This is a genomic window from Staphylococcus nepalensis (assembly GCF_014635045.1).
Classification (GTDB): Bacteria; Bacillota; Bacilli; order Staphylococcales; family Staphylococcaceae; genus Staphylococcus; species Staphylococcus nepalensis.
This window is the reverse complement of sequence record NZ_BMCF01000003.1, coordinates 230,686-327,335: the sequence shown is the minus strand read 5'-3', so window position 1 is coordinate 327,335 and position 96,650 is coordinate 230,686. Positions and strand designations below refer to the sequence as shown.

The window sequence follows — 96,650 nt, the reverse complement described above, 5'->3', positions numbered from 1 at the left end:
ATTCGGAATTAACGTTGACATATTGCAATTCAGTTTTCAATGTTCATTGTTTCGTTTGTTTCAATCACAAGAATTAATTCTACAGATTTTAACTTAGAAAGTCAATCACTTTTTAAAATTAATTTTCAACTTGTCTTTAAGTTGTTGTTTTGTGTTTGTCGTTTTGTTTCGTCCGACAAGTAAATACTATACACGCTTAATGCACTTTAAACAACAGTAAAATTTACACTTTCCCTCCCAGTCACAAGGAAGTTCACAAAAATAAACATACTTTCAATAGCAAATGATATATATCGTTCGTTATAATATAATTTTTGTCGTTTCATTTATTAAAACAATCAGTTTTAAATTCTATAAACCAAACTTTACTCTTTTTTACGTTTTTTTAATTTTCTTTTAAAAAAAATAAAACCACTTTAAAAAAGCGGTTTTACTTTACTCTAAATATACAGTTAATTTTTGTTACATCTCTGTTCTGCCCATAATCGCTTTAGATAATGTTACTTCATCAGCGTACTCTAAATCCCCACCGACAGAAAGTCCTTGGGCTAACCTAGTTACAGTAATACCTATCGGTTTAACTAATCTCGATATATACATCGCAGTTGATTCACCTTCTAAGTTAGGATTCATCGCTAAAATTAATTCTTTTACTTCATCATTTTTCAAGCGATTGATCAAACTTGGAATATTGATATCTTCTGGTCCTATACCATCCATTGGAGATATCGAACCATGTAAGACATGATATAGACCTTTATATTCACGCATTTTTTCCATAGCGATAACATCTTTATCATCTTCTACTACACAAATAATGGAACGATCGCGCTGTTTATCTTGACAGATATAACATGGATCTTGTTCTGTTATGTGGCCACATTCATTACAATAGGTAAGTTCTCGTTTTACATCCACTAAGGCTTTAGCAAATTGTACGACATCGTCTTCTTTCATATCTAATACATGAAACGCCAGACGTTGAGCTGTCTTGGGCCCAATGCCTGGCAGTTTCATGAAACTGTCGATAAGTTTGGATATTGGTTCTGGATAATGCATACTATCACATACCAGGAATATTTAAGCCTTGTGTATGCTTACCTAAACGTTCTTGTGTAAGTTCATCAGCTTTGTTCATCGCTTCATTTGTAGCAGCGATCACTAAATCTTGTAACATTTCGATATCGTCTGGATCAACTGCTTCTTCTTTAATTTCTACATCAAGCACTTCTTTGTGGCCAGATACCGTTACAGTCACCATACCGCCACCTGCTGTACCTTGTACTTTCTCTTCTTTTAACTTTTCTTGCTCTTCACCCATTTTCTTTTGCATTTTTTGCATTTGTTTCATCATTTGTTGCATATTTCCGCCACCGCGCATATGTTTATCCTCCTTAAAACTTCAATCTCTCTGATTGTAATTAATCTTTTGTTTCATTATACATGCCTTTTAATTCATTGTCATGTCTTACTCTTCATCTATGACGTTCACTGTGTTTTCACCGAATAGGTCTTTAGCTTTTTGGACTACGTCGGCTTCCTCATCTGACTGGGTTGTGGTTGAAGCATTATGTTCTTCGCTCGTACCCTGTTTACGATTCTGAAGGTATTCCGTTCTCACTCTCATCCATTGGTCAGCAGGCACACCGACGACTTTCACTGTTTTCTCAATGATATTACAAACAACATTTTCTATATTCTCACGCTTTTCATCATCTTTATTTACAATTTCACAATGTATTTCTTCCTCGAATTTAATCAACACATGTGTTTCACTTGCTGCTACTGGTTCTGAACTTTGAAGTAAGCTAACTAATGACTTCATATCATTACTTTTAGCATGATCTATAACTTCTTGCCAATGATCTTTTAGTTGTTTGATATCTTCTTTATTGGCTTTATCTAGCACTTTCGCAATTTGTTGCATTGAAAAAGCATTCTTCGATTGAGTCCCTTTGCTAGCTGTTCTTTTAGATTGCGATTTAACATTATTAACTGATACACCTTGGTTTTTTAATGTTTTCAGCTCATTTTCTAGTTGTTCCATACGTTGTAATAATACTTCGTTATTAGGTTCACTAGCCACACTTGTAGTAGCAATAGTTTGAACATTTTCCGATTTATCTTTAATCATCTCAGCTAATTTCACTAATAGGACTTCAAAATGCACACTTTGATTCACACTAAATCTAATTGAAACAAGTGTATCATTAATAACATCAATCATTTTGTAAAGTGTGTCTAAATCAAAATGCATCAACGCATCGTGTTCAGTTTCTATGTTAGATGTCTTATTCATAATTGTATCTCTCACAAAATAAATCATGTCATTAATAAGACGGTTTACTTCTTTACCTTGTGAGATAAATTGATGATAGGTTGAGAAGGCGCTTTTTACATCTCCTTCAACTACCTCTTTAAGTAAGTCATTTAGTGCGCTCGCATCCACACTTCCTGTTACATTCAAAGCATCTTGCAATGTAAGGTGTTCATCACCAAAAGCAATAGCTTGGTCCATGATACTTAGCGCATCCCGCATACCGCCTTCAGAAGCTTTAGCAATAAAATCTAATGCTGATACATCATATTCTATTGTTTGGGAATCTGCTACAAATTTTAATCGTTCTACAATTTCATCATGGCTAATTGCTTTAAAATCAAATCTTTGCGCTCTTGATATGATTGTCGGAGGTATTTTATGTGGTTCAGTCGTCGCAAGTATAAATATTGCATGAGCTGGTGGTTCTTCCAATGTTTTAAGTAAAGCGTTGAAGGCCCCTGTGGTTAACATATGAACTTCATCAATAATATATACTTTAAATTTCGATTCGCTAGGTGCATATTTTACCTTGTCTCTAATATTTCTTATTTCATCAACACCATTGTTACTAGCGGCATCTATTTCAATCACGTCTGAATTCGTTCCACGTGTAATCCCCGTACAAATAGCACATTCATTACAAGGTTCGCCATCCGTATGTTCAAGGCAATTAATCGCTTTAGCGAACACTTTTGCAATACTTGTTTTACCTGTACCTCTTGGCCCACTAAAAATGTACGCATGTGATTGTTTACCTTTTGAAATTGCATTACGCAATGTCTTAGTTACATGTTCCTGACCTACTACATCTTCAAAGCTTTGCGGCCGAAACATTCTATATAAAGCTTGATAATTCACTTTCGCACCTCCAATAGCATTCAATAACTATTATATCATTGTGTTTTACACTTTGAATATTAATTAAATGATTCTGGGTAAACTACATCGCCATTAGGCCGTTCTACAAGTTGATCCCATAGGAATTTAACCATAAAATGCTCTGAAGGCACGCCAAACGGGCTAGCAATATCGTATTTATTTGCTTCTTCATAACCTAGTTTCCCATAATAATTAGGATCCCCCAGTACAATAATAGTAGTATATTCTTGTGCCTTAGCACGTTCTTCTACAGCTTGCACAAGCGCTTTACCGATTCCCTTGTTTTGGTATTCTGGCAATACAGTTAAAGGCGCTAAAGCTAAAGCTGTATAACGCGTTTCATCATTTATGATTTTTATTTCTGAGAGCATTGCATGGCCAATTACATCACCGTCGTCTGTTTTCGCGACAACTTCCAATTCATAATTATATTCAGCTGACTCCCTGATTTTCAGAACTAAATCTTGCTCATCGTGGTTGGAGGCTGCGACATTTCTAAAAGCAGTTTTTATTTCGTCTAAACTTGTATCATAATCATTTTCAGTTAAAGTACTTAAATAAATTTGCATGAGCACTCCCCCGTAAATTACTGAATTTAATCTTCGACAGCACACTTTCAAATTAGGTTTCAACTAATTCCAATTATACACATCAAAGGATTATTATTATTTTAATATAAAAAAAGAGTGACTGCTATCAAAAGATAAGTCACTCCTTATTTATTAGTTAATTGAATTAATTTAAAATTTAAAACCGGCACCTTCGCTTCGACTACGTATCATAAACGTTACCAAAGTCGACAGCTAAATCTCGGCAACCCTACGGCACATACGATAATCCACTTAATGCTGCTTCCGTCAGGACCTGACATGATTCATGGGTTCATATTGCATAGGACCGAAATCTTCAAACACTACGTGCTTTGGGCAGACTTCACAAAAACGTAGCCTTAGCGAAGGAATTCAGTCTCGCGTAAAGCGGATTTCGAGTACAGGGAACCGCTACCTCCCCACCTAGCACGGCAAGATATATCATACTATAATGTGTCGGCTGATTGCAAGTCATACCATCCATTAATTTTAACTTATTTTATTAATGTATATCATAGCCTTACCATTGATCATAAAATTTTATGACGTCTAGAAAAATCATTGAACTTAAATTCAGTTGCTAAATGTTTAGAAATATTATATTGGAATTTCGATGTATCCTTTAAATGCACAATACCTCTCACTGTGGCGGTATACGGGGGTGTTACATCTCCAAATACTTCGTATTCTAAATTTCCAAATGATTCAAAAGTAATCGATTTATTTGAGTAGCTAATTTCTAATTTCAGTATTTGCTCTATATAGTGATATAGCGAATCTTTAGCGATATCTAAAGTGATATCAGGCACAATGTCTTTCACTAAATAATCTTCATCGATAATTTTCACACGGTTATCAAGTTTTCTTGTCCGGATAATATGCCATAATTTTGTACTCGAGCGAAGATTCAATGCTTTTTTTACCTCTGGAAAATCACTAGCAGATACACTTTCCAGTAACCGAACGTCTGTCTCGTGGCTTAGCCCTAACCCACGTTGCACTTCTCTAAAACTTGTTAGATTAGCAAACGGAAACTCTGTGACACCTTGATAAATAACAACAGAACCTTTGCCTCTTATTTTCTGAATCATACCGTCTCTAACGAGTAAATTCAATGCTTTGCGAACTGTTTCACGAGAGGCACTATAATCTATTACCAATTCATTTTCAGAGGGCAATTGAGCACCATATGGCAATTTTGATTCTATGATGTCAGCGCGTAAATTTTCATATATTGAAATAAATTTTTTCTTTGTCATGTGATATCACTCACTGCCTTTTAATCTAAATTATTGTGCGACCACTATCGCACCAAAGCCTTCTATCAATCCATTGACAATAGAACCGTTTTGTAAAACGATTTCTCCTTCAACATCTAAACCCTCAGGTATCACAACTTTGTTTTTTGAAAAATTAGCGATGATTAACCAAGTTTCATTTTTATAATGGCGTTTATAAACAAACAATTTATCATGTGTCATATAAAGCGGTTCAATATCGCCATAAGTGATAATATCGTGTTCATGTCGTAATTGAATTAATTTTCTGTAAGTTTGTAAAATAGATTGGTCATCTTCGATAGCCGCTTCAACATTAATATTTTCATAATTGTCTGGGATATCTATCCATGGTGTGCCAGAAGTAAAGCCAGCATTTTCACCACTTGTCCATTGTACAGGTGTTCTTGAATTATCACGGGACTTTTGTCCTAAAATCGTTAATATTTCATCTTCTGCGTAGCCTTCATTTTTCAATCTTTTATAAGCATTGAGCGTTTCTATATCTCGATACTGATCTATACTATCGAAATGAGGGTCTGTCATACCAATCTCTTCACCCTGATAAATATATGGCGTGCCTTGTAACATGTGCAACGTTATAGCAAGCATTTTCGCACTACTTTTGCGTAACGCTTCCGTCGAATCATCTCCAAACCTTGTTACAACACGAGGTTGGTCATGGTTACACCAAAAAATCGCATTCCATCCGCCACCATTATAGATTCCTGTCTGCCACTCCATCAATATATTTTTTAATTGATGGAAATCTAACTTCGCGTTGGTCCATTTTTCTCCATCTATATAATCCACTTTTAAATGATGAAAGTTAAACACACTACTTAATTCTTGTCGTTCAGGATTTGAATATTTAATACAATTATCAATTGTGGTTGAAGACATTTCTCCAACTGTCATCATATCTTTATCACCAAATGTTTGTCGATTCATTTCATGCAAGTATTCATGTACACGTGGTCCATCCGTGTAAAATTCTTTACCGATTTTTGATGAGTTTTTAAACTCACCCTTAGAAATAACATTGATAACATCGAATCTAAAACCATCCACGCCAAAATCAATCCAATAATTAATCACTTTATAAAGCGCTCGGCGTACTTCTGGGTTATCCCAATTCAAATCTGCCTGTGTTACATCATATAAATGCAAGTAATATTCATCTGTCTTCTCATCATATTCCCAAGCATTACCACCAAATTTAGATTCCCAATTGGTAGGCGGTTGATTATCTGCTGACCTTCTAAAGAAGTAATAATCTCTATAAGGATTTTCTTTGCCGGAATAAGCTTGTTTAAACCATTCATGTTCTGTAGAAGTATGATTAATAACAATATCCATCATTACTTTCAAATCACGTTTATGTGATTCAGCTATCAAAGTTTCTAAATCATCAATCGTACCGAACTGTTCGTTTATTTTATAATAATTGCTAATATCGTAACCATTATCATTCATAGGTGATTCATAAACGGGCGTTAACCAAATATAATCTACACCTAGATATTGTAGATAATCTAATTTTTCAATTATACCACGTAGATCGCCTTCACCATTACCAGTAGTGTCATTGAATGACTTGGGATAAATTTGATAAACTACCGACTTTCTCCAATCATTTACAACCACATAATTACCACCTTTTCTTAATATATTTTTAAAATCAATAGACGAGACAGCAATCTGTGTTTCTTTAAAGATTTTATTGCCTCGCCTTGATAAAAAGACAAGCACTAACGTAAATTATTAAGTTTGTGCAAGAATTACCCGCCTTCTTAAGAACGGCATAAGCCAACACTTACAAATAAGTAAAGTTAATTTAATAAATCAAGAAGCCGCTCTATAAAACGATGTTATAAACTCATTTTCATTTCAGCCTCTACTACAAAGATCATTGATGATTATCGATGCATAGCGTCTTAGTTACCCTTAACGATATAGTTTCTTTATTCTTCCACCATTTCTTTCGCTTCTTCTTTACTAAATTTAGAGAACACGACTGTTAGAATTGCTGGCACAACCATAGCAATAATCGTACAAATACCATACACAAGCCAATAATTGCTTTGAATTGAAATAATGGCTGGCACACCACCTACACCTACTTTACCCAAAACACCGCTTGCACCTATGATGGCGCCTATCACGCTGGAAGTTAAAATTGCTGCTACAAACGGATATTTCAACGGTAAGTTGACACCGAATAATGCTGGCTCAGTAACACCTAAGAAACCTGAAACGCCAGAAGTCATTGCAAGACCTTGTTCTTTGGCCATTTTTCGTTTTTTGTAAACATACCAAGCACCAAACGCTGCTGACCCCTGACAAATGTTAGAGATTGCTAAGATTGGCCATAAATATGTGCCTTCAAGGCTGCTTCCCATCAATTGGAAGTCAACTGCCAAGAACATATGGTGCAATCCAGTAATCACTAACGGTGCATAGAACAAGCCATATATTACACCGCCTAACCAACCTACATGTTCAAAGACAAATGTTACTCCGTTCGTGATACCTGTTCCTAACCATAATGCAATTGGCCCAATAACGATAAATGCTAAGAAGCCAGTAATTAATAAGGCCACAGGCCCAACAACTAACATTTTAATTGAATCATGCACATATTTATTTAAGAATTTCTCAATTTGCGCTAATACATAAGACGCTAATAAAATTGGTAATACTTGGCCTTGGTAATTCAATTGTTTAATTTCTAAACCAAAAATATGCCAAGCCGGAATATCACCCTTACCAATATCATATTGTGAAGCCAACTGTGGGTTCATTAAAATTAACCCTAATACTAAACCAAGTATTTGGCTACCACCAAATACGCGCATACTACTCCAACCAATTAATGCCGGCAAGAAGATAAAAGCAGTATTCGCAATAACATTAATAATATCCGCAATATCACCTAATTGTGGATATTGTGCAACGAGTGGTTGTTTCCCAAATAAATCTTCCATCGTTAACACATTATAAATCCCTAGTAACAAACCAGCTGTTACAATAGCTGGCAAGATTGGAATAAAGATATCTCCCAATAACTTAATCAATCTTTGAATTGGATTCCCCTTTTTGGCAGCTGCAGCTTTCGCGTCATCTTTCGAGGACGCTTCAGCCCCAGTTTCTTCAATAAACTGCTTGTAAACTTCATCTACTGTGCCTGGTCCAATAACAATTTGATATTGATTGTCTGCTTTAAATTGACCCTTAACCAAATCGTTATTATTCAAACGATCTTTGTCAACTTTATCATCATCTTTTAAAACAAGTCGTAAACGCGTTACACAGTGTGTTGCTGTGTCCAAGTTTTCTTTGCCCCCAATAGCTTCGACGATATCTTGAACATCTTTCTTTTTAACAGCCATGATGATTCACTCCCTTAATTTTTCTATGTTATCCAGATTATAACTTGTCTATACAAGTTTTGCAAAGGCTTTCATAAAGAGAGATAAAAAAAGACCGAAGCGAGACCAAATATAGCATTTGATTTACATTCACGACCTTGTATAAATCAACCACCTTTTATTTATTTGTGCTTAACAATATAATCTGCCAAACAATACATTATCTACTATAATTCAACATTTATAGATACGCACCGAACCACATTAAATTAGTTACAAGTTAAACTATTGGAGTTATAGTTATGTTAAAATACCCATTTCAAAACAAAAAAGACAAACAATTCATATACATATGAATGTTTGTCTACTCTATTAATTAGTCTTGGTTTTTAATGATAATGGCGGAGGAAGAGGGATTCGAACCCCCGCGGGCCGTTAAGCCCCTGTCGGTTTTCAAGACCGATCCCTTCAGCCGAACTTGGGTATTCCTCCAAATAAACACATTAATTATAATATTATAGTGTATTGCAAAAGTCAATTATAATTAAAATGTTACACCAACGTTTTTTCCGTTAGGTATCCATCCACCGCATTAGCAACTGCTCTACCCTCTTGGATTGCCCAAACAACAAGACTTTGGCCTCGTCTTGCATCACCTGCCGCAAAAATATTTGATTGATTCGTTTTGAAATTTTTGTTATCTGCGATAATTTTATTTCTTTCAGTTTGGATATTGAAAGCGTGTGGCACTGTAGTTTCCGTGCCAATAAACCCTATGGACAACAATACCAAATCTGCTGGCCAGTGACGTTCTGTACCATCGACAACCACCATGCCTTCATCTGTTTCTTCAAGGATCTGTGTGTAAACGCCGGTCACATTTCCAATTCGATCAACATCATAACGCATTGTTTGTACGCCATATGCACGTGGCTCAAATCCGAAACGCGCCTCGTACTCTTTATGTGCATAATCCATTTTAAATACAGGCATTGCTAATGGCCAGTAACTGTTTTCATCAAATTCTATTGCCTCAGGTTGCTTTGTATACTTATTAAATTGAACAATAGATTTACAATTTTCTCTCAATGCCGTAGCAACACAATCTGCCCCAGTGTCTCCAGCCCCGATGACTATTACATTTTTACCTTCTGCAGAAATAGATGGTTCCTTAATTTCATCGTTTAAGTATTGAGCTTGTTCTGTTAAATAATCCATTGCAAAGTGAATACCGAACCCCATACGTCCTTCTAGAGGTAAATCTCTCGCATTTTGCGAACCGGTACATAAAATAATAGCACCATATTCCTCATTAAGTGTTTCTTTACTAATGTCTACGCCAATTTCTGTATCTGTTTCAAATTGGATACCTGATTCTTCCATCACTTTTATTCTACGACGCACTACATCTTTGTCTAATTTCATATTAGGTATACCATACATAAGTAAGCCACCAGCTTCATGTGCGCGCTCATACACTGTTACGTTATACCCTAATTTATTTAATTCATCAGCAGCAGTTAAACCAGCTGGCCCACTACCCACTATAGCAACTGATTCATCTTTACGATGTTCTGGCGTTGTCGGTTTTACCCAACCATTTTCAAAGGCTTCGTCTATAATAGTTCTTTCAATTCCTTTAATAGCAACTGATTCACGATTGATTTTCATGACACAAGATTGCTCACAAGGTGCTGGACAGACCCGCCCTGTAAATTCCGGAAAATTGTTCGTTTCATTTAACCGCTCGTAGGCCGTTTTGAAATCTTGTCTATAGACAAGGTCATTCCATTCTGGAATGTAATTGCCAATAGGACACCCAATTGTTTCTCTGCCGAAAGGCTCCCCTGTCTGGCAAAATGGTGTCCCGCAATCCATACAACGGGCGCCTTGTTGTGCCGCTTCGTCTTTCGTAAATCTTTGTTGAAACGCACCGTGATGCTTCAAACGATCGACCAAAGATAACTCCTGCAGTTGTTGTTTGTCATAATTCATAAATCCTTTGAATTCACCCATGATAAATCCCCCTTCTAGTATTAATATACAGCAGTCAATTGTTGCTCTGATTCTATATATGTGCGCTTATCATTAAAAGCATTTAATAAAGCTTGATCAAGTTCATCTGAGTTTTGCTTTTGCAAGTCGATTTTTTGCATCATTAGTTTATATTCTTTAGGGATAACTTTAACGACTTTATCTGCGACATGCTCAAAGTCAGCTAGGATTTTTTTCGCTTTTGTGCTATTTGTGTATTGCACATGTCCTTCTAACATAGACTTCAAAACTTCGTATTCTTCTGCTACAGTAATGAAATCAAGATCCAAGCTATCAAGTTGATTTTCTGATTTAAATTTTTCTAAGTCAGATGGAAAAATATAACTCACGCCACCACTCATACCTTGTCCAAAGTTTTTTCCTACATCCCCAAGAACGATGACACGGCCACCAGTCATGTATTCAAGACCATGGTCACCTATGCCTTCAACAACTGCCTGTACACCACTATTTCTAATACAGAAACGCTCGCCTGCTTTACCATTTATAAACGTTTTGCCGTGTGAAGCACCGTAAAAGCAAACATTACCCACGATAATTTCGTCTTCACGTTGCTGGTTTGGTGCTTTAACAATCACTTTACCACCAGATAAACCTTTACCTACGTAATCATTAGCATCTCCTGTGTGATGAATGGTTAAACCATGCGGCGTATATGCACCCAAACTTTGCCCTGCATGCCCCACTGTCTTAGCGTAAATTGAATCTTCAGGCAATCCTTCTTTGCCATGGGCTCTTGTAATGGCGCTACCGGTAATAACACCTACATCACGTTGCTCATTTTTCAATAAGTATTGACCAATAAATGATTGACCATTTTCAATCGCTGTTCGCGCGTCTGGGTACAACGCTGTTAAATCAAATCCTTCATCGAGATGGTGATTTTGTTCGAATTTTTTAAATCTTTCACCTTTATGTTGATATAGCAATGCTTCAACGTTCATCGATGCAGCTTTAGGGCGGCTGCTAGCCAGATTATTTTTACGTGCTAATAAATCCGTTCTACCTACAAGTTCATCTACGGATTTCAAGCCAAGTCCAGCTAAAATCTCTCGTAATTCTTCAGCAACAAAGTGCATAAAATTGACCACGTGATCTGCTCTGCCATTAAATAAAGCTCTTAAATCTTGGTTCTGAGTAGCAATGCCTACAGGGCAAGTATCTTTATGACATACGCGCATCATAATACATCCAAGCACCACTAATGGCGCCGTAGCAAAACCAAATTCTTCTGCGCCTAATGCACATGCGTAAGCAACGTCTTTACCTGTGAGTAACTTCCCGTCTGTTTCTACCGTCACCCTCGATCTAAGACCGTTCATCATTAAGGTTTGATGCGTTTCTGCCAGACCAATTTCCCATGGTACGCCTGCATGTTGAATACTCGTTTTTGGTGAAGCGCCTGTGCCGCCATCATAGCCACTAATAACAATCTTATCCGCGTATGCTTTAGCAACACCTGCTGCAATTGTGCCTACGCCAGTTTTTGAAACAAGTTTCACTGTGATATTGGCATCTTTATTTGCATTTTTTAAATCATGAATTAATTGTGCTAAATCTTCAATTGAATAAATATCATGATGCGGCGGTGGTGATATTAAGCCAATACCTGGCGTTGACCCCCTTACTTCAGCAATCCATGGGTATACTTTAGCACCTGGTAATTGTCCGCCTTCCCCTGGTTTAGCGCCTTGCGCAACTTTAATCTGAATTTCTTTAGCGTGTTGTAAGTAATCGCTCGTCACACCAAAACGACCGGATGCAACTTGTTTGATTGCGCTAGAACGATTACGTCCTTCTTCATCTATAATATAGCGTTCCGGGTTTTCTCCACCTTCACCGCTATTACTTTTACCACCCATTTGATTCATCGCTTCAGCTAATGTTTGGTGTGCCTCTTCCGAAATCGAACCATAACTCATTGCTCCTGTATTAAAACGTTGAACAATAGCGCTTGCAGGCTCGACTTCACTTATATCGATAGCTTCTTGCTTTTTAAATTCCATCAAGTGACGAACGTGATCGGTACGTTTGTGATTAACTTCACGTGAAAATGATTTGAATTTTTCATAATCATTTAAACGACATGCATGTTGCAACAAATGTATAGATGTCGGATTAAAAGTATGATGTTGACCTTGTTTACGCCACTGGAATGTACTTCCTGATTCTATATATTGGCTTGTAGGTGTTTGCCTTGACTTATTTTCCTCATCTATCATATCTATAGATATACCTGAAAGTTTACTTTGTGTGCCCGTGAAATATTTTTCAACAACTTCAGAAGATAAACCTACTGCTTCAAAAATTTGCGCCCCTTGATAACTTTGAACAGTCGAAATACCCATCTTGGCCATAACTTTGATGACACCTTCTGATAATGTATCCGTATAAGTTTGAACATTTTCAGAAATATCCCCTTTTAAACGTTTGTTTTGGACCAACTGCTCAATTGTACGTTGCGCTAAATACGGTACAATTGCGTTTGCACCATATCCTAACAAACAAGCAACATGATGCACTTCTCTCGTTTCACCTGATAATGCTACTATACTCGTACGCATGCGTAATCCTTCTCTAATTAGTAACTGATGAATGTGACTTACCGCTAACAGTATCGGCATCGCATAACCTTCATCTGTATTAACTAAATAACTGTCATCTAACACAATAATTTCTTTACCTTCTTTAACAGCTTGAATTGCTTTATCTCCCAACACATCCAATGCTGTTTCTAAATCATTTTGGTAAACCGTAGATAAATGCGTCACATTAAACCTACTTTGTTCAATGACTTCAAGTTGTGCTTCAGTTAAAACTGGACGCGCTAATTGGATACGATTTAACGCGTTTTCATTAGGCTTCAGCAAATTACCTTCACACCCTAAATAAGATAATTCACTCGTAACTATTTTCTCTCGATACGCATCGATAGGAGGGTTTGTAACTTGTGCAAATAATTGTTTGAAATAATTGAATAATGTTTCGTCTTTTTCGTTTAGAGCAGCGATTGGCACGTCGTACCCCATTGCGCCTATCGGATCTTTCTTATTTTCAACAATTTCTGTCAGATATTTATCCATTTCTTCTTTTGTATAAGCAAACTGTTTTTGTAAACGTGCTAAACTTTCATCGCTCCATTCAGAGTTTTGATATGATACTTTAGATAAACCTAAATCTACTTTAAATTGATGTAGCCAACTGTCATATGGATGTTCATCTGCAATGCGTGCTTTTAATTCATTATTTTCAACCACTTTATTTTGTTTAAAATCAACCAGCAACAACTTTCCCGGGTTCAATTGACCTTTAAATGCAACATTGTCTTCTGGTACATCTACCACACCAACCTCAGATGAGAAGATGATATAATTGTCCTTGGTAATTGTATAACGACCTGGTCTTAAACCATTTCTATCTGTTAATGCTCCTATTTTATCTCCGTTACAAAAAGAAATCATTGTAGGACCGTCCCATGGTTCCATCAAATAACTGTAAAATTCATAAAATGAACGCACGTTAGTATCATTGGTTTTATTGTATAACCAAGGTTCCGGGATCATCAGCATTGCCGCTCTCTCAGGTTCCATAGCTAACGATAAAAATTCTAATGCATTATCTACAATGGCGGAGTCACTACCATCTTCATCAAGTACTTCTTTCACTTTATCTTTATCATTACCAAAGATTGTTTCAATTAAATCGTTTTGTCTTGCTCTCATCCAATTCACATTACCTTTAATGGTATTAATTTCACCGTTATGCATGAGTAATCTGTTAGGATGCGCACGTTTCCAACTCGGAAAAGTATTCGTACTAAAACGCGAATGCACAAGTCCTAACTTTGAAACATACGCATCATGGTTTAAATCTTGATATAATGTTTTAATTTGGTCTGAGCGCAACCATCCTTTATATACAATTGTTCTATGCGATAAACTTGTAAAATATAAATTCAAGCGTTGTTGATCAGCATAATTTTCAATTTGTTTGCGCGCTAAAAATAATGTTCTGTCTATATGTGCAGCATCGTTTAGCGCAATGAATACTTGTTGTATATGCGGCATTGTTTCAACAACGTGTGAGGCAATTGCATTCGTATCTACAGGAACATTTCTATAGCCAAGGACACTTAAACCTTCCGCTTCAAAGTGCGCATTAAATTGTGCTTCATGTTGAGAACCAGCTATCTTCTCATTAGTAAAAAACATGCCCACCGCATATTGACCTTCATCTGGTAAATCGAAATCCACTTTCATTGCAAAGTACTCGTATGGCACTTCTGTCATAATGCCGGCCCCGTCACCAGTAATCCCATCTGAACCAATACCTCCGCGATGATCTAATCTACGTAACATTTCCAATGATTTTTCAACGATATCGTGATTTCTCTGATTATCCATATTGGCATAAAACCCTATACCACATGCATCATGTTCTTCGCGGCTATCATATAGCCCTAATTGCTTACCATATTCGAGCATGGCCCTCACCCCTTTTACGAAAATTCTGAATATTTAATAAGTAAGGTACACTATAAAGTAATCCATTTATCTATTCAATATATAAAATAGATGATATTATTCTAATAATTAGAATGTAATTGAAATGATGGAGTTGGTTATATGGAAATCAAACAATTAAAGTATTTTATAGAAGTCGCGAAAAGAGAACATTTATCTGATGCGGCGCTTGAATTAAATATCGCTCAATCTGCGATTAGCAGACAAATCACACTTTTAGAAAAAGAGCTACAAGTCACATTATTTAATAGAGAAGGGCGCAATATCCATATCACTGAAGAAGGTAAACAATTATTTTCGGAAGCAACAAAAATTATAGATCAACTTGATAACACAGTTCGTTTGTTCCATAACCAATCTGAAACGGACCATTATATTATACGCATTGGTTACGTTGAAAGTTATATTACACAGGTAATCACTTTATTAATGCAATCCTTTGAAAATGAAAGTGAAGCTATAATCCAACCTATTTTAATGGAAGAAGAAGCTATCTTACCTGCCCTACTCACGGACAAAATCGATATTGCTTTTACTGACATGTCTGAGGAACTCAAACAGCACCGTGCCTTAAAAGTTAGTCCCTTATTCGAAGAAAATTTTCATATCTATGTACCTAAAAATGACCCAATTACATTAGCTACTAATCCACCTTTAGTGCAGCTTTCTAATAAATCAATTTATGAATTATATCCATTGCCGCCAAGAATCAAGCAAATCTTAACAAAGACAATCAAATCACCTATACGTACAATCACACACCCTCAAATAGCTCAATATATCTTAACTAAAGAACGTGGATTTATAGTAACGTCGTCTTATCATCTACTAACGAAAAATCCGCAAAAATGGTTGGAAGTGTCATTAGAGCATACAGAATTAAAAAGAACGATTTGCCAAGTATTTCGATTAGATAATCAGAAACATGATTTTCCACTATTATTAGGTATGATTGATAAATTATTAAGCAGAAGCGCAACTTATCATTAATCATATCCATAAAATTTTTGAATTCAAATCTCAAGGAGCGTATAATCGCATTGTCTAAATAGAGAGGACTGAGATACAACAATGTCTGTCAAAACGTTATTAAAACGCCCTTTTGATTGGGTTATATTGTTATTTTTCATCTTGTTTGTAGGCTTATTTATTTTCACCTTTTTCAACGAGACATTTTACGATACACCTGTTGGGCAAATTACAAAAATAGAAAACGAATCTACTACAAATATTACAGATGATAATCATAATAAAGATACAAAATACAACCAAACACTGACGCTTAAAATTTTAAATGGAAAATTCAAAGGTCAAACGACAACAATTTCACATCATTACATAGCCTCACAGGCTGACAGCGAGGCGTTCTCTAAACATAACAAAGTCTTATTGCACATCGATAAACATTTAGACGATGCATACATCACAGAAAAAAAGCGGGATAGTCTAGTTGTGATGATGACCGGTATATTTTTATTAACTGTATTACTTGTTGGTAGAAAGATTGGATTACAATCAATCCTTTCTTTAGTATTCAATACTATTGTAGTGCTATTAGCTATCTATTTGCATAATAAATTTCCTAGTTTAAATTTATTTATGCTGATGAGTATTGGCGTTGTTTTAACTACCATATTTACCTTGTTGTTAGTAACTGGATGGCGATGGCGCACGCTAGTCACAGTAGTCAGCACATTATTAGGCACGTTTGTTTGTGTAGGCGTTACACAGCTCGCCATTAACTTAACTGACGGCGCAGGTTTAAAATTTGAAACGATGAGTTTCTTAACTTTACCACCTAAAGAAGTTTTTCTTGCATCAGTGATGATCGGAACGCTCGGGGCCGTAATGGACGTAGCTATTACAATTGCTAGCGGGATGACGGAAATTTTGCGTAGAACACCCGATATAAGCATGACGCGTTGGGCGTTAGCTGGTCGCAATATTGGCCAAGATATTATGGGCACAATGACCAACATCTTATTATTTTCATATTTATCAGGTAGTTTACCGATGTTTCTTATATATTTAAAAAATGAAAATACAGTCACTTACACTATATCTATGAATTGGTCATTAGAAATTTCCCGGGCAATTACAGGCGGTATCGGTATTGTATTAACTATTCCGATTACTATTTTATTAATGCAATTATGGTTTAAAATGCGAGGTGCTAATCCATGAGCGTTATAACGATCTTAGGGCTGTTACTTTTCATATTAATGGTAATTTTTGGAGGTAAAAAAGGTGTAATATCCTATTTAACATTATTTTTAAACTTTGTTATATTATTAATCACTGTGGTTCTCATTATGCTTGGGGCACCTATTTACCTAGTAACACTGATATTTTGTATTGTGATTGCAGCATGTAACTTATTTGTTTTAAACAGCTACAATATTAAGACCAGAGCAGCATTTTATGCAACAATCCTTACCACTTTATGTTTGATTATCGGTATTTATTTGTCTGTATCCATCGGGCATTTGCAAGGGTTCACAACTGAAGAACAAGATGAGACATATGTCTTTTCCATGAATATTGGGATTGATATGGTAAAATTTATGGTCTTTACCATAGTGCTTGCAGTGATTGCAGCAGTCATCGATTTGGCTATCACTATCAGTTCGCCCATGTATGAATTAAGCGAAACTAATCCCAATTTAACAAAAAAAGAGCTCTTTCAATCTGGCATGCGTGTAGGGAGAGAAATTTTAGCTACTTCAGCAAATACGATTTACCTTGCCTATTTCGGCGGCCAACTCACGTTATTCTTTTGGTTCTTCAAACTTAACTATTCATTTGGCCATATTATTAATTCCAAAATCTTTGCACAAGAATTTATCTCTATCCTTTTAGGCGGGATTGCTGTTGCAATCAGTATACCGATTACTGCTTGGTTAACCGCACTGTTAATTAAACACCAAAAGCCTTTCCGAATAGATGATTCGCGGTAATTTATCGTTAGATACCATTTAAATCAGCGCTCTATATTTGATTTGTATATAGTATCTACTACATGTCATTATAGTGCATATCTCAAACAAAAAATTTCAAAATAGCCAAAGAGGGGGTTATTATGACATCAAATAAAAAGCGTAGAAAAAAATCATCAAAAGAAGCAAAAACAGAATTGGGTGTTACTTTTATACCTGAAATATTTGGTGCATTTATTCGGTTTATTAAAACCCTTTTCACTTAAAACAATGAAATATCTTAAGTATTATACTTTATATATACAGAATAAAGCTGCTGATTCCTAAACCCTATAGGAAATCAGCAGCTTTATTTTAGATTTTCTTATCATAATTGCGCTTTATTCGTTTAATAATCTATTATGATCATTTTATTAAGCAAATTTACTTTATTTATGCATTTTTAATGTCACAATCTTTATTTATGCGTACGTCCTTTTCTATAAAGGTTGCATCTTGATAAAATTAGATATTTAAAGCGTTTTTAATTTTTGATTTAATAATTCAATTTTATTATCTCGTAGCTCTGTATAATATCTTATATCTGCTTCTCTAGTTTCTACAGGAAATATATAATAAACATCTTGGTAAAAATCAATATTTGATTTAGTACGTCTACCTTCTAAAGATATTCTCGAACTACTAGGTTGCGCTAACGTCAATTCATATTTAGGTAACACACTATGATACACATTTACTATTTCCCCATTTTTGATTAAATCTGATGTGTTTATAAATTTGATTTCTATATGGTTTTCATTCGCTAAACTTCTAGTTAGAAGTGCTAACATAATATCACAAAACATAATAGTCATAACCCCTTTATTTTCAAATGAAGAGATGACTTCTAGTTTCTCAATACAAATCTTTTCAGTCTCTCCAAAATGAGCAAATCTAGATTTAAATGCGTCTTTATCGCCTTTTTCGTATCGAGTAATGACACTTGTGGAAATATAGTCTAATGACGTATCTTTCAAATAATAATACGCCCTCCCATAGTCTATCAATCCATGATATGTAAAAGGTTTCGTTTCTTCATAAATACTTTCACAAATAATATTAAATGGACTGATATTGTTTATCTGTATATTCATAAATTAACCTCCCATTAAATTGTTGCTCCTCATAATAGACGGACACCACGATGACGTTATTGGTATACATAGAAAAACACCCCACATCAAATGTGAAGTGCCGAAGTTGATAGCTATTTTTCAACTTTAAGATATGATTTTAATAAAAATGGATTGATTCTACGATTTCTAGTCATGCTAACTATTGACGAATTAAGCTCGCACAAAGCATAACCCACGCACACATTGCAGCTGATACTATTACTAAAATACCTTCAACTATGGTACCCTTTTTACCTTGTACATAACTTACACGTATGGTTTCGGAAAGCAATCAACACGCTGTGCTGTTTTTTTGAATAAACCAAAATGAGGATAACAACTAAATTTTTTTAAATTCAGATAAATATAGCACGATTGGATTTAAGCTATGCATTAGCTAATTAATCCATCTAATACTTTAAAACATTTTAATGCTACGGCTTATACATTCATAAAAATCATTTCCTTAATATGACAATGTCATTTTTAATCTATTTAACAATCAATATCTAACCATATCAGAGTTACATATTTAAATAAACATAATTGTTTTATTAAAAATGAATTAAATTAAGTATAATTTTCACTTATCGTTTTAAATTATCAATTAGAATTATTTGTTCATTATTTATACACACATTTTAACGTTTTTACTGCTATAATAAATTAGAATAATTATCAAAAAGTAATTATTACAATAGTATTCACATCTATTGAGAGGAGATATAGATATAAAATGAAACAAAAATTAACAGGGCTGTTTGGAGCGCCCGTAACAGATAGAGAAAACAGTATGACAGCAGGCCCAAGAGGTCCTTTATTAATGCAAGATATTTATTTTCTTGAACAAATGGCTCATTTCGATAGAGAGGTCATACCTGAACGCCGCATGCATGCGAAAGGGTCAGGCGCATTCGGAACATTTACAGTAACAAATGATATTACAAAGTATACTTGCGCAAGTATCTTTGCTGAAGTTGGTAAACAAACTGAAATGTTCGCCAGATTTTCAACTGTAGCTGGAGAACGTGGTGCAGGTGATGCAGAACGTGATATCAGAGGATTTGCTTTAAAATTCTATACAGACGAAGGCAATTGGGATTTAGTTGGTAATAATACACCAGTATTTTTCTTCCGAGATCCTAAATTATTCCCTAGCTTAAATCACGTTGTAAAACGTAATCCAAAAACAAATATGAAAGATCCACAAGCACAATGGGATTTCTGGACTTTATTACCAGAAGCATTGCACCAAATTACAATCTTAATGACAGATCGTGGTATCCCTAAAGGCTTTAGAAATATGCATGGTTTTGGTTCTCATACATATTCTATGTACAACGATAAAGGCGAACGTTTTTGGGTTAAGTTCCATCATAGAACACAACAAGGTATAGAGAACTATTCTGCAGAAGAAGCCGAACAAGTGATGGCTAAAGATAGAGATTCTTCTCAAAGAGATTTATTTAATAATATTGAACAAGCCAATTTCCCTAAATGGAAAATGTACATCCAAGTGATGACAGAAGAACAAGCCCGTAACCATAAAGACAATCCTTTTGATTTAACTAAAGTTTGGTATAAAGATGAATATCCATTAATTGAAGTTGGTGAATTCGAATTAAATCGAAATCCTGAAAACTATTTCCAAGATGTTGAACAAGCTGCATTCGCACCAACAAATATCGTCCCAGGTTTAGATTTCTCACCAGACAAAATGTTACAAGGCCGACTATTTTCATATGGAGATACTCAGAGATACCGTTTAGGTGTTAACCATTGGCAAATTCCAGTTAATCAACCTAAAGGCGTCGGTATAGAAAACATATGTCCATTTAGTAGAGATGGTCAAATGCGTATCTTAGATAATAATCAGGGCGCTAGTACACATTATTATCCAAATAGTAATGGTGCATTTGAAGATCAACCACAATACAAAAAACCAGCTTTAGATATCCAAGGACAAGCATATGAATATGACTTCCGTGAAGATGATGATAATTATTTTGAACAACCTGGTAAATTATTCCGTCTATTGTCATCTGAAGAACAACAAACATTATTTAAAAATACTGCAAATGAAATGAGACCCGTTACCGACGCATTGAAACACCGTCATATTAGACATTGCTATAAAGCCGATCCAGCATATGGTCAAGGTGTAGCCGAAGCTATGGGCATTGATATTAATGAAGTGGACTTAGATGTCGCGGACTAATATAAAAGGAAAAGGTGATTATATGATATTAGATAACGTAAACCCAGAAGATTTATTTCCAACTGAGAAAAAAGGACCTGCCATTTTAGGGAAAATGGAATACCCTATCAACGGTATTGTAAAAACATATGATGCTGCTTATATTGCAACAAATGAACGTCTTATCTTAAATGTAGATATGGATGGCCAATTTTATTATAGAAATATCCGTTATGATGAAATAGAAAATGTTCAATTAGATGATGATACGCTAACAATGCGTTTTAGTATTGGTACTTTTCCTATTAAAAATTTAAATAAGCTTGATGCAGAAAAATTTATAAACTATATTAATGCATCGTCATAACGGATATACCTTTTGTATGCGCAAACGGACACTACGCAGTTAAGTAAACAATATATAAAATGGTTAGTGCGGCTTGTTTCCGTCTGTATTAATATCATCATATAGATTTTATAATATACTGGCGATGCCCAGATGACGAATATGACCGAAAAATTATAATTTAGAAATACACACCCGGTCAAACATATTTATCCAAAACCAAAAGATTTTCAAAATAAAAATAGCCCTTCATTCAAAAATGAAAGGCTATTTTATTTTAACATTTGTATTTTTCTTGAATATGAATGGCATATAAATTCTATTATTGCCATAATGTAAAAATACGTGCTCACGTATCATAATTTATTTTAAGTTGCTTTTATATTCATTCACTTTATCAGTCATATCTGCTTGGTCTGGTTCAAAATACCAAACGCCATCCGATTCTATTAAATTTTCACCATCAATAGACATTTTATCCATCGATTGCACCGCCTCTTTATAACCTGAATATAACGATTTCAGGTCTGCCACATTAAGGTTTGTTTTCACATTTTTTTCACTCACCTTAAGTATTTTATTTAGTTTAAATATGCTTGAAGATTCACGAGCAGATTGAGCTAATGCGTCAATTACTTGTCGTTGTCTTGCTGTGCGGCCTTCATCGCCACCAGCACCTTCTTCTTTACGACTTCTTACATAATTTAACGCTGAATCACCACTTAAATTCTCTTTTTTGCCTTCTTTAAAACTCGAGCCATTATAATTAAAAGTGGCATTACTCGTGACATTCACTCCATCAAAGATATCAATCATTTTTTTAAATCCATCCATATCGACAGTGACATAACTATCTATTGGTACATCAAGATTTTGTCTAATTGTGTCCATGGCTACTTTAGGACCTCCATAAGCGTATGCATGTGCAATTTTCTCATTACCTTCCACGCCTGGGATATCACTACTCATGTCTCTAGGTATAGAAATCAATTTTGTTTCTTTCTTTTCAGGATTGATAGATGCGATGAGTAGTGTATCTGTACGCTGACCCATATTGTCTGCTTCACGCTCTACATCTGAATCAACGCCGAATATCGCGATAGAAATTGGCTTCTTTGCTTTTATTTTCTCTTGGGTTGCTTTCGATTCTTTTCCAGTATTCTGTGGGTCATGTATAGATTGGTTTAAATGGATCAATTTATAAGTAAAATATCCTAAAACGATTAATACAAGGACCAATATGATAATTAATACCTTACCTTTTCTTGTTAGTTTCATATTGTCCCCCCCTTTCCTCTGCTAGTTTCAAACTCATTATCATTATTGTGATTATAATTAAACTGCCTAATGTGTCTGAAAAATAATGTGCATTAACATAAATTCTCGACCCCATCATCGTTACGATTAATACAATGCCAATACTTTTAAACCAGTTATTTTTCGTAATAAAAATAATTAAGCTGACTAATAAGCTCACGCTTAGTACATGCATACTCGGAAAACTATAACCATCAAATTGCAAAGAGGGTCTTGACCGTCCAACTGTATACTTCAATATTGTTCCAATAAAAAAAACGGAAAAGCTCCAAAAACCATATAGCATAAATTGCTTTTTATTTATAAAAAAGCGGAAAGCCAGAATAATTAACACAAATAATAAACAATTGAACGGAGAAAAAATATGAGCTATAACGTTCAGTGTTTGTGCAATTGAATCATTCGATAAATATTGTTTTAAAAAGTGATGCACGTAAACATCTATATTGAACATAAATCCGTTTGCTATTGATAATATAAGCAGAATAAGCCCCGAATATAATAATATTGAGACATATATTTTATTCATTTGTAACGCTCCTCTTTTTTAATTTCTCTAATAACGGCTAACATGCTACCTAAAGCGATACTAACGCTCAACATAGACGACCCTCCATAGCTTAATAATGGTAAGGTGATACCCGTTAGCGGTATTAATCCTGAAACGCCACCCATATTAATAAATATTTGCATAAATAGATAACTAACCACGCCGATACATATCAGTTTATAAAAGTGATTATTCGTTCTATTAGCGTATATAAAACCTTTAAATATAATGTAACCATACATACATAATATGAGTAGTACGCCAACAAGACCTAATTCTTCAGAAATAACTGTGAAAATAAAATCTGTATGCGGCTCTGGTAAGTAACCTAATTTTAGAATTCCATTACCTAATCCACGTCCAAAAATACCGCCATTGCTAATAGATACAAGTGCATTGGTCAGTTGATACCCATCACCATTTTCATATTTGAATGGGTCTAAAACTACTTTGATGCGTTTCATTCTATATAAATTTTTAGAATCAAAAACCAATGTATAAAATATGTATATGAGTGTTGGTATAGATGTAACAGCTAATATTTGAATTTTGATTTTATTTTTTATATCAGAATACATTAATATCGAAGCGATAATTGCAACACTTAGTAACGTGCCGCCTAAATCACCTTGCATGAGTACAAGTACTAAACCGACACCTAGAATACCTAGTGGGGGAACTAAGTTTTTAATTTTATAATCTCGTTTGTTTGTTAACCGTTTATCCAAAATAAATGCAAGATAAAAAATAGCTACTAATTTCAAAAATTCTGAAGACTGAACACTAAATAATCCTAAGTTAATCCAATTCCTTGAGCCATTCACATCTTTACCAATTAAAAGCGTTAGGAAAAGTAATACGATTGTACTTAGAACTAAAAACTTTTGGGTGTTTGCTTTTTTTAATGCGTTAATATTAAAATACAGACTGATAAACAGCATTAAAATAAATCCCACAATAGCAAAAATATATTGTCTTTTCATAAAAAAGTTAGCCTCTATCGATGCTCCACCAGTCAAAGACCCCTTTGAAGCCGAAACCATACTTGCACTATAAACCATGATGACACCAATAATACTTAAAATTATAAAACAACATAAAATGCCTAAGTCCAAATATTTAAAACGCGCTTTAAATCTCTTTATTATTTTTAACATTAACTTAACCCTTTCTTAAAATTACATTTACAATTCTGACATGTTTTAGCCTATATGACAATATTTTTTAGGTTTACCTAAATCTAAAAAGTTAATGTTTTAAATTCAAATTACATATATAACCATTGCTGATTGTCTGTTAAAAAATATACATAGACTTATTACCTTATGTTTTTACTAATATTTAAAAAATACATTATTGTGAGACATCGAACCAAGCATCCTAAAATTAATGAAATCCTTTGAATATTAAGTAAATAAAATTTTTTGAATATACAATAAATGTTAAAATGTTTTAAATTTAACCAGTTATGAGCGCTTCGTCGTTTCACAAAAAGTTATATTGTGAGTGGATTTAACATTGAAGGTTGTTATATAGAAAAGTTAATTCACTCAGCTACTTAATTAAATATAGAAAAACGGATGATTTTACGTAAACAAAGTAAAAATCATCCGTTTTATAGAGTGACTGAGCCATAATTATAACTTAGTCACAAGTATGGTATATATAGGGTATAGTTAATACAAAAAGGTTATCAATTGTTATGCTAGCGACACTTACCCGCGAACTTTAACGCTCATATTCTTTCTCCCTGGTCATTAAACTTCTGAGGGAGGATGAAATTCATTTTAGAAAAATATGAATGCTGTCATGCTTTCTCATTGACTTAATTTGACAGTTTTTTCTTCAGAATATTGACGGGTCGCCCTTCTAACAAATCATCACCGATATATTGGTATCGGCATTGCATGTAAAGTGTTCGTGCTTTAGTATTATCGGTATTCACCGTTAAGTATATCTCGTTGATGTCTGGGTAATTTTGCATAACATATTGTGGTAATGCTTGTATAACTTGTTTTCCATACCCCATGCCACGGTATTTATAATCTATACTAAACGATCTAAAAAAAATCGCCTTAGGATTTTCCGTATATGGCGCTACGCCCTTGCCTCCATGCAAGGTAAAGAAACCAATACATTGCTTTTCAACGTTATATACTAATGTTGGATGACGTTCTTTATCGTGCATAGCTAGTTCAATATTTTCCAAAGGCGTTTTTGTGAATTTTCGGTCGTCTTTCGTTATATTCAAGTTTGCTACATCATCATGTAACGACGAATCATAGGGCGTCAAGATAACCTCAGAGCTTAAGTCTTTTTGTTTTGAAAATGCAATCCATGTTATTACAGCAGGCGCAATCTGCTCAGACTCGTTTTTATCAAACCATTTTAATGCAGTTATTTCTTGCGCTGGTTTAATCGATGACCATTCAATATCTAGCGTAGTAGAAAAACAATTCAGCTCTGTTTTAGTATCTTTTTGAGGGTAAGCATCTCCTATAACTGTACCTAAATAGCGAAATGTGTACGCCGGGATATCTAATTGTAACTCCTCGTTTATTTCCCTTTTCAAAGCTTGTACCATTGATTCACCTGGATCTATTTTGCCACCTGGAAAATAGTACTTCTTCCGATGTCTTGCTTGTACTAATAACAACTTATCGTTTGACTCAACTACTAAACATACACATTTTATCATCGTTAACATCTCCCTAGACAAGCATCTCACTAAAATGCAAACTATTTTTTTCTTTCAGCGCTTATGTTACCATAACCCGTTATTCAAGCAAACGTCTGTGTGTCGCTCATTAATGTTTTTCACTACAGACTTCTCTACGATTAATGTTATAATAAATCAATCTATTTTATAAACGGAGGACTTCACAAATGGCTAAAAAATCAAAACTTAACCGCATATCTAATACAATCAATTTTGCAGGTATTGCTGTAGAAGGCTTTAACTGGTATGCATATCAATCCAAAAATAAAAAATTACTTTATGTTAGCATGGCTATTACAAGTGTTGGTGCGCTACTAGATTTTTATACTGCCTTAAAATCACCTAAGAAGTTCGCTAAAATCTTTTCAACATTTACACTTGCAAGCACGTTGTTATCAACTGCAAAACGTATTAAGTCATTACGTCATGAACCATAAATTATAAAACGCCAATAAATAAGACGATGGATACTATAGCGCACTTGTTACATTTATAAAGCAAACAATTTTAATATGATGTATCTATCTGTAATAAAAAGCAAAAACCTTCACTATTTTCATTTTATTTAATGAAAACAGTGAAGGTTTTATTATTTATTACATTTGTTCAATGTATCTCAATTCATTAATGAATATATTTATATGAACTTACTTGAGACGCAGGTATTGTTCTATATGTAACAACACCTGGCGCAGCGCTATAATTCATTTCAGAAACAGTAATACTGCCATTTGAGTTTACAGATTCTACAAATGCTACATGACCATAATACCCCATATCACTCTGTAAGATTGACCCCACAGTCGCCCGGTGATCTACAGTATAACCATCTCCTGGTGCAGCATTATCCCAGTTATTAGCATTCCACCAATATGTACTAATACCTTTACCAATTTGAGCACGTTTATTAAATACGTGCCACGTGCATTGTCCCCAATCGTACAAGTTAGAATGATTAAATACTGGTGTTTGATACCCAGTTGAACCCGTAGATGTACCTGAACTAGCTGTACCAGATATTTTCAATTTCTGACCTGGATAAATGTTAAAATTTGTAAGACCATTCAAGCTCATAATTTTTTGATATGTTGTTCCATATCTTGCTGCAATGACTGATAATGAGTCACCTGATTTCACCGTATAAATTATCGTACGTCCGTTCGTGCTACCTGAAGTATTTGAACCGCTTGTGTCAGCCGAACCAGATACTTTTAATTTTTGGCCAGGATAGATAGTGTGATTTGACAATCCATTTAAACGCATAATATCCTGATACGTTGTTCCGTACTTAGCAGCAATAGATGATAATGAATCTCCTGACTTCACGGTATATGTTGAACTGCTTGAACCACTAGTTGAAGTATTAGAGCTTGTTGACCCTGAAACTTTCAATGTTTGATTTGGAAAAATCACATTAGACGTCAAATGATTTAAAGACTTCAACTTTGCTACTGAAATATTATATTTATTTGCTATTGACCAAAGTGAATCTCCACTTTTAACTTTATACGTTGTAGCAGCATCTGCACTGGTAGCGTTAAAAGCCGCTAACGCACCTGTCCCAATTGCAGTCGCTATTATTTTTTTTCGCACTTATGTATACCTCCCAATATAAATCCGATACATTTTATGTCTATGACTCTTACTATTATACAATTCAATTTAATCATTTTGTATATAATTTGTATGACATTATTATTACAAAACAAAACTTTTGTTATTTTGTTGAAATATATAGGAGGCGATACATAAATTTCATTCTAACGTCTGTATATTAATATCAGTTATATTAAAAAATCGCTGCAAAAATTGCTTATAATTCTGCCGTGTGACACGTAACTTTTCTTTTTGTCCATATTTTGTAATCGTAAGATGGTCATTGGACATTGTCACTCTACCATATGGTTTAGCTTTGCTAATAATAAGTTTTTGTAAAAATATTGATTCCTCATTATATTGATTGAACGCAATGCCTTTTGCAAAATCATCCAATACTTTGGGATTATCTTTAAATTGATACTGTATTTGCCAATCCTTTTGGACTGCTTTTTTCATTTCAAATGTTTGAAAATCCTTTTTACTTACTTTAAATTTACCATTCACATCATCCACTATTGTATCTGGGGATGAAACAGGGATTGCTGCTTTTGGTACATCAGCATAGCCAACATCCACTAAATATTTTTTCTGATTTAAAATCACAATCAATGCCATATGTGAACCTTCCATAGCCCAACTCGAGCCGTTTTTAATTGTCGCAGACACTATATATACTTCAAAACCTTTAGCTTTTAAATATTGATAAAATAACCTGTTTTGTTCGTAACAAAAACCACCTCTGTGTTCATCAACAATTTTTTCTATCATGGATTTATTATCTAACGCGATAGGCTGTCTATTTTGAACATTTATATTCTCAAAAGGTACATTGAGCACATAACTACCAATATAATGATTTAAAGTTTCCAAATTAATATCACTGTACGATTGATGATCGATGCTCAGGTAATTTTCTAATACTTTAAAATCCGTCATACGAACCCTCCAAAATCCTATTATGCTTACTTCCATTCAAAATAAGGTTGCACATCAAACCACTCGATAAATTTCAAACTATATTGTTAAAAATATGATCAAAAAACATACGAGCCCTATTTTTTACAATCTATAAGTGTGTATGACTGTTTCATTCATACACGCTTAAATCAATGTACACTTTTCATTAATATATTTGCTATCAACTCATATAATAAACGGTCACGCACACGATAAACAACTTTTTAATATTGACATCAACTACATAAATAGATATTGTATATGTCTATACAGTTATACAAAAATTCAGTAAAATTAATAAAAGTACCATGTTATATATTTGGTTCAATAATATGTTTTTTACATATATCATCAAACATGATATTTTATAGCTTAATTTTTCAGATTATTCACAATATATAGATATTTGATTTTTGGAGGAGATTATTTGAGTAAAGAAAAATCGCATAATGAACAACCAAAAGATTTGCGAATCCGAAGCAAAGTAATTAGCGAAGGAATAAGTCGTACGCCAAATCGCGCATATTTAAGAGCACTTGGTTTTGAAGATGAAGACTTTGAAAAACCAATGATTGGCGTCGCTAGTACTTGGAGCGAAGTTACACCTTGTAATATGCATATTGATGGTCTTGCACGTGCATCTAAACGTGGTATAAGTGAAGCAGGTGCTTCGCCATTAATTTTTAACACCATTACAGTTTCAGATGGGATTTCTATGGGTACTGATGGCATGCGCTTTTCACTCCCCAGTCGTGAAATCATCGCAGATTCAATTGAATCTGTAGTCAGTGCTGAAAATTTAGATGGCGTAGTAGCAATTGGTGGCTGTGATAAAAATATGCCAGGTTGTATGATTGGTATCGCCCGCCTTAATCTGCCAGCTGTTTTTGTATATGGTGGTACCATATTACCCGGAAAATTAGATGGGAAAGATTTGGATGCTGTATCCGCATTTGAGGGCGTGGGTCAATACAACAATGGAGAAATAGATAAAGAAGCATTACATAAAGTAGAATGTGCAGCATGTCCTGGAGCTGGATCGTGCGGAGGCATGTTTACAGCCAATACGATGTCTTCTGCTATAGAAGCGATGGGCATGAGTTTACCTGGAAGCGCGTCACATCCAGCTGTATCTACAAATAAATCTAAAGATAGCCGTGCAGCAGGGAAAGCTGTTTATCATTTATTAGAACAAGGCATTTATCCTAAAGATATCATGACTAAAGAAGCATTTGAAAATGCTATCACTGTAGTCATGGCGCTTGGTGGCTCTACAAATGCCATTTTACATTTATTAGCTATCGCCCATACAATCGACGTAGATTTGACACTTGATGATTTTGAAAAAATCCGTAAACGCGTACCGCACATCGCTGATTTAAGACCGAGCGGTAAGTACGTTATGGCACACCTTGATGAAGTCGGTGGTGTGCCAGGCGTTATGAAGTTACTACACGAAAATGGTTTAATCCATGGTGATTGTTTAACTGTAACAGGTAAAACAGTGGCTGAAAATTTAGAACAGCAACCAAGTCTTTCTGACAATAAAGAAATCATTGATTTTGATCAACCGAAACATCCTACTGGACCACTTGTAATTTTGAAAGGAAATTTAGCACCTGAAGGCGCAGTAGCTAAGATTTCAGGTTTAAGTGTCACATATATTAAAGGGCCTGCTAAAGTGTTTGATTCTGAAACACAAGCAACTAAAGCAATATTGAGAGATGATATCAAACCTGGGGATGTGGTAGTCATTCGCTATGCTGGACCAAAAGGCGCGCCAGGCATGCCGGAAATGTTATCAGCTTCTTCCATTTTAGTAGGTAAAGGATTAGGAGAATCTGTAGCATTATTAACTGATGGGCGTTTTTCAGGGGGTTCACATGGCCTTGTAGTAGGCCATGCGGCACCAGAGTCTCAAGTTGGTGGACCTATGGCACTACTTGAAGAAAATGACATCATAACAATTGACGCTGAAAATTTAGAAATTAGTTTTGACGTGCCTGATGAAGAGCTAGAACGTCGTAGCAAGGCATGGCAAGCGCCTGCATTAAAAGAAACACGCGGTACATTAGCAAAATATGCTAAACTCGTATCATCTGCTTCTAAAGGGGCGATTACAGATTAATTGATCAATATTTTAAGCATTATCATCAAATTTATATATGATGGTAATGCTTTTTGTATTTCTTTAATAACTATAATATTTTTTATATACTCATTTGCCTTTATCTGTATAAAAGCGAATTTTAAATTTTGAAACATTTTATTTCAAAGTAACTTATATAATTTCTCTTTCTTAAGTTCTTCATTTTCATTTTAAAAACATTATTGAATCTTACTTTAAAACCAATATAACTTGTTAAATAATATGGTACTCAAATATAAAGCTATCTAGAACACTTTTGAATTCTCTATTGTTTTATTTTTTTATTAATTGTCATTTCAGAATAATTTTTTGCTATTCAGGGATTTTCAAACAAAATTTTGCACAATTCTTTTATAGTGAAGTTAACAAATAAAAGCGAGGTGAGATACATGAGCTTTATCATTGATATCATCAAAAAAATCGTTGGTTTATTCACAGGCAAATAATTTCTAATCTCTCTAAAGGGTCTGATACGCCATGTATCAGATTCTTTTTTGATTCCATTGATAAATAGATTTATAGCATTTTTCTAGTAATTACCTTTAAAAACACTACTTATAAAACGCATATAATCCACTTGCTCCTAGTAGTAATGTTGCGTGAATTTAGTTTTTTGTTCTGCTTTTCTAAATCTTAATATTCTAACAAGACAAGCCATGTTACTCAAAAATTTGATATCTATCTTGTATCTAGCTTCATAAAATTAGAAAGTATGTTTTGAGTTGTTCAATCTTACCATTCTATTTTTAAAACACCCATTTTAATCGCGTCAAAGTATCAACCATTGACTGTTTTAGCTTCACGAATACATACTTCTTCTTGCATGCCTACTTTTTCAGCTAGCTTTATCTTCCGTCTATTACAAGACCAAATTGAAATACCCAGCCTATGTATAAAATTTTGTTTGAATAAATAATCTATCCATATTTTAAAAGCTTCTGTGCCAATGCCAGATTCCCAATCATTATTATCAGAAATTACAACGCCTACTTCTAACCAATTCGTGTTTTCATCAATTCAATAAACATTTACTGTGCCTATAAAATGCCCATCAACTGCGATTGCCAACATGCTTTCAATATTATTTGAAATATAGCAATGGTTTTTTTACGTATTCTCGAAATTCATTTTCAGTCATGTATTTTGCTTTAATATAGGAGGATTCTATTTTTTAGCTTTCTGTTTAAGTTCTTTATATTTCCAAAAATATAATTCTTTCATTAGAAATGCGTCTATAGTTATCACTTCACCACGTGAAAATGCTATGCTCATCATACCCTTTCTCTAAAAACAAGGATAAGAAACCGAAAACATTCCGTTTGATTTCCTATCCTCCTGCTTATATTTCGTGGTCAAGATGCTTCTTAATATTAAATGAAATTGACTAAGTGTATGGATCATAAAGTGCACCACGTATCTTATTAGTCAACGCAATTATTTTTTATTCAGCGCTATATATCATATTTTATTATTTATGAAAATAAAGTCTTAATAATATTGAATAATGAACCTATTAGATCTAAGAAATCTCCACTCATCATTTTCTCCTCACTTTCTTTAAATATACTTATTTCATTATGTTAAGCTTCTAACGCTTCATTCTTCACTAAATCTGATGCAATTTGCTCATAAAGTTGACTTAATTCTGCTTGTGAACGCTTCGTATCATTGTTATCTTGGCCAACGAAATCTGCATGATCCCAGCCATGCATAATCGGTGTCACTTGCCAAACACCTTTTTTGATATTATCCGAAGCTTCAACAAAATTCTGATTAAATGGATGGAGAGCAGAAATCGTCGAAACCAGCCCATCATTCACACGCCAATCTTTTTCTGCTGCTTTTCCAATCACATTACCTGTAAGTACCATACCTAAAAACATATTAATATCTGATTTTTGTCTACCAAATAGTCCATCTCTGGTAGATTCACCTGTATATGTTTTATAAACAATATTAGGATTTAATGATGTCTTTTTATTTAATTCAGTGGCGCCTGCTCTTGTTAAATCATAAAAACCATTGTCATTTGTGGTCCATAATTTGCTATCTTTTAAGCGATTAACATATTGACTATACGTCTCATCGTCTTTTTGTTGTAACCCCCATTGTGCTAAACCAAAATCAACGTTTGAATATTTATTACCCTTTAATTTTGTATAATCGAATGCTACTTGTCTAATTAATGCTTCGTTTCCTAATTCATCTGCAGCATGTGTGCCATTATGTGGTGTAGCTAATGTCGTAATAGAACTAATCATATTATCATGATTACCTTGGAATAAAGGAGATATCTCTCCACTATGTTGTTTTTGATATTCAATTTCTTCTGAGTTGCCATTGCGCAAATATTCTTCCATTTGCCTAATCGTTTGGCCGCCCATGCTATGACCTACTAAATGTACTTTTTGACCTGGTTGCCAATCTTTATATACACCTTCATATGTTTTTCCGTAGCGATCATGACCATATTTTTCAGCATGTGCAGCACCATAATCTACCGTGCCGCCTTTAATGTAATAATACAGCTCTACTGCTCTGTCATGGTTACTGCTAAGAGCCCCGATACTTGCTTCATACGTGTTATAACCTTTTTGCTCTAAATCTTGTTGGATATTTAATTTATCGCCGCCCCAATAATGAGGTAAAACTGAAGGCTTAATATCGTCTGTAAATCCATTAAAACCATGTACTAAAATAATAGGATCTTCGTTGTTATATTGACTTTGTTTTGCTTTCTTTGTAGGTTGTTCTTCTGCTTTTTCATAGGTTTGTTGCTCGGTTTGATTATTTGTAGTTGCCATTGCATTTTTCTTAAGTAAAGTTAAATTTTTGTCCTGTTCATCTTTTTGTTTATCGCTTTGTCTTTCTTTACTGCCTATTTGATTGTTTTTTAAATCTTCAAATTGAACTGGTTGATTTACATGCGATTGCATGGTACTTCCGTCAACTGCCGACACTTTGTTTCTCTCATTTTCATTATTTTCCAGGTCTACTTCGTTCGATGGCTCTGTTTTAATTTTATCGCTTTCGTTATATTCCGGGTCTACTTCGTCCGAGGCTTCTGTTTTGTTTTTGTCATTTTTATTATTTTCCGGGCTTACTTCGTTCGAGGCTTCTGTTTTAGTTTTATCGCTTTCGTTATATTCCGGGTCTACTTCGTCCGAGGCTTCTGTTTTGTTTTTGTCATTTTTATTATTTTCCGGGCCTACTTCGTTCGATGGTTCTGTTTTAGTTTTATCGCTTTCGTTATATTCCGGGTCTACTTCGTCCGAGGCTTTTGTTTTGTTTTTGTCATTCTCGTTATATTCCGGGTCTACTTCGTTCGAGGCTTCTGTTTTAGTTTTATCGCTTTCGTTATATTCCGGGTCTACTTCGTTCGAGGCTTTTGTTTTGTTTTTGTCATTTTTATTATTTTCCGGGCCTACTTCGTTCGATGGCTCTGTTTTAGTTTTATCGCTTTCATTATATTCCAGGTCTACTTCGTCCGAGGCTTCTGTTTTAGTTTTATCGCTTTCGTTATATTCCGGGTCTACTTCGTCCGAGGCTTCTGTTTTAGTTTTATCGCTTTCGTTATATTCCGGGTCTACTTCGTTCGAGGCTTCTGTTTTGTTTCTCTCATTTTCATTATTTTCCTGGCCTACTTCGTTCGAGGCTTCTGCTTTGTTTCTGTCATTCTCGTTATATTCTGGGGCTTCTTTGTTTAATGTCCCTTCACCCACGTCTTCCAGTTCAACATTCGTTTTATCGTTATGTAAGCTGTGTTCACTTGAAGTTTGTTCATCATTCTTCAAACCATTTTTTTCATTAACCAATATATGACTTTGTGCATCCCCTGTCGCCCCACTACTTTTAATTCCCTCAATATTATCCTTGTCATTTTGACGCTCAATTTCACTCATTTGGCTATTTGTCTCTGCAGCTTGTACACTATTATCTATACCTATCAATAACAATGAACCTATTAAAATAGATGATGCGCCAAAAGTGAATTTACGAATACTGTACTTATTTTTGCTTGGCTCCATACATAGCACCTCTTGATTAATAAATTTTGACGATTAAAATAAGCTTCTTTTTCCCTAAATGAACAAATTCAATATAAAGCGTGGAATTAACTCAAAAAACTTACCAATAATTGCTTTCATAACGTTTAACCTCCTCAATAGAAAACGCTTTCAAAAATATAAAAAAATAATTATCTATTAAAAATAGGTGGTTTAAACTATACTCAATTTTTAATAAATAATTTGGTTAAATTATACTAAAACCACAAAATATAGTCAACAATATAAATGTTAAACATATATTTTGCGTTGATTTGACATTTTATCAAATAAAACGCCCCCTTCTACTAAGCAGATCACATTCCATGAATACTTAATAAACGGGGACGTTCGCACGGGTTTATTTCTATATAAATTGCACAACAAATATTAATATAATTACAATTGGTAAAATAAATTTAATTAAATAATACCATGGTATAAATAATTTAAATCTATCATTTCCAAAGTGTGCTTTTAACTCTTTTTTATTTAATAATTGACCTACCACAAGCGTAGTGCCTAACGCACCTAAAGGCATTAAAATATTAGAAACAAGAAAGTCCATATTATCAAAAATAGTTCCTGCAGCAAACTTGATATGATTCAAACTTCCAAATGATAATGTCGCTGGAATACTGATGATAAAAACAAGCAAACTCATATAAAATGCCACAGGTTTACGTTTTGAATTATCATTTTTCGTAAAGTTTGAGACATTGAGTTCAAGTAATGAAATCGAAGACGTCAATGCTGCAAATAAGAATAATATTAAAAAGATTAAATAAAATCCTTGACCATATGCCATTTGATCAAACACTTTTGGCAATACTTTAAATAATAAACCCGGGCCTTCAGTTGGACTATAACCAAAAGCTGAAATCGCAGGGAATATAGCTAAACCAGCTAGTATCGAAACAAGAATATTCATCGCTACTATCGAGATAGCCGATGTTTTAATTGTCATTTCCTTGGACGCATAGCTAGCATAGGTGATCATCCCTGTTGTTCCTAAGGAAAGTGTAAAGAAAGATTGACCAAGTGCAAATAAGATGCCCTCAATGGATATGTCTTCTACACGTGGTTGTAATATATATTTCAATCCTTCAAATGAACCCTCAAGAGATAAAGACTTAGTTACTATGATAACTAAAAAGATAAATAATAATGGCATCATAAATTTGGATGCCTTCTCTAATCCTTTTTCTACACCCATCATGACGATAATCATCGTTAATAAAATAAATATGCCTTGACCAACGATTGTTAACCATGGGTTACTAATAATCGATTCAAATTGAATTTGTCCTAATTGGCCTGCGTTCAATGACAATATTTGAAGCGCCACATTGAAAATATAAATGATAATCCAACCGCCGATAACACTATAAAATCCAAATAATATAAATACAGCCAAATTACCGTTCCAACCAATAATATTCAACCATTTTTTATTTGTTAATTTTTCATAAATTTTAGTTGTATAGGTTTTGCCCATTTTACCTACTGTAAACTCCATCATTAATAATGGAAGACCCACAAACAATGTAAATATTAAAAACATTAATAAAAATGCGCCGCCCCCATATATGCCTGCCATATATGGGAATTTCCACATTGCACCTAATCCTATAGCAGAGCCCGCACTCGCTAATATGAAGCCCATCGAAGACTTCCATTGTGATTCATTATGCATAAGTCCATACATCCTTTATTTTTTCATTAAACTTTATCACGTTAAAGCGTTTATGTAACATAGGAACTACTATAACATTTTTTTGAATTGAGCTCAATAGGTAATTATGCTATGTCCTCTTTATCATATGATATGACAAGGTTTAAGTATTTAATATAAATACTTATACACAGCTATGCTGACCAATTTCAAGTGTTTAATTTTCTGAAATTTCATTGAATTCGTATAACTTTTATGTTATATTAATGTATGTTTTGCAACAATTAATTATATAAATAATAGAGGTATTAAAAATGAATAGACTCATACTGATTTCTGGTCTTATGTTATTCTCATTTTTCTTTGGCGCCGGAAATCTCATATTTCCACCTATGTTAGGATATACAGCTCAAGAAAATATGTGGGTTGCAATGATAGGATTTTCAATTACTGGTATTCTATTACCATATTTAACTGTTATTGTCGTTGCTTATATGAATGGCGGTGTTGAAAGTATTGGTAATAAAGTACATCCTTTATTTGGCACTATTTTTGCTATTTGTATTTATGCATCTATTGGCGCTTTATACGGTATTCCACGTGCCGCAAATGTCGCTTATGAAATCGGGACAAGAAACGTTTTGCCGGTACATAACCAATTTACTTTAATTATATTTTCAGCAGTCTTTTTCTTAATTGTTTATTTAATCGCGCTATACCCAAACCGTATTATAGACAATTTAGGTAAGTACCTGACACCTATTTTAATTTGTATTATTGCGATTTTATGTATTTTAGTCATCATTAATCCTGAGGGCTCAATTGGTGAATCTGGCGGTGATTTCGCTCAAACGCCTCTTATTTCTGGTGTTTTAGAAGGTTATTTCACAATGGATCTCGTTGCGGCATTAGCCTTTTCTGTCGTGATTGTTCAAAGCTTTAAATTGAACGGCGTCAATAACCAAAAATTACTTGTTAAAAATGTAGTTAAAGCTGGTTTTATTTCTGCGATTTTGTTATTAATCATTTATTTCGCATTAGCTTATGTAGGTGCAACAACAGATCAAGCTGGCTTTAAAGATGGCACGGATATTTTAACTTTTAACTCTTTACGTGTGTTTGGCACTTTCGGTAACTTAATTTTCGGCGTGATTGTAATCTTAGCTTGTTTAACAACGTGTATCGGGCTTGTAAATGCTTGTTCTGCTTTCGCTATGAAAAAATTACCAAAAATTTCTTATAAAGTATTTGTACTCATTTTTTCATTATTAGGCTTTCTTGTATCAACATTAGGTTTAGAGCTTATTTTAGAAATTGCGGTGCCTTTACTAACATTTATCTATCCAACGTCTATCGTGTTAGTGCTCATTTCACTGTTAAGTATCTTTATACCATTTGAAATGAAATATAGCTTTATCATACCAACTATTGCAACATTGATCATTTCTTTATTGCAAATACTAAATGATTTTAATTTATTTAAATTGCTTAACGTGCTATACATGCACTTACCATTAGCTGATATTCAATTAGCTTGGTTAGTACCATTTATTATATTACTCATTATTGGTTTGATCATCGATTATGTTACAAATAAATCAAATACAGCAATTACTTAAACAATGGTACAAATAAACGACCTATCATAATAGGATTTAAAAAACACTTTCGTAGCATTTACATTAACAATGCGCCTATACGAAAGTGTTTTTTTTATTTAAATTGTTGAAGAAAGAAGATAAGTTTATATTTTCCAAAAAGATACCGCGATCCTACATTAGTAGGGTGAATTGAAAACTTAATATAAATAAATTTATACTGACTATCTGTTATTTCATTTTGTCTATTTATTCTCTGAATCGATATATTTATGCAACATTGGTATAGTATGATTAAGCCATGTGCTAAAAATCAATAATTAAGAATGGAGCGTTTTTTATGACTGAATTTAATGATTTCTTACAATCACTGGAAAATGACAAACAAAAAGCAACTATGGAAGACATATTCAACTGGGTTTCCGAAACGTTTCCTAAACTTGAAACCACTGTAAAATGGCACCAGCCTATGTTTACACACCACGGTACGTTTATCATCGCTTTCAGTAAATCAAAACAACATTTTTCAGTAGCACCAGAAGCTAAAGCAATAGCTAAGTTCACAAAACAAATTGATGCGTCTGCTTATTCGCAAACCAATAATTTATTCCGTATTAAATGGTCTCAAGATGTTGATTATTCATTATTAAAGTCTATCATTCAATTCAATATTGAAGACAAAGCAGATTGTACTACTTTTTGGAGATCGTGATATTCTGTTAAAACGGTTAACAACTTGAGCTATATTCAAATCGTTAATCTATTTTATCTATAATGAAATTAAAAACTTAAATAACAGTGTGTTGCTCAGACACTTATTTTGCTTTAAAGATTTTCTACTCGATCAACCGAAAATGGCTAGAAAAAAGAATACAAAATATTTTCATCCTAGCCATCTATGATCAGTATCCCTATTCAAGCAGAAACGGGTTTATGACACAATTTCTTTATAAGGATATTCATAAGATTGCATGAGCTAACCTCATGCATAAGTGCTACTAGTCTTCATAAATGAGGAAGTAGTACTTTAGAAGTAGCGCTTAAAAGTGAGACTGTCATTTTCATTCTACTCATCTACCGCCGATATCCTATATCATATGGGTGTGTGGATTCGTACTGGCTTTTTACAATGCCTTAGCAATTTCTTTAAGTATAGTCTTCAAAAAAGGCGATAATATCTTGTTCTACTTCAAGATGGCCTTCGCCGTATGTCATTAAATGTTTACATGTAGCATAACCTTGAATTTCTTTATCTTTATGTGCGATTTGCCTATAAATATAATTCGCGCTTGTTTCGTAAGCATCTTCATCTTGTTCCCCATATTTTATAGCAATAGGTGCTGATATATCATTTAAATTTGCCATGGCTTGATCTACTAATGCTTTAAATTTGTCTAATCCCTGTGCGTAATCATCTATTTTTTCAATTTGTTGTTGGATTGCTTCATGAGATAAACCAACCAAATTGCCCATGCGCGTACCATAATATTCAAGTCTACCAATGAGGCCAGCGTCGTCTTTACTAAATGGCGTAGACATCACTACAATTGAGTCAATCTTTTTTTCTTCCGCCAATTTTAGAGATAGTATGCCACCTAAAGATATACCGCAGACGCTGATATTTGAATAACCTTTTTCTTGTAAAAAATGATAACCATCTAGCGCATCTTGCCACCAATCAGTCGCATCATATGCCATTAATGATTCAAGCATCAGTCCATGTCCCTTATAAGAAGGCACATAACATGTAAAGCCGGCTTTATTTAATTTTGTAGCCAACAACTTTACGTCTCTTACAGTACCCGTAAAGGAATGTAATAATAATACTGCATGCTCAGAAGATGTATCCTCCAAATAAATTGAATTAGGTTCTTTAACGTTTATCATCAATTGTCACTCCAACTTTTAAAATTATTATAATTGTAATAGAAATAGTTTCACTATACAAAGCAATAGATTTACTAGATTAAATAAAATGATTTCGTAATTATCCATCTTATCAAACGGTTCGGTTTTTATGTATTTTCAAACAAAAATACAAGCCACTCTCTAAAAGAAAGTAGCTTGCATCTATGAGGAAGTCTGGAAACATGCCCGAGAACATGCTCACAGAAACCCATAGTTTGTTTTGCATGCCAAGGACATGCTTTTATAGTGTACAATTTTATTTATTGTTTTTCAATCATTCATAAAGTTTTTAAAATTACAAAAATAGTTCAATACTCAATATCATCATAAAGCCCGTTTTAAATAAAAGCAGATAATCCAAATATTATTTTTGTAATATTCTGACAAATTATTGTTAAATAATTATCAATTTTGACGAATATATTATACTTCTAATACAGTATAATATATAATGACGTAATTTATAGAAAATGAGGTAATAAATATGGATGATTTGAAAATCAACAAACGATTAATTATGACACCAGGTCCAGTAAGCGTAGACCCCCGTGTTTCACAAGTAATGTCAAATTCTATTTTAGGTCAATTTGACTATGAGTTTGTAGACATTATGAATCAAACGATGGAACTAATCCGTAAATCATTTTTAACTAAAAACCAATGGTCATTTCCAATTGATGGTACAAGTCGAGCTGGTTTAGAAGCTGTGATTTCAAGTATCGTTAAACCTGGTGATGAAGTCTTAGTACCTGTAATTGGACGCTTCGGTTATTTATTTACTGAACTCGTTACACGCGCAGGCGGCAAAGTACATAATATACACAAACCAATGGGTGAAGTCTTTGATCAATCGGAAATCATTGAAGCCTTAGACCAATATAAGCCCAAAGTGCTTGCTATCGTACATGGTGAAACATCTACCGGTAGATTACAGCCTATTGACCAAATTGGTCGTGCATGTAAAGAAAGAGGCATATATTCCGTTGTAGATGCTGTCGCAACCTATCAAGGCATGGTTATTCCTGTAGACGACTGGGAATTAGATGCTGTTATTGGCGGCGCACAAAAATGTTTATCTATCCCTTCAGGTATCACCCCGATTACCTTTAATGATAGATTCAGCGATGCTATTAATGAACGCAAACGTGTAGAACTTGGCATACGTTCTACTGAAACAACAGAGCAAGACCACTTTATCCGAAGCAATTACTTAGATTTAACACAATTACAAGATTATTGGAGCCCGAAACGTCTAAACCACCATACTGAGTCCACAACTTCTATATACGCACTGTATACTGGTTTGAAATTAGCATTGTCAGAAGGTATTGAAGCACGCGCACAACGCCACGCATTCCATCAAGAAGGATTAAAAGCAGCGCTAAAAGCTTTAGGTTTAGAAATTTATGGCGATGAATCTAATGAAATGAAAATGGTTATATGTGTAAATATTCCAGAAGGTGTAGAGGATGCTCCATTCAGAAATGGATTATTAAAAAATTACGGCATAGAAATTGCAGGATCATTTGGCGATTTACAAGGTAAGATTTGGAGAATTGGTATCATGGGATATGCCGTACAAAAACAAAATATTTTAACATTTCTATCTGCTTTTGCAGCTTACCTGCTTTCACAAGAGAATATCAAACATTTAAATATAGCAGATGCTATTAAAACTTTAGTTAATTATTATGACAGCAATGAAGTTTAAACACAGATTTAACTTATAAGTTTCAGCATAAATAAAAGATACAACCTCATGCTCGTATGAATGGGGTTGTACCTTTATCTTATATCGTTATATTTCAATTTCGTTCTTAATTTGATTATTCATCTTCTACAACTCTATTTTTAGCTGCTGGGTAACCAAAGATAAAGAATAGTACTGCCATTAACAGCAGCGCAATAATGCCTGACACCCAACTTCCTGTAAAATCATGTAAATATCCGATTAAGAATGGCCCTACTGCAGCAATTAAATAACCCACTGATTGACCAAATCCTGATAAAGAGATACTTCCATCACTTGTTCGCGCACGTATAGAAAAGAACGTCATACATAAACTGAAGCATGCGCCCATAGCTAAACCTGCAATAATAATACCAATAATAAGTAATACTAATGATTGCGTAAAGAACAAGCCAAAACCAACCAAGAATAAAATAGTAATAATCACAACTAAAATACGTTGGTCTTTCAATTTAGATGCTATGATTGGAAACGTGAATGTCATAGGTACTTGTGAGAATTGGTTGAGCATTAATAAATACCCAGCTGTCGATGGATCGAGTCCTCTATCGACAAGTATAGATGGCACCCATGCAACAACAGTATAAAATACCATAGATTGGAACCCCATCGTTAAAGCAACCATCCAAGCTAATTTAGATTTAGCGATATTTATCTTTTTGTGCTGTTTCCATTGTGTTTCGTCAATGGTTTGTTTTTCTAATTTAGCACCACTTCGTGCTTTTGGTATCCATAAGATAATTGCAATAATCGCAAGAATAATCCAAAACGATAATGATAATCTAAAGCCAAGTGGTGACTGAGATAGTGGGAAACTTAATCCACCGCCTAACCCAGCCGTAAAATTCATTGTCCCACTGTAAATACCTGTAGCGACTCCAATTTGCATTGGGAAGTACCATTTTACATAACTTGGTAATACCACATTACCAAATGCAATAGCAATACCTAAAACCAATGTACCAATAATGAATAACGTGAAATCACCCGCTACACGTAAATATAATCCAATGATTAATAATATCGTAGAATAAAGGATTGTACGAGACATGGTTAAGCGTGCTGTTACTCGCGATACTAATGGAGAAACAACAGCAAAAATAATTAGCGGTATAGTAGTTAAGATGCCAGCAACACTGTTATTAATTTCCATTACATGCTTAATCTCATCAACTACAGGCCCTACTGATGTGAGTGGCGCACGTAATGTAGAAGCGATAAATACGATTGCTAAAATTACGCCCCAATTTTCTTTAATTCTATGTATACGATAGGGTTCAGTCATCTTATACCACCTTTCTTCAAAATCTTTTAATATAATAATACAACGAACCGATCAAATGAAGATCATTTGAACGATTCGCATGTATCAGTTTTATAATTAGCTAATCAATTATTGATTTGCATTTAATAAAATACGTGTACCTGCTTTACCTTCCAACGCTTCAATTGCATCATCTAATGAACAAATAATCGCTTCTTTGCCCATTTCAGCAAATTGAATTGCAGCTTCAATCTTAGGTAGCATACTTCCTGCAGGGAATTGCCCTTCAGCGACATAAGCTTTCGCTTCATCTACTGAAATTGTTTCTAATTTTTCTTCATTTGGTTTACCAAAGTTCACACAAACATTTGATACATCAGTTAACATCATGAATGTATCTGCATCAACTTGTTGCGCAAGTTTCAAACCAGAACGGTCTTTATCGATAACCGCTTCAACGCCTTGAATGCTTCCTTCTTCATCATGGTAAACTGGTATACCACCGCCACCAGATGAAATAACGATAGCTTGGTCAATGAGTGCTTTAATTTGGTTTACACCGTGGATTACAAGTGGTTCTGGCGATGGAACAACACGACGGTATCCTCTACCAGCATCTTCTACCATTACAAAACCATGCACTTCTTCTAAACGTTTTGCTTCAACTTCGTCAAAGAATACGCCGATAGGTTTAGTTGGATTTTCAAATGCTTTATCGTCTTTATCTACTTCTACCATTGTCAATAATGTTACAACATCACTTTGAATGTCTAATGCATGTAAATGGTTTTTTAATGCTTCTTCCATCATATAACCAATAAAACCTTGTGATTCAGCATTACAAGCGTTGATTGGAAGCGGGTCGACAATGTCTTTTGCCGCTTCATTTTGAGCGATAATATTGCCAACTTGTGGCCCATTACCATGTGTAATGACAACATTATGTCCAATTTTTTTCAATTCTGCCATTTTACGTGTAGCAGCATACACATTGTTATATTGATTTTCGTATGACGCTTCTTGTTTAGGTTGTAAAATTGCGTTACCACCTAGAGCAAGTACAACACGCTTACTCATACGTTTCACTCCTTCAAGTTAATGCTACGAACATGCCATAAACTGTGTCTCTTCCTGATGACGAGCCTACTTTTAGCAGTCGATCAATGTTTTCCAGTGACGGTTCATGTTGTAACTTTGATATTTTTGAACTGAATAATCCTTTTTGTGCACATTTTAAAAAAGTTTCTCCTACTAGCGTCGTTAATGATTCGTTAAGTAGTTGTTTTAATTTTTCTAAATTTGGTTTTCTAATATACGGATTGGTAAAATGAATAAACAACATACCAGTTAGGATGTCATCACCAGAAGGCGTTAATCCCTCTCCTCTACCAATTAGATAGCGGTAATATTGTTCTATAGTTTCAACATCTTCATATTCTAATGCGTACATGATTCGGCTCATTGTTTGGCGGTCAAAGTCACCATCATCATACATCGTAAAATCATATGTCGATAAATTTGCTTTAAGGTTATCAGTGTTTACACTGTCAACGAGGTCTTTAAATGGCAATGATGCAACATGCCAAACGAGTTGGCATGTTTTACTTATATGAATCGTGTTAGGACCTATTGTGAGTTGTTGGTTTAATTTAATTTCATTAAGCAAACTATGTTTCGTTTGTTGGTCCACTAATATACCGAATGGAAACATACCGTTTTCATCAGTACCTATAAATATAAGCTCTTGCGCATCATTTACAATATTGAAGCCTTTTTTAAAAATACTGTGCACATAAAATGTCTTTCGATTTTCTAATATTTCCTTGGCAATATCGCCTATAGCAGTTGCGCGAAAAATCACGCTTTAAAGCCTAATTTCTCTGCGTATGCAGTAATTGCTTTTTCAAAACATTCAATTGGTGGGTGAACTGTACCTGCACCAATTTGTCCATATCCAGCAATTTTATGAGCGATACCTGTATTAATAACCGGTGTGATACCTGTTTCCACAACTTTACGGGCATCAATGCCTAAACATGCCCCTCTAAAATTCCATGTAGGGATTGCAAAGTTAGGGTTTTCACCGATGCAAATTTCAGTCATTTCGTTACTGATGTCTAAAGCGTCGTCAAAGCCACCAGTACCAACAAAGCGAGTTACTGCTGGCGCAGCGATCATTGCCATACCACCAACACCGATTGTTTCAGTAATTGCAGAGTCACCAATATCAGTGTTTGCATCTTCGGCAGAATAACCTGTAAAGAATAATCCGTGAGGCGTGTTTACTGGCGCAGTGAACCATTCGTCACCCATACCAGCGATACGAATACCAAAGTTTTCCCCGTTACGACACATAGCAGTAACAACCGTACCATGTTCGATTGTACGCGCTGCATCCATCATCGCTTTACCTGTAGCCATTGCTACGTTTAAGAAGAATTGGTCTGTATCTGCTAAGAATTGGAGTACTTCTGTACGTTTTTCTGCTGCTACATCTTCTAATGACGAGATAATTGGCGTCACTTCTTTTAAGAATGCTAATGAAGCTGCAATATTACGTTGGTGGAATTCATCACCCATTGCAATAGCTTTAGCAATTAATACGTTTACGTTTAAACCGTCATCCATTTTGTGTAATGCTTTACTTAAAACTGGGCCTAAAACATCTTTCATCCAGTGAAGACGATTGATTACAGTTTCATTGTAAGCACCAAAACGTAATACCGCTCCAATACCTTCGTTCATTTGGCAATACGCTTCATTACCTGTTTCTCTATTTTCAACAACAAGTACAGGCATATTAGCAGAAGTAATACCACCCATTGGGCCAACTGTATTTACATGGTGGCATGGGATAAAAGTAATCTGTCCTTCTTCTAATAACTTACGTGCACCTTGTTCATTGTCAGCCCATCCTTCGAAAAGGATGGCACCTACACAAGAACCTTGCATTGGGTCCGTCATATTTTCATATTTAATTGGTGGACCAGCATGTAATAATACATTTTCTTTGAGTTCAGGAATTTTAGATTTAGCAGGCACTACATCTACTAAAAATGGCGCTGCTGCAATCATCTTGTCAATGACTGCTTGGTTAGCTTCATCTATTGTTTTGTAACCCATTTTATACCGTCTCTCCTTCATAATTGTTTAAGAATTGAAGTACTTTCATTAATTTTTCATCCCCACCAGCAATTGGGCGCCAATTAAATTGAACGACTGGTGCATCGCTTGCTTGGATTGCTTCAGTAAAGCTCTTCAGTCCAATATTAATAACGCTTGGTTTCATGTTGATTAAATTCATTATTTTTTCATCCACAGTTAAATCAACTGGTTCTGATTCAAATGATTTTGTTTCTAACATTGGTTGTTCAACACTGCTGCCTACTAAATTAAGTGCAGTACGAACCATTTGGTCGTTTGTTTCACAAACAATTGCGCCAGCTTCTTTTAACGTGTTAACTTGACTATCATAACCTTGATGATCATGTTGTGTACCTACAACTGTAGTAAGTATCGCCAATGAACGGCCCTCAGCGTTTACTTTATCTAAAATCGCTTTGATTGTAGGCGCAAGTTCGTTTGCCATATCATCATGACTACCGTAACCAATCACGTTATCTAACATAATGACAGCAGTGGATGGGTCATCTGATGAAGTTTCTAACATTTCAATACGTTTTGAAGGATCGATCATTGGGTGTGGTCTACCTTGCGTATAAATATCATCACCTAAGTCAATGATTTCATGATTTCCACCTTTATAAGAGAATCCTTCTGGTGTTTCTGCGCCTGAATTATCTCCTAATGTATCTTTGACTAACATAGCAGCTTCTGATGCTAACGTGCCACCTGAGTAGTAACCTTTAATACCATCTTGGTTATCAGCAAACGTAATATCAAGGTCTGCTTTAAATGATGGATTAAATTGAGGCGTTTCATCATTAGATAATTGAACAGATACACGTGCTGCTTCTTCTAGTGTATAAGCGTGATAAATATTTTCTTCAGTAAATGCTGGTTTAGCACCTAAGAATAATGTAACCACTGGTTTTTCAATGTTACGTAACATATTTAATACTTTTTCTTCAACTTCTTTAGCTGGCGGCTTAGAAATAACAGTAATGACTTTAACTTTAGGGTCAGCATTTAACGCTTTAATACTATCTAGCATTGTAATAGCGCCGACTTCTGTTGATAAGTCACGGCCACCTGTACCAATTGCATTTGTAACACCTTTACCTTCACGGTCAATGATGGTTGTTACTTCTTGAATACCTGTACCAGAAGCACCGATAACGCCGATATCTCCTTCATTAACGATGTTAGTGAATGCAAGTGGTAAACTGTGGATAATACCTGTACCACAGTCAGGTCCCATAACTAATAACCCTTTATCATGCGCCATTTGTTTTAAGCGTACTTCGTCTTCTTTAGCGACATTATCACTAAACATAAATACGTTTAAATTGTTTTTTAAAGCAGTTTCAGCTTCCATTGCAGCGTATTGTCCTGGGATTGAAATTAATGCTAAGTTTGGATTATTTGCTAATTCTAAAGCGCGGTTCCAGTTTGAAGCTTCATCTTGTTTTTGAGATTTATCTTCGTCGTCGCCTTTGCCTTTTAGCTCAGCATCTACTTGTTCATTTACTTCGTCTACTTTTGATTCATCATCTGTATCTACAATGACAACGATATCATTTGGTTTAGCATTATCTAATGCTTCAGTATCAAATCCTGAAGATCTAAAAATGTCTTTATTCGCAGGCGTTCCCATCATAATTGATACTTGGTTCACGCCATCAATAGCAGATAATTTATTCGATAATAACATTAGTACAATCGAATCTTGGTACGTGTTTTCTTTAATTATTGTATATAACATACTATTCCTCCGTTATTATTCTGCAAATCTGTTTTTTCCGTGGTAACGATCAAAGTGCACATCTTCTGACACTAAGTAATCGTAAATTTCATCCACAATTTCAATGCCTGTTTCATCATATTTCTCACTACGTAAGCGACCACGCTCACCAGGATAGAATATTTCTCCATAACCTTCTGCTGCTGGTTGTGCTTTAAGCTCATCTAACATTGTTGAAATACGTGATTTAAATTGATCTAAATCTGTAAAGAATGCAGGATTGATTACGATGTGTAACTGTCCTAAGTCACGGCCTTTAGTTAGATCTTTATACATTGATGAAACGTGCACACCGTGTGGTACGCCAAGTAAACTACCTGATAAGATATCCACCATCATCATTAAACCATAACCTTTTGGTCCAGCGACCGGTACAAGCGCATGAACGTCTCTTGCGTTTGTTGTTGGCTCACCATTAGCATCAACTGCCCATGTATCTGGGATAGATTGGTGTTTGGCTCTAGCATCAAGCACTTTGCCCCACGCTTGAACTGTTGTAGCCATATCAAAAGTAATGATACGATCATCGTTAGATGGTGCACTAAATGCAATTGGGTTCGTACCAAAATAAGGTTCTGTGCCACCAAACGGTACAACCATTGGATCCGATTGACACATACTTAAACCAACCATATTTGCATTAGATGCCATTTCAACGAAATAACCTAACGCACCACTATGTGAAATATGTTTAACACCTACAACTGCTACACCGTTTTCTTTAGCCATTTCTATCGCTTTCTCCATGGCCTCTTTTGCTGCTTGGTGTCCAGGACCGTTATCTCCTTCAAATACACCAGTAGAAGGACCAGTTTGTTCAAATTGGTAGTTCGGGTTAGCAGTAATACCACCTTTTGCGATACGTTCTGCATAATATTCCACCCTAACAGCACCATGAGAGTGAATACCTCTGTGATCTGCAAAAGTTAAAACATCTGCAACATCTTTTGCAGCATCTTCATTTAAGCCCGCTTTAACCAATTTATTTTTCATTAAATCGAATAAATCATTTTTAGAAACGCGCATATTTCAACCTCCTTATTACAAAAATTGTGTATTTTTTTAATAAACAAAGTGTTTTCAAGCAGTAAAAAAAGAAGTTACTAAAGACGCACCATGCTAAATGTCGTAAGTTACCATTTATTACATTAAATTATCTCGTTCACTTCTTTTATTCCTATCTAATATATCTCATCAGATATTAAATAATCATAAATGTCTTGGGCAACTGGAATGCCACTCTCTGCATAACGTTTTTTAACTTCTTCTTGAATCTCACCTGGATAATATACTTGATTAAAACCTTTAGCAGGTTCAATGTCATGCAATTCATCTACCATGTCAGAAACTTGTGTTAAAAACTGTGTTTCGTCACCAAAATATGCTGGGTTAATCACGATATGAAATTGTCCTAATCTACGATATTGGCTTAAATCTTCATACATTGAAGTGACATGCTTACCAAATGGCAATCCTAGTAAAGTGCCTGCTAGGATATCTACCATCATCATCAAACCATAACCTTTTGGTCCAGCTACAGGTAACAACGCAGCTACTTCGAATGGATCTGTTGTAGGCTCGCCTTGTTTGTCTACTGCCCAGGTATTCGGTATTGATTTATGTTTAGATCGTGCATCTAATATTTTACCCCATGCTTGCACTGTTGTTGCCATATCAAACAATATGGGTTCGCCATTTTTTCTTGGTGAGGCGAAAGCAATTGGATTCGTACCGAAATATGGTTCTGTACCACCAAAGGGCACAACCATTGGATCAGACTGACATACAGTTAATGCAACCATACCTTGTTTTGCAGCTTGTTCTGCAAAATAGCCGATTGCGCCACTGTGCCCCATTTCTTGGATACCTACCATACCTATCCCGCTGGATTTTGCTAATCCAATGGCTTCTTCCATAGCTTCATAAGCAACATAGTGACCTACAGCATTATCGCCGAAATATGTGCCTGCTGATGGACCAGTTTTAGTGAATTTTAAATCTGGGTCCAAGTTATAACCTTTTTTCGCAATACGTTCTGCATAATATTGCATTCGGACGGAACCATGTGAATGAATGCCTCTTTCATCCGCAAAAATCATCAAGTCCGCTGTTTTTTCAGCTTGCGCGTCAGGCAAACCTGCACGTGTTAGTTTCTCTTTGAATAATTGGCGCAGTTTACCACGTTCGACGTATACTAATGCTTCCTCTTCCATGACTAACAACCTTCCTTAAATTTCTATATCTCTATTTGCATCTTTGGAATAGATGTAAGCGAATGGTTCGTCTAAACCAATAGCATAAGTTGCTTGTGGTGCATAAGCGCCCATAAAGATGTAATCACCTTTATCAACTGGTTGCCATTCGTTATCTAAGTTGTACATGCCACGTCCACTTAATACGTAAGCACCATGTTCTTGAACGTGTGTTTCGATGTAGCCGTGTGAAGCACCTGGTTTAAATGATAAGATATGAATATTCATGTCATATGCTAATTCTTTTGGTAGTAAATCAAGAATCTTCACTTCTTCCATACCTTCATATGGTTCTTGAACCATATCATTGACGTTACCTGTTACAACTTCTGGTGTATAACCTTCTAATGGTTGATAACGTTTTTTGTATAAGAATACACGGCTGTCGTTGTTTTGGTTGCTGTTTTCAAATGTCATAACTTGATGAGATGGTACGTATAAATAACCACCTGCACTTAGTTCATATTTTTTATCGTCTGCATATGCATTGATATTTCCATATTCAACATAAATAAATGTTTGAACGCCGTCACCACCAAATCCTTGTCTGTTACCACCTTGATTTTTTAATGTTACTAGGTAATCTACGAAGCGCGCACCCAATCTTGGTGAACCTAAAATAGTTACGTCGCAATCTTCAAAACCAGGTACTACGTTATTTACTAAACCGTCTGGTGTAATAACTGCATAATTGTCCTTTTTAATTACTGAACGTGTTTCTAATAAACCTTCTCTATAACCTTGATTATGATTGATATAACCCATAAATAAAATGCTCCTTTTCTTTATCTGTATTAAAAATTTTTGTGCTTTTATCTATAAAAAGTTTGTTGAACCATGTTTATTTATATAGCTCAATGATGTTGTTCTAGTTGCTTATTCCCAAATATTATGCTTGATAAGCAAGTTGATATAATACTTGTTTTAACACTTCAATACCTTTAACTAAATCTTCAACATTCGTTTCTTCTTCAACGTTGTGACTCACACCATTAATTGATGGTACGAACAACATTGAAGTTGGTATATATTTAGCGAAAATTTGAGAATCGTGCCCAGCACCAGAAGACATTAATTTCCACTCTGATTCACCAACTACTGTTTCAGCAGCTTTTTGTATTTCATTAACTAATCTTTCATCCATAAGCGTTGGTGCTTCATCCATCCATAAGTCGATGTCATATTGAACGCCTTCTTCTTCAGATACATGTTTGATACATGTATCAATTTCTTCAGCAAACTGATTGAGTTCATCTTGGTTAATGTGACGACAATCGATTGAAAAAGTGACCTCTCCTGGCACTACGTTAACCGTATTAGGTACTGGATCTACGCGACCAAATGTAATAACTAATGGGTCACCTATTTCTCTTGCACGATCTGTTAATTGGTTAGCAATTTTACTAAATGCCACCACTGCATCTTGTCTCAAGCCCATCGGTGTAGTACCAGCATGGTTTGCTTCACCTTTTAAGTTAACTGTATAACGTTTTTGACCAACGATACCATTAACGACACCAATTGATTTTTTTTCATTTTCTAAGACTTTACCTTGTTCGATGTGGACTTCGATAAATGATTTAATATAGTTATAATCATTATCTTCTGTACGATAATCAAAACCAGATTCACGCATCGCATCTTTGAAAGCGACACCTTCGCCATCAGCAATTGCGTCTACGTCAGCTTTATCAGCTAAGTTGAAGAAGTTTTTACTTCCCCAGAAAGCGTATGGGAAACGGCTGCCTTCCTCTTCAGCTAACGCTAGTATTTCTAATGAACGTAATGGTTGTCCATATTCTGCTTTCAATGACTGCATAGCAACAACTGCTGCTAGCACACCGAATTGACCATCTAAATGGCCACCTTCAACTACTGTGTCAATATGTGAACCAGACATAATTGTTTCTTCAGGATATTTGCTACCTTCAATACGTCCTTTTAAGTTACCGACACTATCGAACTGTGTTTCAAATCCATCTTTTTCTAATGTTTCTTTTAATGCGTGAACCGCATTTGACCATTCTTTAGAATAAAGTAAGCGTGTAATCCCGCCACCAGTCAAACCGCCAAACGCAGTAAATTTTTTGTCTAGAGCCTCAAAAGAAGATCGGATGTCCATGTAATTCAACTCCTTTTTCATTTCATATACAATTATAAGCGTTTACATTACACTTATCATTCACAATTCTAACAATAATATGCTTTACTTTTATTCGATTTATACAAATACGCCTTATTTTTTATTTGAGATACTATATTTAGCAAAATATATCTAACAGGAGGTTAACCCATTTGACTCAAGTAGAAGCAACTTGTCAATCAAGCGATGGCTTTCAATTACCATATACCATAATAAAAACGAAAAGTAAAAACCCCAAAGGTGTGATTATATATTTCCATGGCGGCGGGCTCATATTTGGTCAACCAAACGACTTACCACAAGATTATATTGAAATTTTGACTGAATCCTATCATGTCGCGTTAGTATCTTATCGACTTGCTCCAGAAAGTAATATCAATACGATTATTGAAGATGCACTCAGCAATTATGATCATTTCAAATCGCTTTATCCTTCGTTACCTTTATTTACCTTTGGTCGCTCTGCTGGCGCTTATTTAGCAATGATGGTCGCACGTCATCGTAAAATAGATGGGATTATTGATTTTTATGGTTACGCTCGTATACATGTACCCTCATTTTTAAGACCAAATAAACAATACCAAGATTTATCTACTCAAATCACGCCTGCAGTATTGAATCAACTTATACAAGCACACCCACTAACGTCAGGCCTATTACAAACAAGGTATCCTATTTATTTATATGTTCGTGGTCAAGCGAAATGGCTTGCTTATCTGGGAATTGAGTCCTCTACACATAGTGCTTACAATATCCCGCCACAAGTATTGAAAAATTTCCCTCCTACCTTTATTGTACACTGTACAGGAGACCCTGATGTGCCTTATAGTGAAAGTGAACATGTGCATAAATTAGTTGCAAATAGTCATTTTGAAACTTTAAACCAAGATAATCATGATTTTGATCGTGAAGTTAGTTCAATGAGTAAAACATTATACAAACAAGCTGTACAATTTTTAAATCAAATTTAATAGATTAGCGAAGGGGACAAACGATGAACTTACAAAATGTAATAGAGAACTTCCAAACATTTAATAATTTTGCGCGAAATCCAAACAACGGCGGTATTAACCGAATTGCTTTCAGTCATCCTGAACGTGTTGCTGCGTTAAGATTTTCAATGCTGTGTCAAAAAGCGGGTCTCGATGTTTATTTTGATTTCTTTGGAAATGTTATTGCACGCCGAGAAGGTAAAAACCCTTCTCTAAAGCCAGTTGTTTTAGGATCACATATTGATACCGTAAAAGATGGTGGACAATACGACGGGCTACTCGGTGTGTTAGGTGCTCTTGAAGTGGTCGAACATTTAAATGAACATCATATCGAAACAGACCATCCTATTATTATTATCGCTTTTGCTTGTGAGGAATCTACACGTTTCAACGAAGCGACATTAGGTAGCAAATATCTTACTGGTAAGATGACCAAAGAAGATATGAAATCGATTAAAGATAATGATGGTCATGTACTCTATGACATTGTGGCCCCTTTAGCACAAGATATGCACGGCAAAGCGGCTCTATTTGAAAGAAATAAAATTAAAGCATTTTTAGAGTTGCATATTGAACAAGGTCCTATTCTTGAAAATAATCAAAAAGATATTGGGATTGTAACGGATATTGCTGCACCACATCGCTTCAAATTAAAAATTCAAGGCGTTACAAGTCACTCAGGTTCAACGCCTATGCCAATGCGGACCGATGCTCTAACTACCGCCTCCGAAATCATTTTAAAAATCGAAGCTTTAGGTCGGGCATATCATGATAAAGGAATCGTGACAACGGTAGGATATGCAAGCGTTTATCCAAATACAATGAATGCTATCCCTGGTGAGGTTACACTGCTTATCGACATACGTGGTAAAGACGAAGGTGTTCGCGAAACCGTCGTCAAAGAAATGCAACAGCATATCGATACGATTACAAATCACCGACAAACAAGCTATGACTTAGAAGATTTAGGACAAGACCAACCACGTCGTTTTAATCAAACCATTGCAAAGATTTCTGAACAAAGTTGTAACACATTGGGATATCATTATCGTTATATGTACAGTGGTGCTGGCCATGATGCAATGAATTTCGCACCAATTTGTCCAACAAGTATGATATTTATTCCTTGTAAAAATGGCATCAGTCATTCTCCAAAAGAATCTGTAACAGATAAAGAAATTGAAAAAGGTATTAATGTCCTGATTGAAACGACAATTGAATTAGCTAAAATCGATACCACATTAGAAGCATAAAGACGTTTAATTTTACAATTGAAGTCAATAGCAAACGATACGAGTGACCTCTAACACCGATCATCTGAGGTAGCTCGTATTTTAAATTATTTGAATATAGATATATTATGATTGAAAAAAGTGCCAAGCTGTATAGGGCACACATCACTCTAAAATACATAATAAAGGTTGAATTATAATGACAAAAATATGTTTTATCAGACACGGCGAAACAGATTGGAATATTGCTGGCAAATTACAAGGTCGTACTGACATCCCACTAAATGAATCGGGTATATTACAAGCACAAGCATGTGGCGAGTGCTTAACCCCAAATGAATGGGATCTTATTATTACAAGTCCCTTACTAAGAGCCAAAGAAACCGGTCAAATTATCCAGCAAAAATTAGATATTCCACTTTATGAAATGGCTTCTTTTATAGAAGTTGCCTTTGGTGACGCAGAAGGTCTTACGCAACACGAACGCGCCTTACAATTTCCTGATCGCAATTATCCAAACAAAGAAACTGAGTCAATGATTACGGACCGTTTTTTAAACGGTATGCGTACTGTGCATGAAGACCACGCTAATCAAAATATTTTAATCATTTCTCACGGCGCTTTTATCAAAGCAATTTTTCATTACTTTTCAAATGGAAAAATAAGCCCAGGGATAACTAAACTCATAAACGGTAGTTTCAGTACGTTAGAAATAAATAATAATCAAACCAATATTCTAGATTATAATATCGTTGACCATTTACCGACGCAACACCCAAATAGCTAACACAGGCGTTTATCCATAAAATTACCATACCTTACATACATGTTTAACCTACCTTAAAAGTGAAGCACGACGTTTCACTTGGTAGTAACGCTGTATGCGAGATTTGGTACTTTTTAGATTAAATCTTAAAATTTACTTATAATTTTTAAAGAAATCTGTAGTTAATGACTTTACTTTTGGCGATAACATAAGTACGGCTATGACGTTTGGGATCAGTACAACAGCAAGCGCCAAGTCAAGCAAGTCCCACAATTGTTGTGCTGCGCCTAATGCTCCTACAATCATAGAGAGCACGTATATCCCCTTCATAATCCACCCAGCTGTGAGCCCAAATAAGAATTCCGCCATTCTTGATCCATAAAAAATGACAACAATAACAGTTGAGAATACGAAGAACATCATTGAAATAGACACCATCATGCTACCAAATTCACCAAATGAATTTTCAAACGCTCTTGCGGTTAGTGCTGCAGACTGCGCTTTGGCATCGTTCGCTTTCCAAACCCCTGAAACCAAAACCACAAATGCAGTTGTACTACAAATGAGTAAAGTGTCCACGACTATTTCACTAATCCCCCAAAATGCTTGTCGAACCGGATGGTCTGTTTTAGCGGCCGCATGGGCAATCGATGATGTGCCAAGCCCTGCTTCATTAGAATAAATACCTCGGGCGAATCCCCAGCGAATTGTAGTCGCTAACGCCGCACCAAATGTTCCTCCTACAGCAGCCGTTGGGTTAAATGCCTGTTCTACGACTAATAAAATAACATTAGGCACGTGACCAATGTTCATCAAAATGATTAAAAATCCAAAAAAACAATAAAGCCCGACCATAATTGGCACAATTTTTTCAGCGAAAGAAGCGATACGTTTCACACCGCCAAATACTACTAAGGCTGCAAGTATTGCTAATACAACGCCTGAAACACCCATATGTATATTGAAAGTGTCATGCATTGTACTCGCTGCAGAATGGCCTTGAACCATGATACTTGGAACAATTTCAATCATTAATGCAAATGCAAATACTAGAGAAAATATCGCACCTAGCTTCTTATTTTTAAATCCCTTTTTCATATAATAGGTTGGCCCACCTACAAACTCACCCTTTTTATTTTTTTCACGATAATGTACCCCTAAGACATTCTCGCTAAATTTTAAAGCCATACCTAAAAAAGCAATAACCATCATCCAAAAAACTGCGCCAGGGCCTCCCATCATAATTGCAGTAGGCACCCCTACAATATTGGCTGCACCTACAGTAGAAGATAAGGCCGAAGTTAATGCTTGGCGAGGCGTGATGGTCCCCTCCCCTTTAGGTTTTTGATTAACGCTACCAAATGTTTGCTTTAACATATAAAAAAAATGTCGAAATTGAAGAAATTTTAAATTAATGGTTAAAAACGCACTCGCAAATAAAAGCAATAAAACGAGTGGATACCCCCAAAGCCAATCCGAAAATGACACTAATTTTTCCAATGATTACAGCCCCTTTAATTCTAATTATCTTATGCTTTTAGTTATTTTATATACTTGTGTTGTTTCGATAAATTTAAGTACACACTACTTATTATCAAGTGTTCAAATGTTCTATTATAAAACTATAATATGTCATGTTATTCCCTAGAGCTAAGTAATCAAACTAACTTCACACTTTATGAAAATAGAAAAATCCCTTTCAAAGCGAAAAACTTTGAAAGGGATTCAAATTTATTATTTTAAAATTTATGGTAAGTCAAATGATACTTAGATAAAACGTCCAATACGTTTATCTGAAATACCCGCTTCTTTGCTATAAATTGCTTGACCTCTTAAAATAGTTTGTGTAACTTGAGCACCAATTTCACGGCCGATATACGGGCTCATTTTGTTACGGTAAGCTAAGTCTTCAGTTTGTAACGTATATGATGCATTAGGTTTAATGAATACGAAGTCAGCATCTTTACCTACTGCAATGCTTCCTTTTGTATCTAAACCAAAACGTTTTGCAGGTGCTGTTGCGATAATATCAGCAAATTTTTGTAATGACATTTGACGTTTTTGGACACCTTCGTCAAATAAGATGTCTACGTTATTTTGTAATCCAGCAATACCGCCCCATGCTTCAAATGCATTGTCAGTATCTTTTAAATCTGGTGTACATGGTGAATGGTCAGAAGTTACAAAGCTAATATCACCATTTAATACACGGTTCCACATACCTTCTAAACGTGATTGTTCACGGATTGGTGGAGAACATTTAACAACTGGACCAATTTCATCTAATTCTTCTTTGTAGAAATATAAATAATGTGTACATGTCTCACAAGTGATGTCTACACCTTCTTGTTGTGCTTTAATAATTTCGTCTACGCCTTCTTCACAAGCAACATGTACGATATGCACACGACAACCTGTTTCTTTAGCGAATAAGATAATTTTACGAATAGGTTCAACTTCTGTAAATACTGGGCGACTATCTACATAAGCACTTAATGTAGTTTCACCATTTGCTTTGGCAATTTCACCTAAGCGATCAGTGATTGTAGCATTTTCAGAATGGATTGATAAGATTTTTCCAGTCTTAGCAATTTGTTTCATACCTTCGTATAATGAATAATCGTCAACATTTTCAAAGTCGCCTTCAATAGAACGATCGCCACAAGTAGCTAAGAATGCTTTATAAGCAACTACACCAGCTTCATCTAGTTCTTGAATACCGCCGTTTAAGTTATACGGCACGAGACCACCATAGCTTGCAACATCAACTGATAATTCATCTTTACCTGCATCAAATTTAGCTTGGATAGATGCTTTGTCTGTTGTAGCTGGAACTTGGTTTAATGGCATTTCAACAAATGAAGTTACGCCACCTTTAGCAGCTGCGTTTGTTCCTGTCACATAACCTTCCCATCCATCACGGTATCCACCGCCTGGTTCAGTAATATGCACATGTGCGTCTACCATGCCAGGTGAAACGATTTGATTTTGTGCGTCGATGACTTGTTCAGCTTCTCCTAATTCTTGTCCAATAGCAGCAATTTTACCGTCTTTAACGCCGACTTCAACTTGTTGCTCCCCATCTTCTAAAATGACCAAACCATTTTTAATAATTAAATCATATTTCATTATAATCTACTCCTCCTTTTTTTCTCTTATCTGCGTGGAATACATAATGTAAAATTAAGTAAACACCACCGGCTATGATAAAGCCTATAAACCATGAAAAGTCTGATATCACAGTAAATGCTGGTAAGAAGCCTAGTAATGAAACAACTACACCAACAACCGTTCCGATGTACGCAGAAACATTAATACGTGGTATGTCGTGGTTTTTATCTTTCAAATCAAAATACAACTTATCTATATCAATGTGACATTTAGACACAATATAGAAATGCACAATCATAACACCTGCTACTGGACCTAGTATAGCACCAATCGCATTTAGGAATAAGAAAATACTGTCTTCTTCTTCCATCATCTTCCATGGCATAATTACAACACTCAAGACTGAGGCGATAACTACACCACGGCGATAGTTGATCCATTTTGGTAAAAGTGCGCTGAGTTGATATGCTGCCGGGATGATATTACTTGTCGCATTAGTTGAAATAGTAGTCATCAATAATACGCCAGTTGATATCAGAATGGCCCAGAAGTTATCCCATTCATTAATAATCGTTAATATATTCCATTCTTGATGACCTAGATAAATTGAGCCACCAATAATGATGAACACACTCGCAATTGCAAATAAAATATGTGCAACTACGATACCTGAGATTTGCCCAACAACTTGTGTCTTAGTAGATTTTGCGTTTTGGGTAAAGTCAGACACGCTTGAACCAGGGCCTGCCCATACACCTAATAATGAGTTGAAAATTAAAATAAATGATAAAATTGCTGGGTAAATAATACCACTTGATTTTGTAGAAATTTCATAATCTAAAATATTGCCAACGCCACCTGCAGCCATAACACCCCAGATAGCCATACCACCAAATACAATGTAAATGAGTGGATTTAAAATAGCAGTGAATTTATTTAAAATATCCCCACCGCCAAAGCCAATTGCGAAACTAATAGCCCAAAATATTAGAAATGCGATAAGTCCTGGAACAGAGATACCAAGGATTGATATACCTTGTCCAATATCAGCAAAGCCTGGGAATATTTTATTTAATAGAATTAATAGTGCTTGTGATCCAGCAAACGTTTGCAAACCAAACCAAGCGATACCCGCTACAACACCACGTAAGATACCAGGTAACTTAGCGCCTACATCACCGTATGTATGACGTAATTGCATAGCAAAAGGGATGCCGTATTTTGAACCCGCATAGCCGTTCCCAACCAGTAATAAAGCAATAACAAATGAACTCAATATTAATGCAAATATGACTTGTAATGGTGACAATCCTAGTAATAAGAATCCCCCAACAGCAGTGTAGTTAGGTATATTATGAACAGCCCCCATCCATAGTGTAAAAAAGTTAAATGCGGAGTTATTTCTTTGTGCTGATGTCTTTGGCATTATGTCTTCATTATAACCGCGTTCTTTGAAAACCGATTCTGTTAATGCCGCATCATTCGCCTGTCTTCCCATTCTCTTTATATCTCCTTTGCTTTAATAAGCTAATAACTAGATGTATAATCTTCAGTTATAAGTGTAGTATGAATGTAAGCGTTTTTCTTTGTTAGTAATGACATTTCTATTTGATAAAATTATAGGAATCGAACAAAATATGTGTATAATTAATTTTATAAATTATATTTTTTGAACATTTTGAACAATCATTATCACAAATCGACAAAATTCTTTGCTATAGATAGATTGAATCATTATATATATTTATACACATTAGCATGCGTTATGTTAGTGTTAATTCGAAACGGAGGACATTATGATGACTACCCTAAATGAAATTTTATCCGTTCCCCAATTTAAAGGTTTAAAATTAATCAATAACAACGGAGATTTATCAGCAGAAGTAACCAATTTAGACATCACTGAAAATAATGATATCAAACATTTCACATCGAGTAATTCTTTTATTCTAACGACAGGCGTATTATTTCAAGATAATCAGGATAACTTAAAAAAATTAATTAAAGACTTAAATGATATCCACACAGCTGGATTAGGTATTAAAGTTTCAAGATTTTTACATGAAATCAATCAAGATGTCATAGATTTCGCTGATTCAATCGAGTTTCCATTAATTGAAATTCCTGAAAGTTGGAATCTAGGTGAAATCACGCATGAAATTTCTTCATTTATATCAGATTCTGAAACAGGTAAACTGAATTATGCTTTACAGGTACAACAAGAATTAAATCAATTATTAATCAAGGGCTTTAGTATCGATACAATGATCGATCGCATGAGTAAATTACTTGGCGTACCGATTATTTTATTTGATCCTTTCAAAGCGCCTGAAGCGTATAGCCGTCATTATAGACAAGGCAATGCTTTAATGACTGAACATATCAAATATTTCATGAACCACTACCAAGATGCACTCACATATGACAAGAACAATTTAGTCTTCGAAAATAGAGATCATGTCATTTTTAAAGTATTAGGTTACACTTATTTCCCATATTATTTAATGGTTTCTCAAGTTAATAAATTATCTTATCCATTTAGTTTATTAACCATCGAACAAGTTGTCAGTGTGTTGAGTTTTGCTTTGTACAAAAATACAAAGATTCAAGAAGCGGAAGAAAATGATATCAATCGATTTTTCGAATCATTAGTCAATAATCAAAATGATCAAACGCTTTCTATTAAAAAGCATTCTGAATTATTAAGACAGTACTATATTTATCCTTCTGATTATTATCAAATTATCATTTGTGGTATAGATGAAAAAAATAATTTAGAAAATAGCTACTATTTGAATGAACGTCATCACCTCACCTTCCTTTGGTTAAAGCATAAATTAACGGATATCGATTCTTATATTAGTGTTTATAAATTACCTAGTAATGATCGGTTTGCGGTATTATTACAAAATCGCCATGAATATTACTATGAATACCTTAAAAAAATCCAAAAAAGTTACAGTGAATATTTTGACGATAGCATTTCATTTGGTATCGGAAATGAAGTGACAGAATTTTCACAGTTGCCTTCTTCATTTTTCGAAGCTAACGAAGCCTTTGAAAATGAATTACCTAGCGGCACAAAAGCATTTATCTCACAATATCATTCCAAAGATATTCAAGAGCTACTACAATTGATTCCACAAGAAAAGTTATTACCATTCGTTAAACATACGCTTGGACCGTTGAGTTATCCAAAAACAAAGAAAGATGTGGAATTAAAACAAACGCTAAAAGTTTATATGGATAATCAGTGTGATATTACGAAAACAGCAGATAAAATATTTATTCACAGAAATACTGTAAAATATAGAATTAATAAATGTAGTAATATGATTGGTACTAATATTGAAGATCCTGTCCATTCATTAAATATACGTATCGCGTTATATGTATCAGAAATGATTCACTTTGATTAACGTTTCAACATAATGAAGACGAACTAGAAACTGACACGGTTTCAATATATTGTAACGCAAGCAGAGCATAACAGAAGCCACACAGGTTCAAAAAGCGTATGTTGTATCAATTAGGTAAAGTTACGCTTAGATAAAATGACACAGCCGCTTTAGCGCTTATAAAGCGATCAGAGACCCAAACGGGTCTCTTTTTTTATATAAAAAACGTCCAAGTTAAATAATTGGAAAACTAAACTCACACATAAGTGCAATTCTCTCAATAAATTAAAAAGCGGCTTTTTAACCTATTTGAAAACAAGATATGGAGTGATGGCTTGGCACGATCCCCTAAACAAACACGCCGTAAAAGCTTCATTTGTAACTTATCTACTTCATTATTTATATATTGACGCATCTTGTTTAAGTAAATTTTTCTATCTCTTCCAACGTAACTATTTTATTATTCATAATATAAAAAAGACAACAGATTCCGACCTATTTTATTTGCATATTATTTTCGTAAAAATAATTTTTAAAAAACATTAGTTTTTTAAACCGAATGGTTTGCTTTGCTAACTTAAAGTGATTAAAATTTATCGATGGGATGTTATAAAAAGGAGATGTATTTATAATGTCGGAGAATGTTATATCTAACAAAAAGAGAAATACCATTATATTAGTTATGCTCAGCAGTGCCTTTGTAGCAATGTTAAACCAAACATTACTTAACACGGCATTGCCAGCCATTATCACGGGATTAAAGATAACTGATACCACTGCTCAATGGTTAATAACAGGATTTATGTTAGTTAATGGTATTATGATTCCATTAACAGCCTTTCTAATGGATCGTTTCCACACGAGACCACTCTATATCTTTTCTATGAGTGCATTCCTAGTCGGTTCTATCATAGCAGCACTGTCGCCTACATTTGCATTACTTATGTTTGCACGTGTAATCCAAGCTATTGGTGCAGGTATACTATTACCACTCATGCAGTTCACTGTATTCACGCTATTTCCAGCTGAAAAACGTGGATTTGCAATGGGACTAACTGGTATCGTCGCTCAATCAGCACCCGCAATCGGTCCGACTTTAACTGGTTTCCTAATCGATACATTTAGTTGGAGAGCACCATTTATAGTAGTAGCGCTCATTGCTATCATTGCATTCATTGTAGGTGCAATTTTTGTGGAAAGTAACAACGAAACAAAACATACACAGTTGGATAAAACTTCTGTTGTGTATTCAACACTCGGTTTCGGTTTAATGCTTTACGGCTTTAGTAGTGCAGGAAATTTAGGATTTTCATCACCAATCGTGATTATCTCACTTATCGTAGGTATCCTAATTGTTGCAGTTTTCGTCACAAGACAAATTAGAATTGATAATCCACTATTAAATATGCGCGTATTTGCAAACCGTACATTTTCACTATCATCATTTGCTTCAATGGTGTTATTTATTGGTATTGTTGGTCCAGCGTTATTAATTCCAATCTATGTACAATCTGGACTCGGACTCTCTGCAATACTCTCAGGACTCGTTATTTTACCTGGCGCAGTAGTCAACGCCTTTATGTCGGTTTACACAGGTAAAATATATGATAAATATGGACTAAAAGTATTAGCCATCCCTGGTTTTATACTGTTAATTATTATGACGATACTCCATTGTTTCTTAACTTCAGAAACACCTTATTGGTACATTATTGTCATTTATGCGGTGCGTATGTTTGCTGTAGCACTCATTATTATGCCACTTAATACAATCGGCATTAATGCACTAGAAAGTAAGAATATTTCGCACGGCACTGCTATTATGAACTCTTTAAGAATTATTGCAGGCGCGATAGGTACTGCCATTATGATTACCATTATGGCGATTGTCCGTACTAATTATTCACCTAGCCCAGGTCAGACAAAAACCGATATTGCTCAACAAGCGACTGTACTAGGTGTTGATGCAGCATTTGCATTCACTACGATATTATTAATCATCGGCTTTATTTTAACGTTACTTATAAAAACGAAAAATAAAGCAGAAAATACACGTGAAATATAATATTAAAGGATTTATAACAAAATAATAAAAACGAAGGACGCAATCCATAGAAAAAGAAAATTTCAAAAATTGTATTCTTGTAAAAATAGAACCGACGAAAAGGACTAAGCATTGATTTAACAGTGTTTAGTCCTTTTTCAATTTGCTTGATTACATTTATAATTCAAAACTTTCTAAAAATCTTTCTAAGCGTGACTTAAACCCAAAATATAGAGCGACAACTACATATTCAAACTACTTGATATATTAATTTCTCTTTCCAATATTTATAAAAATAGTTATTCGTATAGTGAATAACTAGAAATAAACAATAAGTATTTGTTATAACTAAAAATCAATTTTACACTATAATTAATTATTAAATTAGGAGCGTATCGATTTGAAAAATAACAAATTCATTATATTCATCCTAACAATAGGTGTTTTCGGTATATTAAATACTGAGATGGGTTTTATCGGTTTAATACCCCAAATTGCTAGTCAGTTTGATGTTACTACCTCTACTGCAGGTTGGTTAGTTTCAATATTTGCAATAGGTATTGCCATATCCGGCCCGATCATGCCATTGTTATTATCTAAAGTAGAACGCAAGAAAGTCATGATTATTGTATTAGTTATATTCGTTATCAGTAACTTAGTTTCTGTGTTTACAACGAGCTTTGCTGTTTTATTAATCGTAAGAATTATACCAGCGATTTTCCATCCCGTTTATATCTCACTCGCTTTTTCAGTAGCTTCTGATTCTGTTAAACCGGAAAACGCACCAAAAGCAGTAGCCCGTGTATTCATCGGCGTTTCAGCAGGTATGGTTGTAGGGGTGCCGATTGTTAACTTTTTAGCAACACAATTCAACCTACAAATTGCGCTATTATTCTTTGCTATTGTTAATATTGCTGTACTTGTTTTAACACTTATTTATGTTCCAAAAATGCCTGCTAAAGCATCAATCACTTATGGTACGCAATTACGTGTTTTAAAACGTCCATTAACATGGATTTCAATACTAGTATCCACGCTTTTTAACGCTGCTGTATTTGGCGTTTATAGTTACTTTACAGACTTTTTAAATATCGTAACGCAAGCACCAGGTGATTTTGTTTCAATTATATTATTCCTTTATGGTGCATCCAATATAATCGGTAATATCATTGCTGGTAAATTACTTTCAAGTATACCTAAAAAAGCAATACTAGCATTACCTTTTGCACTTATCGTCATTTATCTTATTATGTTTGGTTTAGGTTCGTTCTTAATACCAATGATGATTATTTCGATTGCTTGGGGAACACTGGCCGGTATCTCTGCTAACGTTACCCAATACGTGGTTACTTCGTCCGCACCTGATGCGCCTGATTTGTCTAACGGTATCTATTTATCTGCTGTCAACTTTGGTACTACTGTAGGTACTTTTATAGGTGGTTTATTTATTACAGGATTAGGATCAAATTATGTATTAATAATTGGTATTTTAGCCAGTATAATCAATGTTATATTCATTATTATTAGAAACAAAAAAATAGATGCGAACCAGAAATCACAACTCACAAGCTGATTTCATATCTTCGCACCCATAAAGGTGACTTATTACGAAGTGTTCCGTAATATAGTCATCTTTTTCTTTATAGTTCAAATCATGATAATGTGCCTAAAAGTTAATTTAAGACAAATAAAAAAAGACGAGCGATGCCCGTCTTTTTTATGCGTTATTATAATTTGATAACGTTAGCTGCTTGAGGTCCGCGGTCGCCTTCAACGATTTCGAATTCAACAGCTTGTCCTTCTTCTAATGATTTGTAGCCGTCTTGGTTGATTGCTGAGAAGTGTACGAATACGTCGTTTCCACCTTCAACTTCGATAAAACCAAAACCTTTTTCTGAGTTAAACCATTTAACTGTACCGTTATTCATAATAAAAATCCTCCATGTGCTTTTGCACGAATATTTGTAATCTGTCTAAAAAATCAAAAGGAGTAAATTCAAAAGAATAAAACTACAAATCAATTTCACGAACTAAATTACTTAATTCCTATTATAACGAATACTCTAGCTTTTGTATACCCTTATTTGTAAATAGGTAAGTTTTGCACTTGTTTTTTTATTAAAACAATAAGTTGATAATGATATATTCACTTTCATAACCAAAAGAGGAATGACAAAATTGTTATATGAAATGCTTATTTTGTTACTTCAAATTATAGAAAAATAAGAAAATAAATTTTACATTATAATTAACCACTTTTTAGGAGGTAATAGATATGAATAAACCTTTAAAAACACTGATGAGTATTATTATTATAATTGTAATTATCTTTGTTGGACTTTTTGTTTGGAAAGTTTACGCAGAGAAAAATTCAGATAATGCCAGTGTAGTAGATTTCGCAAAATTAAATCCACTGATTCAAAACGAGGATTATTATGTAAAAACGCAAAAACCATCTAAAGTTACGCATAGAAAAATGGACGATGGAGAAAGAATAACCACATATAATTATAAACAGAATGGATATAATACAAAAGGCAATAAACAATCAATGGATTTCAATTCTTTTGATGACAGACCATTAAAAACCAATCATTACTTGAAGTTAGAAGCTAAACTTGGCCACGTACAAAGTTATGAAGAAATCCCTAAACACGACGTGCCTAAAAAGGCACTTAATAAACTCCAGCAGTGATGTCACAAACCTTGCTGTATTCTAAATTTAAAAACAACTTATTGTTTTCTTTCCACTCAATCAGATTAACATCAATATTTTATGCATAAAATAACCCCCACGCTAATATTAATAGTGTGGGGTTATTTTTATGTTTCCATCTTTTATGTGTTCATTCTCTTAACAATTTCATGTTTAATAATCATCAATGCTTGGCTATACTTTGAACTTGTATTTTCCTGTGTGTTAATAATCAACACGTCTACTAATTCATCATTGCCCATTTGCGTTAATTCTTCACGAAATTGATCGATATTCTCCACCAATTTTTTGTGACCTGCTTGATGCTTATCGATAACATAATACTGATCAGCGCCAAGTCCGCCTTCTTCTATCATTTTAGAAATTTCGTCTGAGCGAATTTCATCTGTTCTGTCTATTTTAATCTCTTTATTATAAGCATTAACCATTGTTATACCCCCCCGTCAATTGTTACATCACTTTTAATCTTTATTGGTCATTCTATACATTTATATTTTAGATGGCTCCAGTAAAATACAAACCTATCTCACCAAATATAAAAGTTACATATTACAATTTTACCCCAAATTTAAGATTTAAACGTTATGCTCACTAATTTAATTTTTTAATTTAAATATCAGTAATCAAAAAGAGCGGGATAGAAACACAAAGTTCAGATTTGATTGCTTACACCGCTCTTAAGTCATGAAGGCTAGAGGTCTAAAACGCTATTTAGACATCCAATTTATTCATCTTGTTTATCGAATTTTACGTTAGGGTGTTTGTCATGGCTCAAGTTGTTTTCGATAAAGTCATCGTCTAAAGGTAGATGTTCTTTCAGTAAATCTTTAGGCGTATTAGCCATCCATTGATTTAATGATACATCGGCAAAGTGATCGTCTTTAAACATTTCTAAGAAACGCAACGTTGTATCTCCCGTATTTTGGACATAATGGCCCATCGCAAATGGCACATAGCCTACATCTCCTGATTGATAATTAAACGTTCGCGCGTGGCTTTCAGCAGCAAAGACAGTCATTTTTGCTTCACCTTGGATATAGTACTGCCATTCTGAAGCATTAGGATGCCAGTGCATTTCTCTAATGCCACCTGGTTCTACTTCAACTAAAGCGCCAGCTACAGTTTTTGATGCTTTAAAATTATTTGAATCTGCAATCCAAACTTCTCCACCAGAAGTTTTAACAGATTCTACATCTTTTAGTTTAAAGGTAAATGGATTAGGAGATTTTTCAACTTTATTCAAAATCGTTTCTTCCTCTGCCTTACTTGGCAATTCACCTTGATAGATGTATGCTTCACCTTGTGGAAAATCTTCGAATGTTTCCGATGACACACCAAAATTGCTCGCTAAAACATCATTGGGTGTAGACGAGAACCAATCTGTAATTGAAAATGTACTATTTTCAGAAAAACTTCCGTTATCAAATACTAGAATAAATTCAGCGCCATTTTCCATGCCTTTTAAAGCATGTGGGATGCCTGCTGGGAAATACCAAAGTTCATTTTCATGCACGATATCAATCCAAACTTTACCATCTTGGTCCACTGAAGTTACACGCACATCGCCATTGATTACAAACGCCCATTCCGCTTCTTTGTGCCAATGCATTTCACGCACGCCACCAGGTGTCAAACGCATGTTAACACCAGCAACTTGTTTAGAAATAGGCAATTCACGTTCAGTCACTTCACGAGACCAACCGCCGTGCTCTATACGTACATGTGTATCAGAATATGAAAATTTCATATTATCTAGTGTGCCGCCGTCTGTTGCTGGAGGTACGATCATATCTGGATTTTGAAGATCTCTTTCGATATTTCTTGGTCCTTCGTCTGTTGCACCTTTGTCTCCTCTTATTGGATGTGGTGTTGAGTTATGATTTATATTTTTATTCATACTAAAATCCCCCTTAATATCCTAATGCTAAACCATGTGAACGTGGGTCTGCCCCAGATTCAAAACGGTCTTTAAATATTTGAATACCTTGTGCATGGCCAACTAAATCACTATAACTATCAATCAAGGTGACATGAGCGTGGCCTAATTTTTCTAGTTTTTGAATAAGGCTTTTATCAAATCTGCCCTCAAGTCTTAATCCATTATGTTTTTCTCCCCAAGTCCTACCTAATAACCATCGTGGTTGATCAATCGCTTCTTGAATATTTCTACTTTCAACGATTACTCTACGAATTAAAGTCGCTTGGGTTTGAGGCTGCCCATCACCACCCATAGCCCCTACAATCAATTCAGGTCCGTCATCGCCCTCAACCATAGAACAGGTTAATGTATGACCAGGCCGTTTATTGGCTTCTAATTGGTTGGGTGAATTTTTATCAAGTGAGAAAAAGGCGCCTCTATTTTGAAGCAAGAAACCTGTGCCTTCTGGAACAATACCAGAACCCCATTCCCAATATATACTTTGGATGACGCCAACTACATTGCCTTCGCTATCCGCAGCGCAACTAAATGTGGTGTCCCCTTCACTATTAATTTCTTCTTCTGGTGGTTTTTGCTTAGATTCTTGTTGTAATCTTTCTGCGCGTTCTGAGATATATTGTGCATCTAGGAGTTTATCAGTGGGCACATCCTTGAAGTCTGGATCCGTGAGGTAAGCATTACGGTCTTCAAAAGCAAGTACGGTTGCTCGAGTAAACCAATTGATAAAATCTTCGCTACTTTTATCTAATTCTTCGTTGGCAATGTTATCAAGCATGCCTAAAATTTGAAGTGTAGCCATGCCATCTGAGTTCGGTGGTAACGAGCTTACAGTTTTACCATTGTAGTTAATAAATAGCGGGTCTTCCCATTGTGATTGATGTTTGCGTAAATCATTTCGCGTAATATAACCTTTCTCTTTCTCCATATAATTCACGATTTTATCTGCAATATCTCCTTGATAAAATGCTTTACTACCTTTTTCAGCTATTTCTTCAAGTGTATTTGCTAAATCACGATTATAAAAAATATCTCCTTCCAAATAAGGAGATACCTGGTCTTTTAAAAATATTTTAGAAGTTTCGTCGTATCTTCTTAAAATATTTAATTTTTCGTCTGAAAATTGTGCGAATGACTCACTCACAGGAAATCCGTCTCTAGCATATTCTATTGCTGGTGCTAAACATTCAGCAAATGATAATTTACCGAATCGTTTATGCGCTTCATACCAACCATCAACTGCGCCAGGTACTGTAATTGCTGCGTTGACCCCTCTATTATCAATAAAATCTTGCTGTTGATAATGCTCAATATCTACATCATTGACTGAATGTCCACTAGCATTTAAAACGTATTGTTGCTGAGTCTTAGCATCGTAAATGAGCCAAAAAGCATCTCCCCCAGCTCCAGTCATATGCGGGAACACGACACCTAATGTGGCATTCACCGCCACCATAGCATCAATTGCGTTTCCACCTTGTTGCATAATTTTGTTTCCTGCTACCGTTGCTAAATTATTAGGCGATGCAACAGCTGCGTTTTTGGAAACAAATGGTTGCCCAATACGTGGATCAATCATATTATCCATATTCCTCATCCCCTTATAAAGAACCTATTTTATATCTATCCGTTTTAAAAATTTTCAAAACATTTTATTCTTTTATATTATCCCATTGAATTATATTTTCTAGTAATAAAGATAAAATAATACCGACTAATAAGCCGTTACTTAATATCGGACGAATAATACTTGGAATAGATGAAAACGTCTCTGGAGGTAATATCATAACTACAGTCCCAACGAACACTGGAATCGCTGCACGGTAAATATTAAGTGAGTTAAATTTTAATTTTTTAAAGAAATCAAATGAAGAATTAAGTAATTGTAAATATGCAACAAATAATACTGCACTACCTATACTCAACGGGATTGTTGAGAAAAATTCGCCTATAGGAGGGATCAAACCAATTAATAAAAAGATGATACTTCCAATAATAAATGGCAACTTAGTAATAATTTGTGTTTGTTTTAAAAACCCGATTGAGGATACAAATGGTGCATAAGGCACAACACCTAAGAACCCGGCGATACCAGTAAAAAAACCACTAATTGTAATAGAATGGCGATATTGTTTACGTGTCGTTTCTTTCTCGTACATATCATCAGTACCTTTCAAAGCACCAAATGTATTTGCTAAGTTCAACAAACCTGTTATCACCGCAGTCGTAATAATGCCCAAATTAAACGTAGGATGACCTAAAGGGAACCATGTAAAGCTAAATGATGCACTACCCATGTTTTTATTTGTACCAAAAATAAGTACAAAGGCAATCCAGCCTATTATAATACCTATTAAAAGGCCATAACTACGAATGTTTGCTGAAGCTTTAATATTAAAAATAATTACGATAATCGCGATAATAAATGAAAGTAACGCAATAGGTAAATCAATTTTAGAAGTTTGGTTCCCAAACGGGAGTCCAAGCATACCTTTCAAAAAGATATTAATTAATGTAAATCCAAAAAGTAACATAAACGTTCCCATGACCCCAGAATTAAACCATTTTGCAATCATCGGGCCAAGGCCAGTTAATCCAATGAGCATGGTAATAATTGAAGAAATAAAAATGCCCACAGCTAAACTACCGCCCAATTCTTGTAATGATATACCTTGAGCAGCAGATGTGGTTACTAGCGTTAAAATAATCCCCCACCATAGACCGGATTGGCCTTCCATAATTGCTCTGCGATGTCCAAAAAATGCTTGAAACAAACAAGCAATCCCAGTAATCACAAATGAATATTGTAATGTAGCGACTACTTTATCTTGGCTTAAATGGAATGCTTCTCCAATCGTTAGAGGTATGATTACAATGTTTGCAAAGATGAAGAAAAACCATTGCAATCCCCCTAGCCAATTTGTTTTATCTTTCAGATTTTTATCCATCCCAATCTCCCCCTTTGATTTAGATATTGACGTATTACAATTTTTCAAAACATGACTAGTTTGCTTTAATAAACAAATGTAATAAAAATGATAGTAATCAAACTAACGTCTTATTTCGAAAATTAAATGTCAATCTCACGCATCTAAAATGATAAATCAGGTTAAAAGAAAGCATGATATCGCACCTTTAATATTTATTTACTTTCCACAAAAATATAAGTCTGAGACATCCATGGTATGCTCCCTTTAAAGTAGTCACTGAAAAGTGAAACCTATAAAGGTAAAAAGAATTTTATCTTTAAAAATTATGAACACGCAGTAATTGAATTAACTAATCATATCTATTTTTATAATACTAATCGAATAACATTAAAAATGGCCGAATCCATAGCTTAGCTATGAATGCGACCGTTAAGTTATTTTAATTATTTAGTTGTCCGAGCTTGACTGTGTACAGTTTATCATTTGTCCTAGCCCCAAGTTTGCCATTGTTAGAATGTTAATAACTACAATCTCTTTTTGACATCAATTCCTATCAGTATGTTTCCAATTAAACCTACAACGCCTACTATGCTTGAGGTTAATAAATCTTGGTTACCCGTGTAAAAGGTTACTAAAAACATAATTCATCCCGTCATGATACTGATTCATATAGATGATAATTTCATGTTAGACCTCCACATTGCGTTATATTAATAAAGTATCATTCCTATAACAAAATGAACGCGAAATCTGTAGGCTAATGATCAAGTTTTCTAAAAATCGAATAGATACCAATGATAACTAACCCTAGCGAGATCAGTAAAATATGTATGACATAACTTATTATGGAAAATCCTTGAATACCAAATACGCTAAAAATAATTTTTTGTAATAAGACTAAAGTTAATAAATATATGATTACTTTATTTCCCGTAAAATAATATCCCATCTCGTCACCCCTCATTTATTTTTAGCTTAATATATTTCCAATGATAAATAATATAATTGAAATAATTAATGAGAGCAACCACAGTGGTGAACTTACTAAGTCTTTATACGCTTGGTCTGGTGCGTTACGCATTTTCAATCTAATGTACTGAACTAACAAATACAAAGCTTCCACAAAATTCACAATTAAAACGATAATCCATAGTACTAAACCCATGATGTACCCCCCTGCGTGTCATTTAATTCAACCCACATGTTACCATAATATTTTTTAAAAACAAATATGTTATAAATATTAATTTAAATATTTATTATCATTGAACACTATCTATGTTATTTTAAAATGAATGCTAAATGTTTTAAACTTTATAAATATTTCACCTTAATTTAATGGTATTGGAGGATTAATATGGACCCATTGCTACTCGTACTTTTCGGTATTGTTTTCGTTTATGTATCAGCTTCAAATTCAACTATACTATTACAAAATAAGCTGATTAAAAAGTCGAGAACTGAAGACGCAGCACCTATGAATGGTAAACAATTTCGCTTTATGTGGTGTTTATATGCCATCATGGCTATAGGGTTTTATATATTATTAGTGAAGATGTCTATTTTCTAATTTGTAAGTAAAATTGAGTGTATAGTTATTTGCACGTTAATGAGTAAAGATATTTAGTGGCAGATTTACTTTTATTTATATTTATACTAAGTTAATGTTTGATGCTTTACCTTTTAAATAAAGCAGGATTTTTCTATCTGAGCAAACTATTTTCTCAATACAATATATCCGGAAAAATACTTTTTCTAGCGCTTTATATTTTTGAAAATACTTCATTCGTATTTAGCTATCCCCTAAATTTTAAATATTTATGACCTGCTCAAGTTGGTTTTTATGGAAGTGGTTCATTCTATTTCTATCACTAAAATCAGTTAGTTTTACAGAAAGAAAAATGGAGTACATACCCATTTATCAAAAACGGAATATTTTTCTCATTTAAAGATAGTATAATAATGAAATCGCTTATCTCTCAGGCGTCAAATTGACGTAGAGATGAGGTGCTATGCTGATGAGCATCTTTGTTCATATCATTATCACAACAATTAGCGGTTGTATCGTTTCATATTTTACACATTGGCTGTGCAATCACAACAAGAAGGAAAAACAGGTGGCTTTATCAGTCAACACCTAAAAACCCCTCACTATCGCACCGCGTAATGGGGCTGGTGAACGCAAAATGGTATAGCATTCCATCATCATATCTCTTTTTTACAACTATACCATCTCGTTTTTTAACGTTTACTTCTCTATGTTAACGATACAAATCACTTTAAGATATTATTCACAATAAATAATGACTGTATTTCCTCTTGTCAGGCACCTATTAAAATAGCGATTTAATAACAAAAATTAAAAACCCCTAGTCCAATGATTTGGTCAAAAATTCGAAAGCTATTCATGATACCTTCAAAAATAATAGTACTATGCTAAATCTTTACATTTTGTTATGGTTTAAGGTAATTAGTTTTAGGTTTAAACTGTGCACAATAATTTGGTAAAACAGAGTATAATATAATAAAAATAACAAGCAATAGCAAAGGAGTTCACATATGAAATTTATAAACTTTACTGCGATGACAGAAAAAGGCTTAAATAAAAAAGTAAATGAATTTTTAGAAGAAAACCCTTATATCGAAATTCTCAAATTTGATTATCAAATAGGTTACAGTGGTTATGGCGTAGGTATACTTTATAATAAAGTTAAAACGCAATCTTGAAATTAAAAGATTGATTAGTCATGGCGATTCATTCAAACATTTATTTAGAAGGGAAACAATGAATAAAGCGATATACTTACACCACACAGTCAACATTGTACTTATGATGACGCTAATCGCTTTGAATTTTTTAGATATTGGCGGTCTAACTACTTCGATCATATAAACCGTTGTATTTTTCAGTAATGCTATGCTTTTATTCAGAACTAATAGTAAAAAAGTAAGAGAAGATGGTCTGTCGATAGAAGATACACATAAATAATCCTACTTGGTAAGCAAGCCTTAATAAACTATGCCTTTGTTATAGTTTTGGTACCGCGTTTAGCTATAAAATCAAATTTAATTAGCGAAAAGGTGACAGCCTATGAATTATAAAAAACACCTTCCTGGAAAATGGAAAATTGTTGCTACTTCATTTAGCATGTGGAAATCGGATAAAAATAAAAATCCTACCATTACTTATTCATTACATAAGGATGTTCCACTCATTTTTAATGATTTAGTAGAATATAAGAAAAATCATAAATTGAAAAGTGTTACTGGCTATGACAAACTTCGTAATGAGTCATTTATTTGGAGAGGCAAAGGATGGTTAAAACCATTTACTAGTAAGTGGAAGGTGTTATATTTAGATTCAGACCTATTAATTATGAAATTTAGCGCCACTCTTATCACACCCTCTGGCATGGATATTTTAGTTAGAAATACAAAGGATATCTCCTATTACAAAGAACGAATAAATGGCCATCCAAAATTATTTAACTTAAACACTGTAGAAACACAAAATCTACATTGGCTTTACTAAACCTACCTTTAATTTCGTTCATGCTCCTGATCTATAATATGAGCGTTACAAAAAGAATTTAAATCGTTCTGAACTAGCAAACCTATTCTGTTACTGAAAAATGGTAGCATTCTATCAATCAAATGGCATATCTTGTAGTAATTTGTGCTATATGCTGAAGCGAAATATTTCAAGAATAAATTACATAAAACGACATAATAATCACTTTCATAAAGGAGTCTTAAATTAGAAACGATCATAGCTATATTAATAAAAGCAATTGATTTCATATTGAGCGTCATCCCAGAAAGTTTATTATATATTGGCAAGCTATTTAAACGTAAGGAAAAAGGTAAGTATAAAGCACAATAAATCAAATAACAAACCACTTTGAATTTCTGCGTACACACGCCTTATTTCAAAGTAGTTTATTAAAAAGCGACAAGGAGCATTGGTATGAAAGACGATAAATTGAGAACAAGCAACTCAAATATTAAAGCAATTTTCCTCACTATCTTACCTATGCATATATTTTTTATCGCACTATCAATTTATAATATATTAACCAAAGATAGTATACTTGCATTATCTTTATCTATATTCAGTTTAATGATTTTTACATCTATGTTAACACTATTTTTAAATACATATATGATTTCTAAAACCAAAAACAATTCAAGGTGAGACCGTGTCATTAAATGAAAACTAAATTGATGATACATAAAGGATATTTACTATGCGTTTACCAGTCGCTATTGTTTTAGGGGTTATTTTTATAATGGGTTATGTTTATTTTTGGACATTCGTATTTCTTTGGGAAAATAAAAAATAAGTAAAGCCCAACGGCCTTAGACCTATGACTAAGAAAACATTTTATATCGCTTTCATTGGTAATGGGTTTATCGCTTCTGCTTTCATTGGTATTGCAATATACTCAAGTTATTTTAAATAGCCAATTAACGTGTCTATAATCGAACACATTGTACGAAATGGCCATAAAAATATAAAGAGGTTCTAAAATTGGATATACTTATTGGTTTAGTGATTAAAATAATAGATATAGTTGTAGCTATAGCAAGTTTTTTTGAATGGAAAATATCAAGGTTATTAAGTAACCTTTTAAAACGTAAAAGTAAAATTGAAAATAAGAAGAACAAATAGTAGTCATAACTACGCACTTCAGTACACATACACGCTACTTTAAATTTTACTATACATCGTAGACTTAATTTTAAGAGCATATTGCATAAAGAAAAAGAAAGGAAAAGTTTAAATGAATAAAGCAATGATTGTGCATCACACACTCAACATTCTCCTAATGATTATCTTAATAATAGTAAATTTCTTTAATACTTTGAATTTACCAGTATCAATAACGCTAGCCACTTTAATTCTAGTAAATGCTATTTTATTAATTAGAGCAAACAGTAAACAAGTTAAGAATAATGGCATTACTATAGATGACTATAAAAAGAAATAATATAACTTTTTGGGGAGCAGATTATGAAATTCGGCAATTCATTATAAATATGATTATAATGATCTACTTATGGCTATCCCATTATTAGTAGTGTCTATTTTTGTGCCGGTTATATTTGTGATACTTCTTATACGTATTATTTGCGGATTCGAAAAGAATAAATAAGAGCATTTTACGAAATCTGGTAATCAAAAAATTGTACCATCCTCTTTGATAAAGAACCACACAAAAACAACCCCTTAAGCCTATGCCTAAGGGGTTTCATCATTTTATACTATTATTCCCACTCGATTGTGCTTGGTGGTTTAGAAGTAATATCATAGACAACGCGGTTAACGTGGTCTACTTCATTTACGATGCGGCTTGAAATTTTCTGTAAGACTTCCCAGTCAATGCGGGCAAAGTCACTTGTCATACCATCAATAGATGTCACTGCGCGGATACCTACAGTGTGATCATACGTACGGTAATCTCCCATAACACCTACTGATTGAATACCCGGTAAGACAGTAAAATATTGCCAAACCTCACGTTCAAGACCTTCTTCACGGATGACTTGTCTTAAAATCGCATCTGATTCGCGTACGATTTCAAGTTTATCTTCTGTAATTTCACCCAGTACACGAATCCCTAAACCTGGTCCTGGGAATGGTTGTCTCCATACTAAGTGTTCTGGAATGCCTAATTCAATACCTAATTCACGTACTTCATCTTTAAATAATGTATTAATTGGTTCAATTAATTGGAATTCCATATCTTCTGGCAATCCACCTACATTGTGATGAGATTTAATCGTTTGTGCTGTCTTCGTGCCTGACTCGATAACATCTGTGTACAACGTGCCTTGTGCTAAGAAGTCTACACCTTCTAGTTTAGATGCTTCATCATCGAAGACATAAACGAATTCGTTACCGATGATTTTACGTTTTTGTTCTGGGTCTGATACGCCTTGTAATTTACTCATAAAACGTTCTTGAGCATTAACACGAATAATATTCATGTTAAAACCTTCACCGAATTGTTCCATGACCATGTCGCCTTCGCCCTTACGCAATAAACCATGGTCTACAAATATACATGTCAATTGGTCTCCGATTGCTTTGTGTAATAGCACTGCAACAACGGATGAATCCACGCCACCACTCATTGCGCAAAGTACTCTACGGTCACCAACGAGCCCACGAATTTTCTCTACCTCAATATCGATAAAGTTTTCCATTGACCATTCACCTGTACAGTCACACACACGGCGTACGAAGTTACGCAGTAAATCGTTGCCAAATTCTGTGTGGCGTACTTCTGGGTGGAATTGTACGCCATAGATACGACGCGATTTGTCTTCAATTGCTGCATAGTTTGTACTTGGACTGTCTGCAATCACTTCAAAGCCTTCTGGAATTTCGATGACTTTGTCTGAATGACTCATCCACACATTTTGTTCTTCAGGTAATCCAAAGAATAACTCATCTGTCTTAGCGTTAATCACAGCTTTACCATATTCGCGTTCATTAGCGCGTTCAACTTTTCCACCTAATAACTTAGTAGTTAGTTGCATACCATAACAAATGCCTAAAATAGGCACGCCTAAATTGTAAATCTCTGGATCAATTGTGAATGAATCTTCCTCATATACTGAATTAGGTCCTCCTGAAAGGATAATACCTTTCGGGTTCAAACGTTTAATTTCTTCAATACTAATTTCATGGTCATGTAACTCACTATACACGCCCATTTCACGTATACGACGTGTGATTAATTGGTTATATTGGCTACCAAAGTCTAAAACAAGTATGAGCTCTTGCTCTTTCGCCATTTCCATAGATTTAAATCTCCTTTAACTTAGAATGAATAATTGGGTGATTCTTTTGTAATTTGCACATCATGTGGGTGGCTTTCTGCTAAACCAGCTGGTCCCATACGTGTGAATTGAGCTTCTTCTCTTAACGCTTCTAAGTTACTTGAACCAGTGTAACCCATACCTGATCTTACGCCGCCCATAAGTTGATAAATTGTGTCTTGTAATGGGCCTTTGTAAGCAATACGTCCTTCAATACCTTCTGGAACGAATTTTTTCGGTGTTTTATCTTCTTGGAAATAACGATCGTTTGAACCACTTTCCATTGCACCTAATGAGCCCATACCTCTGTACACTTTATATTGTCTACCTTGGAATACTTCTGTATCGCCTGGGCTTTCTTCAGTACCTGCAAGCAAGCTACCTAACATAACTGCATGTCCGCCAGCAGCTAGCGCTTTAATGATGTCACCTGAGAATTTAATACCACCATCAGCGATAATCGCTTTACCTTGTTTACGCGCTTCTGAAGCACAGTCGTACACTGCTGTAATTTGTGGTACACCAACGCCTGCAACAACACGTGTTGTACAAATTGAACCAGGACCGATACCAACTTTAACAACATCAGCACCCGCTTCATATAAAGCTTTCGTACCTGCAGCAGTAGCTACGTTTCCGGCAATTAATGTAACTTGTGGGAATTTTTCTTTAATATGTTTAACTTGTTCTAATACGCCTTTAGAGTGTCCGTGAGCTGTATCAATAACTAATGCGTCTACGCCAGCTTCAACTAATTTTTCAGCACGGATATCGGTATCTTTTGCGATGCCGATTGCTGCGCCTACTAATAGTCTGCCAAGTTTATCTTTAGCAGAATTTGGGAATTCAAGTACTTTTTCAATATCTTTAATTGTGATTAAACCTTCTAATTTCCCGTCTTTAACTAAAGGTAACTTCTCAATTTTATGTTGTTGTAATAATTCTTCTGCTTCATCTAGTGTAGTACCAACTGGGGCTGTGATTAAATTTTCTTTCGTCATAACATCTGAAATTTTTATAGAAAAATCTTCAATAAAACGTAAGTCACGATTAGTCAAAATACCAACTAATGTTTTATCTTCTTCATTATTTACAATTGGCACACCTGAAATGCGGTATTTGCCCATTAATGCCTCTGCTTCAAACACACTTTCTTCTGGCGTTAAGAAGAACGGATTTGAAATGACACCATTTTCGGAACGTTTCACTTTTTGGACTTCATCTGCTTGATCTTCGATATTCATGTTTTTATGAATAACACCTAGGCCACCTTGTCTCGCCATTGAGATAGCCATTTTAGATTCCGTTACAGTATCCATACCTGCTGAAATAACAGGAATATTCAGTTTAATACCTTCTGATAATTGAACACTTAAATCTACTTCTTTCGGTAATACATCTGATTCTGCTGGCAACAATAACACATCGTCAAAAGTTAAAGATTCTTTTTCAAATTTATTTTCCCACATATGAATACAGCCTCCTAATATTTGTTTTATAGCTCCATTATTCCATAGTTTCTACATTTTGTTGATTCTTAATGCCGTTAAAAAAGAAATTCAAAACAATTGCTGAAATAGCACCAAGTACAATACCATTTTGAGTCAACCATGCGAATTGGTCGCCTAAAGCTTGAAATGCTTGTGGTACTGCACTTATACCCGTTCCTAGTCCAACTGATACCGCAATAACCAACAAATTATTTTGATTCTTGAAATTAATATTACCTAATATACTAACACCATATGCCATTACCATGCCAAACATAGCTATCATCGCGCCGCCTAATACAGGCAGCGGGATCATATTAGCTAAAGCACCTAATTTAGGAATACAGCCACAAATGATGAGTAGGATGACCATACCATAAATGACTTTATTCTTTTTAGCGCCTGATAATGATACTAGTCCCACGTTTTGAGAATATGCTGTATACGGAAATGCATTAAAAATAGAGCCTAAAATAATCGCGATACCTTCAGCAGTATAGCCTTTACGAAAATCTTTTCTCTCTAAGCGCTTCCCTGTAATTTCACTTAATGCGTGGTAAACACCTGTTGATTCTATCAAGCTGACTAATGCAACGATAAAGAACACTAAAGTTGCACCAAAATCAAAACTGAATGTTGAAAATCTAAACGGTTGTGGCAATGCAAACCAATGGGCTTCTCCAACTTGTTTAACGTCTACAATGCCAAACGTTGAAGCTAAGACGGTGCCAACAACCAAACCAATCAATATGGCAATCGATTTTAAGAAACCGACTGTAAAGCGTTGTACAATTAATATGACAATTAATGTGATAACACCGAGCATGATATGCTTAGCGTCACCAAAGTTTTTAGCGTCTTCTCCACCCGCCAAATAATTCATTGCTACTGGCATTAAATTAATACCTATGATAGTAACCACACTACCTGTTACAACAGGCGGGAAGAATTTAACTAAATAAGAAAAGAATGGTGCGATTATAACGACTAATATACCTGATAAAAAGAGGGAACCATATAAGTCGCCTATGCCTTTCGTTTGGCCAATTAAAATCATCGGCGCAACTGCAGTGAATGTGCAGCCTAAGACAATGGGTAAACCAGTACCTGTCCCTTTCCACACTTGCAAGAATGTAGCCACACCGCACATAAAAATATCTACAGTAACTAAAAATGCAATTTGTTCTGGCGTGAAGTCTAAGCTCGTCCCGACAATTATCGGTACAAGAATTGCACCAGCGTACATCGCTAAGAGATGTTGTAAACTTAAAATAAAGGTTTTCATGATTGTTCCTCAACAAATGTCACTTTATTACCACTAAGAGAAGCAACTTTACATAGGGATGAAACTTTCAACCCAGCTTTTTCCAAACGCGCTCTCCCTGGTTGAAAACTTTTTTCCACTACAATGCCAACACCTATAGTTTCAGCATTTGCTTGTTTAACAATCTCATTTAAGCCTAACGATGCATCGCCATTAGCTAAGAAATCGTCTATGATTAATACTCGATCATTTTTATCTAAAAATTCATCTGAAACCATAACAGTACTTGTCGTATTTTTGGTGAATGAATGGATATCAGCGTAGTAAGCCTCTTTGGTTAATGTACTTGGTTTTGCTTTTTTAGCAAATAAACACGGTACATCAAAATGCATCGCTGCCATAATCGCTGGTGCAATACCAGATGCTTCAATGGTTAATACTTTAGTAACCCCTTCATCTTTAAATTGATTATAAAACGTTAGCCCTACGTCGTGCATCAGCTTTGCATCAATTTGATGATTTAGAAATCCATCTACCTTCAAAATCTTCTCATCAATAACAACGCCGTCTGCCTCAACTTTCCGTTTTAACAAATCCACTCAAAAAACCTCCTCATTTTGTATACAAAAAAAATCCTAAACTAACCTAGTTTCAGGATCTATGAGTGAACGTGCAATACTATAAAGAAGTGATGTTCAACTTACAACTTGCGCTGCATTAATCAATGCTTCTACATTCATTTCCCTATTTATGTAAAAATGAAAAACAACAATGGTTTATAAGTGTGCTAATTAAAAGGTACATTTCCCAAATCATACTTTAAAACGATTGAAGTTGAATGTCTCGTATTGTATTGGTTACTCATAGTCATGTCGTTAATGGCAACATGGTAGAAACTTCTAGAGCCGTATCCTCTAGATTATATGAGTTAGATAAATTATTAACTGATGATAGCAAATTTTCGCGTTGTTTTCAATACAATTATTATAAGTAAGCGTTTTAAAAAGATAGATTTATTATTAAATATGTACTTTAGTAAACGTTTTCTTTACTGTAAAATCAAGATTGTCAGATGCGTAACTTCATTATATAATAAAATTGTATTCGTTTTATCTAACCATTAATAGGGAACACATTATAGAAGTAATAGAAAAACGGACGGAGGGACAAACAATGGCTGATTTTACAATCATACAAAGTAGAGAAGAAATACTGCCTACAATTGAAAAGAAACTTTCTGAAGGATATGCTGAATCCGAAATTTCAGTTATAAGTAAGACTAAATTGCATTTCGAAGAATTACACGATTCTGAAGTGAACTTAACAGCTACAAGCGGTTCATTTAGTGACAAAATGGCTAAAATTTTAACTGGCGAAGATGGCGAAGAAGTGGTTTTATCTTATTATGATATTAGTGATTATGATAAAGAGCGTTATAAGAAAGAAATTTTAGATAATAATTATCTTATTATCGCTGCTAAGGATCGTTCTTCTCATGAAGAAGTTCAAGAAGCCAACGCTGCTTATGCTACTGATCTTTTTGAAGGCACGCATTATTCAGAAGAGACCGAAGGACCAAAATCTTAACCTTCTTAATCATTCATACTCGTTGAGTGGCTTAAGTAATGGTAGACCTATGTTTATATCAATATACTAAACTTATATGATAAGTGGCTCATTTTTAAAATATACATATATGATATTTTAAAATTTTAGCCACCTTTGTTAGGGGCGAGCATATGAAATCAATTTAATTATTTTGATTTCTGTCTCGCCCCTCTTTGACTTCTTCAACGCATAAAATTATTTTTAAAATCTTTAAGCAACTTATGTCCACTGTTTTACTATGTTATAATGAACGCATTATTATTGGGGGGACGTCTTTCTATGGAATTTAAAACGATTCAATCAATCGATGATCCGTTATTCAAAGCCGCATTGGCGTTATATGATAAACAATTCGGCATTGATTTATCTGAAGATGAACAAATATTTAAGCAATCTTTAAAAAATGAACATACCAAAGATGATTATATCTTTTTAGTTGGGATACAATCAAATGGAGTTGTCAGCTTGGCTACAGCACATTATGAAGCTACTACAAATTCTTCTTTTTTAATTTATCTCGTCGCAAACGATCAACCAGACCATGATGAAGTAATTACCAAAACTTTAGGGCGTATAGAAAAGGAAATTAGTTATTTATCGAATCAATTACATGCGCATGATGTCAATTTTATTATGCTAGAAGTGCCTAAAGAACCTGACCAAGTTTCAGAAGAAGAAAAAGCAATTTTGAACCATAGACGTGATTTCTTATTTAATCATGGTTTCGAAAAACAGTATGACCTTGACTATTTAGCGCCCAATTCAGACGGTTTCTCGGAAGGGTTACCTAAAGATTTATATATCAAATCAAATATCGAGCTCACTAAAGATATTTACGGACCAAGCATCAAATCTAACTATATCTTAAAATATGTCTTTGCTAATAGAATTTCTAGAAGTATTATTTATCCGTTATTAGAAGAGATGGACTTACGTAAATCATAGAAGACACCACTTGAAATCACTATAAAAACAGTTTAGACTAGCATAGAGGTAAGGCTGACGTTTCACTAACCGAAGACAAACGTCGGTATACATAAAAATTATGATGAAAGGACTTATTTCTATGTTAACTAAAGAATTTGCACAACGCGTTGAGCTAAGCGAAAAACAAGTCCGTAAAATCGTTCAGCATTTAGAAGAACGCGGTTACCAACTTAGCAAGACTGAATACCGTGGTCGTGAAGCCACAGATTTCCAAGAGGAAGATATCGAATTATTCCAAGATATCGCTGAAAAAGTCAAACAAACGAATAGTTATGACTTGGCTTTCGAAGAACTTGAAAAAGAAAAAGACTTCTTACAAGTATTAGTCAAGGATGATGATAACAATCTTCCTTCTGACCAAAATGTTTCTTTACTCATTGAAGACTTACGCAGTGAAATCCAAAAAATGCGTGACGAGCGCCAAATGCTTGGTCAAATGATTAACCAAGTTCATCATCAACAACAAGAATTGCACAAAATGCAAAACCAAATTACATCTCAATTAGAAGAGAATACAGAATCTCTAAAAGCGATTCAATCATCAACAGATGAGATTAAATCTACTCAGAGTGTTATCCAAGATTCACAAAAAGAGCAAACTGAACTTGTGAAATCCAATGTTGAAACAGAACAAGTACACACTAACCAAACAACTTCGGATGATCAAACAACTTCGTTCACAGAAAATACAACTGAGCAAGTATCAGCAAAATCAGACGATAAAGAAACGGATAAGTCCGTTGATGACGCTGCAAACGATAGTGCCAAAAATGCGTCAATCCAAACTGAAAGCGAAGAAATCACTCAAATTAGCGAACAACCTTCTGAACAATCAACAAATTCAGAAAATGACCAAGCAACACCTGAAAGTGGTGCAACTAAGCGTGAAGCATCCACTGATGAATCAGAGCAAAGCGCCGATGCGGAGTCTAATAAAGAAAACGATGCAAGTGTACAACCTACAGACATCGATAATAAAGAAGAAACCGTATCAACTACTAACGAATCAAATACGCCAGGACAAGAAACAGATGCATCTCAAGAGACACCTTCTTATTCTTCACCAATAGCTAAAGAAGAACCTAAAGAAGAACGCAAAGGATTTTTTGCACGTTTATTCAATTTATAATAGTGAAAATAGCACGCCATCCTAAAATTAGGATGGCTTTTTTATGTTTAACCCCCCTACTCCAATCCCTTTATGCCTTGTTCCAACCGCATGTATATCCTATATACAACTACCACAAATTGGGTGTTATATAAATTTCTTAAAATTTTTTGAGTAATTGACTTGAATATTATTTGTTTTGCTACTATCCTTAGTATGCGTATCGGATTTCAAAAAATTAATTTAAATTTAGAAAGTGTAGGTCCTGTTTTTATGTTATTAACAATTCTTAATATCGTTATTTTTGTGGCCTTCCTCATCGGTTTATATGTAATGGCAAGAAGACACGTTTCATTTCCTAAACGTGTCTTCACAGCGTTAGGCATTGGGATTGTCTTTGGGATCGCTATCCATTTAATTTACGGTGTGGATTCAAAGGTTACTAAACAAACAACAGATTGGTTTAGTATCGTTGGAGATGGCTACATCTCATTCTTACAAATGATTGTTATACCTTTAATTTTCATTTCAATCGTTTCAGCTTTTACAAAAATCCAAATTGGAGAAAAATTTGCTAAAATCGGCATTTACATCTTCATTTTCTTAATCGGTACTGTTGCAATTGCAGCAGTCATTGGTATTATTTCAGCCTTAGTATTTGGTTTAGACGCTTCAACAATCGATTTAGGTAGCGCTGAAAGTTCAAGAGGTAGTGAACTTGCAAGCCAAGCTAAAGATATGACAGCGAGTACGTTACCTCAACAAATTTTAGAGTTATTACCAACTAACCCATTCTTAGATTTCACTGGCCAACGTACGACTTCTACAATTGCTGTAGTTATCTTTGCTGCGTTTGTCGGCTTTGCATTTTTACGCGTTATGCGTAAACAACCTGAAAGCGGACATTTACTTAAACGCGGTATCGATGCTATTTATAGTATTGTTATGTCTATCGTAACTTTTGTATTACGCTTAACACCTTATGGTATTTTAGCTATCATGGCGAATACCATCGCAACAAGTGATTTTGGCGCAATATGGACATTAGGTAAATTTGTGATTGCATCTTATGCAGCATTGATTGTCATGTATATCATTCATTTGATTATCGTGACAGGTATCGGCTTGAACCCCGTTACATTTGTTAAGAAAACATCTGAAGTACTCTTATTTGCGTTTACATCTCGCTCAAGTGCAGGGGCGTTACCTCTAAACGTTCAAACACAAAAAAACCGTTTAGGTGTACCAGATGGTATTGCTAACTTCTCAGCTTCATTCGGTCTTTCAATTGGTCAAAATGGCTGTGCTGGTATCTATCCAGCGATGCTTGCTGTCATGGTAGCACCAGCAGCTGGCGTCGAAGTTAACTTGCAATTTATTTTATCTGTAATTGGCATTGTTATTATCAGTTCATTCGGTGTAGCTGGTGTCGGAGGCGGAGCAACATTTGCTTCTATCATTGTGTTGTCTACATTAAACTTACCAGTTGCATTAGCAGGAGTGTTAATCTCTGTAGAACCATTGATTGACATGGGTCGTACCGCATTAAATGTTAACGACTCTATGCTTGCAGGTGCTGGCACTGCTAAACTAACAAACAACTTAGATTCTGACACTTATCATTCCAAAGATTATGGTGAAATTACAAGTTCCTAATCTATCATTACCTTTTACCCCGAATATAGATTAGAACTAAGACATCCATTACGATGCTCCTTCTAAAGTAGACACTTAACAGTGAAAACTTTTTAGAAGGAGTTATTTTTATGTCTAAAATCAATTTTATCTAGGGTGATTTCAATTCATTTATGTAAGCAGACGTTTTTAATAAACAATTGAATAAGTTGTTATTTTTTAGCTCTTAGATGTTCATAATGCTTTCTTAAATATATAAACTATATATTATTTTAACAATCAAAAAAGCACGTTTCTTGGATATGTCTTAGCCATATCCAAGAAACGTGCTTTTAGTCATTAATATTCAGGTTTAAATGGACCCCAAGTAATTTTCTGTTTACCATCTAATGGAATTGAATCTATTGTGTTAGATACATCATCAAACCACTTTAAAAAAGCTGGGTTTTTATCTAAATAGGCTTCTGCACTATCTTCACTAATATCATGTAAATACCAAGCCTTACTCTCGAACTCATATTGAATTTGTGAATAGGCAAGCCGTGTGATATCAACACTGTCATACAGGCAGTTCACATGCTTAACGAGATTAGGTGCTTGTGAAATTAGGCTATTAGATATAATGTTTTTATGCGTTTGGTTATCTAAATCATTCCACATTCTTAACTGGCCGTCCATTTGAAAGAATATATCTATCGTGGAGTCATCCTCATTGAACGAAACAAGGATAAATACGCGCTCTGCTGTATGATCAACTGAATTTATCGCTCCGACGATTAATTTTTGAGCCATCTTTACCCAATAGGCTTGAGCTTCTTGAGGGGTTAGTTTACTGCTAGAAGAGTAAATATAGTTTTTATTTACATTGGAATCTCCATGCGTCTTCTTTCCAAATAACTTGTCAAACATGCTCAACATAACCAACCCCTTTCTAAGAGATGAACTTTCCCCATCCTAAATGGTGTTCAACAGAAGTTGTCAGTTTACTATTTTTGAATAAAACCTGATTTATTCAATTGCTCTAACATATCTAATCTCTGTTTAGCACTCATAAAATTAGAGATTTGTTCTGACCATGTTTCACTACGTTCTCCATTTGTGCGAGATGCATAATACTTACTAACTGTTTGATCATAAGCACTTAATGCTCTCCGTTGCACTTCTTTATCGCTGTTATACTTGTTTTGATGGAAGACATGCTCGATTGGTAAACGTGGTTTAGGGCTACCATTTTCGTTATCTGCTGGTATACCCAATGCCATTCCAAACAACGGGAAAGTATGCTCTGGCAATTCTAAAATTTCACGTACACGTTCAACATCGTTTCTAAGCGATCCTAAATAGACCATGCCGTAGCCCATATCCTCAGCCGTAGTAGCAATATTTTGAGCAACTAATGCCGCATCAATTGTACCTACTAATAGTCCTTCTGCTGATTCAAAAGACGTCGACATATCATTTTTAGAATTTTCATTCACAATTGCATGTCTATAATAATCCATTACAAAGACGAGCAAATAGCCATTTTCAACTACATAGGGTTGACCAGAGACTTCTTTCAAATCTTCTTTAACCTCAGGGTCATCAATACCGATAATTGAATACGCTTGTAAATAACTGGATGTCGAAGCACTTTGCCCTGCTTCAATTAATTGTTTAACGCTCTCTTCTGAGACAGGATCTTTCTTGAAACTTCTAACCGAATGATGTTTTTTCAATAAGTTGTATACATAATCAGACATGTCATATCCGCTCCTCTTTATGTAAATGTTTATAGTATTTAAATGATAACAAAGCTTGTATTTAATTGCTCATTATCTGTTTACCCATTTTTTATTATTTCAAAATAATTGAATACTGATATAAATTAAATTAGTGCTATATTTGTAAATGAATTTTTGAAACGCATGACATAATAGTTAAAAATTAATTTCGACCTGCTTTCCTTTGCGTGACAATGCTTTTTATACATGTTCAAATCATATTGATGAAAACTTCATTATATAATCAATCATTTACAACTAAAATGTTTTCTAAACCCATTAACGTGGAAGTCATAATGTAAGGGGGGAATTATTTTGAGTAACAAAAAACAAGATCAATTAAAAAATGTAGAAAAAGACAATGACGAAAAAGCAATGACGACGAATAATGGTGTCAAAATAAGCGAAGATGAAAATACCTTAACAGTAGGAGAACGTGGCCCCAGCTTATTAGAAGATTTCCATTTCAGAGAAAAAATCATGCATTTCGACCATGAACGTATCCCAGAACGCGTCGTTCATGCACGCGGTTTTGGAGCTCACGGTGAATTCCAAGTATATAAAGATTTATCAGAATACACTTCTGCAGACTTTTTAACACACCCCGAAAAAACAACGCCAGTGTTTGTTAGATTTTCAACCGTTCAAGGCTCTAAAGGTTCTCCAGATACAGTCAGAGACGTACGTGGTTTTGCCACAAAATTCTACACAGATGAAGGCATTTTTGATTTAGTAGGAAATGACATCCCAGTATTCTTTATCCAAGACGCAATCAAATTCCCAGATTTAATTCATGCAGTTAAGCCAGAACCACACAATGAAATGCCTCAAGGTGGTACAGCGCACGATACATTTTATGACTTCTTTGCCCAAAATCCTGAATCAACACATACAACTGTGTGGGCAATGAGTGATCGTGGTATACCTAAGAGCTTCAGACAGATTGAAGGTTTTGGTATTCACACTTTCCGTCTAGTGAACAGTGAAGGCGGCTCGTATTTCGTTAAATTCCATTGGAAGCCGCTTCAAGGTTTAGAAGGTTTAGTATGGGACGAAGCTCAAATGTTACATGGTAAGGACGTAGACTTCCATCGTAAAGATTTGTATGAATCCATTGAAAAAGGCGATTACCCTGAATGGGAATTAGGTCTCCAAATTATACGTCCTGAACAAGAATTCGATTTTGATTTTGATATTTTAGATCCAACTAAAATTTGGCCTGAAGATCAGGTCCCAGTTCAAAGAGTTGGTAAAATGACATTAAATCGAAATGTTACTAACGTTTTTGACGAAACTGAACAAGCGGCTTTCCATCCTGGTCATATTGTACCAGGTATCGATTTCTCTAATGACCCATTATTACAGGGACGTTTATTCTCGTATACAGATACGCAAATCACTAGATTAGGTGGTCCAAACTTCAACCAAATACCAATCAACCGTCCTGTTAACGAGGTACACAATAACCAAAGAGATGCCATGCATCAAATGAACGTGAACAAAGGACAAGTAGCTTACCATAAAAACGCACTTAACAACAATGATCCTCATACAACACCTAAAGAAGAAGGCGGCTATGAACACTACCAAGAAAAAGTCGAAGGCCGTAAAATCCAAAAACGTAGCGAAAGTTTCAAAGATTATTATAGCCAAGCTAAACTTTATTTAAATAGTTTAACGCAACCTGAATTTGACCATACTGTAGATGGTTTCTCATTTGAAATAGGCATGTGTGATTCTATTATGGTTAAGCAAAATGCAGTTAACCAATTAAATAAGGTAGACCGCACTTTAGCTGAGCGTGTAGCTAAAAATGTAGGTGTCGAAGTACCTGAAGTAAATGAAGAAGTAAATTCAGACGAAAAAGATAGCAAATTATCAATGGAAGCACTAGATATTCCATTAGCTGGTCACTCTGTAGCAGTAGCAGTAAATGGCGATATCAGTGCGGATACATTGAAATCTTACGCTAAAACATTTACAGAAAACAAATTGAATTATGCGTTCGTTGGACAGCACCCTAAAGATATTTCAGAAGAGTTCGGTATCACGGAAACATTTGATACTGCTCATCCAACACTATTTGATAGTTTAATCGTTTTATCAGATGGCAGCGACATTCTTCCACCTGTTGAAGAATTCGCAGAACTCACGTATAAGCACAATAAACCATTAGTGGTGAACCAAGCAGCTTCTCAAGGCTTAGCAGGTGCTAAGTTAAATTTAGAAGCTCCTGGTGTCTTTGTTTCAGATGACCCTCAAACAATTGTGCAAGCATTTGAACGCAAAAGATATTGGGACAGATAATCTTTTTAATCACTAGCAAACTATATACAGGTTAGTCACCTTCCTAATGGAGGCGAGTTAAGAAATTAAATTGTTACTTTTAATTTTTTCTCGCCTCCGTTTCTTTTATCCATTAAAATATTGTGTAAGTAGATATTAGATTAATTATAGCTTGCGGCGACATAGATGGATGATGCTTTACCCGCATACGTTTCAAAAATCCTAAAGGCGCAATAGCGCAACCTCAAGTTGCCTTGTAGAAAATAATTAGGCGCGTGACCTTATACTCACATTACTTTATTTTTGAATACAAGGCGTGGTTAATATGGAAATTGGTTCAAGCATCAAAGAACAACGCGAACTCAAAAATGGGTCGCAAGACGAACTAGCTGAAATACTAAACATTTCACATCAAAGTATTTTTAAATGAGAGTTAAATAAAGTCTACCCTAGTATTGATATGTTCATTAAAATGAGTGATTTATTCGATGTTTCTCTAGATGAACTAATTAAAGGTGATAAAAACTTTAAGGAAACTACTATCGAAACCTACCAACAACCTGTTTCAAACCAAAATCACCATCCTATGGATGGTTGGGAATTTCTGTCTAATTACTGGTGGCTCTTCTTTCCTGTCGTTGTTACAATTTGGTGGATGCTACAAACATTTCATTAATTTGTCTAATCTCATACAGTTCGTTTCCAACACATTAGATAAAACATCATGCGCTTTTGGTTAAACGGAGATTTATAAATCATACATGCAGCAAACACCTCCGCTATAGATTAAACTACCTCAATATAAGAGAGAAGTAACAAAGCGCATTTTTGTTATTTCTCTCTTATTTTCTTTTAGAAATGAACACACACAGCGGTATAAGATTGTTATACTATGTTACAAATATACTAAATGAGGTGTCAGTTATGGTTGATAACGTAAAATTGTTTATATATGCTGATAAAGAAGTTGAACTCAAACATCACCTAGCTACGATAGTGACAGAAAACGAACTTCAATATTCTATTATCAACTTAAATCATAATTACGCGCATTTTAAGACTTACACGCTTGACGAGCCACTCCCAGAACGTATGAAAGTCAAAGAAATCATTAAATTTTGGTGCAAATGGTATAGCTCCAGTCTCGCTAGCGAAACCATCATACACAAATGCAATCTCGCAATATTTAGTCAAAAACGAATTAAAAAACTTTCTAATTCTGAACTTAAGCTATTACATATCGCTAAGCTTGTGATAGTGCCAGAATCAAAATTTATTATAAAAGAACCCCTACAAAACGTCACAATTGAAACAAAATATACGATTATTAATTTACTTAATGAGTTAAGTACATCTAATACCATTATTTCATTAACAAATCACACTGAAGAAGCGCTTCTAATTAGTGAATATTGCTATCGTTTTAACAAAAATTCATTCAAACCCATAGCGCTTTCCAACGACAATTCTGAAAAGTATGCATCATCTATTGCCGAAAATCAAACACACTTAAGTCGTCAGCCGATCAGAAGACTAACAGTGAAGACAAATGAAAAAACAATGTTCCTTGACCCTATAGATATTGATTATTTAGAAGGCCAAGATGGCAAAGTAGTCATTCATGTGGGCGATGAACAATATATTCATGACACGACATTACAAAATATAGAAACGCTTATCACTCCTTATGGTTTCTATCGATGCCACCGTTCGTATATTATTAATTTACAAAAAATTAGTGAAATTATTTCATGGTCTAAAAATAGTTACTCTATTCGACTTAATACTTCCAAAGATACACTAATACCTTTATCAAGACAAAAAGCTAAAGATATTGAACAATTTTTCAATATTTATGAGTAACATTTCACTGTGATATAGATACAATTCACCTTCTTTTGACTGTACAGCGCTCCTGTAAACGATAAACTGTTGTTGATTTCAAAAGGAGGTTTTTTCATGGATAATGTAATTGAAATGGAAAATGTAACGAAGTCTTTTAAAAATAAAGATGCTGTTCAAAACATGAGTTTCACCGTAAAAAAAGGAGAAATTTTCGGTTTTCTTGGCCCAAGCGGCTCTGGAAAAACGACGACAATTAAAATGCTAACTGGTTCCTACTGTCAGTCTAAGGGTAGTCTAACGGTGTTAGGTTATCGTAATGAAAACATTGGTTCTAATGGATTTATAGATCAAATAGGTATACTATCTGACCACAGTACTGCTTACGAAAGACAAAGCATTGCAGATAATTTGAAATTATTTGCGAAATTAAATGATGTGCCGTTACAAAAAATAGATGACACTTTAAATTTTATTGGTTTAACTCAAGATAAAAAAACATTGGTTAAACATTTATCAGCCGGTATGAAGCAGCGCGTTTTATTAGCAAAAGCATTGATACACGAACCAGAATTACTGTTTTTGGATGAACCTACTGCTTCATTAGATCCCTTAACGATTCAACACATACACAAAGGGCTTAAAGCGCTCAACGAACGAGGTACAACGATATTTTTAACGACGCATAATATGCAAGAAGCTAACGACCTATGCCATCGCGTCGCATTTATTGAATCTGGCATACTAAAAGAAATCGATACACCTGATAACTTTAGATTTAATCATTCGAACCATACGATTAAAGTGATGCACAAAAACAATCGGTCCAAGACTTTACCCATGACTAGTGAATCAGCCCAATATATTTCAGATATGTTAGAAGCTAATGATTTAAAATATATTTCCTCTGATTTACCTACATTAGGTGATGTATTCTTAAAAATCACAGGAAAGGAGCTCGTTTAATATGAATACCACACGTTTATCTGCCCTATTAGAAAAAGATCTAAAAGAAGCCATACGTAACCCATCTATTATATTTATGCCAATCATTATATTGTTTGTTAGCTTTTTCTACAGTTTTATAATGTCTGAAATAGGCAACGCTACTTCAGCCACAATCCTAATGCAATTTATTGTGGTTAATATGGCGTTTGTGATGGTGGCAACTGCGACAATCATCACGATGTTTGCTGAAGAAAATGAAAAAGGCACTTTAAAAGGATTAATTGAAACGCCCGCATCAAAAGTTGAGATATTATTATCAAAAGCCATTATAATGACAATACTTACTATCATTACAACTATCTTAAGTCTCCTAATTCTTGGTAGTTCTATTCATTTTGGTTTTCAAACTTATATCGGACTTGTGATCATGTTGTTTTTCTATCTTATATTAGGCTTAACATTAGGCCTTTTATCTAACAGTACCGGAGCAGCTACAACGTATACAATGCTACCCTTCTTTATATTTGGTATGATACCTTTATTTGAAATGATGAAGGATGTCTTAGATTTAGGTTTCTTTGAAAAAGTATTAAACTGGTTACCTTTCGGACTCGTTTTAGAGTTAGAAACAAATCACGCAACGTTAAATTTAATTTATTTAATGATTTGGTTAATTGTAAGTATCATTACTTTAACATTCGTTTATGATTACAAGTTCCGAAAGCGTTAAGAATGTTCACAAATTCGTTATAATTTACTTCAAACGCATTATATCAATATTCTATAGCCTTTCTTCTCAATTTCATATGTTTAGTTGAGAATTGAAAGGTTATTTATATTTTATGAAAGACTATATAAACAATGTATATGCTTTCATTTTTGTATGTGTAAGCATGACTCAAATTGTCTGTCAACGCAAATAGCGCGCACGCTTTAAATCTATTATGATTCAAGCCCTCTATTGTTGACGAAATACGTACTACATGCAATAATAGAAAATGAAAGATTAGAATTATTATAATTAAGAAATAATAATAATCTAATCAATAATATTTTACATTAACAATAAGTTATTAAATAGGAGGATGTTTTACATGTCTTTAATCAACAAAGAAATTTTACCATTCACAGCTAACGCTTATGATCCAAAGAAAGATGAGTTTTTCGAAGTTTCAGATGAAAACTTAAAAGGTGCTTGGAATATCGTTTGCTTCTACCCAGCAGACTTCTCATTCGTATGCCCGACTGAATTAGAAGATTTACAAGGACAATATGACAAGTTACAAGAACTAGGTGTCAATGTATATTCAGTATCAACTGATACTCACTTTGTACACAAAGCTTGGCACGATCATTCTGAAGCGATTAATAAAATTCAATATACAATGATTGGTGACCCTTCACAAACAATCACTCGTAACTTTGAAGTATTAGATGAAGAACTTGGCTTAGCTCAACGTGGTACATTCATCGTAGACCCTGATGGTGTTGTTCAAGCAGCTGAAATTAATGCAGACGGCATTGGCCGTGATGCAAGTACATTAGTACACAAAATTAAAGCAGCACAATATGTACGTCAACACCCAGGTGAAGTATGCCCAGCAAAATGGGAAGAAGGTTCAGAAACATTACAACCTGGTCTTGACTTAGTAGGTAAAATCTAAGGAGGCATTGATTTGAATGCTTAATGATCAGCTAAAATCACAATTGCAACAATTACTTCAATTGATGGAAGGTGACGTTGTACTAAGTGCAAGTCTTGGTTCAGATGATAAATCTAAAGAATTAAAAGAATTGCTAGACGAAGTAGCTGCAGCGTCTTCAAACATAACAATTGAAGCAAAAGACCTAAAACGTACGCCAAGCTTTACTGTTAATAGACCTGATGAAGACACAGGTGTAACATTTGCTGGTTTACCTATGGGTCATGAGTTTAATTCTCTTGTATTAGCTTTATTACAAGTAAGTGGTCGTGCGCCTAAAGAAGAACAATCTGTCATAGATCAAATTAAAGCTTTAGACCGCCCGCTTAATTTTGAAACGTATATCAGTTTAACATGTCAAAAATGCCCTGATGTTGTTCAGACTTTAAATTTAATGAGCTTATTAAATCCTAATATCACTCACACTATGGTTGATGGGGCAATCTTTAGAGATGAATCTGAAGATATCATGGCAGTGCCCGCTATCTATTTAAATGGTGAAGAATTTGGTAATGGCCGTATGACTGTTCAAGATATATTAACTGAATTAGGCAGTAAAGTAGACCCATCAGAGTTTAATGATAAAGCGCCTTATGACGTGTTAATCGTTGGTGGTGGCCCTGCAAGTGGGAGTGCTGCGATTTACACAGCTCGTAAAGGATTACGCACTGGTATTGTTGCCGATCGCATCGGCGGGCAAGTGAATGATACTGCAACAATTGAAAACTTTGTCACTGTTAAAGAAACAGACGGGCCTAAGTTTTCATCTGCACTTGAAGATCATGTAAAACAGTATAATGTTGATATGATGACAGGTGTCAGAGCGAGCGACATTGAAAAAACAGATAACGGTATAGTTGTTACTTTAGATAATGACGCTAAATTACAAAGTAAAACTGTTATCATTGCTACAGGTGCACGTTGGCGGAAACTAGAAGTACCTGGTGAAGAAGCGCTTATCAATAAAGGCGTTGCATTCTGTCCGCACTGTGACGGTCCTTTATTCGAAAATAAAAACGTCGCTGTCGTAGGAGGCGGAAACTCTGGTGTTGAAGCTGCAATAGACTTAGCAGGTATTGTAGAGCACGTAACACTATTTGAACGTAACGCTAGCCTTAAAGCAGATGACGTACTACAAGAACGTTTGAGCTCTTTACCAAACGTTACAATTATTAAAAATGCTCAAACTACTGAAGTGCTTGGTGAAAATTCAGTTACTGGTCTTAAATACCAAGACAAAGAAACGGGCGAAGACCATACTGTTGAATTGGAAGGTATATTCGTTCAAATCGGGTTACTACCAAATACAGAATGGCTTGATAATTATGTCGAATTAAATCAAGCGAATGAAATTATAATTGATCGTACCAACGCCACAAGTATTCCTGGCATATTCGCAGCAGGCGACGTAACAGACGATCGTAACAAACAAATTATAATTTCAATGGGCGCTGGCGCAAATGCCGCACTCAATGCATTTGATTATATTATTCGTCACTAAATTACATGCCCTATTAAAATCAATAGATAACTTTCTAGGAGGACCAAATCGGTTCTCCTTTTT

The 96,650-nt window shown here is 34.6% G+C and carries 79 protein-coding genes, 1 tRNA gene, 1 other RNA gene and 1 riboswitch; of the genes, 35 read left to right on the top strand and 46 right to left on the bottom strand.

Annotated features, from left to right (window positions below):
• Positions 1-462: 462 nt before the first annotated feature.
• The 11 genes from recR to gltB form a co-directional block, all read right to left on the bottom strand.
• Positions 463-1,059, bottom strand: a complete 597-nt coding sequence (gene recR / locus IEU88_RS07100) for a recombination mediator RecR (RefSeq protein WP_096810976.1) — start codon at positions 1,057-1,059, stop codon at positions 463-465.
• 4 nt (positions 1,060-1,063) lie between these two features.
• The gene (locus IEU88_RS07095) at positions 1,064-1,381 is read right to left on the bottom strand and encodes a YbaB/EbfC family nucleoid-associated protein (protein ID WP_002484224.1); all 318 of its coding nucleotides are present in this window, start codon (positions 1,379-1,381) and stop codon (positions 1,064-1,066) included.
• 87 nt (positions 1,382-1,468) lie between these two features.
• The gene (dnaX, locus tag IEU88_RS07090; protein WP_096810977.1) at positions 1,469-3,178 is read right to left on the bottom strand and encodes a DNA polymerase III subunit gamma/tau; all 1,710 of its coding nucleotides are present in this window, start codon (positions 3,176-3,178) and stop codon (positions 1,469-1,471) included.
• Positions 3,179-3,237: 59 nt separating this feature from the next.
• Complete coding sequence (locus tag IEU88_RS07085) at positions 3,238-3,768, bottom strand: GNAT family N-acetyltransferase (RefSeq protein ID WP_103372589.1); 531 nt, start codon at positions 3,766-3,768, stop codon at positions 3,238-3,240.
• Between the two features lie 184 nt (positions 3,769-3,952).
• An RNA gene (ffs, locus tag IEU88_RS07080) (signal recognition particle sRNA large type) lies at positions 3,953-4,221 on the bottom strand.
• 98 nt (positions 4,222-4,319) lie between these two features.
• Complete coding sequence (gene treR / locus IEU88_RS07075) at positions 4,320-5,048, bottom strand: trehalose operon repressor (protein ID WP_096810979.1); 729 nt, start codon at positions 5,046-5,048, stop codon at positions 4,320-4,322.
• Between the two features lie 30 nt (positions 5,049-5,078).
• Complete coding sequence (gene treC / locus IEU88_RS07070) at positions 5,079-6,713, bottom strand: alpha,alpha-phosphotrehalase (protein ID WP_103372590.1); 1,635 nt, start codon at positions 6,711-6,713, stop codon at positions 5,079-5,081.
• A 317-nt stretch (positions 6,714-7,030) separates the two neighbouring features.
• Positions 7,031-8,458: a PTS system trehalose-specific EIIBC component gene (gene treP, locus IEU88_RS07065; RefSeq protein ID WP_096810981.1), complete on the bottom strand. Its 1,428-nt coding sequence runs from the start codon at positions 8,456-8,458 to the stop codon at positions 7,031-7,033.
• Positions 8,459-8,836: 378 nt separating this feature from the next.
• Positions 8,837-8,929: transfer RNA gene (locus IEU88_RS07060), tRNA-Ser, on the bottom strand.
• Positions 8,930-8,989: 60 nt separating this feature from the next.
• The gene (locus IEU88_RS07055; RefSeq protein WP_103372591.1) at positions 8,990-10,453 is read right to left on the bottom strand and encodes a glutamate synthase subunit beta; all 1,464 of its coding nucleotides are present in this window, start codon (positions 10,451-10,453) and stop codon (positions 8,990-8,992) included.
• Between the two features lie 20 nt (positions 10,454-10,473).
• On the bottom strand, positions 10,474-14,976 hold the full coding sequence (gltB, locus tag IEU88_RS07050; RefSeq protein WP_103372592.1) for a glutamate synthase large subunit: 4,503 nt from the start codon (positions 14,974-14,976) through the stop codon (positions 10,474-10,476).
• A gap of 141 nt (positions 14,977-15,117) precedes the next feature.
• Between gltB and gltC the strand changes: the two genes are divergently transcribed.
• The 4 genes from gltC to IEU88_RS13755 all read left to right on the top strand — a co-directional run bounded on the left by gltC (position 15,118) and on the right by IEU88_RS13755 (position 18,217).
• A complete protein-coding gene (gene gltC, locus IEU88_RS07045) occupies positions 15,118-16,005 on the top strand; it encodes a glutamate biosynthesis transcriptional regulator GltC (protein WP_096810984.1) in 888 nt (295 codons plus the stop codon).
• Between the two features lie 81 nt (positions 16,006-16,086).
• The gene (locus IEU88_RS07040) at positions 16,087-17,199 is read left to right on the top strand and encodes a YibE/F family protein (RefSeq protein WP_096810985.1); all 1,113 of its coding nucleotides are present in this window, start codon (positions 16,087-16,089) and stop codon (positions 17,197-17,199) included.
• Positions 17,196-17,972 (top strand): YibE/F family protein, encoded by a 777-nt coding sequence (locus IEU88_RS07035; protein ID WP_096810986.1) that lies wholly within the window; start codon positions 17,196-17,198, stop codon positions 17,970-17,972. The genes IEU88_RS07040 and IEU88_RS07035 overlap by 4 nt, the downstream gene beginning before the upstream one ends.
• 122 nt (positions 17,973-18,094) lie before the next feature.
• Positions 18,095-18,217, top strand: coding sequence for a hypothetical protein (locus IEU88_RS13755; RefSeq protein WP_255312547.1), 123 nt, complete (start codon positions 18,095-18,097; stop codon positions 18,215-18,217).
• Between the two features lie 246 nt (positions 18,218-18,463).
• Here the strand turns inward: IEU88_RS13755 and IEU88_RS07030 are convergent, their stop codons facing one another.
• Positions 18,464-19,084 carry a hypothetical protein gene (locus IEU88_RS07030; RefSeq protein WP_103372593.1) on the bottom strand — a complete coding sequence of 207 codons (621 nt, stop codon included), beginning with the start codon at positions 19,082-19,084 and terminating at the stop codon, positions 18,464-18,466.
• A 757-nt stretch (positions 19,085-19,841) separates the two neighbouring features.
• On the opposite strand from IEU88_RS07030, the gene IEU88_RS07025 reads away from it, so the two are divergent.
• Both IEU88_RS07025 and IEU88_RS07020 read left to right on the top strand, forming a co-directional pair.
• On the top strand, positions 19,842-21,323 hold the full coding sequence (locus IEU88_RS07025) for a catalase (RefSeq protein ID WP_103373197.1): 1,482 nt from the start codon (positions 19,842-19,844) through the stop codon (positions 21,321-21,323).
• Between the two features lie 22 nt (positions 21,324-21,345).
• Complete coding sequence (locus IEU88_RS07020) at positions 21,346-21,669, top strand: PH domain-containing protein (protein ID WP_103373205.1); 324 nt, start codon at positions 21,346-21,348, stop codon at positions 21,667-21,669.
• A 342-nt stretch (positions 21,670-22,011) separates the two neighbouring features.
• Here the strand turns inward: IEU88_RS07020 and IEU88_RS07015 are convergent, their stop codons facing one another.
• The 4 genes from IEU88_RS07015 to IEU88_RS07000 form a co-directional block, all read right to left on the bottom strand.
• Positions 22,012-22,926, bottom strand: a complete 915-nt coding sequence (locus tag IEU88_RS07015) for an LCP family protein (RefSeq protein WP_103373198.1) — start codon at positions 22,924-22,926, stop codon at positions 22,012-22,014.
• Positions 22,904-23,494, bottom strand: a complete 591-nt coding sequence (locus tag IEU88_RS07010; RefSeq protein WP_103373199.1) for a phosphatase PAP2 family protein — start codon at positions 23,492-23,494, stop codon at positions 22,904-22,906. Before IEU88_RS07010 ends, IEU88_RS07015 begins: the two co-directional genes overlap by 23 nt.
• The gene (locus tag IEU88_RS07005; RefSeq protein ID WP_103373200.1) at positions 23,491-24,672 is read right to left on the bottom strand and encodes an FtsW/RodA/SpoVE family cell cycle protein; all 1,182 of its coding nucleotides are present in this window, start codon (positions 24,670-24,672) and stop codon (positions 23,491-23,493) included. The genes IEU88_RS07010 and IEU88_RS07005 overlap by 4 nt, the downstream gene beginning before the upstream one ends.
• Before the next feature lie 668 nt (positions 24,673-25,340).
• Positions 25,341-26,213: a GNAT family N-acetyltransferase gene (locus tag IEU88_RS07000; RefSeq protein WP_103373201.1), complete on the bottom strand. Its 873-nt coding sequence runs from the start codon at positions 26,211-26,213 to the stop codon at positions 25,341-25,343.
• Between the two features lie 188 nt (positions 26,214-26,401).
• On the opposite strand from IEU88_RS07000, the gene IEU88_RS06995 reads away from it, so the two are divergent.
• Positions 26,402-26,671, top strand: coding sequence for a hypothetical protein (locus tag IEU88_RS06995; protein ID WP_096810993.1), 270 nt, complete (start codon positions 26,402-26,404; stop codon positions 26,669-26,671).
• A gap of 187 nt (positions 26,672-26,858) precedes the next feature.
• Here the strand turns inward: IEU88_RS06995 and IEU88_RS06990 are convergent, their stop codons facing one another.
• Together IEU88_RS06990 and IEU88_RS06985 are read right to left on the bottom strand one after the other, a co-directional pair.
• Positions 26,859-27,827 (bottom strand): LysM peptidoglycan-binding domain-containing protein, encoded by a 969-nt coding sequence (locus IEU88_RS06990; RefSeq protein ID WP_103373202.1) that lies wholly within the window; start codon positions 27,825-27,827, stop codon positions 26,859-26,861.
• A 162-nt stretch (positions 27,828-27,989) separates the two neighbouring features.
• Positions 27,990-28,769, bottom strand: coding sequence for an arylamine N-acetyltransferase family protein (locus IEU88_RS06985; RefSeq protein WP_103373203.1), 780 nt, complete (start codon positions 28,767-28,769; stop codon positions 27,990-27,992).
• Between the two features lie 448 nt (positions 28,770-29,217).
• Here IEU88_RS06985 and ilvD point away from each other — a divergent pair, with 448 nt between their 5' ends.
• Entirely contained in the window at positions 29,218-30,918 is a 1,701-nt protein-coding gene (gene ilvD / locus IEU88_RS06980) for a dihydroxy-acid dehydratase (protein WP_103373204.1), read from the top strand.
• A gap of 798 nt (positions 30,919-31,716) precedes the next feature.
• Here ilvD and IEU88_RS13690 read toward each other — a convergent pair.
• The 3 genes from IEU88_RS13690 to IEU88_RS06965 form a co-directional block, all read right to left on the bottom strand.
• Entirely contained in the window at positions 31,717-31,956 is a 240-nt protein-coding gene (locus tag IEU88_RS13690) for a GNAT family N-acetyltransferase (RefSeq protein ID WP_255312551.1), read from the bottom strand.
• A 563-nt stretch (positions 31,957-32,519) separates the two neighbouring features.
• Positions 32,520-34,967 (bottom strand): YSIRK-targeted triacylglycerol lipase, encoded by a 2,448-nt coding sequence (gene lip, locus IEU88_RS06970; RefSeq protein ID WP_103373015.1) that lies wholly within the window; start codon positions 34,965-34,967, stop codon positions 32,520-32,522.
• Between the two features lie 385 nt (positions 34,968-35,352).
• The gene (locus IEU88_RS06965) at positions 35,353-36,681 is read right to left on the bottom strand and encodes a sodium-dependent transporter (protein WP_103373016.1); all 1,329 of its coding nucleotides are present in this window, start codon (positions 36,679-36,681) and stop codon (positions 35,353-35,355) included.
• Between the two features lie 293 nt (positions 36,682-36,974).
• On the opposite strand from IEU88_RS06965, the gene brnQ reads away from it, so the two are divergent.
• Both brnQ and IEU88_RS06955 read left to right on the top strand, forming a co-directional pair.
• Complete coding sequence (brnQ, locus tag IEU88_RS06960) at positions 36,975-38,279, top strand: branched-chain amino acid transport system II carrier protein (RefSeq protein ID WP_103373017.1); 1,305 nt, start codon at positions 36,975-36,977, stop codon at positions 38,277-38,279.
• Positions 38,280-38,598: 319 nt separating this feature from the next.
• The gene (locus tag IEU88_RS06955; RefSeq protein ID WP_096811000.1) at positions 38,599-38,970 is read left to right on the top strand and encodes an iron chaperone; all 372 of its coding nucleotides are present in this window, start codon (positions 38,599-38,601) and stop codon (positions 38,968-38,970) included.
• Between the two features lie 434 nt (positions 38,971-39,404).
• Here the strand turns inward: IEU88_RS06955 and IEU88_RS06950 are convergent, their stop codons facing one another.
• Positions 39,405-40,145 carry an alpha/beta hydrolase gene (locus tag IEU88_RS06950; RefSeq protein ID WP_103373018.1) on the bottom strand — a complete coding sequence of 247 codons (741 nt, stop codon included), beginning with the start codon at positions 40,143-40,145 and terminating at the stop codon, positions 39,405-39,407.
• A gap of 505 nt (positions 40,146-40,650) precedes the next feature.
• Here IEU88_RS06950 and IEU88_RS06945 point away from each other — a divergent pair.
• Positions 40,651-41,877 carry a pyridoxal-phosphate-dependent aminotransferase family protein gene (locus IEU88_RS06945; RefSeq protein WP_103373363.1) on the top strand — a complete coding sequence of 409 codons (1,227 nt, stop codon included), beginning with the start codon at positions 40,651-40,653 and terminating at the stop codon, positions 41,875-41,877.
• A gap of 115 nt (positions 41,878-41,992) precedes the next feature.
• Here IEU88_RS06945 and IEU88_RS06940 read toward each other — a convergent pair whose 3' ends face one another.
• The 9 genes from IEU88_RS06940 to allC form a co-directional block, all read right to left on the bottom strand.
• A complete protein-coding gene (locus tag IEU88_RS06940) occupies positions 41,993-43,201 on the bottom strand; it encodes a CynX/NimT family MFS transporter (RefSeq protein ID WP_103373364.1) in 1,209 nt (402 codons plus the stop codon).
• 108 nt (positions 43,202-43,309) lie between these two features.
• A complete protein-coding gene (gene arcC / locus IEU88_RS06935; RefSeq protein ID WP_103373365.1) occupies positions 43,310-44,257 on the bottom strand; it encodes a carbamate kinase in 948 nt (315 codons plus the stop codon).
• Positions 44,258-44,270: 13 nt separating this feature from the next.
• Complete coding sequence (locus tag IEU88_RS06930; RefSeq protein WP_096811005.1) at positions 44,271-45,041, bottom strand: oxamate carbamoyltransferase subunit AllH family protein; 771 nt, start codon at positions 45,039-45,041, stop codon at positions 44,271-44,273.
• Positions 45,038-46,303 (bottom strand): YlbE family protein, encoded by a 1,266-nt coding sequence (locus IEU88_RS06925; RefSeq protein WP_096811006.1) that lies wholly within the window; start codon positions 46,301-46,303, stop codon positions 45,038-45,040. Before IEU88_RS06925 ends, IEU88_RS06930 begins: the two co-directional genes overlap by 4 nt.
• A gap of 1 nt (position 46,304) precedes the next feature.
• Positions 46,305-48,065, bottom strand: coding sequence for an acyl-CoA synthetase FdrA (locus tag IEU88_RS06920; protein ID WP_103373366.1), 1,761 nt, complete (start codon positions 48,063-48,065; stop codon positions 46,305-46,307).
• A gap of 15 nt (positions 48,066-48,080) precedes the next feature.
• The gene (gene allD, locus IEU88_RS06915; RefSeq protein WP_096811008.1) at positions 48,081-49,130 is read right to left on the bottom strand and encodes an ureidoglycolate dehydrogenase; all 1,050 of its coding nucleotides are present in this window, start codon (positions 49,128-49,130) and stop codon (positions 48,081-48,083) included.
• A gap of 155 nt (positions 49,131-49,285) precedes the next feature.
• Positions 49,286-50,317, bottom strand: coding sequence for an ureidoglycolate dehydrogenase (gene allD, locus IEU88_RS06910; protein ID WP_103372531.1), 1,032 nt, complete (start codon positions 50,315-50,317; stop codon positions 49,286-49,288).
• Positions 50,318-50,332: 15 nt separating this feature from the next.
• On the bottom strand, positions 50,333-51,121 hold the full coding sequence (allE, locus tag IEU88_RS06905) for a (S)-ureidoglycine aminohydrolase (RefSeq protein WP_103372530.1): 789 nt from the start codon (positions 51,119-51,121) through the stop codon (positions 50,333-50,335).
• Between the two features lie 124 nt (positions 51,122-51,245).
• The gene (allC, locus tag IEU88_RS06900) at positions 51,246-52,478 is read right to left on the bottom strand and encodes an allantoate deiminase (protein WP_096811011.1); all 1,233 of its coding nucleotides are present in this window, start codon (positions 52,476-52,478) and stop codon (positions 51,246-51,248) included.
• A 173-nt stretch (positions 52,479-52,651) separates the two neighbouring features.
• Between allC and IEU88_RS06895 the strand changes: the two genes are divergently transcribed.
• The 3 genes from IEU88_RS06895 (at position 52,652) to IEU88_RS06885 (ending at position 55,510) form a co-directional block, all read left to right on the top strand.
• The gene (locus IEU88_RS06895) at positions 52,652-53,470 is read left to right on the top strand and encodes an alpha/beta hydrolase (protein ID WP_103372529.1); all 819 of its coding nucleotides are present in this window, start codon (positions 52,652-52,654) and stop codon (positions 53,468-53,470) included.
• Positions 53,471-53,493: 23 nt separating this feature from the next.
• On the top strand, positions 53,494-54,744 hold the full coding sequence (locus tag IEU88_RS06890) for a M20 family metallo-hydrolase (RefSeq protein ID WP_096811013.1): 1,251 nt from the start codon (positions 53,494-53,496) through the stop codon (positions 54,742-54,744).
• Between the two features lie 178 nt (positions 54,745-54,922).
• Positions 54,923-55,510 carry a histidine phosphatase family protein gene (locus IEU88_RS06885; protein ID WP_096811014.1) on the top strand — a complete coding sequence of 196 codons (588 nt, stop codon included), beginning with the start codon at positions 54,923-54,925 and terminating at the stop codon, positions 55,508-55,510.
• 132 nt (positions 55,511-55,642) lie between these two features.
• On the opposite strand, the gene IEU88_RS06880 is transcribed toward IEU88_RS06885, so the two are convergent.
• The 3 genes from IEU88_RS06880 to allW form a co-directional block, all read right to left on the bottom strand.
• Positions 55,643-56,989: an alanine/glycine:cation symporter family protein gene (locus IEU88_RS06880; RefSeq protein ID WP_103372528.1), complete on the bottom strand. Its 1,347-nt coding sequence runs from the start codon at positions 56,987-56,989 to the stop codon at positions 55,643-55,645.
• A gap of 267 nt (positions 56,990-57,256) precedes the next feature.
• Positions 57,257-58,618, bottom strand: coding sequence for an allantoinase AllB (allB, locus tag IEU88_RS06875; protein WP_103372527.1), 1,362 nt, complete (start codon positions 58,616-58,618; stop codon positions 57,257-57,259).
• The gene (gene allW / locus IEU88_RS06870) at positions 58,608-60,098 is read right to left on the bottom strand and encodes an allantoin permease (RefSeq protein ID WP_096811017.1); all 1,491 of its coding nucleotides are present in this window, start codon (positions 60,096-60,098) and stop codon (positions 58,608-58,610) included. Before allW ends, allB begins: the two co-directional genes overlap by 11 nt.
• A gap of 301 nt (positions 60,099-60,399) precedes the next feature.
• On the opposite strand from allW, the gene IEU88_RS06865 reads away from it, so the two are divergent.
• The 3 genes from IEU88_RS06865 to IEU88_RS06855 all read left to right on the top strand — a co-directional run bounded on the left by IEU88_RS06865 (position 60,400) and on the right by IEU88_RS06855 (position 65,615).
• A complete protein-coding gene (locus tag IEU88_RS06865; protein WP_096811018.1) occupies positions 60,400-62,019 on the top strand; it encodes a PucR family transcriptional regulator in 1,620 nt (539 codons plus the stop codon).
• A 610-nt stretch (positions 62,020-62,629) separates the two neighbouring features.
• A complete protein-coding gene (locus tag IEU88_RS06860; RefSeq protein ID WP_096823958.1) occupies positions 62,630-64,063 on the top strand; it encodes an MDR family MFS transporter in 1,434 nt (477 codons plus the stop codon).
• A gap of 379 nt (positions 64,064-64,442) precedes the next feature.
• Positions 64,443-65,615: an MFS transporter gene (locus tag IEU88_RS06855; protein WP_115359588.1), complete on the top strand. Its 1,173-nt coding sequence runs from the start codon at positions 64,443-64,445 to the stop codon at positions 65,613-65,615.
• 154 nt (positions 65,616-65,769) lie between these two features.
• On the opposite strand, the gene cspD is transcribed toward IEU88_RS06855, so the two are convergent.
• Positions 65,770-65,970 (bottom strand): cold-shock protein CspD, encoded by a 201-nt coding sequence (gene cspD, locus IEU88_RS06850; RefSeq protein WP_019469926.1) that lies wholly within the window; start codon positions 65,968-65,970, stop codon positions 65,770-65,772.
• 347 nt (positions 65,971-66,317) lie between these two features.
• Between cspD and IEU88_RS06845 the strand changes: the two genes are divergently transcribed.
• A complete protein-coding gene (locus tag IEU88_RS06845; protein WP_103372917.1) occupies positions 66,318-66,737 on the top strand; it encodes a YxeA family protein in 420 nt (139 codons plus the stop codon).
• Positions 66,738-66,880: 143 nt separating this feature from the next.
• On the opposite strand, the gene IEU88_RS06840 is transcribed toward IEU88_RS06845, so the two are convergent.
• The 5 genes from IEU88_RS06840 to IEU88_RS06820 all read right to left on the bottom strand — a co-directional run bounded on the left by IEU88_RS06840 (position 66,881) and on the right by IEU88_RS06820 (position 72,789).
• On the bottom strand, positions 66,881-67,186 hold the full coding sequence (locus IEU88_RS06840; protein WP_096811022.1) for a hypothetical protein: 306 nt from the start codon (positions 67,184-67,186) through the stop codon (positions 66,881-66,883).
• Between the two features lie 296 nt (positions 67,187-67,482).
• The gene (locus IEU88_RS06835; protein WP_103372916.1) at positions 67,483-68,655 is read right to left on the bottom strand and encodes a cupin domain-containing protein; all 1,173 of its coding nucleotides are present in this window, start codon (positions 68,653-68,655) and stop codon (positions 67,483-67,485) included.
• Between the two features lie 13 nt (positions 68,656-68,668).
• Positions 68,669-70,282, bottom strand: a complete 1,614-nt coding sequence (gene ggt / locus IEU88_RS06830; RefSeq protein ID WP_158266093.1) for a gamma-glutamyltransferase — start codon at positions 70,280-70,282, stop codon at positions 68,669-68,671.
• A gap of 64 nt (positions 70,283-70,346) precedes the next feature.
• On the bottom strand, positions 70,347-71,642 hold the full coding sequence (locus tag IEU88_RS06825; RefSeq protein WP_103372914.1) for a uracil/xanthine transporter: 1,296 nt from the start codon (positions 71,640-71,642) through the stop codon (positions 70,347-70,349).
• Between the two features lie 952 nt (positions 71,643-72,594).
• Positions 72,595-72,789 carry a hypothetical protein gene (locus IEU88_RS06820; protein WP_096811027.1) on the bottom strand — a complete coding sequence of 65 codons (195 nt, stop codon included), beginning with the start codon at positions 72,787-72,789 and terminating at the stop codon, positions 72,595-72,597.
• Between the two features lie 192 nt (positions 72,790-72,981).
• Here IEU88_RS06820 and IEU88_RS06815 point away from each other — a divergent pair, with 192 nt between their 5' ends.
• The 5 genes from IEU88_RS06815 to IEU88_RS06790 all read left to right on the top strand — a co-directional run bounded on the left by IEU88_RS06815 (position 72,982) and on the right by IEU88_RS06790 (position 76,615).
• A complete protein-coding gene (locus tag IEU88_RS06815; RefSeq protein ID WP_103372913.1) occupies positions 72,982-73,194 on the top strand; it encodes a hypothetical protein in 213 nt (70 codons plus the stop codon).
• 442 nt (positions 73,195-73,636) lie between these two features.
• Positions 73,637-73,765 carry a type I toxin-antitoxin system Fst family toxin gene (locus tag IEU88_RS06810; RefSeq protein ID WP_276307520.1) on the top strand — a complete coding sequence of 43 codons (129 nt, stop codon included), beginning with the start codon at positions 73,637-73,639 and terminating at the stop codon, positions 73,763-73,765.
• 418 nt (positions 73,766-74,183) lie between these two features.
• Entirely contained in the window at positions 74,184-74,351 is a 168-nt protein-coding gene (locus tag IEU88_RS06805) for a hypothetical protein (protein WP_096811029.1), read from the top strand.
• 364 nt (positions 74,352-74,715) lie between these two features.
• Entirely contained in the window at positions 74,716-75,156 is a 441-nt protein-coding gene (locus tag IEU88_RS06800) for a hypothetical protein (RefSeq protein ID WP_103372912.1), read from the top strand.
• A 1,297-nt stretch (positions 75,157-76,453) separates the two neighbouring features.
• The gene (locus tag IEU88_RS06790) at positions 76,454-76,615 is read left to right on the top strand and encodes a hypothetical protein (RefSeq protein WP_229719032.1); all 162 of its coding nucleotides are present in this window, start codon (positions 76,454-76,456) and stop codon (positions 76,613-76,615) included.
• Between the two features lie 277 nt (positions 76,616-76,892).
• Here the strand turns inward: IEU88_RS06790 and guaA are convergent, their stop codons facing one another.
• The 4 genes from guaA to xpt are packed head-to-tail and all read right to left on the bottom strand — an operon-like array spanning position 76,893 to position 81,805.
• Entirely contained in the window at positions 76,893-78,434 is a 1,542-nt protein-coding gene (gene guaA, locus IEU88_RS06785) for a glutamine-hydrolyzing GMP synthase (protein ID WP_096811033.1), read from the bottom strand.
• A 20-nt stretch (positions 78,435-78,454) separates the two neighbouring features.
• Positions 78,455-79,921, bottom strand: a complete 1,467-nt coding sequence (gene guaB, locus IEU88_RS06780; RefSeq protein WP_096811034.1) for an IMP dehydrogenase — start codon at positions 79,919-79,921, stop codon at positions 78,455-78,457.
• Positions 79,922-79,958: 37 nt separating this feature from the next.
• Positions 79,959-81,227 (bottom strand): xanthine permease PbuX, encoded by a 1,269-nt coding sequence (pbuX, locus tag IEU88_RS06775; protein ID WP_096811035.1) that lies wholly within the window; start codon positions 81,225-81,227, stop codon positions 79,959-79,961.
• The gene (gene xpt, locus IEU88_RS06770; RefSeq protein WP_096811036.1) at positions 81,224-81,805 is read right to left on the bottom strand and encodes a xanthine phosphoribosyltransferase; all 582 of its coding nucleotides are present in this window, start codon (positions 81,803-81,805) and stop codon (positions 81,224-81,226) included. Before xpt ends, pbuX begins: the two co-directional genes overlap by 4 nt.
• A gap of 245 nt (positions 81,806-82,050) precedes the next feature.
• Positions 82,051-82,153, bottom strand: a riboswitch (purine riboswitch).
• 226 nt (positions 82,154-82,379) lie between these two features.
• Here xpt and IEU88_RS06765 point away from each other — a divergent pair.
• From IEU88_RS06765 to IEU88_RS06750, 4 genes are all read left to right on the top strand, one after another.
• On the top strand, positions 82,380-82,793 hold the full coding sequence (locus tag IEU88_RS06765) for a general stress protein (protein WP_096811037.1): 414 nt from the start codon (positions 82,380-82,382) through the stop codon (positions 82,791-82,793).
• A 300-nt stretch (positions 82,794-83,093) separates the two neighbouring features.
• Complete coding sequence (locus IEU88_RS06760) at positions 83,094-83,759, top strand: hypothetical protein (protein ID WP_103372911.1); 666 nt, start codon at positions 83,094-83,096, stop codon at positions 83,757-83,759.
• Positions 83,760-83,880: 121 nt separating this feature from the next.
• Entirely contained in the window at positions 83,881-84,930 is a 1,050-nt protein-coding gene (locus tag IEU88_RS06755) for a prolipoprotein diacylglyceryl transferase (RefSeq protein WP_096811039.1), read from the top strand.
• Positions 84,931-85,182: 252 nt separating this feature from the next.
• Positions 85,183-86,565, top strand: a complete 1,383-nt coding sequence (locus tag IEU88_RS06750; RefSeq protein WP_096811245.1) for an L-cystine transporter — start codon at positions 85,183-85,185, stop codon at positions 86,563-86,565.
• 318 nt (positions 86,566-86,883) lie between these two features.
• Here IEU88_RS06750 and IEU88_RS06745 read toward each other — a convergent pair whose 3' ends face one another.
• Positions 86,884-87,453: a hypothetical protein gene (locus IEU88_RS06745; protein WP_103372918.1), complete on the bottom strand. Its 570-nt coding sequence runs from the start codon at positions 87,451-87,453 to the stop codon at positions 86,884-86,886.
• A gap of 77 nt (positions 87,454-87,530) precedes the next feature.
• Positions 87,531-88,286 (bottom strand): oxygen-insensitive NADPH nitroreductase, encoded by a 756-nt coding sequence (gene nfsA, locus IEU88_RS06740; protein WP_096811040.1) that lies wholly within the window; start codon positions 88,284-88,286, stop codon positions 87,531-87,533.
• Positions 88,287-88,622: 336 nt separating this feature from the next.
• On the opposite strand from nfsA, the gene IEU88_RS06735 reads away from it, so the two are divergent.
• From IEU88_RS06735 to ahpF, 8 genes are all read left to right on the top strand, one after another.
• On the top strand, positions 88,623-90,614 hold the full coding sequence (locus tag IEU88_RS06735; protein WP_103372910.1) for a catalase: 1,992 nt from the start codon (positions 88,623-88,625) through the stop codon (positions 90,612-90,614).
• A 304-nt stretch (positions 90,615-90,918) separates the two neighbouring features.
• Positions 90,919-91,023, top strand: a complete 105-nt coding sequence (locus IEU88_RS13870) for a helix-turn-helix domain-containing protein (protein ID WP_232514185.1) — start codon at positions 90,919-90,921, stop codon at positions 91,021-91,023.
• Positions 91,024-91,053: 30 nt separating this feature from the next.
• Positions 91,054-91,269: a hypothetical protein gene (locus tag IEU88_RS13865; RefSeq protein WP_318270860.1), complete on the top strand. Its 216-nt coding sequence runs from the start codon at positions 91,054-91,056 to the stop codon at positions 91,267-91,269.
• A gap of 248 nt (positions 91,270-91,517) precedes the next feature.
• Positions 91,518-92,456 carry a LytTR family transcriptional regulator DNA-binding domain-containing protein gene (locus tag IEU88_RS06725; RefSeq protein WP_103372909.1) on the top strand — a complete coding sequence of 313 codons (939 nt, stop codon included), beginning with the start codon at positions 91,518-91,520 and terminating at the stop codon, positions 92,454-92,456.
• A gap of 96 nt (positions 92,457-92,552) precedes the next feature.
• Positions 92,553-93,401, top strand: a complete 849-nt coding sequence (locus tag IEU88_RS06720; protein ID WP_096811043.1) for an ABC transporter ATP-binding protein — start codon at positions 92,553-92,555, stop codon at positions 93,399-93,401.
• Between the two features lies 1 nt (position 93,402).
• Entirely contained in the window at positions 93,403-94,113 is a 711-nt protein-coding gene (locus IEU88_RS06715; RefSeq protein ID WP_096811044.1) for an ABC transporter permease, read from the top strand.
• Positions 94,114-94,477: 364 nt separating this feature from the next.
• Positions 94,478-95,047, top strand: coding sequence for an alkyl hydroperoxide reductase subunit C (gene ahpC, locus IEU88_RS06710; protein WP_103372908.1), 570 nt, complete (start codon positions 94,478-94,480; stop codon positions 95,045-95,047).
• Positions 95,048-95,063: 16 nt separating this feature from the next.
• A complete protein-coding gene (ahpF, locus tag IEU88_RS06705) occupies positions 95,064-96,587 on the top strand; it encodes an alkyl hydroperoxide reductase subunit F (protein ID WP_103372907.1) in 1,524 nt (507 codons plus the stop codon).
• Positions 96,588-96,650: the final 63 nt, after the last annotated feature.

Excerpts from the sequence above, each read along its gene's own strand:
- IEU88_RS13755 (WP_255312547.1), top strand. The coding sequence starts at position 18,095 with ATGACATCAAATAAAAAGCGTAGAAAAAAATCATCAAAAGAAGCAAAA.
- gltB (WP_103372592.1), bottom strand. The coding sequence starts at position 14,976 with ATGCTCGAATATGGTAAGCAATTAGGGCTATATGATAGCCGCGAAGAA.
- IEU88_RS07020 (WP_103373205.1), top strand. The coding sequence starts at position 21,346 with ATGATATTAGATAACGTAAACCCAGAAGATTTATTTCCAACTGAGAAA.
- IEU88_RS06805 (WP_096811029.1), top strand. The coding sequence starts at position 74,184 with ATGAAATTTATAAACTTTACTGCGATGACAGAAAAAGGCTTAAATAAA.
- IEU88_RS06715 (WP_096811044.1), top strand. The coding sequence starts at position 93,403 with ATGAATACCACACGTTTATCTGCCCTATTAGAAAAAGATCTAAAAGAA.
- recR (WP_096810976.1), bottom strand. The coding sequence starts at position 1,059 with ATGCATTATCCAGAACCAATATCCAAACTTATCGACAGTTTCATGAAA.
- IEU88_RS06965 (WP_103373016.1), bottom strand. The coding sequence starts at position 36,681 with ATGCATAATGAATCACAATGGAAGTCTTCGATGGGCTTCATATTAGCG.
- IEU88_RS06845 (WP_103372917.1), top strand. The coding sequence starts at position 66,318 with ATGAATAAACCTTTAAAAACACTGATGAGTATTATTATTATAATTGTA.
- IEU88_RS06890 (WP_096811013.1), top strand. The coding sequence starts at position 53,494 with ATGAACTTACAAAATGTAATAGAGAACTTCCAAACATTTAATAATTTT.
- ahpF (WP_103372907.1), top strand. The coding sequence starts at position 95,064 with ATGCTTAATGATCAGCTAAAATCACAATTGCAACAATTACTTCAATTG.
- IEU88_RS06940 (WP_103373364.1), bottom strand. The coding sequence starts at position 43,201 with ATGACTGAACCCTATCGTATACATAGAATTAAAGAAAATTGGGGCGTA.
- IEU88_RS07010 (WP_103373199.1), bottom strand. The coding sequence starts at position 23,494 with ATGAATAAAATATATGTCTCAATATTATTATATTCGGGGCTTATTCTG.
- IEU88_RS06945 (WP_103373363.1), top strand. The coding sequence starts at position 40,651 with ATGGATGATTTGAAAATCAACAAACGATTAATTATGACACCAGGTCCA.
- treR (WP_096810979.1), bottom strand. The coding sequence starts at position 5,048 with ATGACAAAGAAAAAATTTATTTCAATATATGAAAATTTACGCGCTGAC.
- cspD (WP_019469926.1), bottom strand. The coding sequence starts at position 65,970 with ATGAATAACGGTACAGTTAAATGGTTTAACTCAGAAAAAGGTTTTGGT.
- IEU88_RS07025 (WP_103373197.1), top strand. The coding sequence starts at position 19,842 with ATGAAACAAAAATTAACAGGGCTGTTTGGAGCGCCCGTAACAGATAGA.
- IEU88_RS06720 (WP_096811043.1), top strand. The coding sequence starts at position 92,553 with ATGGATAATGTAATTGAAATGGAAAATGTAACGAAGTCTTTTAAAAAT.
- IEU88_RS06765 (WP_096811037.1), top strand. The coding sequence starts at position 82,380 with ATGGCTGATTTTACAATCATACAAAGTAGAGAAGAAATACTGCCTACA.
- IEU88_RS06760 (WP_103372911.1), top strand. The coding sequence starts at position 83,094 with ATGGAATTTAAAACGATTCAATCAATCGATGATCCGTTATTCAAAGCC.
- IEU88_RS06745 (WP_103372918.1), bottom strand. The coding sequence starts at position 87,453 with ATGTTTGACAAGTTATTTGGAAAGAAGACGCATGGAGATTCCAATGTA.
- IEU88_RS06985 (WP_103373203.1), bottom strand. The coding sequence starts at position 28,769 with ATGACGGATTTTAAAGTATTAGAAAATTACCTGAGCATCGATCATCAA.
- gltC (WP_096810984.1), top strand. The coding sequence starts at position 15,118 with ATGGAAATCAAACAATTAAAGTATTTTATAGAAGTCGCGAAAAGAGAA.
- brnQ (WP_103373017.1), top strand. The coding sequence starts at position 36,975 with ATGAATAGACTCATACTGATTTCTGGTCTTATGTTATTCTCATTTTTC.
- allE (WP_103372530.1), bottom strand. The coding sequence starts at position 51,121 with ATGGGTTATATCAATCATAATCAAGGTTATAGAGAAGGTTTATTAGAA.
- IEU88_RS06955 (WP_096811000.1), top strand. The coding sequence starts at position 38,599 with ATGACTGAATTTAATGATTTCTTACAATCACTGGAAAATGACAAACAA.
- allB (WP_103372527.1), bottom strand. The coding sequence starts at position 58,618 with ATGAAATATGATTTAATTATTAAAAATGGTTTGGTCATTTTAGAAGAT.
- IEU88_RS06790 (WP_229719032.1), top strand. The coding sequence starts at position 76,454 with ATGATTATCTTAATAATAGTAAATTTCTTTAATACTTTGAATTTACCA.
- IEU88_RS06800 (WP_103372912.1), top strand. The coding sequence starts at position 74,716 with ATGAATTATAAAAAACACCTTCCTGGAAAATGGAAAATTGTTGCTACT.
- IEU88_RS13870 (WP_232514185.1), top strand. The coding sequence starts at position 90,919 with ATGGAAATTGGTTCAAGCATCAAAGAACAACGCGAACTCAAAAATGGG.
- IEU88_RS06825 (WP_103372914.1), bottom strand. The coding sequence starts at position 71,642 with ATGGATAAAAATCTGAAAGATAAAACAAATTGGCTAGGGGGATTGCAA.
- IEU88_RS06840 (WP_096811022.1), bottom strand. The coding sequence starts at position 67,186 with ATGGTTAATGCTTATAATAAAGAGATTAAAATAGACAGAACAGATGAA.
- IEU88_RS07035 (WP_096810986.1), top strand. The coding sequence starts at position 17,196 with ATGAGCGTTATAACGATCTTAGGGCTGTTACTTTTCATATTAATGGTA.
- IEU88_RS06885 (WP_096811014.1), top strand. The coding sequence starts at position 54,923 with ATGACAAAAATATGTTTTATCAGACACGGCGAAACAGATTGGAATATT.
- IEU88_RS06725 (WP_103372909.1), top strand. The coding sequence starts at position 91,518 with ATGGTTGATAACGTAAAATTGTTTATATATGCTGATAAAGAAGTTGAA.
- guaA (WP_096811033.1), bottom strand. The coding sequence starts at position 78,434 with ATGGAAATGGCGAAAGAGCAAGAGCTCATACTTGTTTTAGACTTTGGT.
- IEU88_RS06920 (WP_103373366.1), bottom strand. The coding sequence starts at position 48,065 with ATGTTATATACAATAATTAAAGAAAACACGTACCAAGATTCGATTGTA.
- ggt (WP_158266093.1), bottom strand. The coding sequence starts at position 70,282 with ATGGATAATATGATTGATCCACGTATTGGGCAACCATTTGTTTCCAAA.
- IEU88_RS06835 (WP_103372916.1), bottom strand. The coding sequence starts at position 68,655 with ATGAATAAAAATATAAATCATAACTCAACACCACATCCAATAAGAGGA.
- IEU88_RS06995 (WP_096810993.1), top strand. The coding sequence starts at position 26,402 with ATGGCTAAAAAATCAAAACTTAACCGCATATCTAATACAATCAATTTT.
- IEU88_RS06810 (WP_276307520.1), top strand. The coding sequence starts at position 73,637 with ATGCTGATGAGCATCTTTGTTCATATCATTATCACAACAATTAGCGGT.
- IEU88_RS06815 (WP_103372913.1), top strand. The coding sequence starts at position 72,982 with ATGGACCCATTGCTACTCGTACTTTTCGGTATTGTTTTCGTTTATGTA.
- IEU88_RS07055 (WP_103372591.1), bottom strand. The coding sequence starts at position 10,453 with ATGGGTGAATTCAAAGGATTTATGAATTATGACAAACAACAACTGCAG.
- IEU88_RS07095 (WP_002484224.1), bottom strand. The coding sequence starts at position 1,381 with ATGCGCGGTGGCGGAAATATGCAACAAATGATGAAACAAATGCAAAAA.
- IEU88_RS13865 (WP_318270860.1), top strand. The coding sequence starts at position 91,054 with ATGTTCATTAAAATGAGTGATTTATTCGATGTTTCTCTAGATGAACTA.
- treP (WP_096810981.1), bottom strand. The coding sequence starts at position 8,458 with ATGGCTGTTAAAAAGAAAGATGTTCAAGATATCGTCGAAGCTATTGGG.
- allC (WP_096811011.1), bottom strand. The coding sequence starts at position 52,478 with ATGGACATCCGATCTTCTTTTGAGGCTCTAGACAAAAAATTTACTGCG.
- IEU88_RS06865 (WP_096811018.1), top strand. The coding sequence starts at position 60,400 with ATGACTACCCTAAATGAAATTTTATCCGTTCCCCAATTTAAAGGTTTA.
- allD (WP_103372531.1), bottom strand. The coding sequence starts at position 50,317 with ATGGAAGAGGAAGCATTAGTATACGTCGAACGTGGTAAACTGCGCCAA.
- IEU88_RS06925 (WP_096811006.1), bottom strand. The coding sequence starts at position 46,303 with ATGGGTTACAAAACAATAGATGAAGCTAACCAAGCAGTCATTGACAAG.
- IEU88_RS07040 (WP_096810985.1), top strand. The coding sequence starts at position 16,087 with ATGTCTGTCAAAACGTTATTAAAACGCCCTTTTGATTGGGTTATATTG.
- ahpC (WP_103372908.1), top strand. The coding sequence starts at position 94,478 with ATGTCTTTAATCAACAAAGAAATTTTACCATTCACAGCTAACGCTTAT.
- allW (WP_096811017.1), bottom strand. The coding sequence starts at position 60,098 with ATGGGAAGACAGGCGAATGATGCGGCATTAACAGAATCGGTTTTCAAA.
- IEU88_RS07030 (WP_103372593.1), bottom strand. The coding sequence starts at position 19,084 with ATGAATATACAGATAAACAATATCAGTCCATTTAATATTATTTGTGAA.
- allD (WP_096811008.1), bottom strand. The coding sequence starts at position 49,130 with ATGCGCGTTTCTAAAAATGATTTATTCGATTTAATGAAAAATAAATTG.
- IEU88_RS06755 (WP_096811039.1), top strand. The coding sequence starts at position 83,881 with ATGTTAACTAAAGAATTTGCACAACGCGTTGAGCTAAGCGAAAAACAA.
- IEU88_RS07000 (WP_103373201.1), bottom strand. The coding sequence starts at position 26,213 with ATGATAAAATGTGTATGTTTAGTAGTTGAGTCAAACGATAAGTTGTTA.
- guaB (WP_096811034.1), bottom strand. The coding sequence starts at position 79,921 with ATGTGGGAAAATAAATTTGAAAAAGAATCTTTAACTTTTGACGATGTG.
- IEU88_RS07015 (WP_103373198.1), bottom strand. The coding sequence starts at position 22,926 with ATGAAACTAACAAGAAAAGGTAAGGTATTAATTATCATATTGGTCCTT.
- IEU88_RS06820 (WP_096811027.1), bottom strand. The coding sequence starts at position 72,789 with ATGGGTTTAGTACTATGGATTATCGTTTTAATTGTGAATTTTGTGGAA.
- pbuX (WP_096811035.1), bottom strand. The coding sequence starts at position 81,227 with ATGAAAACCTTTATTTTAAGTTTACAACATCTCTTAGCGATGTACGCT.
- lip (WP_103373015.1), bottom strand. The coding sequence starts at position 34,967 with ATGGAGCCAAGCAAAAATAAGTACAGTATTCGTAAATTCACTTTTGGC.
- IEU88_RS07085 (WP_103372589.1), bottom strand. The coding sequence starts at position 3,768 with ATGCAAATTTATTTAAGTACTTTAACTGAAAATGATTATGATACAAGT.
- arcC (WP_103373365.1), bottom strand. The coding sequence starts at position 44,257 with ATGAGTAAGCGTGTTGTACTTGCTCTAGGTGGTAACGCAATTTTACAA.
- IEU88_RS06950 (WP_103373018.1), bottom strand. The coding sequence starts at position 40,145 with ATGATAAACGTTAAAGAACCTAATTCAATTTATTTGGAGGATACATCT.
- IEU88_RS06860 (WP_096823958.1), top strand. The coding sequence starts at position 62,630 with ATGTCGGAGAATGTTATATCTAACAAAAAGAGAAATACCATTATATTA.
- nfsA (WP_096811040.1), bottom strand. The coding sequence starts at position 88,286 with ATGTCTGATTATGTATACAACTTATTGAAAAAACATCATTCGGTTAGA.
- IEU88_RS07005 (WP_103373200.1), bottom strand. The coding sequence starts at position 24,672 with ATGTTAAAAATAATAAAGAGATTTAAAGCGCGTTTTAAATATTTGGAC.
- IEU88_RS06750 (WP_096811245.1), top strand. The coding sequence starts at position 85,183 with ATGTTATTAACAATTCTTAATATCGTTATTTTTGTGGCCTTCCTCATC.